A 115,343-nucleotide genomic window follows, 5' to 3' on the forward strand; every position below is an offset into this window, starting at 1 on the left:
TTCTGGTCCCGTTCCTCCTCCTCCTGCGGCGGTTCTGTATCGGCGCCATCGGCGGAACCGTTTGGCTCGGTGGCTTCCGGTTCGACCGCGCTCCATCTTTCTTGCGAAAGATCGACCTCGGGTTCATCGTCAGAGGAAAATAAGAGTCTCATAATGCCGCGCAGCGAGACGCCATGCATGGCGTCCGGGCCCGGCGAATGTGCTCCGTTTTTTGCCGCCTGGTCGCTCAAGCTGTAGACCAGCTTCGATGGATCGACTGGGCCTGCTGGCGTTTCCTTCTCGTCGGGATCAGCGTCGTTCTTACCCGGTCCAGTTCGCTCAAGGGTCAACTCGGAAAGGTCGGGCGCTTCGAAATTGAAGAGGCTCGTGGAAATCGCATGGATTGCCTCGATGATCTGCTGCTCGCTCGCGCCCGCGAAACCCCGGCCCGAGAACGGCGCATGGTTGGGATTCATGCTTCGACTTTGCACGGCATTTTCGATGGCGCGCTCGTTGTCGATCCAGCGCGGCTTCGTTACCATAACGGCAAAACCCGACTGAATCTCTAAAGTCGCGAAAACGGTCTCGGCACCGAGCGACATATCTTCCGAGAGCCGTCCTACGTAGCGATTGCCTGATCGCGTCATCGTAACCCGATGGGTCTTTCGCTTCGCTTCGAAGACGAGCGTCGCGCACTCCGTATCCGGGACGGGCTCGACTATCGCTTCGACGGCCCGGCCAGATGGCCTCAACCGAAGACTCGTCAGACGATAGGCCGAGTTTTCGTCTGAAGCGCTTGGCAATTCCTCCGGCTGAACCGGTGCGCTGAGAACGTCCTTTGGCAGGCGTTCTTCGCCGTCGAAGTCGGCCAGGATCGGCGCGAAAGAACTCTCTTCAGCCGTGTCATAGACGGTGACGAGCTCGACATTCCCGTTGGCATGATTTGCCAGCCAGGCAGCCGCCGAACAATTGGCCGAGCCCATGACGGCGGCATTGCCGTCGGGTCCTGAAAGCCAGCAGAACTTCGCATGCACCCGGCGTTTGGGATCGCGTTCGACGAAGCGAACCTCCAAAGGGAGTTTCGTCAACTGCTTCGCATCGAAAGAGGCAAAAGAGGGTGTGAGGCAGATCGTCGCTTTTTTGATACCGAATGTGTCGTGCGCGAAGCGAAGGAAGGCGCCATCGACATCGGTCGAGCCTGTGTACATCTTGAGCGTATCGAAGCGGCGTCCCTGCCACCGCTGCGCCAGTTGAGGGGCGAGTGGTCGGCCTGGCATACCGAGAAGAAGAGGTCCTGGAGCCGTTTCACTTGCAGTTCTGTTCAACCACGGTATGTCCGCACGGATGATCCCGATTTGCGTATGGAAGGACTCCGAGTGTGTCACGGTCGAAACGGAGCGCAAAATATCGGACAGCCACGCACCGTTGTCTTCCGAGCCCGGTCCGATGGGCCATGCGACGGCAAGCTCGTGGTTGCCACCCCAGCCGGTATAAGTGAGGTTGCCCGAACCGATCCATACTTTCCCACGCTCCGGCGAAAGGCGGGCGATCAGTTTTGGGTGGAAGAGGTTGGACGGTTTCGCCTCGGCGAGCGTGTAGCGGCGTCCCAAATGAAAAATCTGCCCGGCACAACGCTCCATGCTTGCGCCGATTTCGGCGGCATCGCCCAAGATCACGATGCGGCGCGTTCCTCCGATGCCAAGATCTTCGAGTGGAATGCGCTCGAAGAACAAAGGATCGAAAGCATAGGTCAGGAATAGCGTGACCGGGTATCCCGTCTCTTTGCAGAATTCGCGCGCGCTGATCATGAATTCTCCAGCGCCTTGAGAGAGCGGTCGAGAATTCGCTTGCCGGCTTTGGTCAAGCCGTTATTCGAGGTGAGCTTGAGCTGGTCGAGCCAGTCGATCGCCATGGGCAGGCGTGAACCCGTTCGGCCTGCCCTGAAGGCGTTGTTGCGCGACCAGTTCTCGGTGTCGGCGATAAGAACCGAAACATCTTTTCCGCGCGGTGCGGAGAAGCGGCTCCATGCCACGCGAAGATGCTGCTGTACGGTTCGCAAGACCAATTCGGCCATCACGTCTCGATAACTCCGATCGGCTTCGAGAAAGGCTGCGACTTTCGGTTTTATGACGGCATCGATGCCGATCTGATGCGGCCCGATGCTGCCAAGTGACGCCTTTCGGGATAAGCCGGGAGCGCCTGCGGTGTTGACCCGCTCGCAGGCGACACACCATGCAACGGGCAGTAATGCTACTGCCGCATCGCTGGACGTTGCGGCATAATCGTAAAGTTCGGTCTCGGAGAGGCCTCCCGTCCACCGCGCTATGCCGCTGGATTCCACACGACCTCTGCTGCAACGCTTTCGAACGCGATCGAACACGGTGCGGAAAGACAATCCATCGACGCTCTCGCCCGGCTTGAGCAAGCGAAATTCACGCAGCGCCTCGTCCTTGTCGGCGGCGTTGGCGACGAGGGATGCGACGACCTCGCTAGATAATGCTGCGGAAGCCCGATCTGCAAATACACTGTCGACCTCTCGCATGACCGCCCCGAAGACATGCTCGTGGCAGACTGCGAGACAGTCTCTGACGACAAACCCAAGAAACCCGTCCGTGGTTGCGGCAAGGGTAGCGGGCAGTTCCGCAGGCGGTCGTTGCGCCGTCTCGAAGATGTCGGCCTCTTCGATCGGGCGCTCGTTGGCCTGCGTAAGCCACAGCACCAACGTGTAATGCCGCAGACGCCTCCATTCCGAAGGATTCAGAGGCTTTTGAGGCATGAGGGTGTCGATCAGGATGTCGCGTTCGCCGCTGGGTATCGATACGATCGACATGGGCCCGGCCAGCTCTTTGAGCTCCTCGCGCGTGATTTTGTCGGTCGTGGGCTTTTTCGCCAGGCGTTTGCCATAAGCGGTGCCTTGTAGCACCTTGTCGAATTCCTTAGCCAGTATCAGACCGCGCTTGTCGCTGAGCTTGTTGAGACCATGATCGGCCTGTTTCGTAAGGTTCAACTGGCGGCTCGAAGCGATGTAGGCGTTCAACGCGATGTTTTGCACAAGCCGTTTTAGCGGCAGCATCTTTGCTTCGGTGGCGAGAGCCGTGTTTGCGGCACCGACGCCCACAAGATTATTGACGTTGAGGCCGAGCGTTTGGTTCGCCATGACGAAAGCTGCCTCTTGAGCTGCAGCGAATGCGAAGAACGATGAGCGATCTTCCGGGAGCCTCGCTTCGGCATAACGCCAGATGATCCACGCGATGACGGACATGTATCGCAGCTTGGGCGTGACTGTCGTGACGCCATCGAACAGATCGTTACCGAGCGCCTGGACGGGCGCGCGAAGACCGAGCAAGTCGAGACCAACCGTCTTGGCGGCATCAAATGAGACCCAGTCTGGCACCGGCATGCTCATGCGTGTCTCATCCCCGCATTATTGGCGCGTTCGGCAGCGTTCCGCTGCAGGTCGTGATCGGCGAGGGCCATGATGCGCGCACGCGGCTAGCGCAGCCGTTCGGCGGCGGTGGATTCCAGGTCATATTCCCAAAGCTCGATGTCGGACGGCACGAGATGGCCATGCGTTTTGAGGTAATAGGCGGCAAGGCTTTGCTCCTTGCGGAAATGTTTCAGGACGAAAAATATCTTGCGATACGAGGCGGGCGCGACGTGGAAATAGTACATCGCCTCGTTCCATACGGTCATCTTTGCACTTGGCATGTTTCCGCCTTGGGTCCATGTGTGCGATTTGCACTCGACCAGCACCGCAAGGTTTTCACTTCCGAGGTCAAAGCGGTGAGACTTCTTGGTCTCGCCGACACCGACCGGCACCGCGAAGTTCTTCGTCAAAACGACACCTTGCATTGCGAAGAAGGCCCGCGCGGCAGATTCGAAATCGTTGCCGGCGTGCGTGTTGCTGGTTACGCCTATGCGTTGGAATTTATTGTCGTCCATTGATGGTCATTCACGGCAATGGGCGCAGTCCAAGCGCGTGGGAGTATATTTGCTAAACTGCTCTAATGGATCGGCTAGCTCCGTCGGATGAGAATGACCGACGATCCATGCCGGAGGGATGTTTTCTCGTAAAGTAAACGTAAAATCGATGGGTGCTGACCAATCCGGTGTATTGCACGCGAGCCGAGTCCACTCCCGGAGCATGGTCGATGCGAACTCCCGACGCGTTGCTGGATGGGCGATCCGTAATGGCAAATCAATTTCAAGTAGCGTGGGCGTGCCGACCTTTTTCAAGACGTACCGACTCTGCCCCAGGACAGACGATATCCATTCGCTGCCATAAATAAGATAGTGGGCCGCATGCTCAATCAGGGCTTGGTCGTCCGCTACGACAAAGAGACGCCCTTCATCGATCCCAATATCCATCGCGGCCATGGCTTCTGGAAGGCGCGCTTTCAAATAGTTAAGTTTGGGATGCGCATCCAAAATGGCCCCGAGCTTGCACTTCATCTCCGCGCGGTCGTGAATATTCAGCCCGGCGCGACTGTAAACGCCGGCATCGTCGGTTCGGCATCCGTGATAGACACGAAGCGTGATGCGAGCGATGGCCTCAGCCAGCTTGCCGGCATGGTAATCCAAATCGGCAACGAGACATTGAGCGAGAACGCGCGACCATTCGCGGTCATCCCAGCATAAGTCACGATATGTGCCGGGCTTAAGACGCCGCATGCCATCGCGGCGAAAGCGCGGAGCAAGCCATGCGGAGAGTGTTCCCGCCCAGCTTGACGGAACCTTCCAGACGATGTGACGACCGTCCCACACACCGTCATCGCCGGTGCGCGCTTGCGGAAGGTGTTGCAACGGATTGATCATTTCGGTCATCGATTCGCTCGGACTTTCCAAAATGCCCTAAAAATTGTCTTTCGGCAATCAAGGGTAGTATTTTCATCTAGAGCGTGAGTGTTGCCTATTATTATTCCATGCGAAAATGGTCGTCTCATTTCACAGAACAAGCATCCGCGATGCCAATTCTTGTTTGCCGCATCGGATGGATGGCAAATTACGGAGGCCTATCCTACGGAAACGCCACTTGAGGCTTAATTCAGGGCTGGGGCATTGTCCTATTAGTTCGCGTGGAGCGCTAGGCATCTTCTGGTGCGGCCCGCAAAGAGAAATTTTGCTAAGATTTGCTATGAGGGAAAAGCTCGTTTCGTCTCAGGTATGAGCGCGAGCTCGCGACCGGGCGCGTTGGCTTCTTCACGGAGGAGAGCGGCGCGGCGATTAAGAATGATCGCCACAAGCTTGGAAAGTTTGCCAAGCCGTAGCTTGATGACATCTTCGGCAATCTCGGCCGTACTCGTGACGACAATCTCAAGTACTTCCTTCGCGCCTGAAATTCGCGATGCACGCATGTGCTGTTCGTACTCGTAGACAAGCTCTTTGAGTTCGTCCTCTAGTTCGGCGGCGTTCCAGTTTTCCTGCACCATCTTTCTGACCCAGCGGCGCATGCTGCGAATGAAATGCTGCGTGCGCTCTTCCTCGCGGAATCCGAAGACATCTTCCCATGGGGCACGCGTGTCCAACTGTGGAAGCTCCTTGAGCACCACGCTCCAAACGGGATGCGACCGCTTGGCGCGCGGAAGATTTTCATACTGGCGACCGACAATCGCGACGTTTTCAAATCCGGCAGCATGCAGCATTGCGACATTGCGCTGCATAAGCAGTGCTTCATAGAGCATCTTCCGCGTCTTGATTTTGGGATCGTCCCAACCCAAGCGCGACCGCGGATGCCAACCATTCGACGCATCGAAGTCGCCGACATCGGGCTGGCCGATATATTTCATTTCGCCCGGCTCTTCGTTCATGTAGGGGTTTCCTACCTGGATGAGACGCTTGTGCAGCGCGCCGGCTATGCCGGTCGTATGGGCAGAGACAAAGGCGTCTCCCGAATCGTAACCCAAGTTTTGAGGGGTCAGAAGCAGTCCGCGCTTGATCAGATAGCGCAAGGTTGCCGTTTCGGTGTTTTCCTCGTAGCCGCCGACGATCTCGCAGGTCACATCCAGATCATGCGTAAGGTAGATGCGGTCGAAGAGAAGTGAGACTTTTTTGGCTATGCTCTCAAGGGGCCAGATGGCGTCGCCGTGGTCGGTGTCCGGCAGCCAATCCAGTCCATAGGCAAGATTCGGCGATATCACTCCCACGCGCTGCGATTGGAAATCGATGGAAGGGGCTACAGCGTTCATTTTTTGGCGAGTCTTTGGAGGGCCTTGGCTTCCGCATTCGTTAGCCGAAGCAAGACCTGTGGCGGGTGAAAGCGATCCCGAATTTCGCGCAGCTCCTCTATCGTGATCGGGCGGACCCGCTTGACGGCTGCGAGCAGGATCGCGACTGCCTGCGGCGCGCCGTGAAAATATTCCATGAAGGAGGCATGGTCGACGCCAGCGCCATCACGGTGCTTTTGCCAGATCGTGCGGGGATGGGCTCGGTTGACATCGCTGATGGTCGCGACCCCAACAACCGCGGCCGTCGGACGGGTCGCGTAAATCCAGAGTCGCGTGCCATTTGCGAGTTTTGGAATTCGGCGTCGTAATTCTATTGTCTTCGTTCCGTCCAGGATCGCATCCGCATAACCGGGATGGATCGAAATAATTGCGTGGCTTGCGTCAGACACTTAACCATCCACGATCGAGAATTGCCGCCAACTGGGCGTTGGGCAGCGGAGTTGTCGTTTGAAGGTTCGACGATCCCTCGGCGCCGAGTTGCCGAAGTGTATCGAGTGTGACGGGATTCGGGAACCGAATTAGGCTATCGAACGACGTCGCTAGGACGTCCGAGGACGTCGTCAAGGGCTCAAGATCCTCTACAACCGCGCGCTGGAGAAGCTCATCGGATACGCGCTCCTTGGAAACGATCGTGGCGTCCACGATCCGGCCAGCCGCCACAATGGCTGCGCGGCCGCCGGAGCGCTTGGACTCGTAGAAGAGGATGGGGACGCCGGATCGCATCAGGGGGGCGGTGCGCGGACTATTGAAATAGGTCCGCAGGCTCACGAAGGCCGCGTTCGGACGGCCGAACATGTAAAGCTGATCGGCCGTCCCCAGCAGGTCGTCCGCGAATGATTTTGCGATGGGAACGATGACACCATCCCGGCCTGGCCAAACGATCAACGTTGGCGCGAGCGCGGCCTCCAGCGCGGCAAGTTGGACCGTGATGTCGCTTCCATCTGCACCACGGACCGAAAGGCCGGTTTGAACCGCGCTGGTAGCCGGTACGGCTTCGGGCAAGGCGAGGCCGGTTCGTCGGCGCGTCTGCCGTGCAATTGCGGTCCAGGTCGATGGCGTGAGGGGGCGTCCCAAGGCGACCTTGATGAGGATGTCGGAATTGGCTGCAGGCAAAAAGCCGCGGAGCTTGGCGGCGCGGTTGACGGTCGACTGCCCCGGAATGGACCGTAGCTCAATGGTGACGGGGCCCGAATGACAAGACTGCCGGATCGCTTCGTCGAGGAGATGCTCGGCGAAGGTCTCGCAAGATATGTGATCGGGCCGGACGTGCACCAGAAGGCGGGCGGGCGCATCAACGCTTGATGGTGCCCGGTAAATCCCAACCGCCACGAGATCCTCATCCTCGAAGATTCCATGCCTGCTCGCCCGCTGGAATGCCGCCGCCGATGGAAGATAATCGGCAACCAGCGCATCAGCGACATTCTGGGAGGAGAGATAGGCTTTCGCCTCGGCGGCCGTGGCCGTCTTGGTTTCGCATTTTGTCCCCTTGAGCTGTCCGCGTTCCCGGATCGGCTCCTCCGCGGGTAGCAATTCGACGAACTCGTCGAGGCCCGCAATATCAACGCCGATCAGTTTTAGCAGATCGTCACGGGCATTAAGCAGGGCATTGTCACTGGTGATATAGCCGGACGCTCGGATCAGAGCCGCTTCGGCGAGGTGCCGCGCATCGCTCAGCGCCTGGCGTGTCCCCGCTTGCGCATGGTTGGTATCGACGAAGACGGCTTTGTGGATAGCAGCCGCCAACGGCTCCACATCTTCTTTCGGGAAGGCGGGTAGCTTCGGCAGTTGCCGCGCGAGCTTCAAAAGCGTGTCGTTGACAGGGTCCTTCGAGGTGCGTTCGAGCTCGATGATGAATTCGGGCGCAACCGCCAAGCGAACCAAATGTGCGAGTGCTGCTCCGAAAAGGCGGTTAGCGGTCGCAGACCGCGCGCGTTCCTTTACCAGGTCGAACAGGACATTGAGATCGATGAGGTACAAGGGCGCCTCGAAGGCGCTGCGCGGGCGAAGGCCCAAGTGCACAACGTCCTGCCCGGAGACGGTGGGTGGCGCCATCAATGTGAAGAAGTTCGCCGTGTCCAGCTCCCGTGAGCGCAATACGATACGGCGTTGCCGCGCTTGTCCGCCGTCGCGAACATGCCGGGCGATGAACCCGCGGCTTTCGTAGAAGGCTTGCGCTGTTGCAAGGTCGGAGGCGACCGCCGCCGTTATCGCAATGTAGCCACGGCTTTCAAGGTGCGACACAAGCCCGCTGACCAGCGCCGATGCAACGCCGCTGCGGCGATGCTCCGGGCTCACCGCGACAGCCTGTATGCGGGCATTGGGGAAAACGCCGCTGAACAAGATAAACCCGGCCAGTTGCGACGTGCCGTTCTCGCGGGCCAGCATCACCCTTAACCGCTTCTGCATGATGGCGTCGCGATAAGCCACTTCCGGCAAGAAGCCGAGCGCTTCCTTTTCGCTATCGGCCAGTGCGCGGATGGCTTCGAAATGCTGCAACAAGACGGCGGGGACAGTCTCGGTGCGATAGATGAAGCGGCTCGCCGGTTTCTGTGATATACCGTTAACACTCATAGGCAATTATCCGGGTAGCAAAACATAGGCAGACTTTATGCGCTGTATTTTCTGCAAACGGGACTCAACCAAGAGTAGGAGTATAGAGCATATTATCCCCGAGTCTCTCGGAAATATTGATCATGTGCTTCCGCGCGGCGCCGTCTGCGATGCTTGTAACAACTATTTTGCGCGCAAGGTCGAAGGACCGTTGCTGGACACGCATTGGTTTCGGCATGCCCGCTCGCGGCAATGGGTGCCCAACAAGCGCGGCTTAATACCCCCGATGCGAGGTATTGTCCCGGGGGCCCGCATGTCAGCCGATGTATGGCTGGACGGCCCGAAGCTTACTTTTGGCGGGCGCAATGAGCGGGAGCGCGACGTTCTGATCGACGCCATCCAAACCGGCCGTGCCCGGTCCGTTTACATCCCGATCATCGAGGCAATCGACCAGCGCCTGATGTCTCGCTTCTTAGCGAAGGTCGCTCTTGAGGTTCTTGTCGAGCGCATTATCCGCATCGAAGGTTGGAACGAAGAAATTGTGGTCAAGGAGGCTCTGGATCCGATTCGGCATTTCGCCCGGATCGGCGATCGCCCGGAGATATGGCCGTTCTCGCGTCGCCGGATCTACGGCGAGGACGATGTGCACGGGGACGGCGACGGTTACCAGGTTCTCCATGAATTCACGATCCTGTGCGAGCCGCTGCTTGAGCCCGGCCACCTCGACCTCTACGTGGTCGTGTGCATTTTTGGAGAGGAATTCGCCATCAATCTGGGAGAGCCTGAAGTCGCCAGCTATGAACGATGGCTGAAGGCCCACGACGGAACGAGCCCGCTTTACACTTCCGACAAGCTGCCGGTTCCGCCTGTGTTCGAATGACGCTTAAGCCCGTGGAGTTGGGCAAGGTTCGAACAAGGGGCATTCGGAATCGATAACCGGCAAGCCACTCTTGCGGATCGAGGCCGTTGGGGTTGCCATTTGGATCCGTGTATTGATAGCGGCTGCGCAGCGGCGATCTTCCTCCCAGCCAACCGGTTTGGTTACGCACGAAGAAGTTGCGCCCACTCACTACAACCGCATGCCCCTGAGCGCCGGGCCGGCCAAAGCGAAGAATAAGCGACCAAGGTCATGAAGTGCCCCTCGTGGACACCAACGATCCACCGAATGGTAGACGTCGCCACGCCGGCCCTCGATCAACCATTGTGCGCCATCAAGGCCAAAACTCTCGTCGTCGGTAGCATCAAGCGACCAGAAATTGGAAATTGTCAGAGCTCGCTGGAGTTTTTCCCAGTCGTCAGGCGATAGTGCTGCCGAAACCACGGGTTCTTTTCGACGCAGGCGTGAGCGGGCCAGGACGCGGGAGCGCAATTCGACCGAGCTGCCGAGACGTGCAATATGCACAAAAGCGGTTCCATTGAAGCTGCTTTCCCAGAGGAAGCGATAAACCTCGGATTTCGTCTCTCGCAATCGACAAAGCGGTGGTTCGTCGCCAAGAGAACCGGGGTCCGGCTGACAACAGTCGGCATGGTGTTGTTTAGCCCTGACGCGTTGCTCTAGGTCCGTCGCATCGAAAGGGCAGGCGGTCGGGAGTTTCATCGACCATATCTCGCGCAAAGGCATCGGAGGAAGAAATCGGGTCAGCATGCGTTACTGTACCGGTTCGTTGATATATCGACGGTGGTTACGCTCATGCAATGTTGGTTACGCTCAAATCGCGATCTGACTGCCATTGTGTTTCTTTGCTAGAGTCCGAAAACTCGGACGGCGCTCCGGCATCGGCTCACGTTTTCCGTAACCTTAAGACGAATTCGACTCGCGAAGAGTGAGGCGGCGCTGGAAGAGTACGTCGGCCAAAATCGCGAAGTGGTCAAAGCGGTGGCGCGCGTGGCCTGCCATCCGGGTAGAGTGGATTGTCGAGGTGTAACGGCTACTCGTTGCTCCCGGTCCGCTTCTGGATCCATCCGCGGACGCCGCGTTGACCCGGGCGGGTACCTTCGGACCCAACCAGATTGCTGACCTATCGCCCCGGAGGTGGCTTCTATTGGTTACGCTGCCACCGTCCGAGCGTGGTTACGCCGCGCGACAGGTTACGCTGCGCTTTCGGACCCACTCCGACGCCATTCCTCGGGCGCAGCGTTCACCAGGGCAAAGCGGCGCGCATGGATGACATGGGCTTCATTGGCGCCGAGCATGTCGGCTTCGAGCTTATAGACGCGGGCGGCCTGGCCTCTCTCTACAGAGTCCAAAAATTCAGGGTAGCGCTTCATCCAGTTGTGAACGGTCGCGCTGGCGATGTCCATCGCTGGCCGCGGCGGTGAGGGAGAGACCCTGAGACATCAAGCGATACACGACGTTCCCGATTTCCGGCGTGTAATTGGTCGGTCGGCCACGCCGTGCGTTGTTGGTCATCATCGGACCTCTGTCGCGAATAGCCGCAAACAATGACACGTTACGTTCGGTTACGGCCCTATGGAGAAAACGAACCGAACGTAACGCTCCGTGCCGCGGCGTCAGGCATGGTCCACGCGCCACCGGCCCCCGCTTTCCCGGACGAGCTGCTTATCGCGCAATGCCTTCCGCAGGTCCAGCAAATCGGCCCTGCGCCGTTCGCCCAATCCCGCCTGCCGTGCCTGCTCGTTCCATTGCTCGAGGGTAAGGCCTTGGTCACCGGCGTCGTACAGGATGCGGTAGAACGTCTGCTGGTTGGGCGTCAGTCGAACCAAATTTGAACCACCGGACCCCGTTTCGACCGCTTCCTGGCTTACGATGTTGACCGTTACAGGGTCGCCATCCTCGTCAACGCCCAGCTCGATGGTCTCCGACCGGAAGGAGAGCAGAGGGCCCTCGGGCCGATCGTTGGCTTTGGTTACGGTCGCGGTCTTTACCTGCTCGCCCGATATCTCCACCATGACGTCCACGTCACCATAGCTGGCATTGGAGCCGCGCATGCCCCGCGCTTCGTCCTTGCCGGTGTGACCGACAATCGCGACATGCACTCCCGTGGCATTCTTGATGCGTGCAAGGTTGGCAAAGCAGACGCCTTGATCCTTGGCGGAATTTTCGTCGCCACCACCGGCTGCGATGGCTTTGGCGAAGGTGTCGATTACGATCAGACCCACCTGGTGCGGCTGGATGCGTTCGTTGACGTCCTTGATGATGGCGATCACCTTGCCGACCGTGCGGACGTCCATGAGGTTCATGGTTTCAGGTACGACGGCCACTGGCGGATCGCTCTCGGCCGGCGGCCAGCCGGCCCGAAGCCTGCGCCGGACGAGATCCACCCGCTCGAGCGCGAAGTAGACAACGCCACAGGCGGCCTTGCTGCGATTGCCGCGCCAATCCTTCCCGCCGGCCACCGCAAGGCAGAGGTCCGCCATGAGGGCCGATTTCAGCGACCCGGGCTTGCCGACCCAAGCGGTCGTCTCGCCCTTCGCGATGATCCCTTTCAAAATCCAGTTTTTCCGCAACGCGTGGGGGCCGAACTCCGACATCAATTCGTAGCGAAATCCAGCCCGGCTCCGCTCCTGTTGCTGGTCACGGCGCAATGCGATCCGATCGAGAGCGGCATTGTCGAGGCCATCGACTTCAACGATGTTCATGCGGGCACCTCTGTTTTGAGGTGCTTAGCCATGAGCTGCTCTGCCCTTTGCGGCCCACAATACCGAACGATCTGGTTGTAGGCCGGCTTGACCTCCAGAATTTCGATCGCTTCACCCCAGGTAATGACCCTGAGCCTCACATACGCGCACAGCTCACGAGCCTGTCTCTCGAACAAGTCGAGCGCCAACCGGGTGACGACCCGCTCGAAATAATCGCCAATCGGGGGCAGCATTACGTCACCTCCGATTCGAAGGCGGCGGCGATGATGCTTTGGATTTCATCGCGCCCATATTCGGCATAGAGGCCGTTGTAGAGCGCGGCCTCATGAAGCGTGTCGACGCCGTCTTGCTTAGTGATCAGGCGGCTGCGCACCAATCTAGCGACGTAATCCGCCGCGCCAACAAACTCGTTGTACTTCGCGTTCGCCACGCCCAGAACGATGTCGACCTGGAGCGGCGTCCATTGAGTCGGGTCACCGAAAATGTAGGGGCGGTCGATCGGGTTATAAGTCCCAATCAGATATTCCAAGGGAAGCATTTAAATTTCCTGGCCTATGTCCGATTGTCATCGGCGCGGACTTCTCTCCGCGAGAAGCCCGCTACGGGTGATGCTGTTGGGGGCCGGGCTAGGACGAAGCGGCGGGCAGGGAGTGCAGCCATGCCTCGGCATCAGCGCGGAGAATCACGGATTTCGCGCCAATCTTTCGCATGACGAGGCGACCGGCTTTGATCTCGGCGTAGGCCTTCGTCCGGCCGATGCAGGCCCAACGGCAAAAATGATCGAGGCTCATCGCGCCGACATCCCAGCCAGGGATGGCTTGCTGCGTCAGGTCGGCTTTCAACTGTGGGCTCATTCAGCACGTCTCCATTCAGGGGTGCGCGCCCGATGGGGCGCGGCTGCCTGGGAGCTTGTGCGAATGGCGCACTCTTAGGCGGGACGGTTTTTAGGGCGGGGGGGCGATTAATGCGTCCCGTTTCTAGCCTTCAGGATTGCGCCGCGCGCCTGTGATGGCCATGGCAAGTACACCAGCACTACCGGCCCTCCGGCCCAACAAAGGCAGCATTCATCTCGAACGCCTGCGGGCGGCTAGACGGACCGGTACGCTACCGTAATTTCGTTGACGGCGACGAAACCTGGGCCGTAAGGCTCTCGGGCGAGTCACCGGATCCGTTCTCTTCGCGGCGAGCCTATGCCCTGGGCGCAAGTGGCACGACCGATCCATCGTCGAGTACCTCACGGCGCTCATCTATGCGGCGTGCGGGATCTTCGCGAGGCTTCTCATAAATCACGCGGAATGCGGCGCCTACTTCCTCCTTCAGCCGCTGGGCTAACTCCAAACCGCGCATATGAAAATCAGGCCAGTTCAGGATTATTTTTGGACGAACAAGGTAGTCGCTGATCGGGTCGTCGCGATTGACCAACATGCCTTCGGTCCAGTGCGCATTCTCGAACTCGGCGATCCAATTACCGAACGCGTCAAACAACGTGTTGGACATAGAGTGGATGCCGCATCGGTAGCCTGCATCACAACAACGGCCGCCAACCCCACGGGCGTCATCTCCATTCCAATTCAACCACAGTAGCGGCCCCATGCCGAGATCAGCCATGACGGTGAGGATTGGACGTGCTATCTGCTCTTCCGCGAAGAGCGGCACCGTCGCCCGTTTCTCCAGCGTTCTCAGATATGCGTCGTAGTAGGTGAAGTCCACGGGACTGTCGTCAAACATGTGCAGCTCGAATTCATGCATTTTCCATGCGGTTTGAATGCCTTCTCTTGAGGGATTCTCCGCAAGGAATCGGCTCGCTTCACGAGTGCCGCGCCTCTCCGCACGTTTTAGATCTTCGAGATCGATCGGTTTTCCAGGTTTTACCGGTAGTAGCTGGCTCAAAGCGTCGAGCAGTTGCCGCTCGAGTTCGTCCATTGTCATTTCCGGCCGACTAGGCGCGGCCACTTTCTGATCGTTGCGGCCGCCACGCGATGGGCGGCGAGACTTTGCTGACATTCTCAGACCTCGAATTGGGCACACCTCGCCTGCGGGCGCAGGACGATCCTGAGTGTGCGAGAGATCGGGGTGAGGTCAGGTCATCGTCATTGCGTACTGCGGGGACCAGCAGCGGTCAATCGAATGGTCGACTGGTCTGCCGATTGAAAGGTGACGCCGGTTGCCATTTCCGTTGCGTTGTCGGGAAATCTCGTTTCAGTACCCGCTATTTCAATATAATAGGCCTCTCGGAACATTCTTCGAATAAACGTTTACGGACGGCAGTGGAATCCCCGAAGGTGTCCGTTTTGCGCGGCGGGGCACCCGGCGAGCCTCTAGACGATCCATTCGCAGGTGCGCGCCGGATTGGGCGCGGCGCGGATGTGCGAACGCGAGCACTCTTAGGCGGCGCAGTTTTTGAGACATCGGGATGATCTATGCGTCCCGTTTCTCGACGCCGGGATGTTTTTGCCGCGCGGCCGTGATGGCCTTAGCAAGTCCACCAAGGCTATGGCCATGTCGGGAGCCTGCCGGGAGAAGCTTCTGCAGGGCATCCACGAGCAGCACGAATGGCGACGTCTTGAGGGATTTGTCGCTACCCTTGCTGACTTTGAACGGAAGTCGGTTGCTGCTTGCGATCTCGTTGAGGCGCCTCACCCAAGCATTCCAGCTCTCGCCTTCACGAAACGGCGGCGCAAGACCTCTCTCCGGGTAACCGCAGAAGAGGCCGGTAGGCTCGTCGCTGGCCGTCGTCAGTTCGGTCTGATCCGGCACCGCTGGACTTGCCAACGCCTGTGAACAGGCTGAGCTTAGCGAGAAGAGTAATTCACCAAGGACATGGAATAGCTGCTCGTGCGGTTCGGGCGAGAGGCGAGGCGTAACCAGGTGCTCCTTGACCAGCAGTTGAGCAACAAACCCGGCGTTACCGCCACATGCCGAAAGAGCGCCTCGCAGATTGTTCGATGCATCCCTTATCGATGAAATCAGATTGACAGCATCCCTCTCCGGTGAAGCGTTTCGTTCAAAAATTTCCCAGTACAGAAGTTCATTGGTCGCCTCGACGATGCTCTGGCGTACTTCGAGCGACAATGGATAGCCGTATGCGGCTTCAACGTTTTCCCAATCGTTGTCGGTAATGAATATTTCTGCAGATCTGCCTGATGCCCTCGAAGAGGGCAGCATACGAACACTTCGCGCCATACTTTGCCTGCTTGCCGCGATGGATGCCGAGTGGATCGCATGCGGCGGTTAAATCCTAAGCCGCCGATCTATCCTTCGGCAGCTCGGTGGATGAAGGTACACAGGAGCTTCAATCTATACGACGGGCGCCCTGGTCATCGCCCGCGTCCGGCGATCGTAACCACATTGCCGCCCTGCTGCGGTACCAGCGGAACGACAGCCGCGCGAGCGAGGGCTTCCAAAGCCGTGGCGATGTATTTCGCGTAATGGCGCTCGATCATCGTCACGGACGTATTGTGGAGTTTTGCAACCTGCTGGATGGGCAAGCCGTTTCGCAGGCCGCGGACGATGCTGGTGTGCCGCAGGCTATAGGGAATGACCTCGGGCAGACCAGCGCGCTGGCGGATGGCGCGCCAAGGCCGCGTCAGTTCCGCGGTCTTCCAAGGACCGCGCTCTGACCTCTTCCAGGTGATGCTGTGGGGCTCCTGCTCGTAGCTCCAGCGCTCGAACAGGGGAGCCTCCTTCGGGCGGCCTACGATCGCCGGCAGCAGGACCTCGATCACGTCGTCGCCCACCGGAATCGGAACGGAGCCACCGTTACCGCCGCGTCCCTTATAGGAGCCCGGCATCATCAAGCGCCGCTCCTTGAGTTGGGCGTCGCTCACGCGCATCCGCCGCACCTGCGCAAACCGTGCGCCCGTGGCAGCGAGGCAGACCACGAGCCGGTAGAGGTCACCCTCGCTCTCCTGCTCGGCGTCGATTTCTGCCGCTGCGCGAAGCAGGTTGCCGACCTGGGCGTCGGTGAGGATCTGGTTGTCCCGCGCGATGGAAGCGTCGTCATCATCATCGATGCGCTCGGCCTTGAAACCGTCTTTGACGATCGCGAGGAAGGTCGGGTTGAGTTTCTTTTGCTCGGCGGAAAGCCGCGGCCAAGCCGCATTCAACGCAGCCTTGAGGTCGTTCGTGAGGCGCTGCTTCGTCGTGGCTTTCAGTTCTTCGGGCAGTTCGTCGCGCCACGTCAAAAGGTCATCTTCCTTCAACGCATGCAGCTCGACAGCGGCAAGAGGGGCCGCCGGAATGGCCTCCTGATTGCCGCGCTTCTCCTGGCCGAGAACATAGCGCCGCAGCCGATGCCCGGCGTCGGATCGAACCTCGCGGCCAGACCTGCGGCTATCGCGCGCATTGCGCTCGTTGATGTACGCGTCGACCGCCGTTAGGACGGTCGGCGCCGGACCGGCGGCTTGCGCTGCAGCTTCCGTTCTGGACCGCGTCACGTAGTCCCGCGCTTCCTTCGTCGCCTGGTCGAAAGTCAGTGTCCCTTCGGCCGGCTTGTCGTTGACGTCATTGGCGATGCCGATTGGCGCTTGCCTGTAATCGGCTCCGTCATAGTGATTGCGCCAGCGTACCAGCCACACGCCGCTGCGCTTGCCCTTGCGATAGCCAAGGTGAGCCTCGGTATCGAGCCGGCGCCAATGCACGCCGAGGCCCAACCTCGAGCGCGCCTTCGCCGTCGTGATCTGCGCCTCTGTGAGTGTCTTCGCCATCGGTATCCGCCCCAAAAGTCGTCAAATATCCGTCAAATATACATGGGCGTATGGCAGGGAACAATGGCGGACGCAATTCGCGTAAGATGTTGATTTTACTGAACTGTAGCGAACGGGCACGAACCGCAAAATAAAAAAATCCCAGCCCTCTCAAGGCTGAAACAGGGGTTCGATTCCCCTAGGGAGCGCCAGTTCTGCTTTACCCCCGCTGATTTTCTTGGGCTTTTGGTCGGTTTTCCCAAACCAGCAGATTGCGTTTGGGGAAAGTCGTTCGCCTTGTGTCCCTCCAGGCGTGCCAGAGCATCGACCGCAAGGCTCGCCTGATCAGCCTCCTCAGTGTATCGCTCAGCCTCTGCAAGAGTGGTGTGGCCAAGGACGGACATGATCATCTTCGCCGTTGCGCCAGCCTCAGCCAGGCGGCGGCCGGTCGCCTTCCGCAAACCGTGCGGCTGACAACCGAGCGGCAGGCCCGCGTCAGTAATGGCATCGCGCATCCATTGGCTGAATCCGTCAACGCTGAAGGACTGGCCGTAGGCGGTCGTGATGATGGACACGTGGTCACGCTTGGCGACGGCCAAGGCTGAAAGCAGGTCACGGTGGAGCGGAATTAATAGCCGTCGTCCTGTCTTCTGCTGCGCGACGGCGATTCTGTTTTCGGGCGCGATGTGGGACCATGCCATGCGGACCACGTCCGAACGTCGTTGGCCCGTGTTCAAGAACAGTTCGAAGGCCAGCCGTTGTTTGGTTTCCAGCGGCCACTTCTTGCGGAAAAGCTCGATCTCATCCTCGGTCCAAGATCTGATGCGCTGAAGCTTGGGTCGTTTTATTCCAAGCGACGGATCGTGCTTGATCCATCCGATGTTGATGGCGTGACGGATCAGAATGCGAAGTTTCTTGAGTGTATCGAGAGCTGCACCGGGCCGATCGGCGAAGGGCTGAAGAATGCCCGTGATGATGCGCTCACGAGAAAGTCCAGCGACGCTCCGATGACCATGCTCAATTCTGAGTGCTTCGAGGCGTCTGCCGTAACCCTCCTTGCTCGTCTTACGGAGGCCGATGTATTCGGAGCTTCGCATGTAAGAGGCGATCAGCGCGGAAATTGTGCCTGGAGCTGGAGATCGGAGTTCGGGCCTCGATGATGTCGCTTGACCGAGGAGGGCGTCTCGGTAGGCCGACATGAACTCAGGACTGGTCGGGTCATCTGGTAGGCGAATGCGCCCACCTTTGCCGCGCCGAAATGACAGATACGTATGCCCCTTGACGTGATTGCGCTCAACGTATGGCGGCAACCTTCGAGGCATCGACATCACTCCACGTCTCGTCAAGGCCAAGATCATTGCCATCCGAAGGCAGCAGATCAATGGCGGTATCCAGTTCTCGGACGTCCCATGCTTTCCGGCGCCCGCCGAGAAGTTTGGGCCTCGGCATAGTACCTGTTCGCACCATCTGATCAAAGACGTTGGCGGAAACGCAGATGTAGGCGGCTGCCGCCTCGCGAGTAATGAGGCGCGGCTTCAGTGATGAAGGGAGAGCCGTCTGCCTTGGCATCGATCGGATACCCTTTCCGAAGCCCTGTGCACCTGCCAGAAAAAACGCCGGCGGATGTGTCTAGGCTCCGGATCAGGTAAGAGTGAAGGCCTTTGCGTCTTTCGGAAGTGTCGTCGCGCTATCGGAAGCAAAAGGGTGGGGTTCAAGGGCTCTATCGCGGGTGCTCATCGTCTGCCTGCGAGGCGTTATCGTGCTCAGCCACGAGGAGCTCGGAGACGCGAGATACAGCGTCTGAGTGACTTCGATCATGTTGCTCCACGTTCTGCTCTGCCACGTCTCGCCGCGAAGCGGACCACCCATAATCGTGGTTATGAAGCTGCAGACGGGGGCGGCGGACACGACGCGCTCGCAGGCTAGGCTCGCAACTGTAATGACCACGTTGCCATGTTCAATCGCGCTCACTGCTACGGCACGACCTTGCGGATTCGGTTCGCCGAAACGACTTCGCGACACGGAACGTCCTCATAATCCGATCAAGCGCTACACACTTTAGTGGATACATACTATAGTTGATAAAAAGCGCGCGCAATGGGCTGACTTCAGCTCATGGACATGCGTCGGTTGGTTGGCCGCAACGTTCTGCGGATCCGAAAAAGCAAAGATATGACTCAGGAGAGGCTGGCGGAGATTTCTGGCTTCAGCCAGCAGTACATTAGCGGCCTGGAAAAGGGGCAGCGCAACCCGACGGTCGTGACGATTTACGAGCTATCGGTCGCACTCGATGTGGACTATCTCGACCTACTAAAGCCCGACGCTCAGTCGAAGAGAGAAAAGGAGTAGCGTCCTCTGCAACAGCTCGGGGACACCGATACTGCGAAAGCCCATGCAGTGAGACCGAACTTTAGACCACCCAGAACTAGAGTTTTGCGCCTCTTATCACGGTGGCGGGCTGGTTGCGCCAGCGTGGTTTTGCAGCAAAATCGGCGGTCTGTTGCCGATCGCGCCATGGGGACGTTCTTCGTTATAGTACCTACGCCAAGTCTCTACCTTTTCCTGGGCGTCGGCAAGGCTCAGGAACCAGTGGGCGTTGAGGCATTCCTCCCGGAAGCGTCCGGTCGTCGAGAAGGGCGAATATCCCCGAGCCGCCCTGATCTTCCGCCAGGCGTTGATCACGAAAGCAAACCGACGACGAGCCGGTCGAGTGCCTCGCCGCGACTGCCAGCACGCTCTCCGAGGGGGCTAACGGAGAAGGAACAGGCAGCCGTGCGTGACGACGAGAACGTTTGGGGCTCCACGCCTTCACGCCGGGAGCGTCGCGCGGCGCCGGCTCATTATGATGGCCAAACGCAAGCGACGACCTTCCCGCCGGAACCAGTTCTCAAGATACTCATTCCATCAGAGCGTAGACCTCGATTTCAACGAGCTGCCACGAACGCAGCATCGAGGTGACCTGCACCAGGGTCGATGCGGGGCGAATGGAGGCGAATATCTCCAGGTGCGCCTGCGCGACTTGGTCGGCATCGGCAATGTTCCGAACGTACACGACGGTCCGGACAACGTCGCCGAGGGCGGCGCCCGCGGCCGCCAGGGCCGACGCAATCGTCTCCAGGGCGGCCTTCGCCTGCTCGTAGGCGTTGCGTCCTTCGAAGCTGGCGGGCGCACATGTGCCGGATACGTGAACCTGGCCGTTTTTTGCGACGGCGCGGGAATAGCCAAAGACGTTCTCGTATGCTCCGCCCGATGAGATGTTCTGGCGCTTCGCTTTGCTTTCGGGAATAGTGATCATTTTGACTCCTTTATAGTCCTGTTGCATCGCGCAGACGATACCAGCCTTCGACGAAGGGAACGGCAGGCTTGGCGAATGCGTGGAAGGTGTGGCTCGGAAACGAGAGCTCGTCGAAGGCGGACCGGCCCTCCGGCTTTCCGAGCATCTGCAAGGCGATCTTCCGGCCAAAATGCGTCGAGCGCGACACGCCCGTCCCGCAGTAGCCCATTGCGTAATAGAGTCCGTCTGGAGAACGGCCGAGGTGGGGAAATTCATCATACGTGTAGCCGATGAGGCCGCTCCACGCGTATGACACCTTCACTTCTCCCAGTATGGGGAAGGTGCGCAGCAAGTCGTGGGCGAGATGCGTATAGGCGGCCAGCACCGAGTCTCTTGCGAAATGATTTGATCGGCCGCCCCAGATCAGCCGGTTCTCGTCGGGGGCGGGGCGAAAATAGAAAAACACGCGGTTCGTATTTCCATAGGCGCGCCTTGTCGGCATCAGCCGCGTGAAGATATCGGGTGCGATTTCCTCGGTCGTGATTTGCGCGGAGCGGATCGGGACGATTCGCTTCCGGAAAAAGGCGCCGACATTCTTCGTGTATCCGTTGGTAGCCACGAGAACGTCGCGCGCCTGGATGCTGAACCGCTCGAAGTGGATCGTGTGCCCGTTCCTCTCTGATGAGATTGCTCGGACCGGCAGATGGCCATGCACCGTGCCGCCGGCATCAATAACGCGAGCGAGGAGGCCGCTGTGGTACTTGCCGGGATGCAGGCTCGCGTCCATTGGCAACACGGATCCGCCGTGAAACAGCTCCGTGCCGATTTCCTTGTGCTGCTCGGCTCGATTGACCATATAGGAATCGACGTTGGCGTAGCGTTTCAGATCCTGCATGTCGCGCGCCATGGTGTCGTAGTGTTCTACGCGCATAGCGCCGCGAAAGCGCCCGCATCGGACGAAAGAGCAGTCGATCTTCTCTTCCTTGATCAGAGCTTCGATGCCGTCGAGCATCTCGACGCCTTCGTGCAGCAGTTCAACTGCTTTCCGCTCGCCCTTCATTTCGACGAGGGTTTTTACCCGAAATTTCTGATTTCCGCTGCCGATCTGACCGCCGTTGCGTGTACTTGCGCCATAACCGGGAACGAAGGCGTCGACGACGACCACTTGTCTTCCGGCACGAGCAAGTACGAGGGCAGCGGAAAGGCCTGAGAAGCCTGCCCCGATAACGACGACGTCAGCCTTCTTTGGTGGGGCGGGCCAAGGGCCGGTGCGCGGCACAGCGGCGCGCCACCAATATGGAATTGCCTGCGTCGTCCAATATTTGGTGCGACCTTCGGAGAGATCCGAGAGCCGAATTCCTATCGGCTCGTGCCGCGAATTCGGATCGACGAAATGCGTCATCGCAGTTGTTTCCAGGTTTCCCATCATCATCGCTTGCAGATAATAAAAATTACTTGCATTATATGCAAGTCGCATTTATAGGGAAGTTGCCGGTGCAAAAAATCTTGCCGAGATCGCAACGTGGGATCGGTGAGGAAGCGTCTTCCAAGGAGAGTTCAGATGCACATTCCCAATGCGTGGTCCGGCACGCTGGCTCCAGGCAGTCTCGCGACTCCCGCCGGGCTGGATCTTACCGGCGCTCAAGCCTTCCTCAAGCAGACGGGCGTCCGCTACGTTCTCGCCCAATTCGTCGACCTGCACGGCGTGGCCAAGAGCAAGTCCGTCCCCGTGCAACACCTCGAAGATATTTTGACCGACGGCGCCGGCTTTGCCGGTGGCGGCGCATGGGGGCTCGGGTTGTTGCCCCACGAACCCGAATACATGGTCGTCTGTGAGCTCGATACGCTGACCGTGACGCCGTGGGCGCCGGGTTACGCGCGAATGATGGGCGTGGGAACGGTAAAGGGCGTTCCCCATCCCGTCGACACGCGTAACGTTCTGAAGAAGCAGGTCGCGCGTCTTGCCGAGCGCGGCTGGACTCTGAACACGGGGTTGGAGCCTGAGTTCATCCTATTGCGTCGGGATGGCGATGGAAAATTGCAGCCCTTCGACGGGACCGACACACTCGCCAAGCCAGCCTACGACTATCGAGGTCTGATGCGCGGGCGAAGCTTCCTGGAGCGGGTCACGGAATCGCTGCAGGCCATAGGGATCGACGTCTATCAGATCGATCATGAGGATGCGAACGGGCAATACGAGATCAACTTCAAATATGCCGATGCACTGAAGACGGCCGATCAGATTACGCTGTTCAAGATGGCGGCCTCGGAAATCGCCAACGATCTCGGCGGGATCTGTTCGTTCATGCCCAAGCCCCGAAGCAATTCGACGGGCAGCGGCATGCATATCCACTGCTCGATCGCCGACGGCAATGGCCGTAATCTCTTCCACGACGATGCAGATCCAAACGGCCTTGGGCTGACCAAGCTCGCCTATCATTTCCTCGGTGGCGTTATGGCGCATGCCAAGGGGCTGACCGCGCTCCTGGCGCCCACGGTCAACTCCTACAAGCGCCTTGTGGTCGGGCGCACGGTCTCCGGCACAACTTGGGCGCCTGCGTTCATCGCGTATGGCGACAATAACCGCACGGCCATGGCGCGCATACCCTACGGGCGGATCGAAATCCGCACCGGCGACAGCAGCATGAATCCATATCTCGCGACAGCAGCGCTGATTGCCGCCGGCCTGGACGGCATCGACCGCGAGCTTCATCCGGGTGAGCCGAAGAATGTGAATTTCTACGGCCTTTCGCTCGACGCCATTCGTGGCATGGGCGTGGAGCTGTTGCCGCAAACCCTTTCCGAGGCTTTGAGGGAGCTCGAGGCGGATCCGTTGTTCGCAGCCGCGCTCGGGTCTCCGGTCGTTGATGAGTTCGTGTCGCTGAAGAGCTCCGAATGGCTAGAATATCATCGGCACGTGTCAGACTGGGAAGTCGAGCGATATCTCAGCTTTTTCTAGCCTTCGCTTGCACTGGAGATCGCGATGTGTGGAATTGCAGGACTGTTCATCAAGGCCCCTCGGCTGCAACCCGTGCTTGGGGCTTTGCTCGCCGAGATGACTTCGACCCTGTGTAGCCGGGGTCCGGACTCCGCCGGCTTCGCTTTATACACGGCGGAAAGTCCCGGCAGGACGAAGCTCACGTTGACGTCCGTCGCCGAACGGTCCGATTTTGGGGCGCTTGGCGCGCTTCTCGCCCATTCTCTGGGGGTCGCTATCCTTGTGACCAATCGCTACACGCATGGCGTGCTCAGCGTGCCGGTGGATTCGGCGGATCAGTGTCGCGCCTGGCTCGCCGAAAACGCGCAGGACGTTCGCGTCTTGAGCGAAGGGGTCAACCTCGAAATCTACAAGGAGGTTGGTTATCCAGATGACGTTGCCCGGCGGTTCGATATTCAATCCTTTGCGGGAACGCACGGCATAGCCCATACGCGGATGGCAACCGAGTCGGCGGTGACCACCACCGGCGCTCATCCGTTTTCGACCGGACCTGACCAGTGTCTGGTTCACAATGGTTCGCTTTCGAACCACGCTTCGCTTCGTCGCGAGCTTCGGCAGAACGGCATCGTTCCGGAAACGGAGAACGATACCGAGGTCGCCGCAGGCTATATCACGCGAGAGCTGCGACGCGGACGTACGCTGGGAGATGCGCTGAAGTCGAGCGTCGATGATCTCGATGGCTTCTTCACCTTCGTGGTCGGAACAAAGAATGGTTTCGGGGTGCTGCGTGATCCGATCGCATGCAAACCGGCCGTCATGGCGGAGACGGACGATTACGTGGCGTTCGCCTCCGAGTATCGCAGCCTCGCTGGGCTCCCGGGCATTGCGAATGCGCGGGTCTTCGAGCCGAAACCGGCAACGCCTTACTTCTGGGAACACTGAGATGAATCGAATTGAAGCTGGCTCGTGGTCGGGCCACGACATCAAGGCAGGGCGGGGGCCGTCAGACCCGGCCACGGAGCTGGACCTTTCCGCTCTGTCACTGCGTGAGCTCAACGCTCGGCTTCAGGCGCTGAAGCTCCCGACCAATGAGACGTTTTGGCGTGTACTCAATCCCAACGGCGCTCACGCGATCGCGGTCGGCGTGGATGCGCCCATTGATGTCGAAGTGGCAGGGCACGTCGGCTATTTCTGCGGCGGTATGAACAAGAGTGCTCGCATCGTGATCGATGGAAACGCCGGCCAGGGCGTTGGCGAGAACATGATGTCCGGGCTTATTCACGTCAAGGGCGACGCGAGCCAATCCGCCGGGGCCACCGGACATGGTGGCCTGTTGTTGATCGATGGCAATGCGGGAGCTCGGTGCGGCATTTCGATGAAGGGGATCGACATTGTCGTCAAGGGCGACATCGGGCATCTCTCCGGTTTCATGGGCCAAACCGGGCGCCTGGTCGCCTTCGGTGATGCGGGCGATGCTCTGGGGGATTCGATTTACGAAGCGCACATCTACGTCCGCGGCAAGGTCGAAGGCGTCGGCGCCGACTGCATCGAAAAGGAATTGCGGGATACGCATCGGGCGGAGCTGTTTGCGCTGCTCGAGCGCGCCGGCGAGGCGCACAAGGTCGATGTATCGGAATTCCGCCGATATGGATCGGCGCGCAAGCTTTACAACTTTAATATCGACCATGCCGGGGCCTATTGATGACTACTCATGAGAAGACGTGGGGGTATATCCCGCCGCGCCAGTCCGCCACGTTTGATGCACACTCCATTGCGGAGATAAGGCGGGCCGCTGCGACCGGCATTTACGATATCCGCGGCGGTGGCACCAAGCGGAAGGTGCCGCACTTCGACGACCTCTTGTTTCTCGGCGCGTCGATGTCGCGTTATCCCCTGGAAGGATATCGCGAGCGTTGCGACACCAGCGTCGTTCTCGGAACGCGTTACGCGAAGAAGCCGCTTCATTTGGATATTCCTGTCACCATCGCAGGCATGAGCTTCGGGGCTCTCTCGGCTCAGGCGAAGGAGGCCCTTGGTCGCGGCGCAAGTCTGGCCGGCACCTCGACCACCACTGGTGACGGTGGCATGACTCCGGAGGAGCGCGGGCAGTCCAAGACGCTCGTCTATCAATATCTGCCATCCCGATACGGCATGAACCCGGACGACCTGCGCAAGGCCGACGCGATTGAGATCGTGGTGGGCCAAGGCGCCAAGCCCGGTGGCGGAGGAATGCTGCTGGGCCAGAAGATATCGGATCGGGTCGCAAAGATGCGCTCGCTTCCGATGGGAATAGACCAGCGTTCAGCCTGCCGTCACCCGGACTGGACGGGGGCGGACGATCTGGAGATCAAGATCCTGGAGCTGCGCGAGCTCACCGGCTGGGAGAAGCCGATCTATCTGAAGATCGGTGCAAGCCGTCCCTACTATGATGTTGCGCTCGCCGTAAAGGCGGGGGCTGACGTGGTGGTGCTGGACGGCATGCAAGGCGGCACCGCAGCCACCCAGGACGTCTTCATCGAGCACGTCGGAATTCCAATTCTTTCGGCGATCCGCGCCGCCGTTCAGTCGTTGCAGGATCTCGGGATGCACCGCAAGGTACAGCTCGTCGTTTCCGGCGGCATTCGCAGCGGCGCCGATGTGGCCAAGGCGCTTGCGCTCGGCGCGGATGCTGTCGGCATCGGGACCGCGGCGCTGATCGCGCTGGGCGACAACGATCCTCGGTATGAAGACGAATATCGTGCTTTGGGGACGACTGCCGGTTGCTATGACGACTGGCACGAGGGCAAGGATCCGGCGGGCATCACCACTCAGGATCCCGCGCTGTCGAGCCGGCTCGACCCGATCCTGGCCGGCCGACGGCTCGCAAATTACCTCAAGGTGATCACGTTGGAGGCGCAGACCATCGCGCGCGCATGCGGCAAGAGCCGCCTGCACAATCTGGAGCCGGAAGATCTCGTTGCGCTTACCATCGAGGCAGCTGCGATGACGCGTCTTCCTCTGGCGGGAACGAGCTGGATTCCTGGTCAATAGTTGCTGGGCTGGTGCGGCGGTGGTCGCCGCGCAACGCTTCGTTGAGGAGGGGGAGTAATGACCAAATTGGAGTTGACGAGACGCAGTGTCGTTACGGGCATCGGTGCCGCCGTCGCGATGCCCTGGATATCCAGGGCGGGTGCAGCGCCAAAAGGAGAGCCCATTCTGCTGGGTGTACCAACGTCGCAGACGGCGGCGGCCGGCGTTGCCGACGATCTTGATCACCTCAACGGCACGACGCTAGCGATGGAGGAGATCAACGCCGCCGGCGGCATTTTGGGACGTCCTCTGAAGCTGTTTGTCACTGACGTCGATAAGCTGTCGCCCGAGAGCTGCCAGCAGGCGATCGCAGCATGTGCTGATGCGAAAGTCCATGCGATCTCGAACGCGTTCGTGTTTGCTCCGATCCCGGCAATGGATGAGTCCGCCAAGTATGGATGCCCGTATCTGCAAGGCAATACGCAGCGAGCGGCAACCGAAGCGTTCAAGTCCAACTCGAAGAAATACAGCCACGTTTTCCAAACCGACCCGTCCGAGGTCCACTACGGCCACACCTATCCTCTTTGGCTCGAGCACGAGGAAAAACGTGGCGTCTGGAAGCCGAAGAATCGCAAGGTTCACATCGTCCAGGAGCAGGTAGCGTATTGCCAGACCATCTCCAAGGCGGCGCAAGAGGCGATCAAGAAGCGCGGCAAATTCGAAGTGGCGGCCGTGACCGACATCCAGTTTCCCGTGCAGGACTGGTCGCCGGTCATTCAGAAGCTGAAGGAGGTCGACGCCGGGGCCATCATGATCGACCATTGGGTGGCTGCGGAGTATGCAGCTTTCTGTAAGCAGTTCGCGGCAGATCCGGTGAAAAACTCACTCGTCTATCTCCAGTATGGACCGTCTCAGCCGGAATTTCTCGAACTCGCCGGGGCCTCGGCAAACGGATTCTGCTGGTCGACCGTGTTGGGCGTGTACGCAGACGAACGAGGAAAGGGATTCCGCAAGAAGTACCAAGCGAGATTTCCGGGAACGATGGGGCTCGTCTACACCGGTAACGGCTATGATATCGCGCATTGGCTGAAGCTAGCCTGGGAAGCCGTCGGCAAACCCGAGGATTTCAAGGCGGTCTGCGACTGGATCCGGCAGCATCCGTATCGCGGCGTTTGCGGCTATATGAATCTGAACAACGACTATCAGGAAGCCGCCCATTTCCCAGACGACGGCAATCCGATCTCGGCGCTGGAGCTGGAGAAAGGCATGAGCCAGCTGTACGTCCAGGTCCAGAGTGGGCAGCACAAAATCGTGTTTCCGAACGAGATCTCGGAATCTCAACTGCAGCCCGCGCCATGGTGGACGTAGTGAACATACCAAAGCTCGACGTCGAGATGCGTCGAGCGCCCGCCCTTTTTGCGGGAGAGAACATCTCTCTCGATCTGGGCGGACGGGAGATCCTCAAGAGGATCAGCCTGAGCGTCCGTCCTGGTGAAGTGCTGGGAATCATCGGGCCCAATGGCGCCGGCAAGACAAGCCTGTTCGAGGTTCTGTCTGGCCGATTGAAGCCGAAGTCCGGATCGGTACGCTTCCGCGGTTCGGATGTGACTGCCCTGCCGCTTCATGCAAGGGCCCGCCTTGGGATTGGGCGGACTTACCAGACGCCGGTGGTTCCGGACGAATTGACGGTCGGACAGACATTCAAGGCCGCGCGACAGGCCTACAAGCCCTATCTGACCCGTTTCGACGCCGAATACGGCGCCGAGCTGGTTGGCCTCGACGTCGATGCGGAAGAGCCGACGAGTTCGCTGGAAACGCTCAACAGACGCAAGCTTCTGCTTGCGTGCCTCTTGATGCGTCGTCCTGCCTTGCTGCTCATGGACGAGCCTGCCGCAGGTCTGATCAATTCGGAGGTCGACGAGATCGATCATCTGATCAGGATGCTGTCGAAGGAGATGAATGTCGCGATCATCATCGTCGAGCACCGCATCGAATTGCTCGAGACGATCGCCGACCGGGTCATGGTGATGGACGCGGGTGAGGTCATCTCTGAGGGATCGCTTGCCGATATTCTGGCCGATCCGAGAGTACACGCGGCATATTTCGAGAAGGTCGAAGAAGGGGCGCTCGATGGCTGAAGCGCGCGAAATTCTCTCCGTACAGGGGCTGTCAGCGGGGTGGGGGCCGCTGCGGGTGATCCATGACCTGGATTTCATCGTAAGGGCCGGCGAGCGGATCGGACTGGTTGGGCTGAACGGCCATGGCAAGACCACGCTGTTCTATGCGATCGCAGGTTTGACAGGCTGGCAGCGTGGTTCGATCTTCCTGAACGGAAAGCAGATCGGGCGCACCCGCAGCCAAGGGCCGGGCCGTTATACGCACCAGATCGTGAGGCAAGGGTTGGCCCTGATTCCTCAGGGCGATGAAATCTTCCATGGCCTTACGGTCGAGGAGCACCTCGATTCGGGGGCATTCACGCCACGCTCCTGGAAGGAGCGGGCCACGCGCAAGCAGCGAATCTACGATGTCTTTCCGCCACTGCGGAAATTGAGTCATGTGCCGGTCGGCCGTCTTTCAGGCGGTGAGCGGCGGATGGTCTCGATCGGTCGGGGCTTGATGGCCGAAGCGTCGCTGTTCCTGGTCGACGAGCCCTCCCTTGGACTTGCCCCGAAGATCGGCAAGGGCGTTCTCGATGCATTGATGAGCATTGAGCTCCGCGATTCAGCGATGGTCATCGCGGAGCAGAACATAGCCTTGTTGGAAGGACGCGTGGATCGCGTGATCGGAATGCACGTCGGCAAGCTCAAGGGTGGCGCCTCAGCCGCGCTGACCCTGAACAGCAATCGGGATCTCTAGGATGAACTGGCCGTATGTCATATCTAATGCGATTGTGCTGGCCTGCATCTACGGCACTCTCGCCATCGGGCTGTCGATCACTTGGTCGAGCCTGGGCCTGTTGAATCTCGCCTACGGGTTCATCTTTGCCTTGTCCGGCTATGGCGCCTGGCTGACCCATCAATATGTGGCGGCCCTGATGCCGGACGCGCTGCATGGCCTAATCATCATGCTTGCCGGAATTGCGACGGGCGCGCTGGGCGGAGTTCTGGTGTGTGCCCTGGCGTTTATTCCAGTTCACGACAAGCCGAACTTCACGATTCGCGGCATGATCGCGACCTTGGCGATCAGCTTGATGGGAACTCAGCTGCTGCTCTGGTGGTTCGGCCCGCGGTCGAAGAGTCTTCCGGAGATTTTCGGCACGAGCAAGCTGTCTCTGTTCGGGCTGGTTCTGACGGCCGACAAGATCGGTAACGTCGTCGTCTCGATCGCGATGTTGCTGATCGTCCTGACATGGATGCGTTCGAGTAGGCGAGGTCTTGAAATCCGTGCAATGATGATGAATCCCCACGCCGCGGCGATCGTCGGCATCGGCGTGCGGCGCACCAGCTTCTACGTGATGGCGATCACCGGCGGTTTGGCGGGCCTCTCGGCAGTTCTTCTGTCTCAGACCTATTACATTCAGCCGTTCAATGGCCTCACCCCGATGGTCAAGGGCGTCAGTATCGCCCTGTGCGGTGGGCTCGGAAGCGTGCCGGGCGCGGTGATCGCTGCCCTACTCCTGGGGCTCAACGAGGCCATGACGTCCGTGGCGCTCGGTGGCCAATACGTGCTGATGACCCAATTCCTTCTCATCATCCTGATCATTCTGGTTCGTCCACGCGGAATCGCTGGGCTCCTCGATAAGGCGCGGGAGGCCTAACGATGCTCAATCCCGTTCCGAACACGGCGACCATGACTGAAGCATCCGAAGACGGCGCGCGAGTCTGGCGCAATCCTTTGACGGCTTGGGGTGGCGCGGGTGCCGAGCCCGAGGTGCCGACGATCCCTTACAAGGATCCGACGGAGATTTGGACGCAGACCCGCGAATCGGGTGTGCGGTTGCTGCCGGTCGGCCGACTTCGGTACTATTACAAATGGCCCGGTCACGGCGAAAAACTTTGGACCAAGCTCCGCTACTGGCCCACGCGCCGCCGCGTTCTTCACGTGCGTGGAGAATATAACCCGAAGACGCTCCGCCGCGAAAAGACGATCGTCGACAAGCGTCCAATCTGGTGGGTTCTTGGCCTGCTGGCGCTAGCGCTCGCCCCGTTTGTGTTTCCGGCGTCCCAGCTCAATACGCTTCTTGCGGCCGGCGCGTTCTTCGGAATTTATGCGGCAATCAACCTGTGCTGGATGCTCGTGCTCGGCACGGCCAGCATCTTTTCGCTTGCGACTTATGCGGTTGTAGGGGTCGCGGCATTCATCACGACGTGGCTGTCGATCTCCATCGGGCTCCCCTGGTGGGTTCTGCCGATAATCGGCAGCGTAATCGGACTCGCGTTTGGAATCGTGATTGCCATACCAGCCACCCGCCTGGACGGCTTCTACTACGCACTCTTGACCCTCGGACTGAATGAGTTGTGCCGAGTGTATTTCGTGCAGTCGAAGATATTCGGCTCGGCGACAGGTGGCCTCTATGGCGCGGACGCCTACGCTCCGAAATCTTGGTCTCCGCTCGACCAATCGATGCTGGGGTACTACGCGGCGCTGGCGCTGATGTGCGGCGCGTTGCTGCTCTATCGCATGGTCGACGGGCGGCGGCTGGGCCGAATTCTGCGCATGGCTCCTGAAAAGCGGGAAGCTTTTGCGGAGGCCACCGGAGTTGATTTTCGTCGCGCCCGCATTCAGGTGTTCGTTATCTCCTCGATTGCCCTCGGGTTCATCGGCGGATTCTATGCCGCCCACTATCGAGGCGTGGGATTCTCGATCTTCAGCTTCGACACGGTTTTGTTGGGCTTGGCGATGCTGGTCATTGGCGGCATCGGAAGAGCTGAGGGCGCGGTTGTCGGCACCGCGATCGTGGTCTTTCTCGACAAGGTGTTGATCAGCTGGGGACCTCTCAGGCTTTTCGCCATCGGCATCATCATGTTGCTCGTCGTCTTGTACCTCCGGAACGGGTTGTTCGGCATCAAGCAGCAGTTCCGGGCCTGGAGAGACAAGAAGAAGAGCGAGCGTCGCTCTGCGCGAGCAGAGAAAGGAGGAGAAATGTTACCGGAAGAAGCGACCGAAACGAGCAACAAGGACCTGGTCTATTGGCGCCGCTACGACAAGATGCAGCGAGACTATCTGAAGTCCCTGGTTTCTCCCGAGCTGATCGAGGAGCACAAGCGCAATCCTCTCGGGCAGCACAGCGAAGCGCTCGAGCGTCTCCTGCTTTACTTCCGACGCCAGCCGCTTCCGGACAAGTACGCCATTCAGGTCGTGCAGCCGTTCAAAGCCTACCGGATCGTCGCGCTTTCAGGTCATCGGGGCGTTCCACCCCGGGTGGTCGAGGACAAGCTCTATCCCTCGCAAGACGACGCTTATCACGGCGTATTCATGCGACGCGTCCAGGATCTCTTGGAATCCTGATCAATCAACTCGCAAGGCGGCAGACAGGCGCATGGCTCAGATCAAGCTGTTTGGTTACACGGACCGGATTTCAGTCAAACCGGGAGAAGCTATTACATTCCATGTGAGTGCGGATGGTGCTGCCGCCGCCGACGCTCAGCTTGTCAGGCTCGTGCACGGCGATGAAAACCCCTTGGGGCCCGGCTTCATTGAGCAGGAAGTGGCTTGCGAGGGAAATGGCCGCTGGCGCGTCGAGAAGCAGTTTACCCAGCTCGGCTCCTTCCTTGCGGTCGAGGATCCCCAGCGGAAGCTCGTGCTTGAAGGAAGCATGACCCTTTTCGGCTTCATCTTCCCGGGGCTTCCTGGAGACGGACGCCGCCAGTGCCTCATCGGCCGATGGAGCAACGACAAAAGCGCCGGATTTTGTCTCGGCATCAATCACGAGGGCCATCTTGAATTTTGGGTCGGGCGCGGCGACGAGGTTGACTACGTCAAGACAGAAATCCCCTTGATGAAGAAGACTTGGTACTTTGTTGCGGCCACCTTCGATGCAAAGACGGGCAAGGCTACCATTCACCAGGAGTCCGTGACCAACCGGTACAACGGCCTGCTCGGGGGCGTGGTGCCGATCGATTATCGTTCGCACGTGACCGAGACGTTTCGATTCAAGCAGAAGAATCTCGAGGAAACCCCTTTCTTGATAGGCGGATCTCGTGACTTCCATGAGTTGCGCGGACCATTCGTATCTCAGAATTTTTCCGGCAAGATCGACAGGCCCGGCATTTATGATCGCGCTCTCGGTCGCGCCGAGCTCGAGCGGCTTTCGAAAGGAGAACTCCCGACGAGCGATGGACTGGTCGCTTATTGGGATACGACGGAAGGATACACGGACGCCGGCATCGGCGATGCGGTAATCGACATCGGGCCCAACAAGCTGCACGCCGAGGGCTACAATCGCCCCGTGCGTGCTCAGACAGGCTGGAACTGGAAGGGCCGAAACGACTGCTTCCGATTGGCTCCCCGTGAATATGGCGGCATCGAGCTTCATCACGATGCGATGATTGACTGCAAATGGAAGCCGACCAGGACGGTCAGGCTGCCAGAAAGCTTGCGCTCGGGCATCTATGCGATGCGCCTGCGTGCAGGGGATGGCGCGGGATTAGGTGAGGAATATATTGTCTTCTACGTTCGGCCGAAGCAGCCTAAGGCGAAGATTGCATTTCTGGTGCCGACCGCGACCTATCTCGCCTATGCGAACGAGCACCTCAGCTTTGATGCCGAAATCATTCAACCGATGACGGGGCAGCCGCCCATCATTTCGGAAGTCGATGTCGAGATGTACAAGAATCCTGATTTCGGTCTCTCGACTTACGACTGTTGGGCCGACGGCAGCGGTGTTTGCTACAGTTCCTATCGCCGGCCGATCGTCAATATGCGGCCGAAACATCGGATGTCGAGTATGGGCGTGCCGTGGGCGTTCCCGGCGGACTTGTCCATCGTGGGTTGGCTTGAGCAAAAGGGGTACGATTACGAGGTCCTGACGGACGAGGATCTTCACGTCGAAGGTGTAGACGCACTCAAGCCGTACAGTTGTGTGCTGACGGGGACGCATCCGGAATACTATTCGGAGAGGATGCTGGACGGCACCGAGGACTACATCGCCGGCGGTGGCCGATACATCTACATGGGAGGTAATGGCTACTATTGGAACGTTGCCTTTCGTGAGGACGAACCCTGGACCATGGAGGTGCGCAAGCTCGATGCGGGCATGAGAGCGTGGAATGCCCGACCTGGTGAGCACTATCTGGCGACAACTGGCCAGAAGAGCGGACTGTGGAAGAATTTGGGGCGGCCCCCGCAAAAGCTGGTGGGTATCGGCTTTATCGCCGAAGGTTTCGAAACCAGCCGTCCGTATCGACGGATGCCGGACAGCTACCATCGCCAGGTTTCCTGGATTATGGAAGGAATCGAGGGTGAGCTGATCGGGGAGGAAGGGCTTGCCTACGGCGGCGCTGCCGGCCTTGAGCTCGATCGCTACGATTTGACGCTGGGAACGCCGCCTCACACCAAGATCTTGGCTTCTTCGGGCGGTCACAGCGACAACTACATGCTGTCTATCGAGGAAATTCTATATCCGTATCCTGGCCTTGCTGGTAGCCAGGATTACAGGATCCGCGGCGACATAACGTTCTTCAACGCCCCAAATGACGGGGCAGTGTTCTGCGGAGGCTCGATTGCATTCGGTCAGGCGTTGCCGGCGCGAAACTTCGACAACAATGTGTCTCGACTTCTCGGCAATGTCGTCGATGCATTTCTCAAGCCTGGCCCCTTGCCGGGTTCTCGCTGGATCAGCGAGGAGAAGCAGTGGAGATAAAGCGAAGGGGACCGTTTTCTTATCTCGTGCCCCTCGGCTGGCCGAGGGCTACCGAGATCCGCAACCGTTAAGGACAAAGAAATTGAAAAAAGCAAGCCGAGCGGCCCACAGGCGTCAGAACGAAAAGAAGACCTCGGTCAAATCGGCTAAAGTAGCCATGCCTCCCGCGGAGGAGACGATCGCCAAAGCGCCGATTGATGAACGCATGGGGGCAGCCATCCGACGTGGCCGGCTTGAGCGGGGACTAAAGCTGACTGAGCTTGCATCTGCGGCAAACATCTCCGTTCCGATGATCAGCCGTTTTGAAAATGGACAATCCTCGGTCAGTCTCCCTTTGTTGGAACGAATCTGCACCGCGCTCGGGACGGATCTATCAACGCTTTTCCGCGAAGTCGAACAGAGCAGCGGAAGTGCGCAGCTGATAAAGGCCGGTGATCAGATGGAGGTGGTTCGCTCGGGAACGAAGCATGGTCATACGTACAAGTTACTGTCGTACAACAGGGGTCCGCGCAAGATCTTTGAGCCGTTCCTGATCGATATGGATAAGGAAAGCGAGAGCTACCCGCGCTTTCAGCATGCAGGAACGGAGTTCATCTACATGCTGAGTGGGCGCATGGAATACCGCTTTGGCGATAAGACCTTTCTCATAGGGCCCGGTGATGCATTCACCTTCTCCGGCAATGTTCTACACGGGCCGGAGAAGCTACTCGACGACCGGATTCAGTTCATCACGATCATCGTCTATGCGGAATAGCGGGCAGCCTAGCAGGAGATGCACGTTTATCGCTCTCCTGGGGCTCTAGCAGTCTGCTGAAGAAGCGGCCGAACCCCGACGGATTTTCGGTGATGTGAGGTTCTGTACGAGATTTCGCCGTTGGAGCGATGATCTCCGCTCCGAGAGGCGGCCTTATGCGGCAATCAGCTTGGGTATTCGGACGAGGTTGTAGTCGATCAGGTTGAGGAGGAAGTCGCCAAGCACGCGGTCGCGGCCTCGGTGCTTGGTCTTGCGAATGGTTCCGTGCTGCTTGCCCCAGCCGAAGATGCATTCGACCATGGCTCGGCATGTTTGAGACATGCCGTAGCCGGCGTGCCGGGTCATTCGCCCATCGATGGCGCTCTGGCGTCCTTTGGGATTGCCGTTGTTGTACTGGCGACGTGCGACGTGATGTTCATCTCCCGCAGCTTGGCGACGTGCTCGGCTCTGTCATAGGCCTTGTCCTCGCCCACGGTCATGCGGCCTCCAGACGTCTTGGCTTTCGCCTTGAGCATGACTTCGGGCGCGTTTCTTTCGGCCGTTACCGTCGCATGGGTCACCCGCCCGTCGATCGCCAAGCCGTTCCTGTTTTCCATGATGAATTGGCACATGTAGCAGAGCCTGGCTTCCTTGCCTCGGGACTTCCGATACAGCCGGCTGTCAGGATCGGTCACGCTGGCATGGGTATCGTTCTTGCGCTTCTCAGGTCCTCAAGACGAGTGCAAGCTGGTCGGGATCGATGCGCTCGGAACTACGGCCGAACTGCATTCGCTGCAGCTGTTTGATGATGGACTTGAGACGCTCGATCTCGGTGTCGCGATGGCCGATCGCAGCGGCAGTGTCGCGCACCAGGCGCTGCAGAAGCTCAGGATCGGAGGGGAGATTAGTGAGATCGTGCTGCATGTCCGATGGTACTCGAACACGCTGATTCGTAGAAGAATCGCAACTCAGTTCAGCACTGGTTTTTGCAGATGATCCTGCAATCGCGGGCTTCCAGATACGCTCTGGCGCGCGCCAGTCGATGCCTTCGATCAGCATCGCGAGCTGCGCCGGCGTGAGCGTGATCGAGCCATCATAGCCCGCCATCACCGGCCACACGAAGCCGCCCTGATCGATACGTTTAGTGAACAGACAAAGCCCGTTCCCGTCCCAGAACAGGACCTTCAGGATCGATGCCTTCTTGCCGCGGAAGGCAAACAGATGACCGGAGAACGGATCCTTCTTCAGCGCGTCCTGCACCAGCATTGCGAGCCCATCCATGCCTTTGCGCATGTCGGTGTAGCCGAGCGCCAGGTGCACCTTCACGCCCGCTGGAACGAACATCATGATGCTGTCTCTCCGCTTTCGATCTGCGCCCGCACCGCATCCGGATCGCTGCCGGCGGGAGCGAAGACACGCTGTCTGTCAGGAAGGTCGACGGCCATCATGCCCTCCGGTGGACGCACGAGATTGCGCAGAACGCGCGCTGCGGGCATGTCGTCCGGCAGCACAACACGGGCGAGCTTGGATCGCTTCTTTTACGCGATGCCGAACTGCGCGCGCTAGCGGAACAGCAGCCCGGTGACGATCCCATGCTTGCGGGCGACGGCAGAGACTTTGGCGCCCGGCATCTCAGTCTCCCTGGCGATCGCGAGCTTCTCCTCGTCGCTGAAGAAGCGTCGGGCCGGCGTTTTGGGCGCGGCTGGATCGCCGATTTCGGCGGCTGTCAAGCGGCGTTCGGGCTGTGAGTTCCTAGCACTAGTGCTAACGGCCGGACGGGCGGAGGGATGAAGATGGGCGCGCCAGTCGATCGTGACCTCGCCGGCCGCCAATCGGTCGCGCCATTTGCGCAGCGAATGCGGCGACAGCTGCATGGCCGCGGCATAGGCGCGGAGCTCCATCCCGCTCCAGTTCAGCGCCTCGACATGCATCGCCCAGAACGCTTGAGACGCCCGATTGCGCACATCCGAGGTGACCATGAACCTGCGCTGCTTCTGCTTTCGGAGCGCCTTTTCTCGCTCGTCCCCGGGCGCGCTCGCGGCGCAATTCCGTCTGATATTTCTCGAGCTTAAGCGCAGTCTCGTTGCCGGCCAGCCGCTTCAGCCAACGCCGCAACGTGTTCTCGGTGAGACGTTGTTGCTGGCAGTATTTGCGGATCCCGAGACCGCTGCGACGCCACGCTTCGATGTGCAGCGACCACCATTCGCGGCGCGCTCTGTTCTCGAAATGTTTGGATCCCACCGGAGATTCTCCACAGCAGCAGAGAACCCGAAATGGAACGACAACACACGAGGGGGAAGGTGTGCAGAGACCGGACGGTTACAAGGCGGCGTTTCCGAGCAAGATAAAAGTGGCTCGCCGGTTGAATGCCAAGCCATTGACATGGCTTGGGTTCAACCGTGCCGTTCGGTCGAGGTGAGTGCCGCTACCGAGTTTTTTGTCAGCAAAGTCAAAGGCGACTTCGGCACTGATCGTAGTGTAGCGAACTCTGGCGAAGAACTCGGTTGAGCCACGCGACGAGTGCAGGATCTGCGACTCGGCGTGCGAGTTGACCGATCAATCGTGTCGCGCCGTCGTATCTCTGAGCCTGGGCCGATGCGTTCCGCCGACGCGGCCAGAACGAAATCGCGGGGTCGAAAGGGACCTGCGGCTCCGCGGGTCCAAAAGGGATCTGCGTATAAAGACTCACGGCGGGGCCCTAAGGGATCCGCTTTCCCTGCGACCAACGATCTCCCACCTGTCATTTTCCTCATCTTGGCATGTCGGCTCGGCGGTCGACCAGGACCGTATCCAGGATTCGCATGGACGCGAGCGGGCTCTGATCCAGGACGCAGGGGCTAGCCGAAGGCCTGACTGACGACGCCGTAGCTCGTCGGCCGGTCGTGGCCACGCGGGTGTGCACCCTTCACGTCGTTGCGCAGCGACATGGTTGTGACGGCATCAAACAGATCAAGCCCCGCTCGGGCTAGAAAGTCGCGAAACTCTCCGGTCTGATGGGTATCGAGCCTGAGGAATTGGCCGGCATGAGCCGCGACGTGCGGCGCGACCACCGCGATGGCGTCGCTGTCGCAGGACGCGACCACCGGCCCGACGACATGCCCGCGTCCAAACCGCCGGCACAGCGCGAACGCCGCGAGTTGTCCCGCTCGAAACAGGCCGAAGCTGCGCGACTGGGCCAACAGCGCCGTCATGAGCTCGCTTCGCTGGACGCCATAGGCGGACGCGTCGAGCTCGATCAGGGCCGGCAGCTCCGACCCGGTCAGCTCGTGGATGTCGCCCGTTCCGGCGACCGCTGTGCCGGGGTCGATCGCCTCGCCCTGACACTGAAACAGCGTCTGTTCGCGTTTGAAATCGAGCGATCGGTAGAGGCGATAGGCCGCACGCGTCGCGTTGAGCCGTAGCACGCGATCGCCGCACTCGGCCATCACGCGCTTCATCAGCCATTGCCCGGTGCCGAGGGCCTGAAGCCGCGGCGAGGTGATGACCATCCCGACCGCAGCAAAGCCATCGCTGTAGGGAAACCACATCGCAGCCCCCAAGACGCGACCGATCTCATCGAGCGCCACGACTCCGCGTCCGATGCCGCGCATGAATTCCCAATCCTCCGCCCGATGCGGCCACTGGACGGCGATCGACAAGGCGAGCAACTGCCCAAGGTCGACGCTGCCGATATCGGCGAGTTGCATCTCGAACACGTCGACGATGCGCGACTCGACGCCCGGGTCTTCCATGTCTGCTTTCCCTGTCCTCGTCCCGCCGGCCACGCGTCACCCTGCCTCGATGAGGTGGACAGCGACCATGCTGCCGTCACGCCGGCATATTGACGCGTCTGCGATCGAACTTCGCAACATTCTTCTCAATCCTGCCCTGTCTTCAGCAGGGAATACAGACCACGTCGTCTATGATCGATGCAGGCCGGAAATGGGGGCGGTGAGCCCGGTCGGCCGCTGGGATGATCGTATGACGTTCCTGTTCAAATCCGATGCCAAGCGTGGCGCCATCTTTCGCGAGGTGCTTGCGCGCGAACTCCCTGACCTGCCGTTCGCGATCGATCCGGCCAAGATCGATGCCGCGGCCGTCCGCTACATGATCGCTTGGCTGGTGCCGCCGGATCTTGCCGTCTATCGCAATCTCGAGATCCTGTTCTCGATCGGCGCCGGCATCGACCAGTTCAACGCCGCCTCGGTCCCTGCAGGGGTCAAGATCGTCCGCATGGTGGAGGACGGCATCGTCCGGATGATGCAGGAATACGTCACGCTGGCCGTGTTGACGCTGCATCGGAACTGGCCGGCCTATGTCGATCAGCAGCGACAGCAGCTGTGGCGCGCCGTACCGCAGCCTCAGGCGCGAGAGCGGCGCATCGGCGTGCTGGGCTTGGGCATGCTCGGGCAGGCGGTGTTGGAGCGGCTGGAACCGTTCGGCTTTCCTTTGTCCGGCTGGAGCCGCAGTCCGCGCACGATCGACGGTGTGACCACGCACCATGGCGCCGACGGTCTCGACCGGCTGCTGGAGACGACGGATATCCTGATCTGCCTGCTGCCTCTGACGGACGAGACACGCGGCCTGCTGAACGCTGAGCTGTTCGCCAAGCTGCCGCGAGGGGCCGCCCTCGTGCAGACCGGCCGTGGCCCGCAGCTCGACCAGGCGGCGCTGCTCGCCACGCTCGACAGCGGGCACCTCGCGGGGGCGGTGCTGGACGTGACCGATCCCGAGCCGCTGCCGGCCGAGCATCCGCTGTGGCGGCATCCGCGCGTGCTGATCACGCCGCATGTGGCCAGCGTCACGCAGCCTGAGTCGGCCGCGCTTGCTGTGGCCGAGAACATCAAGCGGCATCGCGCCGGGCTCGATCCGGTCGGTCTCGTCGACCGCAGCCGCGGCTACTGAGGGCCGGCGCGCCGCCACGGCTCAGCGGATCCAATCCATGGTCTTGTAGTACGCGCCGACGAACGGCAGGAACCAGGGCTTGCCGAAATGACCTGGCACGACCGGCCAGTCGGCCTCCTTCATCGGGTTGCGGTCGGGCCGGCCGAGCATCGCATCGGCCACGATCATGCCGAGATGAGTCGAGAGCTGTGCGCCATGGCCCGAATAGCCCATCGCGTACCACAGCCCGCCCTCGCGGCCGGCGCGCGGATAGCGGTCGGCGGTCATGTCGACGAGGCCGCCCCAGCAATAGTCGATGTCGATGCCGGCAAGCTGCGGGAACATCCGCTCCATCGCCGCGCGCAGGATCGCGCCGCTCTTGGCGTCCGATTGCTGATCGGATGTCGCCGAGAAGCGCGCGCGGCCGCCGAAGATCAGGCGGTTATCCGGCGACAGTCGGAAGTAGTTGCCGATGTTCATCGAGTTGACATAGGTGCGGTTGCCCGGAAGCACGGATGCCGCTTCTGCCTCCGTCAACGGCCGCGTCGCGATGATGAAGCTGCCGACGGCGATTATGCGGCGGCGGAAATAGCTGAATGTCGATGGCGTGTAGGCGCCGGTGGCGAGCAGCACCTGCTCGGCGCGCACCGTTCCCTTGGCCGTGGTCAGGCGGAAGCTCTTGGCCTGCTGCATCTGCTCGGTCACGGCCGCCTGCTCGACGATGACAGCGCCGCGGCGGCTTGCGGCCGTGGCGAGGCCCGCTACAAAGCGGCCCATATGCATCATGCCGCTCTTCTTGAACAGCATGCCGCCATGAAAGGGCGAGCCGATCTCGGACGTCAGGTCAGCCGGCGAGAGCAGCGCGGTGTCCGGGTCGACCTCGCGATGGATCGCTTCGAAGTTGCTCGCGATCGCATCGAAATGAGCGGGCTTGGAGGCCAGCTTGAGCTTGCCGGAGCGGCGGAAATCGCAGGCAATGTTCTCTTCCGCGATCAGGCGCTCCAGCGTGTCGATCGAATCGTCGAACGCCTTGTAGAGGGCGATGGCGCGCTCGGCGCCGAGCTCGGCCTTCGCCGCCGGATAACTATGCGCCAGGCCGTTGTTGAGATGGCCGCCATTGCGTCCCGACGCGCCCGAGCCGACCTGATCTGCCTCGAGCACTATGACCTTGGCGCCGGCCTTGGCGAGCTGCAGCGCCGCGCCAAGTCCGGTGAAGCCGCCGCCGATCACCGCGACGTCGTAGTGCCCCTCCACGGGCCCGGTGTGGCCGCCGGCAAAACCGGTCGCAGTGTCGCGCCAGTAGGAGACATATTTCATCGCGGGCACTCTGCTTAGAGACCTAACACGCCGGGCAGCTCGGAGACGCCCTTGATCTCGGTGTAGCCGTAATACGGATTGGCCGGCTCGTGACCGCGGTTGACCCACACCTTGCTCTTGATGCCGAGATCATGCGCCGTCATCAAATCGTAGCGGAACGATGACGAGCAGTGCGTGATATCCTCCGGGCCGCAGCCAAGCATGTCGAACATGTATTCGAAGGCGCGCATCCGCGGCTTGTAGGCCTGCGCCTCTTCGGCCGTGAATACGGCATGGAACGGCGCGCCGAGCTTGGCGACATTCGAGGGGATCTGCGCATTCATGGCGTTGGAGAGAATGACTAGCGGGATTTCCTTGGCCACCTTGGCAAGGCCCGACGGCACGTCGGGATGCGGACCCCAGGTCGGCACGCGCTGATACACCATCTCGCCGTCCTCGGGCTTGAAGGGGATGCCGATCTTGCGGCAGCTGCGCGCCAGCGCGTTGCTGACCACCTCGGCATAGGGCTTCCACGCGCCGAGGATTTCGTCGAGGCGGTAGGCCGAGAAGACCTTCACGAACTCGTTCATCGCCGGCTCGGAGAGCGTTGCGCTGTAGAGATCGCGCGCGGCTTCGGCCATCTCGAAATTGATCAGCGTGCCGTAGCAGTCGAAGGTCACATATTTCGGGCGAAAGCGGCTCATGGATCCTCATGCCGGTCATGGTCTCGGCCGCCGATGATAGGCCGACGCGCCAGCATAAGATGCGGCTTTGCCCCGGTTCTGCGGCGGAAGATGTTGTGGGCGTCACCGCCTTCAGCCGATCTGCTGGGTCCCGCTCGCCCAGACTCCCACGGAAATGGGAGTGCATGACATGACGTCCGACGCCGCGAGCTTTGTCGCTTTCAGCGGGGATCACCTGGATGCCGCGACGCGGCTGTCGCAGCAGGCGCGCTGGCCGCATCGTCGCGAGGACTGGCAGATGGCGCTTGCGCTCAGCAAAGGCTGCGTCGCCATCGCCGCGGATGGTCGCGTGATCGGCACTGTGCTGATGACCCCCTACGGCACCGACGCAGGCACCATCAACATGGTCATCGTCGATGAGGCGGAGCGGGGGAAGGGGCTCGGACGGCGCCTGATGCAGCAGGCGATGACGCTCGCGGGCGATCGCCGGCTGCAGCTCGTCGCGACCGAGGACGGCCTGCCTCTCTATGAGAAGCTCGGCTTCCACCGGACGGGTGAGATCGTGCAGCATCAGGGGCACCTTGCGCAGGCGGTGGCGCGGACCGACGCCGTGCGCGCAGCCCCGCCGGAGGACGTCTCCGCCATGACCGCCCTCGACGCTGCGGCGTTCGGCGCGGACCGCAGCGATCTGATCGCCCATATTGCGTCGGTCGGCGAGTTCGCGGTGCTTGAGCGACAGGGCCAATTGACCGGCTTCGCGGTGCTGCGCCGCTTCGGCCGAGGGCTCGTGATCGGCCCTGTGGTCGCGTCCGATCTCGACGACGCGAAGGCGCTGGTCGCGCATTTTCTCGCTGGTCGCGAGGGCGAATTCATCCGTGTCGACACCGGCATCAAGAGCGGCCTCACGCCGTGGCTGAGCAGCCTCGGCCTCGGCCATGTCGGCGGCGGCATCGTCATGCACCGACCCGCCGCACAGGACAGGGCTCAGCCATCCCCGACATCATTTGCCTTGGCCAGCCAGGCGTTCGGCTGAACCGGAGATCATCATGCTCAGCAACTCGCTCATCGAACTCGACCGCGCGCATCTAGTGCATCCGGTCACGTCGTATCGCGGACACGAGGCGTCGGGCGCGCGCGTCCTGGCCTCGGCCAAGGGCGCGATCGTCACGGACGCCTCCGGGCATCAGCTGGTCGACGGCTTCGCCGGGCTGTGGTGCGTCAATGCCGGCTATGGTCATGAGAGCATCGTCGAGGCGGCTGCTCGGCAGATGCGCGAATTGCCTTACGCCACCGGCTATTTCAGCCTTGCCTCGGAGCCCGCCATCCGGCTCGCGGCGGCGCTCGCCGAGCGCGCGCCCGGCGACCTCAACCACGTCTACTTCACGCTCGGCGGCTCGGACGCCGTCGACAGCACGGTGCGCTTCATCCATTACTATTGGCACGTGAAGGGTCAGCCGCAGCGCGACCAGTTCATCACCCTGCAGCAGGGCTACCACGGTTCCTCGACGGTCGGTGCTGGACTGACGGCGCTGCCGGCCTTCCACGCCAATTTCGGCGTGCCGCTCAACTGGCAGCACAAGATCCCCTCGCATTATGCGTACCGCAATCCGGTCGGCAGCGATGCCGATGCGATCATCGCGGCATCGCTTGCCGCGCTCGAAACCAAGATCGCCGAGGTCGGCGGGCCGGAGCGGGTGGCGGCGTTCTACGCTGAGCCGATCCAGGGCTCCGGCGGCGTGCTGGTGCCGCCCGACGGCTGGATGAAGGCGATGCGCGAGCGCTGCCGGCAGCACGGCATCCTGTTCGTCGCCGACGAGGTGATCACCGGCTTTGGCCGCACCGGACCGCTGTTCGCCTGCACCGACGACAAGATCGTCCCGGACTTCATGACCGTGGCCAAGGGCCTCACCTCGGGCTACGTCCCGATGGGGGCGGTGCTGATGTCCGATCACGTCTATGACGTGATCGCCGACGGGGCAGGGGCCTCGGCTGTGGGGCACGGCTATACCTATTCGGCGCATCCGGTGAGCGCAGCCGTCGGCCTTGCCGTGCTCGATCTCTACGAGAACGGTCTGCTGGAGAACGGAAGGCGCGCCGGCGCACGGCTGATGGCAGGCCTGCGCGCGCTGCAGGATCATCCGCTGGTCGGCGAGGTCCGCGGCCGCGGCCTCCTGGCCGCCATCGAACTCGTGGTCGACAAGGAGAAGAAGACGCCGCTGCCGGCCGGCGTCGAGCCGTCGCGCCGCATCTTCGATCGCGCCTGGGCCAATGGGCTCGTCATTCGTGCGTTCCCCACCGGGGTGCTCGGCTACGCGCCGCCGCTGTGCTGCAGCGATTCCGATATTGATGCCATCATCGAGCGGACTGCCCGAACGCTCGACCAGACCCTGGCCGACCCGGACGTCCGCCAGGCGATGGCGTGAAAGCGGGCACGGGCAGATCGTCGCGTGTGCAGCAACGCCGATATGTCGGCGCCTGCTCCTATTCGCAATTTTGTGCCGTCGGGTCCCCACAATTCGGAAGTTTTCGCCGGAACCCGGCTCCACACTAGGACCGTCATCTAAGAGACACCTTACGCCAGGATGAACACGATGGATCTCGCCCAATTCAGGTATCTGACCTTCGACGTGGTCGGCACGCTGATCGACTTCGAAGGCGGGATCGTCACCAGCCTCGCCGAGATCGCCGCGGAATCGAACAAGGTCATCGATGGAGAGCAAGCGCTCAGCCTGTACCGCGCTGCACGCTACGCCGCCGATGCCGATCGTTTCCCGGATGACCTCGTGCGGGTCTATGACGTCATTGCGCCGCAACTCGGCCTGCCCAGGCAGACCGCGTTCGGCGAGCGCTTCCGGGATTCCGCCGCGCGCTGGAAGGCGTTTCCCGATAGCGCCGCGGCCATGGCCCGACTCGCCAAGCGCTACAGACTGATCGCGATGACCAATGCGCGGCGCTGGGCGCTGGATCATTTCGAGCGCGAGCTGGGCTCCCCGTTCTACGCGGCCTTCACGGTCGACGACACCGGAACGGAGAAGCCGGATCCCGCCTTCTTCACCCATGTGTTCGATTTCGTCGCACGCGACGGTGGCAACACGTCGCAGATCCTGCATGTCGCGCAGAGCCAGTATCATGACATTGGCATCTCCCGACAACTCGGCATCACCAATTGCTGGATCGAGCGGCGCCACGACAAGCAGGGCTACGGCGGCACCATCGAGCCCGCGTCTTTCACGAAGCCTGATTTCCATTTCCACTCCATGGCCGAGCTGGCCGACGCGGTGGACCACGTGCCAGCGACATGATGAGCTGCTGACAACTTCATTCTGCCGGATCGCAAACAGGGGAAGGTTGACATGAGCGACACGATCACCAACTGGGCTCCGAGCGACGATGGGCTGATCGAAGCGGCGATCCGGCGTGGTGCATCGCGTCGGGATCTTTTGAAGATGATGTTTGCCAACGGCGTCGCGCTCGCCGCCGGCAGCACCATCCTAGGCCGCGCCGAGCGCGCGTACGCGGCAGCGCCGAAGAAGGGTGGCTCGATCAAGGCGGCGGGATGGTCGACCTCGACCGCCGACACGCTCGATCCGGCCAAGGCGTCGTTCTCGACCGACTATGTCCGCTGTTGCTCGTTCTACAATCGGCTGACCACGCTCGACCAGAACGGCGCGGCGCAGATGGAGCTTGCGGATTCTGTGGAGTCGACGGATGCGCAAACCTGGACCATCAAGCTCAAGAAGGGCGTCACCTTCCACGACGGCAAGCCGCTGACGGCTGACGACGTCGTGTTCTCGCTGAAGCGGCACCTCGACAAGGCGACCGGCTCCAAGGTGGCCAAGATCGCGGCGCAGATGACCGGGTTCAAGGCTGTCGACAAGTCCACCGTCGAGATCACCCTGGCGAGCCCGAACGCCGACCTGCCGATGATCCTGGCGCTGCATCACTTCATGATCGTGGCTGACGGCACCACCGACTTCTCCAAGGGCAACGGCACCGGCGCCTTCGTCCCCGAGGCGTTCGAGCCCGGCGTGCGCTCCATCGGCGTGCGCAACAAAAACTATTTCAAGGACGGGCCTTACCTAGACCAGATCGAGTTCATTGCGATCACCGAAGAGAACGCGCGCGTGAACGCGCTGCTCTCCGGCGACATTCAGCTCGCGGCCAGCATCAACCCGCGCTCGCTCCGGCTCATCGAGGGCAAGGAGGGGATTGCTCTGTCGAAATCGACGACGGGCAACTACACCGACCTCAACATGCGGCTCGACATGGCGCCGGGCAACAAGAAGGACTTCATCGATGGCATGAAGCACCTCGTCAACCGCGAGCAGATCGTCAAATCGGTGCTGCGCGGCTTCGGCGTCGTCGGCAACGACCAGCCGGTCTCCCCGGCGAACTTCTTCCACAATCCCGACCTGAAGCCGAAGCCGTTCGATCCCGAGAAGGCAAAGTCTCTGTTCCAGAAGGCCGGCGTGCTCGGCTCGTCGATCCCGGTCGTGGCATCGGAAGCCGCGAACTCCGCGATCGAGATGGCGATGGTGATCCAGGCCTCGGCCGCGGCGATCGGCCTGACGCTCGACGTGCAGCGCGTCCCGTCCGACGGCTATTGGGACAATTACTGGCTGAAGGCGCCGGTCCATTTCGGCAACATCAATCCGCGCCCGACCCCGGACATCCTGTTCTCGCTGCTCTATGCCTCGGAAGCGCCCTGGAACGAGAGCCGCTACAAGTCGGAGAAGTTCGACAAGATGATGCTCGAGGCGCGCGGCCTGCTCGACCAGGCCAAGCGCAAGCAGATGTATGCCGAGATGCAGGTGATGATCGCGGAGGAGGCGGGCACCATCGTTCCGGCCTATATCTCCAACATCGATGCCACCTCGTCCAGGCTGAAGGGCTTGGAGCCGAGCCCGCTCGGCGGCATGATGGGATATGCCTTCGCCGAATATGTCTGGCTCGATTCGTGAATGTGGTCTGAGATGCGGGGCGCCGGTCGTTGAGGCCGGCGCCCTTGCGACGAACTCTCTCTCTGATCAGGCTCGCGGACGCCCAGTGTGAAACATCGGATCGCCTCACTCGTCCTTGCCCGGTTGGCCATCGCGCTGGTCACAGCGATCATTGTTTCGTTCGCCGTGTTCTTCGCCACCGCCATGCTGCCGGGCGACACCGCGACCATCCTGCTCGGCCAGGCCGCGACTCCGGAAGCGGTCGAAGGCCTGCGCAAGGCGATGCATCTCGACGATCCCGCGATCTTCCGCTTCCTGCGCTGGCTCGCCGGCGTGGTGCGAGGCGATCTCGGTATCTCCTATGCCAACAACATGCCGGTCGCGAAGCTGATATCAGGACGGCTCGTCAATACCCTCAAGCTTGCCGGCCTCACCGCTGTGATCTCGGTGCCGCTCGCACTGACGCTCGGCATCACCGCGGCGATGCTGCGCGACACGTTATATGATCGCTGCCTCACCATCGCGATCATCGGCGTCGTCTCGGTTCCGGAGTTCATGATCGCGACCCTCGCCGTGCTGCTGTTTGCGGTTTATCTCAACTGGGTGCCGGCGGTGTCCTTCACCAGCGAGATCCGTACCGCCTATGATTTCGCGCGCGCCTATGCGATGCCCGTCGTCACGCTCACCATCGTGATCTCGGCGCAGATGATCCGGATGAGCCGGGCGGCTGTCATCGAGACTCTGAACACGCCCTATGTCGAGATGGCGCTGCTGAAGGGCGCCTCGCGCGGCAGGCTCGTGCTGCGCCACGCGCTGCCGAATGCGCTCGGCCCGATCGTGAATGCGGTGGCGCTGTCATTGTCCTATCTCCTGGGCGGGGTCATTATCGTCGAGACCGTCTTCAACTATCCCGGCATCGCCAAGCTGATGGTCGATGCAGTGTCGACGCGTGATCTGCCGCTGATCCAGAGCTGCGCCATCATCTTCTGCTTCGGCTACCTCCTCTTGACCACGACAGCCGACATCATAGCCATCCTGTCCAATCCGAGGCTGCGATGATGAGTGCCGCGAGATCCACCCCGCGAAACCCGCGATTTGGCTACCGCATCAATGCGGTCGGCGTGGCTGGGGCGCTGATAGTGCTGTTCTGGATCGTGGTGGCGCTCGCTGCGCCAACGATCATTCCGCATCCGATCGGCGACATCGTCGATACCGACTATTTTGGTCCCATGAGCCGCGAGCTGTGGCTGGGCTCCGACTATCTCGGCCGCGACATGGCCTCGCGCATCCTGATGGGTGCGCGCTATACGCTCGGCATTTCCGTGGCGTCGGTCATCATCGCCGGCGTGTCGGGCGTAACGCTCGGCATGATCGCAGCGATTACCGGCGGTGCCGTCGACATGGTGCTGAGCCGCTTTCTCGACGCGCTCAACTCGATCCCGAACAAGCTGTTGAGCCTTGTCGTCGTCGCCGCCGTGGGCTCGTCGATTCCGGTTCTCATCGTCACCATGGCGGTGATCTACATTCCCGGCGCCTTCCGCTTCGCCCGCGCGCTGGCCGTCAACATCAACACAATGGACTTCGTCGTGGTGGCCCGCATCCGCGGCGAGAGCCTGTTGTATCTGATCCGCGCGGAGATCCTGCCCAACATCATCGGTCCCGTGCTGGTCGATCTCGGCTTGCGCTTCGTCTTCATCGTGCTGCTGCTGTCGGGGCTGTCTTTCCTCGGCCTCGGCGTCAAGCCGCCCTATGCGGATTGGGGCGCGCTGGTGCGCGAGAACATCGGCGGGCTGCCCTATGCCGCGCCGGCGGTGATCTTTCCATCGCTGGCAATCGCGAGCTTGACCATCGCCGTCAATCTCCTGGTCGACAATCTGCCGACCAAGATCCGCGACCGGGAGCCATCCTAGATGACGAGCCTCGTGCAGATCCGCGGTCTTCGGGTCGAGGCGACCACCGATTCCGGCCGCATGATCGAGATCATCAAGGGCGTCGATCTCGAAATCGGCGAAGGCGAGATCGTCGCGCTGATCGGCGAGAGCGGCTCCGGCAAGACTACGATCGCCATGACCCTGATGGGCTATGCGCGCGCCGGCTGCAAGATCGTTGGCGGCACGGTCGTGGTCGACAGCATCGACATGGTGGCGCTGCCCGAGAAGGACAGGGCGGCCGTGCGCGGCGCCAAGATCGCCTATGTGCCGCAGAGCGCCGCCGCGGCGTTCAATCCGGCGATCCGCATCATGGAGCAGGTGATCGAGGTCGTGCGTATCCATGGCGTGATGCCGCTGGACGAGGCCCGCACCAAGGCGGTGGCGCTGTTCCGCGCGCTGTCGCTGCCCAACCCCGACACGATCGGCGATCGCTATCCGCATCAGGTGTCCGGCGGCCAGCTGCAGCGGCTCGCCGCGGCGATGGCGCTGATCGCGAATCCCAAGCTGTTGATCTTCGACGAGCCGACCACGGCGCTCGACGTCACCACCCAGGTCGAGGTGCTGCGCGCCTTCAAGTCGGTGATCTCCGCGCATCGGATCGCCGGCATCTACGTGTCGCACGATCTCGCGGTGGTGGCCCAGATTGCCGACCGGATCGTGGTGTTGAGGAACGGCGAGGTGCAGGAATCCGGCACGACCGCCGATATTCTCGAGCATGCGCAGCATCCCTATACGCAGCAGCTGCTCGCAGCTGTGACGCCGCGTCATGCGCCGCGGGCTGAGGTGTCCGAGCCCACCGCGGTCGAGGCGCTGCTCGACGTCCATGAGGTGTCGGTCGGCTATGGCCCGCCGCGCTCGGACGGCAGGCCGGCGATCGTGGCGGTCGACAACGTCAGCCTGCGCGTGGCGCGCGGGCGCAATCTCGGCATCATCGGCGAATCCGGCTGCGGCAAGTCGACACTCGCACGCGCCATCGCCGGCATCCTGCCGCCATTCGCGGGCGGCGTCGTGTTCGATGGGCGCGAACTGGGGCGGAGCGCGCGCAACCGCAGTGTGGACCAGCTGCGCGAGCTGCAGATCGTGTTCCAGCATGCCGATACGGCGCTCAATCCGGCGCAGACCGTCGAGGACATTCTCGGCCGCCCGCTGACCTTCTACCACGGCTTGGCGCGCAAACAGCGCAACGCCCGGATCGACCAGCTGCTCGACATGGTGAAGCTGCCGCGGAGCTTGCGGCTGCGCCGTCCGGCCGAGCTCTCGGGCGGACAGAAGCAGCGCGTCAACTTGGCCCGCGCGCTGGCGGCGGACCCGAAGCTGATCGTCTGCGACGAGATCACCTCGGCGCTCGATACCGTTGTCGCCGCCGCGATCATCGATCTCCTGAAAGAGCTGCAGCGCGAGCTCGATCTTGCTTACGTCTTCATCAGTCACGATCTGTCGGTGGTGGAAGCGATCTGCGACGACATCGTCGTCATGTATCGCGGCCGCAAGATCGAGCAGATCACGCCCGAGGCGATGGCAAGGCCCGAGCATCCCTACACGCAGCTGCTGCTGTCCTCGGTGCCGAAGCTCGATCCCGCCTGGCTCGACAATCTGCGCCAGGATCCCGAGCAGGTCCGCGCCTACTGCCAGCGCTGACGCGCAGCGCGCACCTAAATCTGGAACAGGCTGGTCAGCGGCAGATAGGGTTTCACGATCGGCGACTTCAGCACGACGAAGCTGAAATACTTTTCGATGCCGATGTCCATGTCGGTCAGCCGCTCCATGATAGTCTGATACTCGCCGATTCCCGCGGTGACGAACTTCATCATGTAATCGTAGCCGCCCGAGACAAGGTGACACTCGATCACCTGGTCGATCTTATCAACCGCCGCGAGAAAGCGGGCGAAGTCGATCTGGCGGTGGTTCTTCAAGGTGACCTCGGTGAAGACGGTCAGCGTCTGGCCGAGCTTGGAGACACAGATCTGCGCCGAATAGCCCTCGATGTAACCCTCCGCCTGCAGCTTCTTCACTCGCATCAGGCAGGGGCTCGGCGACAGGTTGACCAGCTCGGCCAGCTCGACATTGGTGACGCGGCCGTTCTTCTGCAGTTCGTGCAGGATCTTGATGTCGATGCGGTCGAGCTTCATGCAGCCGGGGTCCCGTGTGACGACGCGTCCTTTTCCCACTACAGCAGAAAATTCTGCAATTGGGTCAATGAACTTCCGTAAAGCAAGAATGGGGCCGCAATCGTCCGAATTATGCGATGCAAAACAATACACTGAGGGTGTGATGCCCCGCAGAATGATATGCCGTTCGGTTGCCAAATCCAGCCCCCGCGGTGCCGGATGCCGTTCTAACCTGACGCCGCAGAAAGCCGGAGAGACCGCATGCCCGCACCGCTGGTGCACGTCGAAACATCGCCCACGCTGCCGGAGCATGCAGATGCCGTCGTCATCGGCGGCGGTATCGTCGGCGTCTTCACGGCCTACAACTTGGCGCGGCGCGGGCTTGCGGTCGCCCTGATCGAGAAGGGCCGGATCGGCGCCGAACAGTCCAGCCGCAACTGGGGCTGGTGCCGGCAGCAGAACCGTGATGCACGTGAGCTGCCGATGGCGATCTTGAGCCTCGATCTGTGGGAGCGCTTCGCCGCCGACAGCGGCGAGGCCACCGGCTTCTCGCGCTGCGGCCTGTTCTATCTCAGCAATGATGAGGCGGAGCTGGCCGGCTGGGCGCGCTGGGGCGAGTTCGCCAAGACCGCGGGCGTCACCACGCACATGCTCGACAGCCGGCAGGCGACCGAGCGCGGCGCGGCCACCGGGCGCAGCTGGAAGGGCGGCGTGTTCTCGCCGACCGACGGCACCGCCAGCCCCGCGGATGCAGCGCCCGCGGTGGCGCGCGCCATCCTGAAGCAGGGCGGCACCGTGCATCAGATGTGCGCCGTGCGCGGCGTCGAGACCAGCGGTGGCCGGCTGTCGGCCGTCGTGACCGAGCGCGGCAGCATCCGCACAAAGATCGCCGTGCTCTCGGCCGGCGCCTGGGCCGCGTCGTTCTGCCATCAGCTCGGCGTCGCGCTGCCCATCGCCTCGATCCGTTCCTCGGCGCTGGCGCTGTCGCCCTCCGCGGAGCCGCTGCCGCCCGCGCTGCACACCGCCGCAGTCTCGATCACGCGGCGCGGCGATGGCGGCCATACGCTTGCCATCAGCGGCCGCGGCCGCGTCGACCCGACCTTGCAGCAGCTGCGCTTCGCGCCGCAGTTCCTGCCGATGTTCGTCAAGCGCTGGCGCAGCCTGCTGCCCGGCGGCCTCGAAGGCCTGCGCTCCGGCCACGAGACGCTCGGCCGCTGGCGGCTCGATGAGCCCTCGCCCATGGAATACACCCGGATACTCGATCCGAAGCCGGACCAGGCGACCATCCGCCTCACCCATGGGCGCGCGGTGGAGCTGCTCCCGGCGTTGAAGCAGAGCCGGATCACGGCGACCTGGGCGAGCTATATCGATTCGACGCCAGATGGAGTGCCTGCCATCGGCGAGCTCGCCGCGCTGCCCGGCCTGATCGTCGCGGCCGGCTTCAGCGGCCACGGCTTCGGCATCGGCCCCGGCGCCGGCCATCTCATCGCCGATCTCGTCACCGGCGCAACGCCGATCGTCGATCCCAAGCCCTATGAGCCCGCGCGTTTCGCGCAGCATGAGTCCAAGAAGGTCGCAGACTTCTGACGGTCGCCTTACAGGGACTTGAGCCCCCGACGAAGTGACGGCCGCACGGTTCGCCAATTTCCCCTTTGCACTTCCACGGCCTTTCGGCTGCGGCCGAGTTCGTTCGGTCGTTTGGGTCATGCTCCTAAAGAGCTTTGCAGAACAATGATGCCGTTTCTCCCCAAACGGATTGCTAATCCGCTGATCTTGTTGGCTTTCCCCGCTTCCCTAGGGAGCGCCATTTCCGGAAGATGCCTTTGCCGCCGGAGGCCGCCGTTTTTCCGCCTTGGCATCCGGGTGCCGCCACGGGCCGCCCTCACGCTTCCAGCGAGTTTGGATCGCCAGAAGGCATCCTGGCCGTTGTTCGGTTATCACCATTCCCACCTCTTGGCCGCCGCTCATGCGCCGACACGCGCGGCCAGCCGCGTGAAGTCTCCGCGCGCCCCACACAAACGTGACAAACCGGCGAAGGTCGCGGTCACAACGTGACACTGTGTCACCATTCGCAGCCGGCCATCGTTCCATTCGGAGCAGCCTGTCCCTACAAGCGGTCGTCGATTTGACGTCGCGCCATTGCGCAGGATCTGAGCCAGCTGGGCCGCGACAGGATGAATGGAGTACGAGGCCGTGACGGAGCGGGTGTTTGCGAGAGATGGCCGGGCGCTGGACGGAATTCGTGCGCTCGCCTTCGATGTTCAGGGCACATGCGTGGATTTCTATCAGCCCATCCTTCGCTTGGGTCATGCCGCCAACCGGGCCAAGGGCCTCGACATCGATTGGGCTGCGCTGTCCTCCGAATGGCGCGATCTCTACCGCCAGGCGCTCGACCATGTCATCGCGGGTCGCCGGCCATGGCTGCGCGTGGACCGCATCTATCGCGAAGCTCTGGATACGCTGCTGGAGCGGCAGGGACTGTCGGCAGCGTTCACGACGGTCGAGCGAGATGAGCTCAACCAGATCTGGACTCGACTTGATGCCTGGCCGGACAGCGTCGAAGGGCTGACGCGATTGCGGCGGCGCTTCGTCACGGCCACCCTTTCCAATGCCGGCATGGCGGCGGTGGTCGCGGTGGTCAAGCATGCCGGCCTGACGTTCGATGCTGTGCTGACCGCTGAGCTCGCACACAGTTACAAGCCGGCGCCCGCGGTTTACCAGCTCGCAGTCGATTACCTCGGTTACCAGCCGGGTGAGATCTTGATGGTCGCCTGCCACAAATACGATCTGAAAGCTGCGCGCGCGTTCGGAATGCGCACCGCATTCGTGGCGCGTGAATTGGAGTTCGGTCCAGGCGCGAAGGTCGATACCGCATCGGAGGCCTGGTTCGACATCTACACGGACAGCTTCGTCGCCCTCGCCAGCGCATTGGGAGTCTAGGAAGCCGAGGCTTGGTTCTCTGCGTCCCAACCGAAACACCGTAATCTCAAATTCCGTAAGAGTTCTGTTCCGAATGGCGCACCATGTCCGGCGCCAATCTCTGATCTGACGCCGCGGCTTCGCAGCCTCGCGGCGCGTTTTCGCGTCCGAGCTTTGCTCTCTGGACGCCCTCTTCAATGAGGAGGGCGCAGGGAAGGCCGGGTGCAGGCCGCACCCATGGCCCGCCTGCAACAAGAAAAGCAGGCGGCAGTCACCACAGGATTGGCCGATACAACCGGCCTTCCCTGCGCGATGGTCTTCACGGCTGCTCCGTGCTCTCCCAGGGGACCGGGCTTGTTTGCCCCCGTCGTCGGCATCGTCGCCGACCAGACACCAGCGTCGGGGTGTCGGGACCACACGGCTTGACCGTCCGCACCGGCTCGTTCGTCGGCGCGCATCTTGAGCATGGTCTTGGCCGGAAAACCGCTGACGCACTTTTCCGGACCATGCTCGCGCGCTGCGACCCGATGCGGCCACCGCATCCCACGCTCCACGGTCCGTGACGATCGCGAAACGCCCCTCCAGTGAGCGCGAGACGGCGAGGATGATCGTTCTGATTTGCCCGACGACACAAGCCGCGCAGGATGCGACAGAGTGGCACGACGGGCAATTTGCGCAGGGCTGGGATGCAGGGTGGCGATGGTCAAGCTGAGTTCGAGAAAGGGATAAGTGCTCTTCGAGTCTCTTCTCTGCATAGGATTAAGTTGAGTGCACTGTCACCGTAATCATACCTGCCAGATTTCAACAGAACTGATTTGGAAATTACCAGCGATTTTGAAACGTTTCAAATTCGCGCGTCGACTACGCAAGTCGCTGATGATCGAGACCTTCTAAATTCGTGGCGCCATCTTTGCGTTGCGGTCACCATGGCGGCTCTCTAAGAGTTTTTGCAGACAGAGACGGTGATCGGATTTTCCCGTAACGCACAAACTAATAAGCCGGGATGGCAGATCCGCGAGATCTAATTAAGTGGGCCATGGGGAGACAGCCGAGCTCGGATGCCGAGGGCGGATCGTCGCTTCATTGTCGGCGCGGGGGCGAGCGTAGACCATTTTACGTGGGGGACGCGCTATTGACGGGGTGCTTTCCAGAAATGCAGCTTGATATTGATAACTGGACGCTGACGCGCTTTGGACGCGCGTTTCTGAGTGGAGTCGCGTTGCTGGCGTGGTTCGGATCGCCCGCCCGATCCCAAACACCGCAAGACGCCAGATCCCTTCCGCCTGTTACAGTGGAAGCGCCGAAGCATCACTCTGCCAGCCGCGGACCGACCAAACGAAATGCTGATCGCATTCGATCAACTTCCCGGCGTAGCCCGGCGCCCGGCGCCGCGCAAACCGGAGGCGTCGTGGCACAATCGCGGCCGTCGCGATCAGGCGTCGTGCCCGCCTTTGCAGGCGATCAGGTCGCGCGAGGGGCGCGGCTAGGGCTGCTCGGAAACATCGACGCGATGAAATCGCCGTTCAACGCAGCGAGCTACACGGACAAGTTCATTCGAGACCAGCAGGCCGCAACAGGCGCGGACTCACTGATCCTCGATCCCTCGGTGCGCAGCTCCCACCCGACGGGCGGCGTGCTCGACTCCTTCAACATTCGTGGCTTCCCGATCAACGAAGGCAACAATGGCGAGTTCGGTTTCGAGGGCCTTTACGGAATTGCGCCGACCTATCGCATCTTCACGGATTACGTCGAGCGCATCGAGGTCCTCAAGGGGCCTTCGGCCGCGCTCTCGGGCGTTGCCCCCAATGGCGGCGTTGGCGGTGTTATCAACGTCGTGCCGAAGCGCGCAGGGGAGGACTTGACCCGCTTCACCGCGGATTACGGCTCGGCTGCACGGTTCGGCGGTCACTGGGATGTCGCGAGACGTTACGGCGGGGGCAGGGAGTGGGGCGTGCGGACCAGCGGCAGCCTGCGTGGCGGCGATACGTCCATTGACCACCAGTCCGAAACGACGGGTGTCGGGTCGTTGGCCCTGGACTATCAGGGCGAGCGGTTCAGGTCCTGGCTCTACCTCATCGCCCAGACCGATCGGTTCGACGCTCCGTCTCGTCCGTTTCTCGTTGCTTCGGGTCTGCAAGTGCCAAAGGCACCGGACGCGCGGCTGAACGTGACCCAGCCCTGGGAATGGTCGCATATCAATGATCAATCCGCCTTGCTGCGTACCGAATACGATCTGAACGATCAGCTCACGCTGTTCGCCGACGTCGGTGGATCACGGACCAATGTCGAGCGCTTCTTCGGTCTTCCGACCATCGTCAATACGAGCGGCGACACGACATCGACGCCCCAGTTCTTCGGGCTCAGCATCGAACGAACCACGTATGATGGCGGTGTCCGGGCCCGGTTCGATACCGGCTTTATCCATCATGCAGTCGCCATCCAGGCCTCGATTTATCATGATGCGCTGTATCGGCGGCTCACCAACGGAAGTCTAGTCACTTCGAACATCTATAATCCGACCGTGGCGCCGACCCAGTTTGCGAACGAGATCAGCGGGCGGCCTCGGCTCTCCGATAGCGAGCTTACGGGACTCTCGATCGCCGACACTTTATCGGTGCTGGATGAGCGCATCCTGCTGACATTGGGGGGCCGGCGCCAGGGCATCGAGGCGAACAACTATCTGTCCAATGTCGGAACGCTGACGTCTTCCTACGATAAGAGCGCGACCACTCCGGTCGTCGGTCTCGTCATCCGCCCCCGGGACAATGTTTCTCTGTACGCGAACTACATCGAAGGCCTCAGCCGGGGTGATGTCGCGCCTCAGACTGCGTCCAACTTCGGTGAGGTGCTTCCTCCTTATATCGCCAGGCAATACGAGGCTGGCATCAAGGTCGACTTCGGCCGGGTCGCTACCACCTTCAGCGCCTTCGAGATCTCGAAGGCGAGCGGCGAGCTGGCGGCCGGGCGGTTCGCGGCGACGGCAGAGCAGCGGGTTCGTGGCCTTGAGTTCAACGTGTACGGCGAACTCAGGCCCGATGTCCGTGTTCTCGGAGGCTTCTCGCTGCTGGATGGCACCCTGACGAAGACAGCCGTCGCGGCAAACGTGGGCAACACGCCGATTGGGGTTCCGAACGTTCAGGCCAATATTGGAGCCGAGTGGGATCTTCCGTGGATGAGGGGGCTCACCTTGAATGGGGCGGTCATCTACACGGGTAAGCAATTCGTCGATACGGCGAATAGACAACCGATCGCGGATTGGACGCGTCTCGATCTCGGCGCCCGCTATACGACGGCGATCAATGGCAGGAAAACGGTCTTTCGCGCGAACGTACAGAATGTCACGGGTGAGAATTACTGGTCCAGCGTGGCCTCGTTCGGGACGTTCTTCCTCGGAGCGCCGCGCACGTATCTCCTGTCGATGACCGTGGACATGTAATCGCTGAGCGTAGGCGTTCCTGCTGCTCAAAAGAAAATCAGGCTGGTCGATATGCAAGTTTGCCTCCTTTCTCCATGGCGCTTGATCCCGACCGAAGAGGTCGATCCCGATCGAGTGACTGAGCTGCAGGCACAGATCCTCGACGCGGCGCGCTGGGCCGCTCCGGTCACGGCGGAGAAGGACGCCCTGTTCGTGATGGACGGCCATCACCGGCTGGCAGTCGCCCGTCGCCTGCAACTGCGGCTGATGCCCGTGATTCTCCTGGACTACAGCGCAGTGCGCGTGGAGAGCTGGCGCCCGGGCGAGACGATCACGCCTACGTGCATCTTCGCGATGGTGGTTACGGTGACAGTGCACTTAATTGCTGGGTATGGGCGTCGGGGCTGGGGGCAACAATCATGATCGGGTCGCGCCGGATTAAGCACACTGTCAACGTAATTCCGGTATTCCACAAGAATATCGCGGTGGATCATGCTGCGCTGCTCCGCCCTTCGGGCTGCTGCCGACTGGAACTTCGCGGGCGAGTCAGGGCCGGCCGGTCGTGCGGTTAGACGGTCAGTATCGACCGCCGCTACGCTCTTGTTGCTTGATCCAATCCGATAACGTCCGGGGTGCTGATCCGGAACGCGTGGGACGCGATTGTTTCGACGTTGCGGTGGGCTTGCTCCGCATCGTCGTCTCCGGGTGCGCGCGCTGACGCCTCGCAGCGTCTGCCTCTGCGCCAGCACTTGATGGAGTGGCGAGCTTTTCCGCAGCCTCTTTTTCGAGACGGAGTTTCCTCAGTCGCTCCATCTTCTCGCGTTCTGCGTCTAAAGCTTGAGACGGTTGCGTCCTCTCGCGGGCCGCCTCGGCCGAGACCAGCCGTCCGAGGATCGCGCGTTCCCCGAGCGCCTTGCACGCTTCCAGCCGATGAAGTCCCTCGACCAGGACGAAGTGGTCCTTCTCGCGCCGAATCAGGATCGCATCCTGCTGTCCGATGTCCAGAATGCTCTCCGCGATGTCTTGCACCACCTCGGGGTTGAGAGCGCTCCGTTTCTTCTCGGGAACGCGGATCTTTTCGATGGGGAAGCTTTCCGGCTCGGACACAGTTGATGCTCCCTGGTGATCGCGCCCGATCCGACGGACCGGTCGGAATGTGTCGCGGATCCCAAGTCGGAACGAGCATCGCGCAAGCGATGGAGACACGGGGCACGCGCGTCCACAATAGGGACATTGCGCTTCGGATCGCAAGCGTGGCGATCGGGACGACGGGGGCGTGCCTTGCTTGCGCGATGGCACCATCGCGACGTCATTGCATGCAGCTGCGCCGCTCAGGTGCGGGACAACCGCGAACTCGCGCGGGACGTTGAGCCGCAACGCTCAGACGGAGCGGCGCGGGGAGCCGCGAAAATCCGCCAGCGCCTTGCGGGCGACGATGCCGAGTTCCCCGAGCGTCGTCCTCCGGCTCTGGGCGGCGTCTGCCAGGCGCTGGGCGATGAAGGCGCGGACCTCATGATCGCCGCCATTCGGCAGCACGCGGCAGGTCTCTTCCAGCGCTCGTTCCATGTAGGTTTTGATGGGATCGGTCAGCTCGTACACATTACCCTCTCGCCGAACTCGCTGAGCTCAAAGCTTCGATGCCGTCAGCATTCGCCTCGGAATGCACGCCGACTGGCCCTGAATCACATGAGCTAACCGCCGCCGGTTTGGAATCCGTTAGCCTACGGGGCAGGCATGCAACGGAGCATGCGTGCCGGCGCTGGCAGCTTCTCAAATTTGCGTGCGCCAAAATTGCGCCGCAATGCTGCATTGCGACGCGATCGTCGCGACGTGAAGACGTTGCGATCGCGGGAAGCGCGCAGGGCTTGGGAAAACAGGCCGACGATGTCTCGCGCGGCCATCCTTCGAGACGCTCGTCTCCGGTGCGTTCCTCAGGACGAGGGCGACTTCGCGGCATAATGGCGGATCCTCACCATGAGGGTCTACGATTCACCGCGGAAAATGTCCTCATCCTGAGGAGCCCGCCGCAGGCGGGCGTCTCGAAGGATGGCCGCAAAGAAGGCTGCCCGAAGCTATTCAAGCCATAGGCGATTGCCCTGCGGCAGAAGGGAAGGCCTGCTGCCGGCGCGTGCACAGTCGGGTGCCGGGTGGAAGTCGCATCGATCCGATCGCCCGGCGCGGGCACTTATTTCTTCGAGCTTGCGCCTTTCAGCGCATCCCACGCGGCCTGGTTGGCCTGGTCGAAGGTCTTGCGGGTGTCGGCGAGCGCTGCGCTCAACACGGCCCAGGAGTCCGTGCCGGCCTTCTTCAAAGTCTGCAGCCTCGCCTCGGCCTCCGCTGCATCCAACTTCATCTGCGCGATCGCGGCTTCGACATTGGCCTGGCCGGTGGCTGCGATCTTCGCGGCGGCGTCATGGAATGTCGCGGCCGCCTCGCGCCATGCCTTGGCTTGCGCCGCGGCGACGTCCTTGAAGGTGGCCTGCTGCTGCTCGATCTGCTGGCCGAGGCCGTCGAAATAGGTCTTCACCTGCGCCTCGAAGCCGTCCCACTGCGTTTCCATATCCGCCTTGGCGCGCTGCCAGGCGGCCTCGCCGGCGTCGCCTTGCGATTTCAGCGCGGCCTTGAACTCGTCGCGGCGCTGCTTCAGATCCGCGATCAGCTGATCGACTTTCGGCTTCATCTCGGCTGCCGACTGGCTCGCCTTGACTTCGAACGAGGCCAAAGCGGCATCCATCTCGTCGATGCGCTCCTTGGCCCAATTCAGATAGACATGCACACTGCTCTGCTCGGGCATCCTTGCCTCCATGCGTTGATCTCGCGGGATCATCGCCGGATCGGTGCCTGCTCATATTGACGTGAGTCAACGGACCGGAACGCAACGGTTTTGTGGCGGCGCGGGTCTTTGAAGCGAGTCTTTGAAGATCGCCGGTCCCGGTGTGTTCAAAACATCTCGAAATATTCGCGCTGCTCCCAGTCCGACACCTCGGCCTGGAAACGCTCGATCTCCGCGGTCTTGATGTGCACGTAATAGTCGATGAACTGCGCGCCGAACTTCTCGCGGAAGAACGGATCGTCATGCAGCGCGAACACCGCCTCGCGCAGCGACTTCGGCAACAGCTCGGCCTTGGTCTCGTACGGCGTATCCGCCGATGGACCGGGATCGAGTGCGCGGTCGACGCCGTCGAGGCCGGAGAGGATCTGCGAGGCCATGTAGAGATAGGGATTGGCGGCCGGCTCGCCGATCCGGTTCTCCAGCCGTGTCGCAGAATCGCCGGCGCCGCCGAGCACGCGGATCATCACGCCGCGGTTGTCGCGGCCCCAGATCGCGCGGTCCGGTGCCAGCGAATAGGAGCGGTAGCGCTTGTAGCCGTTGATGGTCGGCGTCGTGAACACGGTGGAGGCGCGGGCATGCGTGAGCAGGCCGGCGAGATAGTTGCGGCCGAACGCGGAGAGCGGCTCGCCGCCCGCACTCGCCATGAAGGCGTTGCTGCCATCGGCGCGCGAGACCAGCGATTGGTGCAGATGCCAGCCGGAGGCGAACACGTTCGGCAGCTTCGGCCGGCACATGAAGGTGGCATGATAGCCGTGGCGGCGCGCGATCTGTTTGATCGCCGAGCGGAACAGCACCATGGTGTCGGCGGGCTCGAGCCCCTTGCGCGGCTGGAACGTGAACTCGCATTGGCTCGGGCCGAACTCGACCTCGACCGAGCGCAACGGCAGGCCGAGCGCGAGGATGTCGCGGCGCAAGATCTCCAGCACCGGCTCCATCTGATCGAAGCGTTGCTCGGTGAGATATTGATAGCCGTGCGAGAGCAGGCTGACGGACGGCGGCTGTCCCGGCTGGCCGGCATCTTCGACCGCCATCCTGGCGTCCTCGAGCTTGAAGACGTGAAACTCGACCTCCAGCCCCGCGACATAGTCGTAGCCGCGCTGGGCGAGATCGCCGAGCACGTTGCGATAGATCTGGCGGGTGGCGAACGGCACCGGCCGGCCGTCGCTGAAATAGACGTCGCACAGCACCCAGCCCGTGGTCGGCGCCCACGGCAGCACGCGGAAGGTTGTGGGATCCGGCACCATCACGACGTCGGCGGCGCCCTCCATTTCGCTCATGCCGAAGCCGCCGCCCTTGGTGAACACCGGGAACACCGTGCGGTGCGAGGTGTCCTTGGCCAGCATCGTGGTCGTGATCGAGCAGCCGCTCTCCAGCGAGGCGACCGCCTCAGTCGCGATCAGCGTCTTGCCGCGCAGGATGCCGTGCTGATCAGGGAACGAGAGCCTGATCACTTCGAGGTTCTTCTCCTCGACGATGCGGGCAAGCCTCTGCGCCGCTTCCCGCTGCTCGTCAGTCCACAGGCCATGGCGGCTTACGAAGGTCACGCGATCCTCTTAAGTATCTTGAATGGAAAACGAGCCACATAGTCGGTCATTCCGGGGCGATGCGCACGACAAAATGGCGAAGCCATTTTGCTGGAGCATCGAACCGGGAATCTCGAGATTCCGGGTCTGGCGCTTACGCGCCATCCCGGAATGACGGGAGTCGAAAGCGCCACTACTCCGCCGCGGTGAGATGCGTCACCTTGCCGGCGATGTCCTTCGGCACCGGGGCCGCCCAGGGCGCGCCGCGCCGGCGCTTGACGTCGACCTCCATCCAATAGAGCTCCCAGCCCTTGGTCGGGCCGATGCCGTCCATCGTCGCCGGGCCCTGGATGCTGCGCGCGGTCTCCGCGTCCAGGCACAGGATCGGCTTCTCGCCGCGCGCGACCTTCTCGATCTCGCCCCGCAGCAGGCGGCGATATTGCACGATCGCCTTGTCGCTGGTGCCGAGATGCTCCTTGGTGCGATCCTGGATCGGCCCCATCGATTCCACCGCCCACTGGTCGTGCACGTTGATGTCGTGGCCCATGCCGGTATAGGTCGCGGTCTGCTGCTCGCTGGCGTCGAAGCCGTAGTTATTTGCCTTGTTCCGGCGCGAGATGTAGTCCGGCAGCTCGTACATCTGGAGGCGCTGGTCGCGCATCTTCTGCTTGTCGACCGGCGCGCCATAGCTGGTGAAGATCGAATACCAGTAGCAGTTCTCGTCGTCGATCGGCACGTGATACTGCGTGATCGTCATCTCCGTGCTCATCGGAATCACGAAGGCATGCGGGAACAGCTGGTTGGTGACACGCACATGGGTGCTGACGTCATCGATCTCGCGCAGCGTGATCAGCCGCAGTCCATACTCGGTGTGCTCGACATTGATGATCGGGCGATCATATTCGCGCAGGATCTTGGTCATCGGCAGGTCGGTGCCGGCGGAGGCTCCGCGGAACTGGCGGCCATAGGCCATCGAAGTGTCCTCGTCCTCGAAGAACCGATGCAGATACGAGGCGTGCGACGGATCGATGCCGACCTCGAGCGCCTGCAGCCAGTTGCAGGCCCAGTGGCCCTTGAAGGCGAAGACGTGAGTGTTCGGCGCCGTGAAGCAGTCGAGTTCGGGGAAGGCGGGCGGGGTGCCTTCGCCGAGATAGGCCCAGAGGATGCCGCTCTTCTCAACCACGGGATAAGAGCGCTGCCTGATGTTGGCGCAGAGGTTGGAGCCCGCAGGCTCCGCCGGTGTCTCCAGGCATTGGCCGCTGACGTCGAATAGCCAGCCGTGGAACGAGCAGCGCAGGCCGCCGCCTTCGAGCCGGCCGAAGGCCAGATCGGCGCCGCGATGCGCACACTGGCGGTCGATCAGCCCGTAGCGGCCCTGCGGGTCGCGAAACAGCACGAGATTTTCGCCGAGCAGCCGCACCGGGCGCACCGGCCGCTCGCCGCTGAGCTCATCGACCAGCGCCGCCGGTTGCCAGTACTGGCGCATCAGCCTGCCGCAAGGCTCCTTGGGCCCAACGCGGGTGATCAGGTCGTTCTGCTCCTGGCTCATCATGGTGGGGCGTTCCTTCCGTGGCTGCAGCTTTTGTTCGGCTATTGAACATATGGGCGAATTATGCCATGTCCGGACAGGGCCGCAAGCACGAGTTTTCACCGCGTTGCGGCGCGGAACGAGGCAATGCCGAAGCTGAAGCGCGAGGACGGCGGCGAGGCCGCCACCGATTACGTCGAGAGCCTCGATCGCGGCTTGCGGCTCTTGCACGTGTTCGGCACGCGGCCGGGCGCGATGACGCTCAGCGATATCGCGCGCGCATCCGATTTGCCGCGGGCGACGGCGCGCCGCATCCTGCTGACCCTGCAGCGGGGCGGCTTCGTCGCCAGCGACGGCAAGCTGTTCGCGCTGACGCCGCAGGTGCTGACGCTCGCCTCGTCCTTCCTGCGCTCCAGCCAGCTCGTCAGCGTGCTGCAGCCGGTGCTGGATCGTGTGGCCGAGCGCGCCAAGGAGATCGCCTCGCTGGCGGTGCTCGACGGCCAAGAGGTGGTGTTCATCGCCCGCGGCGGACCGGTGCGCGTGTTCTCCGGCGGGCTGGAGATCGGCTATCGCCTGCCGGCGTTCTGCACCTCGGTCGGTCGCGCGATGCTCAGCCAGTTCAGCGACGCCGAGCTTCGCGAGCGGCTCAAGTCAGCGCCGTTGCAGGCGCTGACGCCGCAGACGGTGACCGATCCGCGGCGGCTCGTGGCCATGATCGCTGCCGATCGCAACAACGGCTACTCGCTGGTCGATCGCGAGGCCGAGCCGCATTTCCGCTCGATCTCGATGCCGGTGCGGCGCTATGACGACGTCATCGTCGCCGCCATCAATATCGGCAGCCATGTCGACCGCATCTCTGTCGACGAGATGATCGCGCGCTTCCTGCCGCTGCTGCAGGACGCCGCCGCATCGGTGCGGCCGCAGCTGCTTTGATCCGACGAGCGGGCGCTTCATGCGGCAGGCAATTCACCGCCGCGGCCGATTGATACACCCTTAATCATGATCATCGCATGGCTGCCCCGCCGCGGCATGGCGATGTTTCATTAAGGCCGGCGCCTGATAGTGCGCGCCTTGATGCAATGAGGCAGTCATGGAGCGGCAAGACCCGGATACGCGACGCGAGCTGGTTCATCTGCTGTACGGATCGATGCTGCTGGTCGGGACCATCTCGGTGGCGGCCGTGGTGATCGGCGCGGGGATGGCCGTCGTGGCGCGCGATCCCGGCTACGCCGTGCTGACCCTGCTGCTGTTCGTCGTCGGCGCCGCCCGCATCATCAAGCTTCACCTGTTCGCTGTTCGGTTCGATCGCTTCAATGGCGCCGACATCGTCCACTGGGAGCGGCTCTATGGCGTCGGTGCCGCCGCTTTTGCTCTTGCAGTGGGGGCCTTGTCGGCGCGCGCCTTCCAGATCGGCGATGCCCCGGGCATCTGGATTTGCTTCGGCCTGTCGATGGCCTTCTGCGTCGGCATCGTCTCGCGGGTCAGCCCGTGGATCGTCATGTCGTCGTCGGCCTTGCTGCTGATCCCGACTGCACTTTCCTGCCTGCTGCAGCCCGAGCCGATCTATCGCATGGGCGCCGGCATGTTGGTGCTGTTCTGGATCACCCTGCGCGGCACGTCGTATCGGTTGACGGCCGCCTTCACCGAGCGGATCGAGGCCAAACAGGCGCTCGCCCGCCAAGCGAACCAGGATTTCCTCACCGGCCTGCCGAACCGCGCGGCATTTCTTGCCGCACTCGACCGCCTCGATTGTCGCGCGGCGATCGTTGCGATCGATCTCGACGGCTTCAAGCCGGTCAATGATCGCTTCGGACATCTGGCCGGCGACGAACTGCTTCGGCAGGTCGCCATGCGCTTGCGCGGCTGTGTCGGTGCAGGGCTGGCGGCGCGCTTCGGCGGCGACGAGTTCATGCTGTTGCAGGAGGTCCCGGACGGACCGGCCGGGCAGGAGGCGGCGCTTGCGCTGACCCGCGCCGCGGTCGGGGGATTGTCACGTCCGTTCCTGCTGGCGGGCGAGAGCGTGCTGATCGGCGCCAGCGCCGGCATCCTGATCACGCACGAGCCCGGCCGCATCGGCGCCGATGCGTTGCTCGACCGCGCCGACCGCGCCCTCTATGCGGCCAAGCACGCCGGTGGCCGCCGATGGTGCTGGGCCGACGAGATTGCACCAGCTGCGGCTGATGCCGCAGCTGCGCTGTCGCTCGCGAGCCCTCCGATTCAGCCTGCGGCCGACGCTCGCTTGGTCGCAGGGTCTGTCGTGTGAGACGGCGTGGACGCCGGGCGCGCGGCGTCCGCACGAAATATCGTGACGGCAGGCCGACTTACTCCTTCCGCTCCGAGGTCCAGCCCTTGTACTCGCCGACATTGTCGCGGGTAATGAGTTTCGACGGCAGGAGCTCGACGGTGGAGGCCGGCTTCTGACCGTTGAGGATGCCGACGCCGACCTGCACGGCGCGGCGCGCCATGAAGAACGGGTCCTGCGATGCGGACGCCTGGATCTGTTTCGCGGCGGGATCCTTCAGCGCGGCCTCGATATCGGGCGCGCCGTCGACCGACGTGATGATGATGCCGGTGCGCTGCTGCTGCCGCGCGGCGAGATCGGTGCCGATCGCCTGCGGATCGTTGATGGCGAAGATGGCGTCGATCTTCGGGAAACGCGTCAGGTAGCCCTGCGCCACCGTCAGGCCGCCCTCGCGTGAGCCCTTGCCGTCCTGATCGCTGGAGAGCACCTTGATGCCCGGTGCCTTGGCGAACACGCTCTTGCAGCCGGTGACGCGGTCGATCACCGCCGAGACCTGCGGCCCGTTCTCGATGATGACGTCGCCTTTGCCGCCGAGCTTGTCGACGATGTACTGGCAGGAAATCTCGCCAGCCTGGACGTTGTTGGTGGTGATGGTGGCGTCGGCGCCTTCGGCGGCGGTGTCGACTGCAACGACGATGACGCCCGCGGCCTGCGCCTTCTTGATCGCAGGCCCGATCGCCTTGGGATCGCCGGGGTTCAAGAGGATGAGGTCGACACCGGCGGCGATGAAATTGTCGATCTGCGTCACCTGCTTGCCGAGATCATATTCGAAGCCGACGGTGGTGATCTTGACGTTCGGGTTGGCTTTCTTGGCCTCGAACTCGGCGCCCTTCGACAGCGCAACGAAGAACGGGTTGCCGAGCGAGCCCAGCGAGATGCCGATCGATTTCAGCTCCTTGGCCGATGACGGCGCGGGGCTCAGCGCGAGCGCGACGGCGGCAACGCCGCAAAGCAAGACAGTCTTCAACATAAGTTTCCTCCCTGGTCCTTTCATCACTTCTCGGCACGGTGGACCAGATGCCGTGAGAAAATCGATGGAGTGGCGCGGACGCTCGCTCCTCTGTGCAGAGATGGTTCAAGTCCGCGCCGAGCCTTGCAGCCGGTAGCGGTCGAGCGCGACGGCGCCGATGATCACGAGGCCCTTGATCACATATTGCCAGATGTCGGAGACGCCGGTGAGAATGAGGCCGTTCGACAACACGGCGATGATCAGCGCGCCGACCAGCGTGCCCCAGATCGAGCCGATGCCGCCGACAAAGGATGTGCCGCCGAGGATCACCGCGGTGATCGCGTCGAGCTCATAGGATTGCCCGAGCTGCAGCCCGTTGGCGGCATAAAGCCGTGCCGCCTGCATGGCGCCGCCGAGGCCGGCGAGCAGGCCGGAGATGCCGTAGACGAAGATCAGCACCGCCCACACCTTGATGCCGGCGAGCCGCGCCGCGCTCTCATTGCCGCCGACCGCGTAGATGTGCACGCCGAGCACGGTCCGGCGCAGGACCAGCCACGACACCAGGATCACCAGCAGCGCGATCACCGAGAGCCAGGGAAGCGAGATCACGCCGGGAATGAGCGGCAGCGAGGCATTGCCGATGAAAGCATAAGGGATCGACGGATTGAACACAGTCGTGTCGGCACCCATCAGCCGCGCGAGCCCGCGCACCGCCGTGAGCGAGCCGAGCGTGACGATGAAGGGCGGCAGGCGCAGCAGCGCAATCAGCGCGCCATTGATGACGCCGAAGCCGAGGCCGGTGAGCACGGCCGCCGGCAGCCACAGCGAGCCGAGATCGGGAAGCTTTGAGACGGTGAGACCGGCCATGGCGGCCGCCGCGAGGATGGAGCCGACCGACAGGTCGATGCCGCCGGTCAGGATCACGAAGGTCATGCCGGCGGCGAGCACCGTGTTCACCGCAGCCTGCTGCAACACGATGCCGAGATTCTGTCCGCTGAAGAAGCGGCCGTCCGAGAGGAAGTGAAAGCCGATGCAGAGGATCAGCAGCACAGGCAGCATGCCGACGGCGCGGATGACCATGCGGATGCGCTGACGCTTTGTCTCCTGTGCGGCTGCGAAGCCGGGAGCAGGGGCGGCCTTCGCCTGAACTGAACTGTTGTCAGGCATCGACGTGCTCCGTTCCGGTGGCCAAGGCCATGATATCCTCCTGACTGATAGATGATGTCGCGCTGCGCCGGACCTCGCCGGCGATATGGCCTACGCGCATCACGAGCACGCGGTCGCAGATGCCGATGATCTCTGGCAAATCGGAGGAGATGACCAGGATCGCAGTGCCGGACTTGGCGAGATTGTCGATGATCGCATAGATCTCCGACTTCGCGCCGACATCGACGCCGCGCGTCGGCTCGTCCAGGATCAAGACCTTCGGCGTCGTCGCCAAGAGGCGCGACAGCAGCACCTTCTGCTGGTTGCCGCCGGAGAGGCCACCGACGGGAACACCAACGCTGGCCGCGCGAATGCCGAGCGCGCTGAAAGCTTTTTCCGCGCGGTCGCGCGCCTTGTCGCGATCGAGAAAGCCGGCGAGCTTGGCGTCGCGGCCGATCACGGCGAGGTTGATGTTGTCGAGGCAGGACATGTCCAGAAACAGGCCGAGCGCCTTCCTGTCCTCGGTCAGATAGGCGATGCCGGCGTCGAGCGCCTCACCGGGCGTGCGGATCGCGACGGGGCGGCCGTCGAGCTCGACATGACCTGAAATCTTCGGTGCCGCGCCGATGATGAGATGCGCAAGCTCGGTGCGGCCGGCGCCGATGAGGCCGGCAAGCCCGACCACCTCGCCCGCGTGGACGGTGAGCGAACAACCCCGGACGCGCTGCCCGTCAGCCATGTCGGTGGCCGTGAGCACGGGCCGGCCTGCGGTCGCATTCGGATCGTGTTCTTTCTTATAGAATGAGGACACCTCGCGCCCCACCATCAGCCGCACGATGGTGTCGGCGCGGATCTCCGGCTTGTCGAGCGAGCCTACGAGGCGACCGTCGCGCAACACGGTGACGCGGTCGCCGAGCGCATAGACCTCGTCCATGCGATGCGAGATGTAGATGATGGCGAGGCCCTCGCTGCGCAGCTGCCGGATCAGCGTGAACAGCCGTTCGCTTTCGGCCGCCGACAGCGAGGTGGTCGGCTCGTCCATGATCAGGATCTTCGAGCGCGCGTGCAGGGCTCGGGCGATCTCGACCAGCTGGCGCTGGCCCATCGACAGCTCCGCCACCAGGGTCGACGGCGTGAAATCGGCGCCGAGCCGGTCGAGGATCGGGCCGACGCGCTCGCGCATGGTGCCGCGTGCGAGCAGCCCGGACTGCGAGACCTCGCGCCCGAGATAGATATTCTCCGCGACCGTCAGGTTCGGCGCGAGCGACAACTCCTGGTAGATGATCGCGATGCCGGCCGCGCGGCCGCCGAGCGGTCCCTCGATGCGGACCTGATGGCCATCGATGCGGATCTCGCCGCCGGGATCGGGACGATAGGCGCCCGAGAGGATCTTCATCAATGTCGATTTGCCGGCGCCATTTTCGCCCATCAGGGCGTGAATCTCACCGGCATAGACGGTCAGGTCGACCTTGTGCAGCGCCTTGATGCCGAAGAAAGACTTTGAGACCCCACGCATCTCAAGGATCGGACCGCTCATCGTGCCTCCCGGCGCACGTCGTCTTTTATGTTCCACGTCTCGTTTGCAGGCGACGCAGAACGCACATTAAACTAGAGGCTGTCGCCGAGAGCAATACTGAAGAGGTATGTGTTGACGGATCGAGGTCGGCTGCAGATTGCGGCGTTGCGCAGGACTCTCAGCGGCCGGGCCGGTAGAGCTTCCGCCAATGGGGCAGCCGTTCGGCATAGGCTTCCGCGAGCGCAGGCTCCGGCGCGAAGGTCTCGATTCGTCGCGGCGGCGTGCATACGACTTCGATGGCCTCGCCCGTGACTGCCAGGCGTCCCAGCCGTGCGGCGCCAAAGGCCGCACCGGTTTCGCCTTCGGCGAAGCGATGGATGGGAACATCGAGCACATTCGCGAGCACCGACAGCCAGAACGGCGAGCGTGAACCGCCGCCGATGGCGTCGGCTTGCGTCATCGCGATGCCGGCGCTTGCGAGCGCATCGCGGCAATCGGCGAGCGCGAAGGCCACGCCTTCCAGCACGGCCTGCACCAGCGCGGGCCGGTCGGTGGCGTGGCTCAGTCCATCGAGCAGGCCGCGCGCATCGGGATCGTCATGCGGCGTCCGTTCGCCGGCGAGATAAGGCAGGAAGCTGACGGGCGAGGGCGCCTTTGGCCGCGCCCCGAGCGGCGCCAGCAGTTCGGCCTCGGAGGCACCAAGCAGCCGCGCCAGCCAGGCTAGGCACGATGCCGCCGAGAGGATCGCGCCGGCCTGGATCCACATCTTTGGGATCGCGTGACAGAAGGTGTGGACCACACGCTCGGGATTGGCGGCAACGTGATCGGTCGGTGTCAGCACCGCGCCGGAGGTTCCGAGCGTGATGAAGGCGGAGCCAGGCCGGATCGCGCCGATCCCGACCGCGCCGGCCGGATTGTCGCCGCCACCGCCGGCGATGATCGGGTGCTTGCGCATGCCCCAGCGCTGCGCCAGTTCGCTGCGCAGCCGGCCAGCTGGCGACGAGCCCTCGACGAGACGCGGCATCTGCGCGCGCGACAGGCCGCTGGCGGCGAGGCCGTCATCCGACCAGTCCCGCTCGTGGACATCGAGCCATAATGATCCGGATGCGTCAGAGACATCCTCGATCGCCTCGCCCGACAGGATCAGGCGGAGATAGGCTTTCGGAAGCAAGACCAGTTTGGTCGCCGCAAAGATCTCCGGCTCGTGCACGGCGATCCACAGGAGCTTCGGCGCGGCAAAGCCGGGCATCGCCTTGTTGCCGGTCACCGCGCGTAAGCCCGGCCAGCGCTGCTCCAGCAGCCTGCATTCCGCCGCCGATCGCCCATCGTTCCAGAGGATGCAGGGCCGCAACGGTGTGAAGCTGCTGTCGAGCAGCACCGGGCCATGCATCTGCCCTGACAGGCCGATGCCCTCGACCTCGGCCAGCTCGCGCGGATGCTCCGCCTGCAATGCGTCCAGCGTCGCAAAGGCGGCATCGATCCAGTGCGCAGGATCCTGCTCCGAATAGCCGGGCCTGGGCGTGCTGATGGTCAAGGCGTGGCTGCGGCTTGCGACCACCCGTTGCGCCTCATCGACGAGGATGGTCTTGACCGCCGAGGTGCCGAGATCGATCCCGAGATACATGTCTTATTCGCCCGACGGCTTCGATGTCTTTGCGCGACCAGTGTGCGTCTTGATCTTGCGATGGTTCAGGCTCGTCTTCAACTCGCCGATCAAATGTTTTGCAAAGGCCTCGCTGAGCGGCGGCAAGGTGCGCCCGGCGCGCTTGATGACGCTGAGGCGTCGGGCAAAGGCGGGATCATCGATCGGCCGCGACCGCACATCGCGTTCGGCGCGGATCTCGCGCGCCGAGCCCGGCAGGATCGCCAGGCCCAGGCCGGCGCGGACCATCGCGACCGCCGTCATCATATAGGTCGCTTCGCAGGCCGGATGCGGGATCAGGCCGCGCTGATGGAAGGCGCGCTCGACCACCGCGCGCACGCTGGTGTCCGACGCCATCATGATCAGCGGATATTGCGCCAGATGCTCGGGCGTCACCATCGCCTCGCGCCCGATCCGGTGCCGCGAGGGATAGATGACATGCATCTGGTCCTGCAGGCTGAAGATGACCTCGATGCCGGGCTGCGCGACCTCGTCGCCGGCCACGCCGAAATCGACGTCTTCGTTGCGCACGAGATCGAGCACCTGCTTTGCGACCACGTCGCGCAGCGCGAAATAGACGTTCGGCTTGTCGCTGCGGAACGATTGGATCGCGTCGGGCAGCAGCCCCGAGGCGATCGAGGGCAAGGCCGCGAGGCGGACGGTGCCGCGTTGCCTGGTGCTTCCGCCGCGTAGGTCGTGCACCAGCGTCTCGATGTCCTGCAGCAGTTTCTCGAAACCCGGCAGCGCCTCGGCGCCGGTGCGTGTCAGCTCGACCGAGCGGCTGGTGCGGTCGAGCAGCCGTGCGCTCAGCGTTTCCTCGAGCCGGCGGATCTGCACGGTCAGCGCCGGTTGCGACAGGTGCAGCAGCTTTGCCGCGCGCGTGAAGCTCTTCAGGCGCGCGACGGTGACGAAGGAGCGGATATGGGCGAGGGCAACATCCATAAGAAGAGACTATTGCTGCGATAAATTCATTTCAATTGTTTAATCACCAACCCGATGGCAAGCAGCGGCAAAACGGAACTAAACGCTTGCGCGACTAGAGACGCGCCGGGGGGAAACATGCTGCCGCTGCTTGGCCTCATCACCATCGCGATCCTGCTGCTCGTCATCATGACGAAGCGGATGTCGCCCCTGATCGCACTGATCGTCATTCCCATCTTGGCGGCGCTGATCGGCGGCTTCGGCTGGGACACCTCCAAGTTCATCGTTTCCGGCCTGCAAAGTCTCGCGCCCGTCGTCGGCATGTTCGTGTTCGCGATCCTGTTCTTCGGCATCGTCAGCGACGCCGGCATGCTCGACCCGATCATCGATCGCATCCTGCGCACCGTCGGCACCCGCCCGACCCGGATCGTGATGGGCACCACGCTGCTTGCGCTGCTGATCCATCTCGACGGCTCCGGCGCGGTGACCTTCCTGGTCACGATTCCCGCGATGCTGCCGCTCTACGAGCGGCTCGGCATCGACAAGCGCATCCTGGCCTGTGCGGCCTCGATGGCCGCGGGTGTGAATTTCCTGCCCTGGACCGGCCCGATGATCCGCGCCTCGGCCTCCCTCAAGCTGCCGATTCCGGAGATATTCAATCCGCTGGTGCCGGTGCAGATCGTGGGCATCGTTTTCATCTTTGCCGTCGCCTGGTGGCTCGGCCGCCGCGAGGAGCGCCGGCTCGGCCTTGGCGCGGGCACCACCGTCGAAGCGCCGCAGCGCGTCCTCACCGACGCCGAGAAAGAGCTGCGTCGGCCGAACAATTTCTGGATCAACATCGTGCTCACCGTCGTCGTGCTCGGCAGCATGGTGATCCTGGGCGAAAAGCTCGCACCTGCGATCGTCTTCATGGTCGGCACGTGTGTGGCGCTGCTGATCAACTATCCCGACGTGGACATGCAGCGCCGCCGCATCGATGCGCATGCGAAGGCCGCGCTGCTGATGGCCTCGATCCTGATCGCCGCCGGCGTCTTCACGGGCATCATGCAGGGTACCGGCATGCTGAAGGCGATGGCGCAGACCGCGGTCAGCTTCGTGCCGGCGGATGCTGCGAAGTTCATTCCGGTCGCGCTCGGCGTCGTGTCGATGCCGCTGAGCCTGCTGTTCGATCCGGATTCCTTCTATTTCGGCGTGCTGCCGGTCGTCGCCGAAGTCGGCGCGCAACTCGGGGTGCAGAAAGTCCAGGTGGCGCAGGCTGCCTTGCTCGGCCAGATGACGACGGGCTTTCCGGTCTCACCGCTGACGCCTGCGACCTTCCTGGTGGTGGGATTGTCGGGGATCGATCTGGCGGATCACCAGAAATTCACGATACCCTTCCTGTTCGGCGCCTCGGTCGTCATGACCATCGCCTGCGTGCTATTCGGATTATTTCCCATTTGAGCCGGAGGACCGCCATGCGGAGCATCAGGATCGGCGCCGGTGCCGGCTATTCCGGCGATCGCATCGAGCCCGCGGTCGAGCTCGCCCAGCACGGCGAGCTCGATTATCTCGTGTTCGAATGCCTTGCCGAGCGCACCATTGCGCTGGCGCAGCAGGCGCGGATGAAGGATCCGGCCGGCGGTTACGATCCGCTGCTCACGGCCCGCATGCAGGCGGTGCTGCCGATCTGCCGCGCGAAGAACATTCGCGTCATCACCAACATGGGCGCTGCCAATCCGCTCGGCGCCGCGGAGGCGACGCGACACGTGGCGCGCAAGCTCGGCCTTGCCGGCCTGAAGATCGCGGCCGTGACCGGCGACGACGTGCTCGCGGCGGCGAAGGCGAATAATCTCGCGCTCGACAATGGCGAGACCATTTCCGGCCTCGGCAACCGCCTCGTCTCGGCGAACGCCTATACAGGCGCGCGTGCGATCGCCGACGCGCTGGCCGCCGGCGCCGATGTCGTGATCACCGGCCGCGCGGCCGATCCGGCCCTGTTTCTCGGCTGTCTCGTGCATGAGTTCGGGTGGGCGATGGACGATTGGGACCGGCTCGGCCAGGGCACCGTGGTCGGCCATCTGCTGGAATGTGCGGGCCAGATCACCGGCGGCTATTTCGCCGATCCCGGCGTGAAGGACGTGCCCGGCCTTGCGCGGCTCGGCTTTCCGATCGGCGAGGTACGCGAGGACGGCGATCTCGTCGTGACCAAGGTCGCCGGCTCCGGCGGCTGCGTGACGCCGGCGACCGTCAAGGAGCAGCTGCTCTACGAGATCCACGATCCCGCGCAATATTTCCAGCCCGACGTGGTCGCCGACTTCTCGCGAGTGCGCGTGGCAGAGGTTGGCCCCGATCGCGTCCATGTCAGCGGCGGGCGTGGCAGGCCCAAGTCGGGCCTGCTGAAGACGTCGATCGGCTATGTCGACAGCTATGTCGGCGAGGGTCAGCTGTCCTATGCCGGGCCCGGTGCCGTCGCGCGTGGCCGGCTCGCGCTCGACATCGTGCGCGAGCGGCTGGCGCTGACAGGCGTGCAGACGAGCGAGCTGCGCTGCGATCTGATCGGGGTGAATGCGTTGCACGGCGAGGCGAGTTCGCAGGGTAGCGAACCGTACGAGGTGCGAATCCGCGTGGCCGCACGTACTGAGAGTCTGGCCGAAGCCGTCAGGATCGGCAACGAGGTGGAGACGCTCTACACCAATGGACCGGCCGGCGGCGGCGGCGCCTGGAAATCGGCGCGCGAGGTGGTCGCGGTCGCCTCCTGCCTTATGCCGGAAAGTGCGACGCAGATGCAGTTGGCGCTGCTGGAGGTCTAGAGATGAAGCTGCGCGACATTGCTCATTCCCGCACTGGCGATAAGGGCGACATCTGCAATATCTCGGTGATCGCCTATCGGCCCGAGGACTACGCGTTTCTGTGCGCAACCGTCACCGCTGCCCGCGTGAAGGCGCATTTTGGTGACATCGTGCAGGGTGAGGTGCTTCGATTCGAGATGCCCGGCATCGCTGCGCTCAACTTCGTTCTGAAGGATGCGCTTGGCGGTGGCGTCACCCGCTCGCTGCGGCTCGATGCGCACGGCAAATCGCTGAGCTCGCGCCTGCTCGATCTGGAGATTCCATCCGCTGACGACTCGTGACGGGCTTCGACTCAACCACGTCACGCAGAAGAACATTCAGGAGGCTTGATGATGATGATTGCGAGCCGACTGCCTGGCTGTACATCCCGGTCCGGTCATGCCGCACGCGAGGCCTTCGCCGGTGCGCTGGCGGTGATGTTGCTGTCCGCCTCGCCAGGGTTTGCCGCGCCGTGCGAGCAACTGCTGATCCTGCAGATCGCGGACACGACGATGTCGGGCGCGGAGGCGCGGCCGGCCGGATCGTTCGCACCGCCCACTGGGGCCGAAATTTCCGAACTTCCTGCATTCTGTCGCGTACGCGGCGTCATCTCGCCGGTGCCGGGCTCGCGGGTCGGATTCGAACTCTGGCTGCCGCAGGCCGGCTGGAACGGCAAGCTCGAGATGGTCGGCAATGGCGGTTACAGTTCGGCGATCGCCTACAAGGCGATGGGGCCGCTGCTCCGCCGCGGCTATGCGACGGTGGCCACCGATACCGGGCACACCGGAGATGACCCGGGCTTTGCGATCGATCGCCCCGAGGCGATCGTCGACTGGGGATACCGCGCGGTGCATGTCTCGATCGGTGTTGCGAAGTCGGTGGTCGCGGAGTTCTACGGCGAAGCGCCGAAGCACAGCTATTTCGCGGGTTGCTCCACGGGCGGCCATCAGGCGCTGATGGAAGCACAACGTTACCCGGCCGACTTCGACGGCATCATTGCCGGCGATCCCGGCAACAACCGCACGCATCTGAATGCCGGCTTCCTCTGGCAGTTCGTCAAAAATCATCGGCCAGATCTCAGCCTGATCATTCCGCCGCTGAAGCTCGCGGCGATCACCGATGCTGTCGTGAAAACCTGTCGCGGCAAGGACGGTGGTCTGCCGGCGGACAATTTCCTGACCGATCCGGAAGCTTGTGACTTCCGCGCCGAGCAGATGCTCTGCAAGCAGGATGATGCTGACGATTGCCTGACGCAGGAGCAGGCCAACGCGCTGAATGCGATGTATGACGGCGCGCGCGATTCCCGCAATGGTGCGCAGGTCTATTACGGCTGGCCGAAGGGCAGCGAGAATTCCGCTCGCGTGCTCGCGGCGCTTCCCGGCTGGAGCCTGTATTGGGCCGATCCGATCCATCCCGAGCGACCGGCGCGGCTCAACTTCTGGAAGGTGTGGGCGTTTCCGGACACGAATTGGGACTGGCACAGGTTCGATTTCGGTTCGGCCATGAAGGCCGTCGACGATCGGCTCGCATCTGAGATCAACGCCATGAGTCCGGACCTCTCCGCCTTCAAGGCGGCGGGCGGCAAGCTCATTCACTATCACGGCCTCGCCGATCCCGTGGTGCCGCCGCGGGACTCGATCGACTATTACGAACGGGTGGAGGCGATGGTGAGCGCCGACAAGCGCGCTGACGCCGGCGCGGATTTCTACCGGCTGTTCCTTGCGCCGGGACTCTATCATTGCGAGGGCGGCCCGGGGCCGAACGTGCTGGACACGCAGGTGGCGCTCGAGGCCTGGGTCGAAAACGGCGAGGCGCCCGAGACGATCGGTGCCACCAAGTTCCGCAATGATAGACCATCCGACGGCATCGAGATGAGCCGCCCGCTTTGCCCTTACCCGAAGATGGCGCGCTACAGGGGGGAAGGTGATCCGGCCGATGCCGCGAACTACGCCTGCGCTGACGGGCACCGCTATCCGACGCCGCTACCGGCCGCGGCTTATTTGCGATAGGCGCGCCCGTGCGGACCATCAGGTCGGCGCACTGCCGGCCGTTCCGGCGATCGCGCCGAAGTCTGGTCACGGAAAGCTCGGCCCAGCTCTGCGTATCGCTGCTGGAGGTTTGAGCTGGGCGGCACTTCACGGATCGCGCCGGACAGCGCAAGGTTGATGCCGGCCGCTTACCTCCGGAAGTCGAGAAATAAGCTTATGCATGATATCATTGTCGTCGGCGGCGGTTCTGCCGGCGCCGCGGTTGCCGCCAGGCTGTCCGAGAGCCCCGAGAAGCGGGTGCTGCTGCTCGAGGCCGGCGCGGATTGGCGCGCCGATCAGGCGCCCTGGGAGATCACGACACCGAACCCGATCCCGATCATCCACAACCGCGAATTCCAGGAGAAATGGCAGTGGCCACATCTGCTGACGCGTCGGGTGGCGGGTCAGGATGCGCGCTTCTACTGGCGCGGCAAGGGACTGGGCGGCAGCTCGATGATGAACGGCCAGATCGCCATTCGCGGCGTGGCCGCTGCGTTCGACGAATGGGCTGAGAATGGCTGCACCGGATGGTCGGCCCGCGAGGTGATGCCGCTGTTCTCCGTGATCGAGGACGATCTCGCATTTGGTGATCGCGAAGGGCACAGCCGCGGCGGCCCGCTGCCGGTCTATCGCGCGCCGCTGGACCATTGGGGCCCGATCGATCGCGGCCTGCGCGATGCGGCGCTCGCCAGCGGTTATCCCTGGTGTGCCGACGTCAACGGGCCGGATGGCGAGGGCGTTGCATGTTACCCGATCAACAGCCGCAACGGCCGGCGCATCTCGACCAACGAAGGCTATCTGGAGCCGGCGCGCGGTCGCGCGAACCTGGAAATCCGCGGGCGCACGCTGGTCGATCGCCTTGTCATCAGGGATGGCCGCGCCACCGGCGTGCGGGTCCAGATCGAAGGCCAGGGCTTCAGCGAGATTTTTGCCCGCGACATCGTGCTGTGCGCAGGCGCGATCCACAGCCCGGCGATCCTGCTGCGCTCCGGCATCGGTCCTGCCGACGATCTGCAGGCGATGGGGATCGCGGTTGAACGTGACCTGCCGGTGGGCCGGAATTTCTTCGACCATCCGCTGTTCCGCACCACCATTCAGTTGCGCGAAGCCATTCGCCCGACCGACCGCGACACCCGTCATACCAATTGCTGCGTTACCTATTCGTCGGAGCTGGCCGACGGCGGCAAGCGCGACATGATCCTGATCGCCTTCAATCATCGCGGCGTCGGCATTGCCGGTGCGATCGGTGCGGGCCTGTTCAACGCGTTTTCTCGTGGTACCGTGAAGCTCGCCTCGGTCGATCCGGAGATCGACCCTGTCGTCGAGGAGAACATGCTGTCCGATCCGCGCGACATCGCGCGGATGAGGGATGCGGTGAAACGGCTTTCCGTGCTGACGTCGCAGCCGGCGCTTTGCGATATCGCCGACTGGATCCGCCTCGCCGATACGGATCTCAGCTTGCCGCAGGCCGCCGCGCTGCCGGATGCCGAACTCGACGCGCTGCTGCGTCGGATCACCGGCGACATCCAGCACGCGGCCGGCAGCTGCCGCATGAGCGGCTTCAAGGACGCCAGCGGCGTGGTCAATCCAGACGGCACGGTCAAGGGGATCGCGGGCCTGCGCGTCGTCGACGCCTCGATCATGCCGTCGGACTGCCGCGCCAACACCCATTTCACCACGGTGGTGATCGGCGAGGCGATTGCGCGGATGATGCTGCGGCAGAGTTGAGACGCATACAGAACCGATCGGCGGTAGAGTTGTCGTTTGCAGTTGGTCGAGTCGAGCGCGCGAGGGAGGTCAGCGGTGGCGCAGAATATCTACGACACGCCGGAGTTCTTTGCCGGCTATCAGCGCTTGAACCGTTCGGTCCATGGCCTCGACGGCGCGCCGGAATGGCCGGCGCTCCGAGCCATGCTGCCCGAGCTCAAAGGCAAGCGCATCGTCGATCTCGGTTGCGGCTTTGGCTGGTTCGCGCGCTGGGCGCGAGACCAGGGAGCGGTCGAGGTCCTCGGCATCGATCTCTCGGAGAACATGCTGGCGCGGGCGCGGGCGGAAACCGACGATCAGGCGATCCGCTACATACAGGCGGACATGGAAGCGCTGGAACTGCCCGAGGCCGGCTTCGATCTCGCCTACAGTTCGCTCGCCTTCCACTACATCAAGGACCTCGGTCGGCTGTTTGGCGCCGTGCAGCGCGCGCTGCTGCCGGGCGCCCAATTCGTGTTTTCGATCGAACATCCGATCTACATGGCGCCGACGCAGGCACGCTGGCAGGTCGCCGACGACGGCCGCAAGGTCTGGCCGGTCGACAGCTACGCCATCGAAGGCAGGCGCGTGACCGACTGGCTCGCCAAGGGGGTGGTGAAGCAGCATCGCAAGCTGAGCACGACGTTGAACAGCTTGATTGGTGCCGGCTTCCGAATCGATCACGTCGACGAGTGGGCACCCACGGCCGAGCAGATCGCGAAACAGCCGGCGCTCAGGGACGAAGTCGAGCGTCCCATGATGGTCCTCATTGCTGCACGCAGCACTTAGGACGCGAAATTGCAGAGCAGTTGCCACCTTAATGGTGTTGAGCCGATTGCTTGGGCATGCGACGTTTTTCATCACGACGTATCCCGATCGTTTTTGATCTCCGGTATTCCCGGTTTCTGGAACTGGCTGCAGATTGCAATGGACCAATACGACCTGATCATTCGCGGAGGACGCGTCCTCGATCCCGAAACCAACTTCGATGCGACAGCCGATGTCGCGGTCAAGGACGGCGTGATCGCCGCGATCGGCGACGTCGCGGGATCGGCGGCGCGGACCATCAATGCCGAGGGCCTCGTCGTCAGCCCTGGCTTCATCGATCTGCACGCCCATGGCCAATCGCTGCCGGCCGACCGGATGCAGGCTTTCGACGGCGTCACCACCACGCTCGAACTCGAGGTCGGCGTGCTGCCGGTCGCGCGCTGGTATGACGAGCAGGCCGCGCTCGGCCGCGTGCTGAATTACGGCGCCTCGGCCGGCTGGGTGTTCGCGCGCATCGCGACCATGACCACGCAGCAGGCCGCGTCGAGCGTGGCGGGCATGGGCGAGGCCATGCGCGACAAACGCTGGGTGGAGGAGGTCGCAACATCAGCGGAGGTTGCCGAGATCGTCGAGCGTGTGCAGGTCGGGCTGGAGCAGGGCGGGATCGGGATCGCCTTTCCCAACGCCTATGCGCCGGGCACCGGCGTCAAGGAGTTGTCGGAGCTATGCAGCCTCGCCGCGCGGCATGGCGTGCCGACCTACACGCACATCGCCTACATGTCGAATGTCGATCCGCGCAGCTCGGTCGAGGCCTATGTCAGGCTGATCGGCCTGGCTGGCGCGACCGGCGCGCACATGCATATTTGTCACTTCAACAGCACCAGCCTGCAGGATGTCGAACGCTGCGCCGAACTGGTCAAGACCGCGCAGGCGCAAGGGCTGAAGGTGACGGTCGAGGCCTATCCCTACGGCACCGGCTCGACGGTCGTCGGCGCCGAGTTCTTTGCCGATCCTGCCTTCTGCCAGCGCCAGGGCACCGGCTATGACGCGATCGAGATGGTGGCCGAGCGCCGGCGGCTCGCCGACCGCAATGAACTCCTGGAGCGGCAGCAGCGCGAGCCGGGCGCGCTGGTCCTGATCCATTTCCTCGATGTCGCGGTCAATCAGCGCCATCGCGACCTGCTCGACATTTCCGTGATGTATCCCGGCGGCGCGATCGCCTCCGACGCCATGCCGTGGATCCTGTCGAACGGTAGGGCCTATACCGGCGATGCCTGGCCGCTGCCGGACGATGCCGTGGCGCATCCGCGCTCGTCCGCGACCTTCACCAAATTCCTGCGCGAATGGGTCATCGATCGCAAAGCGGTGCCGCTGATGGAGGGCATCGCCAAATGCACCCTGATTCCGGCGCAGATCCTTGAAGCCTCGACCCCCGTCATGCGCAAGAAGGGCCGGCTGCAGGTCGGCTGCGATGCCGATATCGTCGCGTTCGATCTGCAGACGTTGCGAGACCGCGCCGACTTCCTCAACATGAACCGTGCGTCGGAAGGCGTGAAGCATCTGTTGGTGCATGGCGAGGCCGTGATCACCGATGGCATGCTGATGCGCGAGGCGCGGCCGGGCCGTCCGGTCCGGCGCGAGCAGGCGTCATGATCGTTCCGGTGTTGCTGGTCGCCGGCTTTCTCGGCGCCGGCAAGACCACGCTGCTCAATCATCTGCTGGCGCACCCGGATGGACGGCGCATCGCGGCTGTCGTCAATGATTTCGGCGCCATCGATATCGATGCGCAGCTCTTGGGCGCGGTCTCGGACGGCGTCGTCAGCCTGAAGAACGGCTGCATCTGCTGCTCGCTGCAGGGCGACCTGTTGCGCACGCTGTCATCCGTCATCAAGCGCGATCCGGCGCCGGATGCGATCGTGATCGAGACCTCCGGCATCTCCGATCCTGCGGAGATCATCCGCAACCTGATGGACCCCGTGATCTTCAAGGTGGCGCCGCTGGAGACCGTCGTCACCCTGGTCGATGCGCGCAGGCTGTTGGATGAGCCTGCGCTGGCGCAGGACGCGTTGTGGCGCTCGCAACTTCGTGCAGCGGATTTCGTGCTGCTGACGAAGACGGATCTGCTTGAACCAGGGGAACGCACCCGGGTCGAAGCCGCGATCGTCAGCGACAAGCCGAAGGCCGCGATCTTCGATGTGGTTCATGGAGCGGTTGCGCCCGATCTGCTGTTCTCCCGTGATCTCGGTGCGCCGCGCGCGCTGCCGAGCCGGGCACCGATGGCATCGGAGCCGTTCGCGGCCGTGACCTGGACCTCGCAGGCGCCGCTGTCGCTGGCACGCTTTCAGGCCGTGATCCGGCAGATCGCACCGCGCACGCTGCGGATCAAGGGTATCCTGCTGTTCACCGAGCATCCGGGACAGCCGATCCTGTTCCAGTCGGTGGCCACGCGCGGAACGCTGGCCGCCTCGCCGCTGCTGCCGCCCGACGGCCTCACCGCTCAGCTCGTGCTGATCGGGCGGGAGGGGGAGATCGATGCAGGCGAGATCGACCGGCTGCTGCAGAGGATTGTCATAGATTGAGACGCTAATCTCTTCGTCCGTTCCGCGGGACGACGCATAACTGTCGATGAAGAGACAATGTCGTCATCCCGGGGCGAGGCCGCAGGCCTCGAACCCGGAATCTCGAAGTGAGGAAGTGCGCAAACCAATCTCGAGAATCCGAGCTCGAGGTCTTCGCGCAAAATCGCTTAGCGATTTTGTCGCGATGCGTCGCCCCGGATAACGTGTTGCAGCTGAAAGAGACGCGATCTGCGTTTGTAGCTATTGCCCCTTCCCCACATACGGGCAGCCACCTTCGGCCAAGGGCCGGAACGCCTGGTCGCCGGGCACGGTGGTCTGATAGTCGTAGAGGTCCCACTTACTCTTGGATTCCTCGGGCTTCTTGATCCGCATCAGGTACATGTCGTGCACCATGCGGCCGTCCTCGCGCACCACGCCGTTCTGCGCGAAGAAGTCGTTGACCGGCGTCTTGCGCATCTGAGCCATCACGGTGTCCGATTCGACCGAGTTGGTCGCGGCAACCGCTTTGAAGTAGTGGCGCAGCGCCGAATTGACGCCGGCCTGATAGGCGGTCGGCATCGCGCCATGGCGCTTGAAGAATTCCTGGGCGAAAACCCGCGTCTCCGGCGTCCGGTCCCAGTAGAACGAATCGGTGAACAGCAGGTCGTGCGCATGCGCAAGTCCGAGCGCCGGCACGTCGGTGAGCGTCACCTGCAGCGCGACGACCTGCATGCCCTGACGGACGTTGAATTCGTCCGACTGCGCTACAGCGTTGCGGAAGTCGGAGCCGGCATTGGCGAGCGCCAGCACCTTGGCGCCGGACGATTGCGCTTGCAGCAGGAAGGACGAGAAGTCGGCGGTATCGAACGGGTGCCTGACCGCGCCGAGCACTTTGCCTCCGGCCGCGATCACGGCCTTGCTGGCATCGCGCTCCAGCGCCTGGCCGAACGCGTAATCGGCGGTCAGGAAGAACCAGGGCGTGCCGCCGCGTGCAACGACCGCCTTTGCGGTCGCATTCGAGGAGGCATAGGTGTCGTAGGTCCATTGCACCGAGGTCGGCGAACATTGCTTGCCGGTGAGGTCGGAGGAGCCCGCGCCGGAGATCAGGAAGATCTTCTTGCGTTCGCGCGTCAGGTTCTGGATCGCGAGCGCGACCGCCGAGTTGACGCCTTCGGCGACCACGTCCACACCCTTGTTGTCGATCCAGTTGCGGACGATGCCGACAGCGACGTCTGGCTTGTTCTGATGATCGGCCGAAATGATCTCGATCTTGCGGCCGGCGACGGTGCCGCCGATCTCCTCGGCCGCCATCTGCGCCGATATCACCGAGCCCATGCCGTTGCCGTCGGAATATTGGCCGCTCATGTCGGTAATGATGCCGACGCGCAGGACGCCGTCTTCCGCATGCGCCGCCGCATTGGCCAGCAATGTCGCCAAGCTGAATGTGAACAACGCCTTCAGCGCTGAACGCGCAACTCTCTGCATTTCGCCTCCCGGAATTTTTATTAGTTATCGTCAGCCTGACCTGAAGGATCGGCACACCGCTGGCAAGGTCATGCGAAGCATGGCCGCCCTGCGACGGCGAGGCCAGGACGTGGATGGCAGACGCAAGACGTGCGATGCGAACGCGCTCGCTCGATCAGGCGGTCTGGCGCAGTTCGGCTTCGTGTTGCTCGGCCCAGGCCCAATTGCCGCCGCCGGCGCGCTTGGCGGCATAGAGCGCGGCGTCGACCCGCTGCAGAATGTCGGCCACCTCGCTCTCCGAGAGCGGTTCGTCGCTGACGAGCAGCCCGGCGCTGGCCCCGATCACCACGGGAATGTCGGACAACAGGAACGGCATCGACAGCGCGCGAATTGCGTCGCGCGTCAGGGCCAGGGCTTCCTCGCGGCCATTGGCTCCCTCGGCGACCGGCTTCAGCAGCATGAATTCGTCACCGCCAAAGCGCGCAGCCATGCCGCTGCTTCCGATGCAGTCCGACAGCCGTGTCGCGACCTGGCGCAACAGATCATCGCCGGCGTGGTGGCCGTGGCGGTCGTTTACCGGCTTGAAGCCGTCGAGATCGATGGCGACGATCGAAACGCTGCCGGCAATGGTTTCCAATGCGTTGAGAAACGCGGCGCGGTTGGGCAGTCCGGTCAGGAAGTCGTGGTTGGCTTGCCGCGCGAGCGCATGCTTGGCCTCCAGCCGCTCGATGAAGGCCTTGCTTAGATGGCGCGAGGCCTCGCGGATGGTGAACCAGAACAACACCAGCATGCCGGCGCCGAGCCGGTAGGATATTTCGGGGCGTATCAACCCGGCGATCAGCGTCGGCGCCAGCAGCACCGCGGTGGTGCTCAGTACCACCCAGGGGCGGATCGCCGCCCGCGATACCATGCCGACGCAATAGGACATCGACAGCCCGAAGGCGAGCCAGGCGCCGGGCTGGTCGTCGAGCTGAAAGGCACGAAATGACAAGGCGCCGAGTGCAAGGCCGAACGAAGCCGCGCCCGCGGCATAGATGCGCTCCCAGTGAATGACATCCTTGTCCGAGAGTCGCGCAGCCCGCCGCTTGTAGCGCAGGAGGCTCACCATCCGGCCGATCGCATTGATCACGATCGCACAGGTAATCGCGATGTAGCCGGGGTCACGATGCGCGGCCGCCAGTGCGACCGAGCCGGTGATCGAGGCGGCATTGATGGCCGTGACCTGCGGCAGCGAAGTGTAAAGCAGATCGACGAGCTCGCGGCGGATCGCCGGATTCGGATGTAAAAATCTTGAAAACAGCCCTGGTCCCATGGTGGGCACCATGGGGCAGCTTTCCTAACAAGACGTGGCCGCGGAGGTGCCGCGCCGGGAAGGCTTCTTACTACCTTAAACTTTAGTCAATGACAGTTCTGTGGAGCCGAAACCAGGCTCAATCCGCGACGCCTGCCGTATGCCGCTGCGAGACCCGCGTCATCCGCGGCGGGTCGAGCTTGAGCGGCCGCAAAGGCTGCTTCTTCGCCATGGCATCCATGACCGCGCGGTCGGCCTTCTCGATCCGTTTTGCGGCAGCCGCATCGGCGAAGGCGCGATCGAATTTGTGCAACCGATAAAACACGATGCCACGGTCGATATAGGCTTCCTTCAGCCGCGGGTCGATCTGAATGGCCTGGTTCAGGTCGGCGATCGCAGCCGCCAGATCGCCCTTCCGATACGCGGCCATGCCACGTTCTCGGTAGAATTTGGCGTCGTTGATTGGCGCCGACGCCGGCAGCGCCGCCGTGACGTCTGCATTGCAGGAACCCGCATGCGGCTGCGTGCAGGACGTGCGATCCTCGTCGGAAGCATAGACGTCATCGATCTTTTCGACCGGTAACGGCAGCTGCTCGGGCGAAGCGCTGACCATCGTCGTCGCGGAGGAGGCCGAAGCCAATTCGGCGGACGCAGCGGCGGCCTCCGACCCGGCCGCTGCGCTGTCGGCCAGCTTGGCCGGCAGAGATCCGCCCTTGATCCTGTCGACCGCAACGAGGGTCGGCCTGAGCGGTGCGACTGCAGCCGCCGACATATGCATGAACAGCAGGTAGCCGCCGACCGCAGCCGCCGACGCGACGGTCAGCGCCATCACGCCCGATGCCACCCGATGCACCTTGGCGGCGACGGCGAGCTTAGAATCCTGCTCCTGCTCTTCGTGCGCAAGCGTCAACAGATGATCGTAGGCGGCGCGCTGTTCGCGATCGCTCAGGATGTCGTGGGCACGGACGATCTGCCGGAACTTCAGCGCCGCTTCGGGATCGCCAGGATTGACGTCGGGATGGACGCCCTTGACGGCCTTGCGGAATGCGGCTCGGATCTCTTCGGCATCGTCGTTTGGAAGAGCACCGAGCAAATCGTAAAGCGTCGTCATCGTCGCTCTCGCTGCAGGGCTCCCTCGTCTCCGATCGAAATTCCCGCCGCGAATTTACGCTGGAGCACTCGTACTAACTCTTTCACACGCTGGATGATGCTCATCCAGTACGGCGGAAAAATGACTGAATTACGCGGAGTTGGGACCATTTCGTCGTCGCATCGTCGTTAACGTTCCGGACCCTTATGGTTCCCTTGTCCGCGCACCCATGCCGATCGCCGAGCGAACATCCTGAAGGACAGTCCGCTTGCAATCAGGTCGCGAGGCGACGTCTCTCGCGTGAGAGGCGCCCCTCGCCACACATGGTGAATGGAAAGTTTGAAGCAGGTTCTAACGATTAAGGTTAAGGTTTTCTTTCCTGCGCGCCTGTTGCGAGACGGCCACGCTCATCGCCGCCTTGGTTTCTTCCCTGGCCGGAGCCGGTGAGTTGAGTTGTTGCGTGTAACGCAATCAAAGGGTGTTGCGTTTCAAGTCGATGAAAGAAGCGATCCGGCACGCTCCAGCCGAAGAGGCCGGTCGCTGCGAAACCGGCGGCTGCCGCCGCGGGCAAGCTGCGTCGCTCGCGCCGCTGCGCCGCGACCTGGCGCGACGCGCTTTCTTCGTGGCGTCAGATGAGTTAGCAGTTCTCGAGCCATGTCGAGAGCTGCCTGCATGTCCGATTTCCACGGTGTGTTTCCTTATCTTGTCTCGCCCATCGATTCGGACGGCAGTATTCGCGCCGGGGTGCTCGGGCGGCTCTGCGATGATTTGATTCATGCCGGCGTGCACGGGCTGACGCCGCTCGGCTCGACCGGCGAATTCGCCTACCTCAATGCGGCCCAGCGCATGACCGTGGTGGAGGCCACGATCGAGGCGGCTGACGGCCGCGTGCCGGTGGTGGCCGGCGTCGCTTCGACGGCAACCGCGGATGCCGTGGCGCAGGCCAAGGCGTATCAGAAGCGCGGTGCCGATGGCATCCTCGCCGTGCTGGAGGCCTATTTCCCGCTCACCGATGCTGGTGTGGAAGCCTATTTCCGTGCGATCGCGGATGCGGTCGACATTCCCGTCGTCATCTACACCAACCCGCAATTCCAGCGCTCCGATCTCTCGCTCGACGTGATCGCGCGCCTCGCCGAGCATCCGCGCATCGGCTACATCAAGGACGCCTCAACCAACACCGGCCGATTGCTGTCGATCATCAACCGCTGCGGTGACGCGATCAAAGTATTCGCCGCCTCTTCGCACATCCCGGCGGCCGTGATGCTGATCGGCGGTCACGGTTGGATGGCCGGACCCGCCTGCATCATTCCACGGCAGAGTGTCGAACTCTACAATCTCTGTCAGGCTGCATGCTGGGACGATGCGCTCAAGTTGCAGAAGCGGCTGTGGCGCGTGAACGAGGCGTTCGCGAGGTTCAATCTCGCCGCCTGCATCAAGGCGGGACTTGCGATCCAGGGCTATGACGTGGGCGATCCCGTCCCGCCCCAGGCCGCGCTCACGGCCGAGCAGCGCAAGGTGGTGGAAGAGGTGCTGCAGGGACTGGGGTGAGGTTTGGCTTCGGCTTCGCTCGCACTCTCTCCACATCGTCATTCCGAGGCAGCCCGAAGGGCTGAGCCCGGAATCCATACTCCCTGGCCGGTGTGCCGAAGCACGCGGGCAACGATCGGCCGTCAAACTTCTGTTCGTGGTTATGGATTCCGGGCCCATCGCTTCGCGACGTCCCGGAATGACGGCGACTGTTGTTTCGGTCGGCAGATCGGCTAAAACGCCTGCCATATTTCGACGTAATGTGAAGGACGACGAATGAACATTCTTCCCGGCAATATGCGGTTCGGCGCAGGACAGCCCGTCAAGCGGCTGGAGGATCAGAGGCTGCTCACCGGGAAGGGGCAGTTCATCGACGACAGGTCGGAGGAGGGCGCGCTCTGGCTCTACGTGCTGCGCTCGCCGCATGCCCATGCGAAGATTGCCTCCATCGACGCGACAGCGGCGCGTCAAATGCCCGGCGTCGAAGCCGTGTTCACCGGCGAGGATCTGATCGCGGACAACATCGGCACGATCCCGACGCTCGCCATTTTCAAGCGGCCCGACGGCAAGCCGATGACGGTGCCGCCGCGGCGGCTGCTCGCGCACGATCTGGTGCGCTTCACCGGCGAGCCGGTCGCGGCCGTGGTCGCCACCTCGCGCACGATCGCACAAGAGGCAGCCGAAGCCATCAGCATCGACTACAAGGTGATGCCGGCGGTGGTCGACCCGGTCGGTGCCATCAAGCCCGGCGCGCCGGTGGTGTGGGCCGAGGCGCCCGACAACATCGTGGCCGCGATGAGCTATGGGGATGCCGCCAAGGTCGAGGAGGCCTTTGCCGGCGCCGCGCACAAGGTCTCGCTCGAGATCGCCAGCCAGCGGTTGATTCCGTCCGCGATGGAGCCGCGCTCGACCATCGCCGAGATCGAGAAGAAGACCGGCCGTCTCATCCTGCACGTGCAGTCGCAGACGCCGGGCTCGACCCGCGACGTGCTGGCCGATATCTTGAAACGGCCGAAGGAGAATGTGCGCGTGCTGGTTGGCGACATCGGCGGCGGCTTCGGGCAGAAGACCAATCTCTATCCGGAAGACGGCATCGTGGCCTATGCCGCGACCAAGCTGAACCGCAGGATTCGCTGGCGCGCCGAGCGCACCGATGAATTCGTCGGCGGCACCCATGGCCGCGATCTCACCTCGACCGCCGAATTCGCGCTGGACGCCAAGGGCAAGGTGCTGGCCTATCGCGTGCGCTCGATCGGCGCGACGGGCGCCTACTCCTCAGGTGCCGGCAACATCATTCCGCTGGTGCTCGGACCCTTCGTGCAGACCGGCGTCTACGATCTGCCGCTGGTGCATTTCGAGGTCAAGACGGTGATGACGCACACCGCGCCTGTGGGTGCTTATCGCGGCGCGGGCCGACCCGAGGCGGTGTTCATCGTCGAGCGGCTGTTCGATGCCGCAGCGCGCCAGATTGGCATCGATCCGCGCGCAATCCGCAAGGCCAACTACATCAAGCCGGCGCAGCTGCCCTACACCAACGCTGTCGGGCAGGTGTACGATTCCGGCGCCTTCGCCCACATGCTGGAGCGCGCCTCCAAGCTCGCCGACTGGGATGGTTTCAATGCCCGCAAGCGCGAGGCGAAGAAACGCGGCATGCTCTATGGCCGCGGCCTCACCAGCTATATCGAGTGGACCGGCGGCCGCGCCCACACCGAGAAGGTCTCGCTGCACGCGACCGCCGAGGGCCGCGTCATCCTGCATTCCGGCACCATGGCGATGGGGCAGGGTCTGCAGACCACTTACACCCAGATGATCTCGGACACGCTCGGCATTCCGCTGGACAAGATCGATGTCGTGCAGGGCGACACCGATCTCGCCACCGGCTTCGGCAGCGTCGGCTCGCGCTCGCTGTTCGTCGGTGGCACGGCGGTCGCGGTTTCCTCCAACGACCTGATCACGAAGGCGCGCGAGAAGGCCTCAAACCTGCTGGAAACCTCGGTCGAGGACATCGAATATCGCGACGGCGTCCTCAGCGTGGTCGGCACCGACCGCCGCATCAGCCTGTTCGAGCTCGCGCAGAAGGAGCAGGGCGCCAAGCTCTCGGTCGACAGCGAAGGCGAGGTCGATGGGCCGAGCTGGCCCAACGGCACCCATATCTGCGAGGTCGAGATCGATCCGGAGACCGGCGTCACCCGCGTGGTGCGCTACACCACGGTCGATGACGTTGGCGTCGCCGTCAATCCGATGCTGGTCGCAGGCCAGATCCACGGTGGCGTGGCACAGGGCATCGGACAGGCGCTCTACGAGGGCGTCGCTTATGATGCCGACGGCCAGCTTCTGACCGCGACCTATCAGGACTATTGCATCCCGCGCGCGGACGACGTGCCGCCGATCGCGGTCACGCTCGACGATTCCGCGCCGTGCAAGACCAATCCGCTGGGCTCCAAGGGCTGCGGCGAGTCGGGTGCGATCGGCGGTCCGCCCTGCGTCACCAACGGCGTGATGGACGCGCTGTTCGAGCTCGGCATCACCAATCTGCAGACACCGCTGACGCCGCAGAAGGTCTGGCAGGCGATCCGCGATGCCAAGGCCGCGAAGGTGCAGGCCGCGGTTTGACGCCGCCATTACGGAGACTCCAGTGATCTTCCAATCTCCGTAGTTGGAGCCGGCCTCTCATCACAGCGACGGTGCGCTCCCCTCCCCCTTGCGGGGAGGGGTTGGGGGTGGGGGTCCACGAGTCCTTCTCTAAATTTGAGAGTTCGAGTCCCAGAGACATCAGCGATCATTGTGGTTCTAGCAACTGCAACCGAGCGCATGCTCTGACCTGCGCGTGGCGGGAAGCGGCCCGATGTCCTATTCCGCCTTTCCTGGAAATACTGAAAGCGAACTCAACTAAGTTAAGCGCGCGTGGATCCCCACCCCCGCTCCCCTCCCCGCAAGGGGGAGGGGAGCGCACGGTTGTTGCGGTGAGAGCTCGAACCGCTTTCCGGGAGAGTGCGCACGCGGGGAGGACGAATTTTGATCTCGTGCCGCGCTTCCGATCAACTGGCTAAGAAGGCCTACCTGTATCCCCTGCGGGTAGCTCCATCAGCACACTGAAATCGCCATCGCCTCCGCTGAAGCGCAAGCTTCCGCCATGCGCTTGCGCGACTTCGCTGGCGATCGCCAGTCCAAGCCCGGAGCCGCGTGAGGTCTCACCCTTTTGAAAAGGTACCACAAGGCGCGCCTGCGCCTCGGGCGGAATGCCCGGACCATCATCCCGGATGCAGATCGCAAGACCAGCGCCGCTCGGCTCGACGATCACCGTCAAGCTGCTTCGCGCGCCATGAACGAGCGCATTGTGGATCAGATTGGCCAGTGCTTCGCGCAGGCTGATCGCGTCGGCCTCGATCACGGCGTCAGCGTCGCACGGCACGAAGCCGATCGAAACTTCACGGTCGAGTGTCAGCGGCACTGCTTGCGATAGCACCGATTTGGCCAAGGCATTGATATCAGTCGGAGCAAGGCGCGGCGCCTGCGCCCGGTGCAGCACCATCGCGTGGTCCAAGAGCTGGTTGGTCAGCCGTCCGAGATCTGCGATCCGTTCCCGCAAAGCCTCCAGCGCCTTGGGCTCCTCGCCATCTGCCGCGAGAAGCTCGGCTTGTGCATCGATGGCGGCGAGCGGCGTCCGCAATTGATGCGTGGCGTCGGCGATGAAGCGCTGCATGATCTTGATGCGCTCGTCGAGCCGCTGCATGAAGCCGTCGATGGCGCCGACCAGCGCCCGCACCTCCGATGGCGGCGTGACCGCGATCGGGCTCAGGTCATCCGGCTTTCGCCGCGCGATCTCGGCCTCGATCCGCGTCAGCGGCGAGAACACCAGCCGCAGGCAGAGCGCGGTGGCGGCGAGTGCGAGCACGCTCATCGCGGCGATGATGCCGATTGCTTTGGATGCCAGGTCCCAGGTCAGCGCCTCGCGCGCGGCAAGGGTCTGCGCCAGGACGATCTCGGCCCAGCCATCGCCCGGCGCCCCGTCGATCTTGCGGGCCACCGCGGCGATGCGCACCTTCTGGCCGCGGAAGGTGCCGTCGCTCAAGCGCACGCCTTTGCGCAACGCGGCCGGCGGTATGTTCGCTGCGAGGTCGTCATAGCCGGCGACCACCACGCCGCGCGGATCGGTGACGCGATAAAAGACAAGATCGTAGGCCGAAAGGGTGGAAAACGCGGCCGCCGGCGGGTCCAGCGTCACCACGCCGCCCTGCAGATAGACATTCTCTGCGATCTGAATCGCTCCGCCGACCAGGAGCTTGTCATAGGCATCGCGCGCCGCGGTGGCAGCATATTGCCATGCCGCGAAGCTGAGAACGACGGCGCCGACCGCGAGGATCGCGCCGATCGCAACGAGCAGCCGCGCGCGGAGCGAGCCGCTGAGCTTACGAAGCTGAGAGCTGATAGCCAAGGCCGCGCTCGGTTCGGATTTCGACTGACGTGCCCGCGAGCTTGCGGCGCAGCCGCGCCACGAACTGCTCGACCGCATTGGGGCTCGGGTCCTGTTCGAAGCTGAACAGCTGTTCGACCAGTTCCTCCTTGCCGACATAGCGGCCCGGCCGCGCGGCCAGGATTTCCAGCACGGTCAGCTCGCGGCGCGTGAGATCGAGCGGCTGGCCCGATACGCTCGCCGTCCGGCCGGCGCGATCGATCGTCAGCGGTCCGATCGTCAAGGTGTTGTCCGGCAGCCCGCAGGCACGCCGCAGCAGGGCGCGGGCGCGCGCTTCCAGCTCGCGATAATCGAACGGCTTAACCAGATAATCGTCGGCGCCGAGATCGAGCGCGCTGATGCGGTCGTCGACGGCGGAGCGGGCGGTGAGCACCAGCACCGGCGTCCGTAATCCCTTGCGGCGCAGATGTTTCAGGATGGCGAAGCCGTCCATGTTCGGCAGCATCACGTCGAGCACGATCAGATCGTAGGATTGCACCTCGACCAGTTCGCTGGCGGTGCGGCCGTCCTTCTCCCAATCGACCGCATAGCCGATGCGCTCGAAGCGGTTCACGACGGCGCAGCCGATCTCTGGCGTGTCCTCGACCAATAGGATGCGCAACGGCGTCTCAGCTCCGAGTCAGTTTGGGGTCAGTTCGCCCGTCTATCATCTCCGCCAAGGTTGCCGAAGTGCGCCACGTAAAATTTCGCACTGCAACATGGGGAGGATCGATGACAGTGCATCAGCCGCAGACCCAATTTGCGCCCCTGCTCACCGTCGAGGGCGTGACGCTGCAATATAAGACGCCCGATACGCTCGTCACCGCGACCTACCGCGTCGACTTCAACGTCTACAATTCCGACCGCTTTGTTCTGCTCGGGCCGTCCGGCTGCGGCAAATCCACGCTGTTGAAGGCGATCGGCGGCTATTTGCGTCCGACCGAGGGCCGCATTCAGCTCAAGGGTCGCGACGTCACCGAGCCCGGGCCGGATCGGATGATGGTATTCCAGGAGTTCGACCAATTGCTGCCCTGGAAGACGGTCGGCGAGAACGTCATCTTCGCGCTCACCGCGAGCGGACGCGTCGCCCCGGCGGAGGCGCGCGAGCGGGCGCGGGCCTATATCGACAAGGTCGGGCTGTCGAAGTTCATCGACAGCTATCCGCACACGCTGTCCGGCGGCATGAAGCAGCGCGTTGCGATCGCGCGCGGCATGGCGATGGAGCCGGACATTCTCCTGATGGATGAGCCGTTCGCCGCGCTGGATGCGTTGACCCGCCGCAAGATGCAGGACGAATTGCTGCAACTGTGGGAGGACACCCGCTTCACGGTGCTGTTCGTGACGCATTCGATCGAGGAGGCGATCAAGATCGGGTCGCGCATCCTGTTGCTGTCGCCGCATCCGGGCCGTGTCCGGGCCGAACTCAACAGCATTCCATCGGACATGATGGGCTCGCCGCAGCAGGTCGCGCTCGAAGGGCGCATCAACGACATGCTGTTCGGTCACCACTGATCGGCCATCGCCAAGAGGACACGTCCATGACCGAAACGCTGGCCCTCCGTGCCGAAATCGTCAATCCGGAAACCCCGCTCGGCGACGTCCAGGTCGAAGCAGGCCTGTCCTGGTTCGAGCGGATCTATCGCCTGGGCGCGGTGCGCAAGGCCTTCATTCTGCTGGTGCTGGCGGGCATCTGGCAGGCCTATGGAACCTGGCTCGGCAATCCGCTGCTGTTTCCGACCTTCACCGACACGCTCGCCGCCTTCTTCGACAACATCCGCAATGGCGTGATTCCGGCGCGCACGCTGGCTTCGATGGAGACGCTGTTGATCGGCTACGGCATCGGCATCGCCCTCGCCGCGGCACTGACGACGATCGCAATCGGGTCGCGCCTTGGCGCCGATCTGTTGGAAGCGCTGACCTCGATGTTCAATCCCTTGCCGGCGATCGCACTGCTGCCGCTGGCGCTGATCTGGTTCGGGCTCGGCAAGGGCAGCGTCGTCTTCGTGCTCGTGCATTCGGTGTTGTGGGCGATCGCGCTCAACACCCATTCGGGCTTCCGTTCGGTGTCCAACACGCTGCGGATGGTCGGTATGAACTATGGTCTGCGCGGGCTGAAGCTCGTGCGCTTCATCCTGATCCCGGCCGCTTTTCCCGCCATCCTGACCGGGCTCAAGGTCGGCTGGGCCTTTGCGTGGCGCACCTTGATCGCAGCGGAGCTGGTGTTCGGTGTCTCCTCAGGCTCGGGCGGTCTCGGCTGGTTCATTTTCGAGAACCGCAATCAGCTCGAAACGGCGAACGTGTTCGCCGGATTGTTCACGGTGATCTTCATCGGCCTCGTCGTCGAGAATCTCGTCTTCGCCACCATCGAGCGCAAGACGGTGCGGCGCTGGGGCATGCAGCATTAATTCCGGCTACAACAACAAGTCTGACATGAGGGAGGGAATTATGTCCTGGAAGGCATCACTTGGCGCGGCTGCTCTCGGGCTTTTCGCGCTGCTCGGCAGCGGCGGCGCATCGCAGGCCGAGGTCAAGGAAGTCAGGATCTCCAAGGGTTACGGCATCCTCTATCTGCCGCTGATCGTGATGGAGGACCAGAAGCTTCTGGAGAAGCAGGCCGAGAAGGCCGGGATCGGTCCGCTCAAGGTCAATTGGCTGATGCTCGACGGCGGCAACATCATCAACGACGCCATGATGGCGGGCTCGCTCGACATCGCCGGCACCGGCGCGCCTGGCTTCATCACGCTGTGGGCCAAGGCCAAGGGCATTCCGAGCGTCGAGGTCGTCGGCGTCAGCGGCTTGAGCTCGACGTCGTTGTGGATGAACACCAACAATCCCGAGATCAAATCGCTGAAGGACTTCAAGCCGAGCGACAAGATCGCGCTGCCCGGCATCAAGACCTCGCTTTCGGCGGTGATGCTGCAGATGATGGCGGCCCACGAGTTCGGTCGCGAGAATTACGCCAAGCTCGATCCGATGACGGTGGGCCTGCCGCACCCCGAGGCCCTGGCGGCGCTCACCTCCGGCAAGACGGAGATCACGGCGCATTTCACCTCGCCGCCGTTCGCTTATCTGGAGCTGAAGGATTCGAAGGTCCATCGCGTCGCCAACTCGGCCGACGTGCTCGGACGCATGACCATGGACGTGACCTTCGCGCCGAAGCGTTTCGTCGACGCGAATCCGAAGGTCGTCCAGGCCTTTCTCGACGCGCTGGACGAGGCAGACGCCTTCATCGCCCGCGACAAGGCGGCTGCGGCGGAGATCTACGCGCGGACCGCGAAGGTGAAGACCACGAAGGAAGAGATGCTGGAGATGTTGCAGGATAAGGACACCTGGTTCTCCACGACGCCGGAGGGCATGCTGAAGATCGCCGACTTCATGCATGGCGCCGGTTCCATCAAGGTCAAGCCGGCGGCCTGGCAGGACCTGTTCATCTCGCCGCTACGGGAGCGCAACGGCAGCTGAGCGCAGCTCGCGAACCACGCCGGTCGGTCGGACCGGCCATTGGCCCGACGCCCGCGCGGCCTCGAAAGACCGTGCGGCTCGTCATTGCGTCTTCACTCAACCTGTGCTGTGAGAGCTTGGGCACCGGGAGAAGGGGAGAGCGCGATGCGCAGATTTTGGACCGTGCTGGCGGCGCTGGCCACGTTGAGCCTGACCAATTGCGGCTATAACGCCATCCAGACCAATGACGAGCAGGTGAAGGCCAACTGGTCGGAGGTCGTCAACCAGTACCAGCGCCGCGCCGATCTCGTCCCCAATCTCGTCAATTCGGTCAAAGGCTTCGCCCAGCAGGAGAAGGATGTCCTGCTCGGCGTCACCAATGCGCGGGCCAAGGTCGGCAGCATCCAGGCGACGCCGGAGCTCATCAACGATCCGGCCGCCTTCCAGAAGTTCCAGCAGGCGCAGGGCGAGCTGACCAGCGCACTGTCGAAGCTGCTTGTGGTGACTGAGAACTATCCGCAACTGAAGTCGGACGCGCTGTTCCGCGACCTGATGTCCCAGCTCGAGGGCACCGAAAACCGGATCACGGTGGCGCGCAACCGTTATATCAAGGCGGTGCAGGACTATAACGTCTCGATCCGCACCTTCCCGAACAATCTCACCGCGATGATGTTCGGCTACAAGGAGAAGGCGAACTTCACCGTGGACAACGAGCGCGAGATCTCGGTCGCGCCCAAGGTCGATTTCAACGTCCCTGCGCCAGCCCCTGCGAAATAGCCTGGAGCATCCGACCTTGCGCGCAATCCTGGCAGCGAGGGCCCTCGGCGTAGCGCTCCTGGTGTGCGTCCCCTTTCTTGCATCGGCGTTCGCCGACGTCGCCGTCCCTCCGCTCACCGGCCGCGTGGTCGATCAGACCGGCACGCTCGCTGCGAGTGATGTTGCGAGCCTGAATCAAAAGCTGAAGGACCTGGAGACGCGGAAGGGCAGCCAGGTCGCGGTGCTGATGGTGCCGACCACGCAGCCTGAGAGCATCGAGCAGTTCACGATCCGCGTCGCGGACGCCTGGAAGATCGGCCGCAAGAAGATCGACGACGGCGCGCTGCTGGTGGTGGCCAAGAACGACCGGCGGGTGCGGATCGAGGTCGGCTACGGCCTGGAAGGCAGCCTGACGGACGTCACGTCGCGGCGGATCATCGATGAGGACATCACGCCGAAATTCAGGCGGGGCGATTTCGCCGGTGGCATCGCCGCGGGCGTCGATCGCATCATTGGCGTGATCGACGGCGAGCCCTTGCCGGCACCGGAGCCGCAGGCCTCGCACGGGCAGGATCTGGACTTCGAAACGATCGGATCGTTCGCCCCGTTCGTGCTGTTCGGCGCCATCATGGCTGGCGGCATCCTGCGGGCGCTGTTCGGCCGGCTGCTTGGTTCGGCCGCCACCGGCGCGGTGGTTGGCGGGTTGGCGTGGCTGGTCGTTGGCTCACTCGCCGCAGCCCTGTTGTCCGGCATGGTCGGCTTCTTCATCGCGCTGATTGCCGACAGCTTTGCCGCATTCGGGCCGCCGGGGCGCGGCCGCTATGGCGGCGGCTGGTCAGGTGGGTCGTCGGGCGGCTGGAGCAGCGGTGGCAGCCGCTCGGATGGCGGATTCTCAGGAGGCGGCGGCAGCTTCGGCGGTGGCGGCGCCTCAGGAAACTGGTGACGCAATGGGCTGGCACATATGAGCGTCAAACGGATCGCCAGGCATCTTCTGCATCACCGCTGGCTGCAGCGGCGGATCTTCACGCCGGCCGTGCTGGCGCGGATCGAACAGGCCATCAGGAGCGGCGAGGCGACCCATGCGGGCCAACTGCGGTTCGTCGTCGAAGGGGCGCTCGATGGCGCGCCGCTATTCCGCAACCAGCCGGCACGCGAGCGCGCGCTCGATCTGTTTTCGCATCTGCGGATCTGGGACACCGCTCACAACAACGGCGTCCTCATCTATCTGCTGCTCGCCGACCGCGACGTCGAGATCGTCGCCGATCGCGGCATCCACGCCAAGGTCGGCAAGGATGGCTGGGAGAGCATCTGCCGCGCCATGGAGGCAGACTTCCGCGACGGCCGGTTCGAGCAAGGTGTGCTCGCCGGCATCGCGGCGGTGTCGCGCGAACTGGCCAGGCATTTCCCGCCGCAAGCCGGGACGCCCAATGAACTGCCGGACCGGCCGGTGGTGATGTAGGCGGGCCGAAGCCTCACCACTGCGCGGGCTGGGCCGGTGGCCTGCCGGTCTCGAACAGATTGACCGGTGGCGGGACCGGCTCGCGCGCGGTCTCCATCCTGTCGTTGCTCCATCGCCAGGAAGCCGGTGCCGGATGTTTGACGCGCATCGGTCTCGTAATTCTCGCGCCGTCGGAGGCCGCTGGGCCGTGTGCGCGGGCCACCGAGATCGCAGCAAGTGAAATCGCAACGGCGCCGACGGTCGCAAGAATGGATTGTCGGATCATGTTGATGCTCCAAGGATGCGTGAAGGATGCGTACAGGAACTCGTGAATAAGGGGACCACGAGCGGCCTGGAGCTCTGTCCAAGGTGCGGCGCAACCGGCTCGTGTTTCCCCTCATTCGGCTTTCAGATGCATCTCGAACCCCCACGCGATTAGGGGCGAAAAGCCGAAAGGACCTTTCGGCTGAAGCCAACATTCGGACCGCTCGTCGGTTTCAGGAAGGGGGAGGATCGCGCGCACGCCATGCTGCTCGCACCGCTGTGAGCGGTGATGAGCTGACCGGCGGCTGGCGGCGCCGATGCGCCGGGACCGAGCCGCATCGGTCCTGCCGTGTGCGTCAGCGATAACGCTCCGCCATCGCGCGCGCGAGCTCGGCCATCATGGCACGCAGCTCGGCAGGCTCCAGCACTTCGGCGTCAGCGCCGAACCGCAAGAGTTCGGTCGCGGCATGCCATGCCGTCGTGCCGATCGGAATGGTGGCGATGCGCCAGCCGTCGGCGTCGGCCGCGTCCGAGATGCGCGTGCGCGCCCTGACATAAGGCTGGCTCACGACCTCCAACAGCCTGACCCCGCGAGGCGAGAGCCGCACCCTGGCTTCCTTGGGATGCATCTCGGCCTCGAGCCGTTCGGTGGCGGCCTGCCAATAGGTGGCGAGATCGAAATCCGCCGGCCGCGCGAACGTCTCCTCGCGCAGGCTGCAATCGAGGATGCGCGCGACCCGGTAGGTGCGCACGCTGCCGTCGATCTGGCCGGCGAGATACCAGCTGCCGCCTTTGAGCACGAGCCCGAGCGGGGCGATGCGGCGGCGCTTTTCCGCGCGCCAGCTCTGGTAGCGGATGTCGATCATCCGGTCGGCGAGCAGCGCATCGGCGATCCTGCGCAGGTGCTGCGGCTCCTCCGCTTCGCCGAACCATGCCGGGGCATCGAGATGAAACCGCGCCTGCATCCGCGCAGCGTTCGGGCGCAGGCTGGCCGGCAGCGCCGCGATCAGTTTGGCCTGCGCTGCGCTCATCGCGCCGTCGAGCCCGAGTGCGGCCGCGGGCCCCGGCAGGCCCGCCATGAACAGCGCATCGGCCTCCACCGGCGACAATCCGTTCAGGCGTACGCGATAGCCGTCGAGCAGGCGGAAGCCGCCTTCGGCGCCGCGTTCGGCATAGACCGGGATGCCCGCCGCCGAGAGCGCATCGATGTCGCGATAGATCGTGCGCACGGAGACCTCGCAAGCCTCGGCCAGCTCGGGCGCGGTGACCCGGCCCCGCGCCTGCAGGGTGGTGAGGATGGAGAGCAGCCGGCTCGCGCGCATGGCGCGTTAAACCATACCTGACACAGGATGTCAGGTATGGGGTGGCACAACGGGTCTGCCTTCAAAAACGAGAGGAAGCAGCCCAATGACTTCAGCCGAGAGCTCAGCCGACCGCATCACCCTGTATTATTCGCCGCAGACCCGAGCCACCGGCACCCGCGTGCTGCTGGAGGAGCTTGGCGCGCCCTATGATCTGCACGTCCTCAACATGAAGGCGGGCGAGCAGCGCCAGCCGGCCTATCTCGCCATCAATCCGCTCGGCAAGGTGCCGGCGATCCGCCATCGTGGCCAGCTCGTCACCGAGCAGGTCGCGGTCTACATCTATCTCGCCGACCTGTTCCCGGAGGCGGGATTGACGCCCGCGCTCGACGATGCGCTGCGCGGACCGTATCTGCGCTGGATCGCCTATTACGGCTCTTCGTTCGAGCCGGCGCTGATCGACCATTTCATGCAGCGTCCGCCGGCGCCGATCACGCAGTCGCCCTATGCCGATTACGAGACGATGCTGGGCGCGCTGGAGGCGCAGCTCGCCAACGGGCCTTATCTGCTCGGCGAGCGCATGACCGCGGCCGACATCCTCTGGGGCACCGCCTTCAACTGGACCTTGACGTTCGGTATCGTGCCGAAGCGCGATGTGTTCGTGAACTACGCGGAGCGAATGACCGCGCGTCCGGCCTTCCAGCGCGTGACGGCGGAGGATGTCGAGATGGCCGCCCGCCACGCCGCGGCTATTGGCGGTTGAATGCTGCGCGGCCGCGCAGCTGCGGGCCAGCAATCACGCGCCGTTCGATTGCTGGCCCGTCGCGCGCCGCGCACGCGGCTGAGAGGAAGCAGGTAGCACCCGGGCTCTACAGACAGGGTTACGGCCGCCGTTCAGCGGTGGTCGCTCACATCGCTGCGAGCTGTGATTGAAATATGGCCGCCGCGCTGCGTCGGGCGGCGATTTCCAACAGAAAGCCGCGCCACCAGCAAACTTCCGACACAGGATTGCGGCGAAACGGCGCGCTCCCGCATGGCGCGAGCGGCCGGTTTCGCATCGGTCCTCGCGCGTCACCTCGAAGGGGCCTTCGTGTCGCAGCGATTTCTTTGCACGCTCGTTTTCAGCTTCATCCTGATCGCGCATCCGGCCTTCGCCGAGAGTCGAACTGCACCGGCAGCGCCGGCCCTGCCGTCCGCCGGAGCCTTGACCCCGGAACAGGCGCGGCGTGCGCTCGACACGCTGCAGGACGCCTCCAAGCGCGCGCAGATGATCGAGACCTTGCGTGCGATCGCCAACGCGACGCCGCCGGCACAGGCGGGCGCCGCGGTGCCGGTTCCGGCTGCGGGCCAGCCGGCGCAGCCTGCGCCCGAGGAGAAGCCTGCGATCCCGCTCAGCGCCGACAGTCTGGGCGCGCAACTGCTGCTCGCGGTGTCGGAGCAGGTGACCGAGATATCCCAGGACGTCGCCGACGTCGTTCGCACGCTGACCCATTTCCAGGCGTTCTACTGGTGGATCATCCGCACCGCCAACGATCCGTTGGCCTACAATCAGCTGCTCGACATCGCCTGGAAGCTCGCGCTGGTGCTTGGCTGCGCGCTGGCGGCCGAATGGGTGAGCTTGCGCCTGATCCGGCGGCCGCTCGCCTATCTCGAGCAGCGCCTTCCGCAGGCGGCGCGGGCTCCGGCCCAGGCGGTGATGATCGCGGACCCGCCATCCTCAATTGCCGATATCCTCACGCAACCTGAGCCGCGGCGCCGCCATTTGTCGCTGGTCCGGCTGTGGCAGTCGGTCGTCCGGCTGCCCTTCGTGCTCGGGCGTTTGTTGCTCGAACTCCTGCCGGTGCTCGTCTTCGTCGCGGTCGCCACCTCGCTGCTCGGCACCGGGATCGGCGACCAGACGACCGTGCGCCTCGTGATCCTTGCGGTCGTCAATGCCTATGCCCTGTCGCGCGGCATGATCTGCGCTGTGCGCGCGCTGTTCGGCCCCTTCGGCCTGATCCGGATCCGCGGCGAAACCGCGGCCTATATCGAGATATGGGCGCGCCGCATCGTCGCGGTGGCCGTGTCGGGCATATGCTTCGCCAATGTCGCGCTGCTGCTTGGGCTGCACCGTGCCGGATATTGGGGGCTGTTACGGCTGGTCATGCTGGTCGTGCATCTCTTCATCGCCATCATCATCCTGCAATGCCGCCGGCAGGTGGCGGACGTGATCCGGGCACCGTTCGGCCAGGGCGGGCTTGCGGCGCGGGCGCGCAGCCGTGCCGCGTCGCTGTGGCATTATTTCGCGATCGCGCTCGACATGGCGCTGTGGGCGGTGTGGGCGCTCAATATCCGCAACGGCTATTCGCTGATGCTGCAATATTTCGTCGGCACCATCGCGGTGATCCTGGTCGCCCGCGTCCTGACGATGGTCGTGCTCAGCGTGATCGATCGCGGCTTTTCGATCCGGCCCGAGATCCTGGAGCGGTTTCCGGGGCTGGAGACGCGCGCCAACCGCTATCTGCCCCTGCTGCGCCGGATCGTCGCCACCATCATCGCCTTTGCCGGCTTCGTTGCCGTGCTCGAGGTCTGGGGCGTCGACGCCGTGGTGTGGTTCTATGGCGGCCAGATCGGCAGCCGTCTGCTGTCCGCGCTCGCCACCATCGCCATCGCGGCGCTGGCGGCCGCTAGCATCTGGGAAATCAGCAATGCCCTGATGGAGCGCCAGATCGATGTGCTGTCGCGCGAAGGGCATTATGTGCGGGCCGCGCGCTTGCGCACCTTCCAGCCGATGCTGCGGACGGCGCTGTTCTGTTTGATCGTCACCGTCGTCGGCCTCACCGCGCTGAGCGAGATCGGCGTCAATGTCGCGCCCCTGCTTGCCGGCGCCGGGATCGTCGGCATCGCCATCGGCTTCGGCTCGCAGAAGCTGGTGCAGGATCTGATCACCGGGCTGTTCCTGCTGATCGAGAATGGCGTGCAGGTCGGCGACGTCGTCAGCGTCGCCGGGCTGTCCGGCACGGTCGAGAACGTCTCGATCCGCACCATCCGCCTGCGCGCCGCCGACGGCGCCGTGCACATCGTGCCGTTCAGTGCGGTGACGACGATCACCAATTCCAGCCGCGGCGCCGGCAATGCGGCGGTCAGCGTCAGCATCGCCTACAAGGAGGATACCGACCGCGCCGGCGAGATACTCAAGGAGATCGTCGCCGAGATGCGCCGCGAGCCCGAATATCGCGGGGTGATCCGCAGCGATCTCGAATTGTGGGGCGTCGACAAGGTGGACGGTTCGATGGTGACGCTGGTCGGCCAGATCCGCTGCACCGATTCCGGCCGCTGGCCGGTGCAGCGCGAGTTCAACCGCCGCATGAAGCGGCGCTTCCAGGAGCGTGGCATCGAGATCGCGTCCAACGGCCAGATCATCGTGATGCCGATGCCGCAGGCCACCGATGACGCCGGCGCGGATGGCGTGCAACGCCGGGCCCTGGGGTAGGCGGAGTAGTCATGATAGGCGTGTTCTGGTCGGAGGCGCGATCGCACGCGGGCGGACGGCTGCTCCATTTTTGCCGCTCATTCGGCCGTTCTCACCATCGATCAGATGATTTTCAAGGTGCTGCGGCCTCCACCGCGACCGCGTGGCTACGGACGTGCTTGCGTTCCCATGGCCTCCGATAGATGAAGACGACATTCGCAGTGCCCGCACTTAATGCTTGAATGTCCCAGCGATGAACGCCTGGGGCGCCAACTAGACGCTTGCCGCCTTCGCGCTCCGAAAAGCCGCGGTCGGTGATGCGTACGAGCGGCAATCGGGAACTTGCTTTGGCATCAACCGCCCAGCCGTAGCCGGTTGACGGATTTTCCTCAAGTTCGACGCTCGCGGATTGACCGACCGCCAGCCTCAACGTCTGATCTGCTGCTTTCGCTCGAGCGTCAATCGCCACGATCAGAACGATCGCCACTAGATATACGAGCCGTGCATTCATTGGTTGGCTCCAGCTTTGATCTCGGCGGCAACGAGCCGACAACTAAACATATATCGGGTCGATCTGGCCGCTATTTGTTGATCCAAATCATATCGATACAGGCCGCTTCGTCCACAGGAACATAAATCGGGTTGAAAGCGGCCTATCGGCCTCCCACCGCCTACTTCCGGTCGAGGCCCGAAAGCCGACATCGCGGGCGCAGACCGCAGGGTCCGGGGCGGGCCAAGAACGTACCTCTACCACTAGACTGCCTTACTGCGTTCCCGAACCCGCAATTCCGCGCAAGCGCGGGCCACAATTTGGCCGGAGCTATCAATGAGTTCCGCCTCCGCTATAGCTGACCGCGCATCATGCTTTACGACGCGTGCCTTAGCAGTGAGCGGACCTAACGCTGCAGGCTTTACAAACGTCGTATCCAATCGAGTCGTGACCGCTGTTTGATTCTGCGGAAGGTTGGCCATCACGGCGTTGCCGGTTGCCGAATCGAGCATCGCGGCAAGCATCCCGCCCTGCACGGTGCCGTGACGATTGGCAAATTTCGGATCCGCAAAAAAGCGCAACTGGACTACGCCCGACTGCGGGTCCACCGCAATGATCTCGCGGCCTAGGAGGAGCGCTGCCGGCGGCGTCTCATTCAAATGGTCCGACATAGGCAGCCCCCTTCTTGGTTTCGGTCAATTGCAGAACTAGTAATCAAGAAGTGCAGCGTAACAGCGGCCTCGCGTGATCTTCCGGTGGTTCTATCCGCGCATCGGGTTCGTTCCGCCCTGCATTCGCTTCTTGTTCGATTCCGGACGGCGTCAGAATTACTCTGATGACAAAAACTCGATATTGCTTCCGAAGAATCGCGAAGCGATGCGAGAAACCAACGTGGCCTCTCCCGTTGTGAGAAATCGTCGCGCTCCGGTGCTGGGTTGGTCAAACTCTGGATGGCGCCGAAAGTATTGCATCAAGCTTCGCGCGGTCACCTCGGGCTGTGACAAAATCCGCGTTCCTTGCGGAAGCGCCTGCTGGAACAATGACTCGACCAAGGGATAGTGCGTGCAGCCGAGAATGCAAACATCGGGTTCTCGGCCGGACATCCGAGCTCGCAAGTCCGCTACATAATCTTCAATGTTGTTGCGGAGAACGTATTCGCAAGCATCGGCTTCGATAAGGGGCACGAGCTTAGGACACGCTTGTTGCCATACTTCAACATGCGGCGCGCGCTTGTGAATTTCTCCGGCAAAGGCTCCGCTCTCAACCGTGTGCTGTGTGGCAAAAACGGCAACGGCGACATCAGGCTCGTGGCCGACGCGAGGGACAGCATGCTGGTCAGCAGACCAACGCATGCCGGTTACGTCTTCGACAACGGGGACGATCACTCCCAGCACGCGCCGATCAGGATGAGCAAGCGGAAGCCATTCCCGCTGTAGTCGTCGAAGGCCGCGTGCCGCAGCAGTGTTGCAAGCGATGATAACGAGAGGACAATTCTCTTGAAACAGCCGCTCGATTCCTCTCAATGTCAACGCGTAGATTTCTTCTGGTGATCTGTCGCCATAGGGAGCGTTGCCGTGATCTCCCAGATAAACGAGGCTACGATCTGGAAGCAGACCGTCGAGCGCGCGCATCACGGTTAGCCCGCCGCTTCCTGAGTCAAAGATGCCTATATTCACGAGCGTCCGCCATATGGGTTTACAACCTGCTTGGACGTCGCAATAGAGCACAGTTACGAAAATACCAACAGAGGATCGCGAGGGCCGGTCGGAACGGTGTCCTTTCCGGGTCTTGGCTGCCGTATCGGCGAGGGAGCGACCATGCCCAGTCAAGCCTCGATAGCGGACGTGCTGGGCGCTAGCCGGAAGGTCTCCGACGGGCCAAAGCGGTCGTCCTTCGTTGAAGTGCCATCGCCGATCCCCTAGTATCGATGATAAGAACATCAGGTGGAGTGCTGCATGATGCTCGGGAACATTGACTTCATGTCCGAAGATCCGAGACAGCCGGATGTGCTCAGTCTGTTGGCACAAGCGGACGCATACTTTCACGAACTCTATCCTGCCGAAAGCAATCATCTGATTGGCGCTGATGCTCTGCGAACACAAGACGCGGTGTTTCTTACAGCGCGTCGCCACGGAGAGCTTCTCGGATCAATCGCATTTCGGATGCTTGCCCCAGAACACGCCGAGATGAAGCGGATGTTCGTGCGGATTGAAGCCCGCGGATTTGGGTTGGGTAGACAATTGTTGCGCGCATTGGAAGATGTTGCGCGCGATCGCAACGTCAGACGTATCAGTCTTGAAACAGGAATAAAGCAGCCAGCGGCAATCGGACTCTATCGCGCCGCGGGTTATCGAGATTGTCCTCCCTTCGGCGATTACAAGGCCGATCCCCTCAGCCTTTTCATGACTAAACGCCTTGAGCCTAACCAGGCTTGAAGAAAGATCGACTCTGTCCGCAATGGGTCGATGCCGTCACTCCCGTAAGGACCGACATGCGTCCTCCAGTTAAAGGCACAAAACCACGCTCGGCTCGCTACCGGAGCCAATTGATAGCTATTTCCGCTGTGGGTCACGCTCGGAAGAACTCAGGTTGAGCATATCGAGTCCGCTTCACCCCCAAGGAGCCGACACCTTGCAGGCATGCCGGGTCAGCCGGTTGGGGCCAATTTCGGAAGTGATCGGGACTCGCGTCGTCGAACAACAGTTGTGCGAAGCATCGAATATACTCTACTTAACCAAATCCTCGTGCCGGTCATGCTGTGACCGTCTTTCCTGTGGGCCTAATCGTGATTGAGCTAGTCATCTTCGACTCGGATGGTGTGTTAGTCGACAGCGAGATCATTGCGCTGACTGTCTTAGCCCGAGCGGCATCCGAGGAGGGCGCTCCAATTGACGTGGAGGAGGCGATCCGGGCTTTCCGGGGGCTAAAAATGGCGGACTGTGTGCGAAAAATTGAGCGCCGGTTAGGTCGCGACGTTCCGGAAACGTTTGTGGCGGATGTCAGACAAGCAACGGCATTGGCGTTCGATGCCGAACTGAAGCCTGTCGAAGGAATCCATGCAGCTTTAGCCGAAATCTCTGTTCCCGTTTGTGTAGCGTCAAACGGGCCGATGTCGAAGCTCACGCACACGCTCGGATTGACCAAGCTTCTGGAGCGCTTCGAGGGACGTATATTTAGCGCGTATGAGGTGGGTTCGTGGAAGCCAGACCCTGGCCTGTTCCTGCACGCGGCGCAAACGTTGGGCGTTCACCCTTCACGCTGCATCGTCGTCGAGGACTCATTATCCGGAGTTTACGCAGCTCGGGCCGCGGGGATGCGGGTCCTGGGTTTTACCGGCGGCGATCCCGGAGTTGACCAGGAATTGCGAGCGATCTGCGAAGATCTCTTTCATCGGATGAGCGACCTTCCAGATTTGCTGCAACGAGCGCATTGAATGATCGTGACCTTAACCGGTTTCCGAGTCGGGTCAAAAGCGTCGGTTCGCGCTCGCAAGGGGGGCTTCCGGTCTGGTCCAGTCAGCAGACGTTCTCAACGCTTGCGTGTTGTGGCAGCCCTTCTCGTCGCTCTTGCGAGTTCGCCGATACTGAGCGTGCCCGTCGGGCAATCCGAGCATGCACGCCATGCAGATATTGCCCGTCGTGCCACCGTGTCGCACATGCGCGCGCTTGTGTTGTCGGGCAAATCAGGACGATCCTATCCCACGTCCCGCGCTCTTCAGGAGGGGCGTTTCGCGATCGTCACGATACGTGGAGTGCGGGATGCGATGGCCGCGACAACGTCAGGCGCTTTGCGCAAGACGACTGACGATGTAGCGGACGATGAAGTCGTGTGGTCCTGATATCCCGACGCTGATATCAAATTCGCGACGTGCGTCTCGACATCGCTTTGCGATGCGAGGGCATGGCGCGGATGACGGTGGCCAAAAAGCCCGGTGCACCGAGGAGATCACGTATAAGTCGTAAGCCCATCGCGCAGGGAAGGCCGGGTCGTCCGGCTGATCCTGTGGTACCTGCCGCCTGCATTTTTTTCCGCAGGCGGGCCACGGGCCTCAGTCGAGGTCCGGCCTTCCCTGTGCCCTCCATTTGAAAGAGGGCGATCGGAAGCGCAAAGCTCGGACGCCTGCTGCGCCGCGAGAAGGCGAGCCCGTGCAGGCTTTCGTGGGAGGTGGACCGGCCGAACTGCCGGGCGTTTCCAATTGCGGCAGTTTTGCCACATATGGACCTTGTTCTCGGCCCAAAACTGCCCCGGAGAAATCCCTAAAATTTCGGTAAGCCGAGCCAAAGTAAGAATTTGGCAAGCAATCGAAAGTTACCAAAGGCTCAACGTGTTCTGGAGAATTCGAACGTGAGCGAACAGGCCGAACAGACAAGCGCTGGCGCCGTCGTGACCGAGCCGGCTGCATCCCCGACGTCTCCCGCCCAGCCGACCATGACGGATGCGACGGGGCCCGCGGCCCATATGCTCGTATCTCCGAGGATCGCGCCCGATCATGAGGCGCCGACGGCCGATGCGGCCAAGGCTGAGGTTAAGACTGAGGTTAAGCCGGAGGCCAAGCTTGACATCCGTCCCGACGCGGCACCGGCGGAGATCGCCAAGCCGGAAGCGGCGAAAATTGACGCCAGAGTTGAAACGATTACCCCCGCGGCCGGTGCGGCGAAGCCGACGTTGACCATCTTGGACCTGACCAAGCCCGAGCCGCGCAAGGTCGAACCTGCCAAAATCGAACTCATCAAGGCCGAAGCCCCGACGAACGAACCGCCAAAGGCGGACGTGCCGAAGCTTTCGGCTCTCGGTGTGACGGCGCCGAAGATCGCGGCAACGAATGCGGCACCGCCCAAATTGGACGCGCCCGCCAAGCGGCTGATCATGTCGAGCGCGAACGATGGTGGCGCCGGCGAGACCGCGGCGTCTGTCGCCGCGCGCGTGGCTGCCGCCGCGAAGGCGAGGCTCAAGCTCGAGCCCTTCAAGTTCGACGGATCCGACAAGACTGCCGCCGCCTCCGCCGCTGCGGCTCCGAAGCCGGAGAAGGAGAAGCCGGAGAAGGAAACGCCCGCGGCTTTCATGGTCGCCGGTCGGCGCGGCACGCCGGCCCTGGCTGCCATGTTGCTGGCCGCGGTGTTGGCCGGCGGCATCGGGGGAGCGTTCGCGACCATGGCCTTCTTGCATGGCTCCACGGCGCAGCCGACCGCTGCGGCGACCGAGAATGATCCGGCGCTGTCGGCGTCGGTGGCGCGGATCGATTCCGACGTTGCCACGCTGAAGGCGGGTCTCGAGCAGGCCAACCAGACCAGCCTGGTCGAGCTCAACAAGGCCGCCGATCGCCTCGACAAGCTCGAGAAGGCGCAAGGCGAACTGGCGGCCAAGATCACCAAGCCGACCGAATTGCAGAAGCTCAGCGACGCCGTGGAGCGGCTGCGCTCCGCCCAGGCTTCGGCGGCCGCCCAGGCCACGGCAAAGGAGACGACGAACTCGATCGCGCCTGCGCACGTTGCCTCCGTCGCGCCCGCTGCGCCGGTGGAAACGGCCGCCCCCAAGCCCGATGTCAGCAAGCCGAAGATCGTCGAAGGCTGGGTATTGCGCAATGTCGGCCGGGGTGGCGCGCTGATCGAAGGCCGCGATGGGCTTTACGAGGTCTATGCCGGCGATCCGGTGCCAGGGCTCGGCAAGATCGACGCCATCCGCCGGCAGGACGGCCGTTGGGTGGTGGTAACGTCAAGGGGCCTTGTGGTCTCGCGCTGATTGTCGATCTGAGAACTTGGCAGCAACTTGGCAGCGAGGCGCTTCACCCCGACGTGAAGCGCCTCTTTTCATGCTTGCCCGCAGCTCTCCGCTTTTCGGCTATTTTCGGCGGCTACGACAGGCCTGCGCGGCAAGCGTTGGGAATAGATCGTGCTCCGCGCTGTTCATTTCGGTGAGGGAGGCGTGTCTTGCGATTGTCGGTTCTGGGTCTTGCGATGCTGGTTCTTGCGCCATTTGCGCATGCCGGCGACACCGCACCTTTGGAGCGCGGCGCCGCCGTCACCGAACCTTATGCGCTGCGCGAGCTCGATCGCACCACGTTCGGCCTCAACCGCATGATCGTGGGGGAGCGGATCAGCGAGGCGCCGCTGACGGCCGCCGACCTGTTCGCGCTGCCTGCGATGCAGCCATTGCGCAAGTCGCTCGATGCCGAAATCGATCGCTATGTCGCGCAGCACAAGGCGACGTTGCCGGACGAGAGCATCGGCGTCGGTCCGTCCTTTGCATTTGAGCTGTTCGATCGCGCGGTGCTGGATTCGAAGGACACGCGATTCGTGTTGTCGGGCGTCGTCAATCGAATGGATCGCGCCTTCGTCGATCCGGCCCATTGCGGCGAGGTTCGGCTGCTTTACCGGCTGGTCCGGACCAATCAGCCCGAGACCGCCGAGGACGCCGTCTCACCGCGGCTGCCGATGACGCTCAATCTGGTTTTCAAGGCGCGCGGCGACGATGTCGTGCGAAGCGGTACGCCTTCCTGCGCCGAGATCGCCAAGCGCTGGCTCGATACGACGGACATCGAACTCACGGGCAGCGAGCTCGCGGCAAAGCTGACCGGGGCAGATGGTTCGCTTGCCCTGATCAGGCCTGAGAACATCCTGCGCATCGAGACCAATCTGCAGATCGCGCATGCGCCGAAATCGGCGATACGCGATTTCCGCACCGATTACATGATGAAGGTGTTCGACTATCACGCCGAGACCGGCTCGTTCGAGGAGGCGGTCATGGAAGACCAGATCGATCGCGATCGGCTCCTCGCCGATCCGGCACTGGCCGCGGCGTTCAAGGCGTGGCTTCTGGAGCCGACCCATCTTGCCGAGTTCGATCACGGCACGGTGCTGATCCCCGATCAGTTCCTGGCCAAGGTCGCGGTGGCGCCGACGCCGGTGGGCTTCGTCAATTCGGCGCTGCAGCCGGCCTTCGGCCTGATGCAGGGCGAAGACACCACGCACGCCCCGGTATTCAGCGAAGCTGATGTCGTCGGTGCGCTGGAGAAGGCCGCCGCCAACGGAGTCCAGTTGCAGAACATCCGCTCGGTTGCCGGCTTCGAGCGCCGTCTCAACGACATCGGTTGTGGTGGTTGCCACCAGACCCGGGGAATCGGCGGCTTCCATTTCCCGGGTGTCGACTGGATGGCGGCCAAGCCGTCGAACGCAACGACAGTCCCGGGCTCGCCGCATTTCTTCGGCGATCAGGTGCGTCGGCGCGACATCCTGACCGCGTTCGCGGAGGGGCGCGAGCCGGATTTCACCCGGGGCTTTGCCAGCCGGCCGCAGGAACGGGCCAGCCACGAGCTTGCCGGCACCGTCTATGATGACGGCTGGGGCGGGCATTGCTATGTGAACCGGCCGGATCAGGCCGAGAACGACAAGAGCTTTTCGGCCTGGACCTGCGCTTCGGGCCTGTCCTGCCAGGCCACAGGCAATACACGGATGGGGATGTGCTTCATCTCTACCCGATAGGGTGAAGGACGATGCGTGAACGCCCGACATGTTCGGGCGTTAGGCTCCTGCAGGCGAAAGCGAAAGGAGCGGCTGATGGCCACACAGGCGGAGATCAACAAGCAGCGCAATCGGGCGATCGCCGAGAACGAGGAGCGGCAGCAGGTCGCGGGCAACATCCGCGTCAGCGGCTGGACTATCTTTTTTGCCATCGTCGCAGGCGTGATCCTGTTCTTCATCGGCTGGGCCGGGCTGCACCGATAGGCTCAGCCCACCGCGCCGCGTTCGCGCAGGGTTTGGATGGCCATCTCGTCGAAGCCGGCATCGCGTAGGATCTGGTCGCTGTGCTCGCCAATGCCCGGAGGTTTGCGCGGCCGGACCTTGCGGGCGCCCTCGATCCAGATCGGGCTGTTGATGGTCAGCATGGTGTCGTTCTCGAACTGCACCAGGACCTCGTTCTCGAGCATTTGCTGATCGGTCGGGATGTCGTCGAGGATGCCGACGACACCGAACACGAGGCCGTTGCCGTCGAGGGTCTTGCGCCATTCGGCCAGCGGTCTGGTGGCGAAGACCCGATCGAACTCGGCGATCAGCTCGACCGAGTGCGCATGCCGGTCGGCCTTGCTGACAAAGCGAGGGTCGTTGATCAGGTCTTCGCGACCGAGACAGCGGGCCAGCACCGGGAACTGCTTCTCCTCGTTGAGCAGCGACAGCATGAGCCAGCGGCCGTCCTGGCATTTGTAGTGATTGGCGACGGCATTCAGCGCGCGTTCGCGGGGCCGCCGCTCGATGAATTTGGCGCCGCAGAGTTTGGCCTGTGCCAGCACCGAGGCGGCCCAGACCCCGTTCGCCATCAGGTTGGAGGCGACGTGGCAGCCCTTTCCGGTACGCTCGCGCTGATAGAGCGCGGTCACGATCGCGCCATAGAAGGCCATCGCGCAGGGGTGGTCTCCCATCCCGGCCACCGAGCGCGCCGGCGTGGTGGTCTCGTCGGCGCGCACCAGATCCATCAATCCGGAGCGGGCCCAATAGGCGTTACTGTCGAAGCCCGGCTTGTCGGCTTCCTCGCCTTTCTCGCCATAGCCGGTGAACGAGGCATAGATCAGCCGTGCATTGAGCGGCGCAAGCATCTCGTAGGTCAGGCCGAGCTTGTTGCGGACCGCCGGCGGGAAGTTGGTGATGAAGACATCGGCCTCCGCCACCAGGCGCTGCAGCACGGTCTGTGCTTCGGGCTTGGTCAGGTCGAGCGCGAGGCTGCGCTTGTTGCGCGCTTCGAGGCACCAGGCGTAGTTGTGCTCGCTGCGGGGATAGCCGGGCAGGTTCGGCAGGTTGCGATAGGGATCGCCGGCGCCGGGCGGCTCGATCTTGATCACGTCGGCGCCGAAATCCGACAGCACGGTCGCGGCCGCGGGCGCGGCGATGAAGCTCGCGCAGTCCAGGACCTTCAGGCCATGGAAAATGCCCTTGTCGTTCATGAGGCGTCGCTCCCGTGCTCGCTTATTGTTTCCGCGCGCTGGAATTTTTCCTGCGCGCGTCGGAGGTTAGGCGAGCATTTGACTCATCTTGGGGGAGCAAGGCAATGCGATCTGTGGCGGGCAGACCTCGTATGACGAGGAGCGTGGTGTCTCGCTCCTGTCAGGTGCTGCGCCGGCTATCATCGCTTAGAAGTTCGCGCGCGCCGGACGAAAGTCCTGCGCGTCGTCCGCTACACTTTCAGGTTCTCGGCCGAGCTTCTGCCGCGGTTGGCGATCTCCTCATACTCGATCGTCTGCCCCTCGTTGAGCGTGGTGAGACCAGCCTTCTGCACTGCAGAAATGTGAACGAAAATGTCCTTGCCGCCTGCCGCGGGCTGGATGAAACCATAGCCCTTGGTCGGGTTGAACCACTTGACCGTACCTTTAGCCATACGTTGCCTCCGCGGGATACAAACAAGTCGGGCAAGGCGGTCCCCGCGAACCGCCATGTCCGGACGATCAGGATACGCCGGTTGCGGCAGGCGTGGTAGCGCAAACAGCGGGCGGTTTCGGCCTGAAATGACCGACATCGTGGCGGCTTTGCGGCTTTTCACCGCCTCGCCCAAACTCCCGCCAACGCTGCGCGCTCCCGCCGCATCGGGTGTAGGTAGGACGGTCCTGCATGCTTGGAGGTTCAACGGTCAGCCAAGTCCGGCCTCTACGACCTTCTCTCGTTGCGCCAAGGCGGCCAGGATTTTTGCATCGGTGGCGATCCGCACGTGCATCGGCTCGGTGCGGCCGCGAATGTCGAGGTCCTGCGCAGGCAGTTCATCCCCGGCAAGTCCTGCCGTCGTGCACACGCTCTCCGAGATGATCGCCTCGCAGCCAAGATTTTTAGTCATGTCCTGCAGCCTTGCCGCGACGTTGACGGCATCGCCGAGCGCCGTGAACACCATGTGGTCGCGATAGCCGATCTCGCCGACGATCACTTCGCCACCATGGATGCCGATACCGAAGCGGATCGGTTCGCGCAGATCGTGGCCGAGCGAGGTGTTGAGTTCGTCGACATTGACGGCAATTCTCCCCGCCGCCTGGACTGCCTGCCGGCAGGCGGTCTTCGGATCGACAGCGAGACCGAACAAGGCCAGCATGCCGTCGCCGATGAACTGATTGGGCTGGCCGCCGCACGCAATCACCGCTTGCGACACCGCGCCAAGAAACCGGTTGACGATGAACACCGTGTCGAACGGCAGCCGCTTCTCGGCAAGCCTGGTCGAACCGCGCATATCCACGAACAGGCTGACCAGATAGCGCTCCTGTCCGATGCCTGCGGCCTGCGTAGCCGCCGCTCCCGAAGTCGGAATGGGGATGAACAGCTGAAAGAAGGAGACGTCGCTGACCGGGCGGAGCTGACAGGCAAGCCGGATCGAGGGATCCGTCGCGCCGACTTGCGCAAGCACGAAAGCCTCGCGCGGCGAAGCCGCCGGCAGGTCGCCGCAGTCGCCGATCACACGAATGCGGCAGGTCGAGCAGCGCGCGCGGCCGCCGCAGACACTGGCATGCGGCACATTATAACGCAGGCTCGCCTCGAGAACGCTGAGCCCTTTCGGCACTCGCAAAGTGCGGCCGTTGTTATAGGACAGCGTGATGATGCCACCGCGTCGTTCATGCAAGGCACGGGCACCGCGCGCCAGCAGCACGGCGCCGAGCAGGCCCAGATAGGCGACGATGAAGCCATTAATGATCTGATCGATGGCCGCCTGTTCGCCCAGAGTGCCCATGTGGCGTGCGGACAGATTCTCTGCAACCCAATGCGGCTCGGAGGCCGCCGACATGACGTCGCGGCCGCCGCGATAGAAGCCGAGCAGAGCCAGGGTCGGAATCAGCACGGCGCATGCCAGCAGCCAAGGGGCGGCGCGCTTGTAGAACGGCTTCATGCGCAGCCACATGTGGAGTCCAATGCAACCATGGATCCAGGAGACCACGAGCGTTACGGTCATCAGCCAGATGCGCCACGAGGCGCCAGCCCAATAGGCGTAGAGCACCTGCGGGTAGAGCTTCTCATGCCCATAGAGCGCTTCCGCTATTCGGACGCCGGCGATATGGGAGAAGATCAGCGCCGGGATGCTCAGGCCGAGCACCAGCTGGAGCGGTTCCATCGTCTTCCAGCTGAACTCTCGGCGCTGATAGAGGGCCCAGATGCCGAGCCCGGCATGGACCAGCGCGGCGGTATAGAACGTGACTGCGACCGGCAGGAATTGCCAGAACATGGTGTGATAGTACACGCCGGACGCGAGCGCCGGCAGCGAGACGTTGCCGAGCGCATGATTGAGGAAATGGCTGAGCAGATAGCTGAACAGCACGAGCCCGCAGGCGAGCCGCACCTGCCGCACGCCGATGCCACGAATTTGTCCGCGCGTGGGATGAGACGGGGGTTTCATGCGGTCCATGGCTGAGTGAACCGCAATCCTAGATGTTTATTCCGGCCGCGAATAGGGCGGCGGGTGAGGGCGCTCTCGCGACGCAGAAGGAAGCTCGAGTTCTCCGTCGATGTCGCGACCGCGAGGTCCGGGCCGGCGTTGACTTGCCGGGAGGAGTCGGGGAAAAGCGCGCCGTGACGACGATCTCTCCCAAAAGCGCGACACTGACGTCCGGCCGATTCGTGCATCGGCCGATGCTGATCGCAGCCGCGGTGATTGCGGCCATGACCGTGGTCCGCATCGTCTATGCCAGCGTGCTCGATCTGCGCACCGACGAGGCCTATTACTGGACCTGGTCGAAGGAGCTGCCGCAGCTCTGTTTCCTCGATCATCCGCCTGTCATCGCGTGGTTCATCAGGCTGGGAACGGCGATCTTCGGCGATACCAATTTCGGCGTCCGCTTCGGCGGTATCCTGGCGATGGTGGCGAGCCAGCTGCTGCTCGCCGATATCGTCCGTCGCGTCACGCACAATGTACGCGCGGTCGTGCTTGCCGTGCTGCTGCCGGAGGCCGCGCTCTATTACGGGTTGCTGATGGCCAAGGTCGCGCCCGACATCGCCGCGATCCCGTTTGCGCTCGCGATGGTCTGGGCGCTGGTCCGGCTGGTGCAAAGCGGCGACGGCCGCTGGTGGCTTGCTGCGGGCCTGTTCGGCGGTCTCGCGCTGCTGTCGAAGTTCACCGTCGTGCTGCTGCTGCCGGCCGTCGCGGCCTTCCTGCTGGTGCCGGATTGGCGCCGCCGCTGGATTGTCAGTCCCTATCCGTGGCTTGCTGTGCTGATCGCGATTGCCGTGTTCTCGCCGGTCTTGATCTGGAACCTGCAGCACGATTGGGCCTCGGTCAAATTCCAGCTGGTGCGCGCCACTGCGCCGCATGAGATGTCGCTGCGCACTGTCGGCGACTATCTCGGTCTGCAGTTCGGATTGGTTGGCTCCGTGCTGTTGCCGGTGACGCTGTCGGCGCTGATCCTGACCGCGTGGCGCGGCTATCGGGCGCGCGAGCCGGTGGCGATCCTGCTGTCGACCGCGGTGTTGGTGCCGTTCCTGTATTTCCTCTGGAAGTCGCTGACCCTGCGGATCGGCGATACCTGGCCGATGTTCATGTGGCCGATCGGCTTTGCCGCCGTGGCGATCAACATCGCGATGCTGCCGCGCGAGGGCTGGCCGCTCTGGATGGTCCGCTCGACCGTCAGTTGGGCGCGGACGGCGGTCATTGTCGGCGTCGCCACGGTCGTGGTGGTTTTCCTCTACTACACCGTCGCGCCGTGGAATCTCATCGGCAGGGCCGATCCGATCGGCGGCGAGGCCGGCTACGAGCAGGTGGTCGCGCGCGCCGAGGCGGAGCTCGCGAAGACCGGTGCGACCTGGATCGCGACCACGGATTACCGCACCTATGCGATGCTGCGCTGGTTCTTCAACGGCCGCGTGCCGGTGATCCAGATCAACGAGCGCGCGCGCTTCCTGGGTTTTCGCGATCCCGGCATGACGCAGATTGCGGGACATACCGGCCTCTATGTCGGGCGCGAGCCGGACCATACCGTCGCAATCTGGGCCCAGACCACCGCGACGCGTGAGCCGTTGGAGCGGGTGCAGCGGATCTGGCGCGGGGTCGTCATGGACACCTATGCGCTGGAAAAGCTGACCGGCTGGACACCTGAACTGTCGCCGCCACCGGATTCGCCCTTCTACCAATGGCGCTGGCTTGCGGGCGAATTCGACCGCGTGGCACGCGGCTGAGCCTCACTCGTCCTCCTCGCGCTTGCGCAGGAGGTCCTT

At 62.9% G+C, this 115,343-nt stretch carries 102 protein-coding genes, 1 tRNA gene and 5 pseudogenes (2 of these 108 running past the window's edge); 54 read left to right on the top strand and 54 right to left on the bottom strand.

Annotated elements, in window-relative coordinates:
- From QX071_RS07815 to QX071_RS07845, 7 genes are all read right to left on the bottom strand, one after another.
- A protein-coding gene (locus QX071_RS07815) for a phospholipase D family protein (RefSeq protein ID WP_316171521.1) crosses the window boundary here: on the bottom strand, positions 1–1,787 show its 5' portion. It extends 859 nt beyond the left edge of the window; only the first 1,787 of its 2,646 coding nucleotides appear in the window; its start codon is at positions 1,785–1,787; the stop codon falls past the left edge of the window.
- A complete protein-coding gene (locus QX071_RS07820) occupies positions 1,784–3,385 on the bottom strand; it encodes a hypothetical protein (RefSeq protein ID WP_316171523.1) in 1,602 nt (533 codons plus the stop codon). Before QX071_RS07820 ends, QX071_RS07815 begins: the two co-directional genes overlap by 4 nt.
- 86 nt (positions 3,386–3,471) lie before the next feature.
- Positions 3,472–3,921: a hypothetical protein gene (locus tag QX071_RS07825; RefSeq protein WP_316171525.1), complete on the bottom strand. Its 450-nt coding sequence runs from the start codon at positions 3,919–3,921 to the stop codon at positions 3,472–3,474.
- Between the two features lie 6 nt (positions 3,922–3,927).
- On the bottom strand, positions 3,928–4,803 hold the full coding sequence (locus tag QX071_RS07830) for a hypothetical protein (RefSeq protein WP_316171527.1): 876 nt from the start codon (positions 4,801–4,803) through the stop codon (positions 3,928–3,930).
- Between the two features lie 308 nt (positions 4,804–5,111).
- Positions 5,112–6,164 carry a hypothetical protein gene (locus QX071_RS07835; RefSeq protein ID WP_316171529.1) on the bottom strand — a complete coding sequence of 351 codons (1,053 nt, stop codon included), beginning with the start codon at positions 6,162–6,164 and terminating at the stop codon, positions 5,112–5,114.
- Entirely contained in the window at positions 6,161–6,592 is a 432-nt protein-coding gene (locus QX071_RS07840; RefSeq protein ID WP_316171531.1) for an ASCH domain-containing protein, read from the bottom strand. The genes QX071_RS07835 and QX071_RS07840 overlap by 4 nt, the downstream gene beginning before the upstream one ends.
- The gene (locus QX071_RS07845; RefSeq protein ID WP_316171533.1) at positions 6,585–8,774 is read right to left on the bottom strand and encodes a GNAT family N-acetyltransferase; all 2,190 of its coding nucleotides are present in this window, start codon (positions 8,772–8,774) and stop codon (positions 6,585–6,587) included. The genes QX071_RS07840 and QX071_RS07845 overlap by 8 nt, the downstream gene beginning before the upstream one ends.
- A 37-nt stretch (positions 8,775–8,811) precedes the next feature.
- Between QX071_RS07845 and QX071_RS34025 the strand changes: the two are divergent.
- Together QX071_RS34025 and QX071_RS07850 are read left to right on the top strand one after the other, a co-directional pair.
- Positions 8,812–8,958: pseudogene (locus QX071_RS34025) on the top strand (HNH endonuclease); the annotation flags it as partial.
- A 108-nt stretch (positions 8,959–9,066) separates the two neighbouring features.
- Positions 9,067–9,633 carry a hypothetical protein gene (locus QX071_RS07850; RefSeq protein ID WP_316171535.1) on the top strand — a complete coding sequence of 189 codons (567 nt, stop codon included), beginning with the start codon at positions 9,067–9,069 and terminating at the stop codon, positions 9,631–9,633.
- Positions 9,634–9,822: 189 nt separating this feature from the next.
- Here QX071_RS07850 and QX071_RS07855 read toward each other — a convergent pair whose 3' ends face one another.
- The 9 genes from QX071_RS07855 to QX071_RS07895 all read right to left on the bottom strand — a co-directional run bounded on the left by QX071_RS07855 (position 9,823) and on the right by QX071_RS07895 (position 17,059).
- Positions 9,823–10,350, bottom strand: a complete 528-nt coding sequence (locus tag QX071_RS07855) for a hypothetical protein (RefSeq protein WP_316171537.1) — start codon at positions 10,348–10,350, stop codon at positions 9,823–9,825.
- Between the two features lie 491 nt (positions 10,351–10,841).
- A complete protein-coding gene (locus tag QX071_RS07860) occupies positions 10,842–11,054 on the bottom strand; it encodes a hypothetical protein (protein ID WP_316171539.1) in 213 nt (70 codons plus the stop codon).
- 210 nt (positions 11,055–11,264) lie between these two features.
- On the bottom strand, positions 11,265–12,353 hold the full coding sequence (locus QX071_RS07865) for an AAA family ATPase (RefSeq protein ID WP_316171541.1): 1,089 nt from the start codon (positions 12,351–12,353) through the stop codon (positions 11,265–11,267).
- Positions 12,350–12,586 (bottom strand): hypothetical protein, encoded by a 237-nt coding sequence (locus QX071_RS07870; RefSeq protein ID WP_316171543.1) that lies wholly within the window; start codon positions 12,584–12,586, stop codon positions 12,350–12,352. Before QX071_RS07870 ends, QX071_RS07865 begins: the two co-directional genes overlap by 4 nt.
- On the bottom strand, positions 12,586–12,891 hold the full coding sequence (locus QX071_RS07875) for a hypothetical protein (protein ID WP_316171545.1): 306 nt from the start codon (positions 12,889–12,891) through the stop codon (positions 12,586–12,588). Before QX071_RS07875 ends, QX071_RS07870 begins: the two co-directional genes overlap by 1 nt.
- Positions 12,892–12,979: 88 nt before the next feature.
- Positions 12,980–13,207: a hypothetical protein gene (locus tag QX071_RS07880; RefSeq protein WP_316171547.1), complete on the bottom strand. Its 228-nt coding sequence runs from the start codon at positions 13,205–13,207 to the stop codon at positions 12,980–12,982.
- A 334-nt stretch (positions 13,208–13,541) separates the two neighbouring features.
- The gene (locus QX071_RS07885; RefSeq protein ID WP_316171549.1) at positions 13,542–14,276 is read right to left on the bottom strand and encodes a hypothetical protein; all 735 of its coding nucleotides are present in this window, start codon (positions 14,274–14,276) and stop codon (positions 13,542–13,544) included.
- A 495-nt stretch (positions 14,277–14,771) separates the two neighbouring features.
- Complete coding sequence (locus QX071_RS07890; protein WP_316201061.1) at positions 14,772–15,518, bottom strand: hypothetical protein; 747 nt, start codon at positions 15,516–15,518, stop codon at positions 14,772–14,774.
- A gap of 152 nt (positions 15,519–15,670) precedes the next feature.
- Complete coding sequence (locus QX071_RS07895) at positions 15,671–17,059, bottom strand: tyrosine-type recombinase/integrase (protein WP_316171553.1); 1,389 nt, start codon at positions 17,057–17,059, stop codon at positions 15,671–15,673.
- A gap of 128 nt (positions 17,060–17,187) precedes the next feature.
- Here QX071_RS07895 and QX071_RS07900 point away from each other — a divergent pair.
- Positions 17,188–17,250 (top strand) — tRNA-Glu (locus tag QX071_RS07900).
- A 189-nt stretch (positions 17,251–17,439) separates the two neighbouring features.
- Here the strand turns inward: QX071_RS07900 and QX071_RS07905 are convergent.
- A pseudogene (locus tag QX071_RS07905) lies at positions 17,440–17,775 on the bottom strand (tyrosine-type recombinase/integrase); the annotation flags it as partial.
- Here QX071_RS07905 and QX071_RS07910 point away from each other — a divergent pair.
- Positions 17,761–18,198, top strand: coding sequence for a hypothetical protein (locus QX071_RS07910; protein ID WP_315701435.1), 438 nt, complete (start codon positions 17,761–17,763; stop codon positions 18,196–18,198). The pseudogene QX071_RS07905 and the gene QX071_RS07910 overlap by 15 nt on opposite strands.
- Positions 18,199–18,331: 133 nt before the next feature.
- On the opposite strand, the gene QX071_RS07915 is transcribed toward QX071_RS07910, so the two are convergent.
- Complete coding sequence (locus QX071_RS07915) at positions 18,332–18,607, bottom strand: hypothetical protein (protein ID WP_315701434.1); 276 nt, start codon at positions 18,605–18,607, stop codon at positions 18,332–18,334.
- A 546-nt stretch (positions 18,608–19,153) separates the two neighbouring features.
- On the opposite strand from QX071_RS07915, the gene QX071_RS07920 reads away from it, so the two are divergent.
- The gene (locus QX071_RS07920) at positions 19,154–19,387 is read left to right on the top strand and encodes a helix-turn-helix transcriptional regulator (RefSeq protein ID WP_315701433.1); all 234 of its coding nucleotides are present in this window, start codon (positions 19,154–19,156) and stop codon (positions 19,385–19,387) included.
- A 96-nt stretch (positions 19,388–19,483) separates the two neighbouring features.
- Here QX071_RS07920 and QX071_RS07925 read toward each other — a convergent pair.
- The 3 genes and pseudogenes from QX071_RS07925 to QX071_RS07935 form a co-directional block, all read right to left on the bottom strand.
- Positions 19,484–19,660 (bottom strand): annotated as a pseudogene (locus QX071_RS07925) (integrase core domain-containing protein); the annotation flags it as partial.
- A gap of 274 nt (positions 19,661–19,934) precedes the next feature.
- Entirely contained in the window at positions 19,935–20,333 is a 399-nt protein-coding gene (locus QX071_RS07930) for a Rid family hydrolase (protein WP_315701432.1), read from the bottom strand.
- A gap of 10 nt (positions 20,334–20,343) precedes the next feature.
- Positions 20,344–21,714 carry an FAD-binding oxidoreductase gene (locus tag QX071_RS07935; RefSeq protein ID WP_315701431.1) on the bottom strand — a complete coding sequence of 457 codons (1,371 nt, stop codon included), beginning with the start codon at positions 21,712–21,714 and terminating at the stop codon, positions 20,344–20,346.
- 159 nt (positions 21,715–21,873) lie between these two features.
- On the opposite strand from QX071_RS07935, the gene glnT reads away from it, so the two are divergent.
- From glnT to QX071_RS07990, 11 genes are all read left to right on the top strand, one after another.
- Positions 21,874–23,271, top strand: coding sequence for a type III glutamate--ammonia ligase (gene glnT, locus QX071_RS07940; RefSeq protein WP_315728861.1), 1,398 nt, complete (start codon positions 21,874–21,876; stop codon positions 23,269–23,271).
- Between the two features lie 24 nt (positions 23,272–23,295).
- A complete protein-coding gene (locus QX071_RS07945) occupies positions 23,296–24,192 on the top strand; it encodes a glutamine amidotransferase family protein (protein WP_315701429.1) in 897 nt (298 codons plus the stop codon).
- A gap of 1 nt (position 24,193) precedes the next feature.
- Complete coding sequence (locus QX071_RS07950; protein WP_315701428.1) at positions 24,194–24,952, top strand: protein glxC; 759 nt, start codon at positions 24,194–24,196, stop codon at positions 24,950–24,952.
- A complete protein-coding gene (locus QX071_RS07955; protein ID WP_315701427.1) occupies positions 24,952–26,280 on the top strand; it encodes an FMN-binding glutamate synthase family protein in 1,329 nt (442 codons plus the stop codon). The genes QX071_RS07950 and QX071_RS07955 overlap by 1 nt, the downstream gene beginning before the upstream one ends.
- Before the next feature lie 57 nt (positions 26,281–26,337).
- On the top strand, positions 26,338–27,627 hold the full coding sequence (locus QX071_RS07960) for an ABC transporter substrate-binding protein (protein ID WP_315701426.1): 1,290 nt from the start codon (positions 26,338–26,340) through the stop codon (positions 27,625–27,627).
- Entirely contained in the window at positions 27,615–28,397 is a 783-nt protein-coding gene (locus tag QX071_RS07965) for an ABC transporter ATP-binding protein (protein WP_315759780.1), read from the top strand. The genes QX071_RS07960 and QX071_RS07965 overlap by 13 nt, the downstream gene beginning before the upstream one ends.
- Positions 28,390–29,115 carry an ABC transporter ATP-binding protein gene (locus QX071_RS07970; RefSeq protein WP_315701424.1) on the top strand — a complete coding sequence of 242 codons (726 nt, stop codon included), beginning with the start codon at positions 28,390–28,392 and terminating at the stop codon, positions 29,113–29,115. The genes QX071_RS07965 and QX071_RS07970 overlap by 8 nt, the downstream gene beginning before the upstream one ends.
- Position 29,116: 1 nt before the next feature.
- Entirely contained in the window at positions 29,117–30,016 is a 900-nt protein-coding gene (locus QX071_RS07975; RefSeq protein ID WP_315701423.1) for a branched-chain amino acid ABC transporter permease, read from the top strand.
- Between the two features lie 2 nt (positions 30,017–30,018).
- Positions 30,019–31,707, top strand: a complete 1,689-nt coding sequence (locus QX071_RS07980; RefSeq protein ID WP_315701422.1) for a branched-chain amino acid ABC transporter permease — start codon at positions 30,019–30,021, stop codon at positions 31,705–31,707.
- Positions 31,708–31,738: 31 nt separating this feature from the next.
- Positions 31,739–34,060: a N,N-dimethylformamidase beta subunit family domain-containing protein gene (locus QX071_RS07985; RefSeq protein WP_315701421.1), complete on the top strand. Its 2,322-nt coding sequence runs from the start codon at positions 31,739–31,741 to the stop codon at positions 34,058–34,060.
- An 82-nt stretch (positions 34,061–34,142) separates the two neighbouring features.
- A complete protein-coding gene (locus tag QX071_RS07990) occupies positions 34,143–34,814 on the top strand; it encodes an XRE family transcriptional regulator (RefSeq protein ID WP_315701420.1) in 672 nt (223 codons plus the stop codon).
- 153 nt (positions 34,815–34,967) lie between these two features.
- Here the strand turns inward: QX071_RS07990 and QX071_RS07995 are convergent, their stop codons facing one another.
- The 6 genes and pseudogenes from QX071_RS07995 to QX071_RS08025 form a co-directional block, all read right to left on the bottom strand.
- Complete coding sequence (locus QX071_RS07995) at positions 34,968–35,159, bottom strand: transposase (RefSeq protein ID WP_315701419.1); 192 nt, start codon at positions 35,157–35,159, stop codon at positions 34,968–34,970.
- The gene (locus tag QX071_RS08000; RefSeq protein WP_315701418.1) at positions 35,156–35,488 is read right to left on the bottom strand and encodes a hypothetical protein; all 333 of its coding nucleotides are present in this window, start codon (positions 35,486–35,488) and stop codon (positions 35,156–35,158) included. Before QX071_RS08000 ends, QX071_RS07995 begins: the two co-directional genes overlap by 4 nt.
- A 28-nt stretch (positions 35,489–35,516) precedes the next feature.
- Positions 35,517–36,113, bottom strand: a complete 597-nt coding sequence (tnpB, locus tag QX071_RS34030) for an IS66 family insertion sequence element accessory protein TnpB (protein WP_409997796.1) — start codon at positions 36,111–36,113, stop codon at positions 35,517–35,519.
- 242 nt (positions 36,114–36,355) lie between these two features.
- A complete protein-coding gene (tnpA, locus tag QX071_RS34035) occupies positions 36,356–36,772 on the bottom strand; it encodes an IS66 family insertion sequence element accessory protein TnpA (RefSeq protein WP_409977528.1) in 417 nt (138 codons plus the stop codon).
- Positions 36,773–36,926: 154 nt separating this feature from the next.
- Positions 36,927–37,034: pseudogene (tnpA, locus tag QX071_RS34040) on the bottom strand (IS66 family insertion sequence element accessory protein TnpA); the annotation flags it as partial.
- A gap of 596 nt (positions 37,035–37,630) precedes the next feature.
- Positions 37,631–38,524 carry a GNAT family N-acetyltransferase gene (locus tag QX071_RS08025; RefSeq protein ID WP_315701416.1) on the bottom strand — a complete coding sequence of 298 codons (894 nt, stop codon included), beginning with the start codon at positions 38,522–38,524 and terminating at the stop codon, positions 37,631–37,633.
- Positions 38,525–38,753: 229 nt separating this feature from the next.
- Between QX071_RS08025 and QX071_RS08030 the strand changes: the two genes are divergently transcribed.
- Positions 38,754–39,677, top strand: a complete 924-nt coding sequence (locus QX071_RS08030; protein ID WP_315701415.1) for a glyoxylate/hydroxypyruvate reductase A — start codon at positions 38,754–38,756, stop codon at positions 39,675–39,677.
- A 21-nt stretch (positions 39,678–39,698) separates the two neighbouring features.
- Here the strand turns inward: QX071_RS08030 and QX071_RS08035 are convergent, their stop codons facing one another.
- Together QX071_RS08035 and QX071_RS08040 are read right to left on the bottom strand one after the other, a co-directional pair.
- Positions 39,699–40,973: an FAD-binding oxidoreductase gene (locus QX071_RS08035; protein WP_315701414.1), complete on the bottom strand. Its 1,275-nt coding sequence runs from the start codon at positions 40,971–40,973 to the stop codon at positions 39,699–39,701.
- A gap of 14 nt (positions 40,974–40,987) precedes the next feature.
- Positions 40,988–41,656: a haloacid dehalogenase type II gene (locus QX071_RS08040; protein ID WP_315701413.1), complete on the bottom strand. Its 669-nt coding sequence runs from the start codon at positions 41,654–41,656 to the stop codon at positions 40,988–40,990.
- Positions 41,657–41,825: 169 nt separating this feature from the next.
- Here QX071_RS08040 and QX071_RS08045 point away from each other — a divergent pair, with 169 nt between their 5' ends.
- The 7 genes from QX071_RS08045 to QX071_RS08075 all read left to right on the top strand — a co-directional run bounded on the left by QX071_RS08045 (position 41,826) and on the right by QX071_RS08075 (position 50,144).
- Positions 41,826–42,668 carry a GNAT family N-acetyltransferase gene (locus QX071_RS08045; RefSeq protein ID WP_315701412.1) on the top strand — a complete coding sequence of 281 codons (843 nt, stop codon included), beginning with the start codon at positions 41,826–41,828 and terminating at the stop codon, positions 42,666–42,668.
- 13 nt (positions 42,669–42,681) lie between these two features.
- A complete protein-coding gene (locus QX071_RS08050; RefSeq protein ID WP_315701411.1) occupies positions 42,682–44,058 on the top strand; it encodes an aspartate aminotransferase family protein in 1,377 nt (458 codons plus the stop codon).
- Between the two features lie 159 nt (positions 44,059–44,217).
- Positions 44,218–44,937, top strand: a complete 720-nt coding sequence (locus tag QX071_RS08055; RefSeq protein WP_315701410.1) for an HAD-IA family hydrolase — start codon at positions 44,218–44,220, stop codon at positions 44,935–44,937.
- A 51-nt stretch (positions 44,938–44,988) separates the two neighbouring features.
- Entirely contained in the window at positions 44,989–46,596 is a 1,608-nt protein-coding gene (locus tag QX071_RS08060; protein WP_315701409.1) for an ABC transporter substrate-binding protein, read from the top strand.
- 87 nt (positions 46,597–46,683) lie between these two features.
- A complete protein-coding gene (locus QX071_RS08065) occupies positions 46,684–47,634 on the top strand; it encodes an ABC transporter permease (RefSeq protein WP_315701408.1) in 951 nt (316 codons plus the stop codon).
- The gene (locus tag QX071_RS08070) at positions 47,631–48,485 is read left to right on the top strand and encodes an ABC transporter permease (RefSeq protein ID WP_315701407.1); all 855 of its coding nucleotides are present in this window, start codon (positions 47,631–47,633) and stop codon (positions 48,483–48,485) included. The genes QX071_RS08065 and QX071_RS08070 overlap by 4 nt, the downstream gene beginning before the upstream one ends.
- A complete protein-coding gene (locus QX071_RS08075) occupies positions 48,486–50,144 on the top strand; it encodes an ABC transporter ATP-binding protein (RefSeq protein ID WP_315701406.1) in 1,659 nt (552 codons plus the stop codon).
- Between the two features lie 14 nt (positions 50,145–50,158).
- Here QX071_RS08075 and QX071_RS08080 read toward each other — a convergent pair whose 3' ends face one another.
- Complete coding sequence (locus tag QX071_RS08080) at positions 50,159–50,635, bottom strand: Lrp/AsnC family transcriptional regulator (RefSeq protein WP_315701405.1); 477 nt, start codon at positions 50,633–50,635, stop codon at positions 50,159–50,161.
- A 240-nt stretch (positions 50,636–50,875) separates the two neighbouring features.
- Here QX071_RS08080 and QX071_RS08085 point away from each other — a divergent pair, with 240 nt between their 5' ends.
- From QX071_RS08085 to QX071_RS08100, 4 genes and pseudogenes are all read left to right on the top strand, one after another.
- Positions 50,876–52,201 (top strand): FAD-binding oxidoreductase, encoded by a 1,326-nt coding sequence (locus QX071_RS08085; RefSeq protein WP_315701404.1) that lies wholly within the window; start codon positions 50,876–50,878, stop codon positions 52,199–52,201.
- Between the two features lie 591 nt (positions 52,202–52,792).
- Entirely contained in the window at positions 52,793–53,554 is a 762-nt protein-coding gene (locus tag QX071_RS08090) for a haloacid dehalogenase type II (protein WP_315701403.1), read from the top strand.
- 1,132 nt (positions 53,555–54,686) lie between these two features.
- Positions 54,687–56,969: a TonB-dependent siderophore receptor gene (locus QX071_RS08095; protein WP_315701401.1), complete on the top strand. Its 2,283-nt coding sequence runs from the start codon at positions 54,687–54,689 to the stop codon at positions 56,967–56,969.
- A gap of 51 nt (positions 56,970–57,020) precedes the next feature.
- Positions 57,021–57,305, top strand: a pseudogene (locus QX071_RS08100) (hypothetical protein); the annotation flags it as partial.
- A gap of 219 nt (positions 57,306–57,524) precedes the next feature.
- On the opposite strand, the gene QX071_RS08105 reads toward QX071_RS08100, so the two are convergent.
- The 5 genes from QX071_RS08105 to QX071_RS08125 all read right to left on the bottom strand — a co-directional run bounded on the left by QX071_RS08105 (position 57,525) and on the right by QX071_RS08125 (position 62,856).
- The gene (locus QX071_RS08105; RefSeq protein ID WP_315701400.1) at positions 57,525–58,055 is read right to left on the bottom strand and encodes a ParB N-terminal domain-containing protein; all 531 of its coding nucleotides are present in this window, start codon (positions 58,053–58,055) and stop codon (positions 57,525–57,527) included.
- Positions 58,056–58,328: 273 nt separating this feature from the next.
- Positions 58,329–58,547: a hypothetical protein gene (locus tag QX071_RS08110; RefSeq protein ID WP_315701399.1), complete on the bottom strand. Its 219-nt coding sequence runs from the start codon at positions 58,545–58,547 to the stop codon at positions 58,329–58,331.
- Positions 58,548–59,133: 586 nt separating this feature from the next.
- Entirely contained in the window at positions 59,134–59,742 is a 609-nt protein-coding gene (locus QX071_RS08115) for a hypothetical protein (protein WP_315701398.1), read from the bottom strand.
- Positions 59,743–59,888: 146 nt separating this feature from the next.
- Positions 59,889–61,325: a glutamine synthetase family protein gene (locus QX071_RS08120; protein WP_315701397.1), complete on the bottom strand. Its 1,437-nt coding sequence runs from the start codon at positions 61,323–61,325 to the stop codon at positions 59,889–59,891.
- Between the two features lie 172 nt (positions 61,326–61,497).
- Positions 61,498–62,856 carry an aromatic ring-hydroxylating dioxygenase subunit alpha gene (locus QX071_RS08125; protein ID WP_315701396.1) on the bottom strand — a complete coding sequence of 453 codons (1,359 nt, stop codon included), beginning with the start codon at positions 62,854–62,856 and terminating at the stop codon, positions 61,498–61,500.
- A 123-nt stretch (positions 62,857–62,979) separates the two neighbouring features.
- Between QX071_RS08125 and QX071_RS08130 the strand changes: the two genes are divergently transcribed.
- Positions 62,980–63,765, top strand: coding sequence for an IclR family transcriptional regulator C-terminal domain-containing protein (locus tag QX071_RS08130; protein WP_315701395.1), 786 nt, complete (start codon positions 62,980–62,982; stop codon positions 63,763–63,765).
- A gap of 157 nt (positions 63,766–63,922) precedes the next feature.
- Positions 63,923–65,095 (top strand): GGDEF domain-containing protein, encoded by a 1,173-nt coding sequence (locus tag QX071_RS08135; RefSeq protein ID WP_315701394.1) that lies wholly within the window; start codon positions 63,923–63,925, stop codon positions 65,093–65,095.
- Between the two features lie 58 nt (positions 65,096–65,153).
- Here the strand turns inward: QX071_RS08135 and QX071_RS08140 are convergent, their stop codons facing one another.
- The 5 genes from QX071_RS08140 to QX071_RS08160 all read right to left on the bottom strand — a co-directional run bounded on the left by QX071_RS08140 (position 65,154) and on the right by QX071_RS08160 (position 71,329).
- The gene (locus QX071_RS08140) at positions 65,154–66,104 is read right to left on the bottom strand and encodes an ABC transporter substrate-binding protein (protein ID WP_315701393.1); all 951 of its coding nucleotides are present in this window, start codon (positions 66,102–66,104) and stop codon (positions 65,154–65,156) included.
- Between the two features lie 105 nt (positions 66,105–66,209).
- The gene (locus tag QX071_RS08145; RefSeq protein ID WP_315701392.1) at positions 66,210–67,250 is read right to left on the bottom strand and encodes an ABC transporter permease subunit; all 1,041 of its coding nucleotides are present in this window, start codon (positions 67,248–67,250) and stop codon (positions 66,210–66,212) included.
- The gene (locus tag QX071_RS08150; RefSeq protein WP_315701391.1) at positions 67,243–68,766 is read right to left on the bottom strand and encodes a sugar ABC transporter ATP-binding protein; all 1,524 of its coding nucleotides are present in this window, start codon (positions 68,764–68,766) and stop codon (positions 67,243–67,245) included. The genes QX071_RS08145 and QX071_RS08150 overlap by 8 nt, the downstream gene beginning before the upstream one ends.
- Positions 68,767–68,923: 157 nt before the next feature.
- The gene (gene xylB / locus QX071_RS08155) at positions 68,924–70,369 is read right to left on the bottom strand and encodes a xylulokinase (RefSeq protein WP_315701390.1); all 1,446 of its coding nucleotides are present in this window, start codon (positions 70,367–70,369) and stop codon (positions 68,924–68,926) included.
- A gap of 3 nt (positions 70,370–70,372) precedes the next feature.
- Positions 70,373–71,329, bottom strand: a complete 957-nt coding sequence (locus tag QX071_RS08160; RefSeq protein WP_315701389.1) for a LysR family transcriptional regulator — start codon at positions 71,327–71,329, stop codon at positions 70,373–70,375.
- 117 nt (positions 71,330–71,446) lie between these two features.
- Between QX071_RS08160 and QX071_RS08165 the strand changes: the two genes are divergently transcribed.
- From QX071_RS08165 to QX071_RS08200, 8 genes are all read left to right on the top strand, one after another.
- Positions 71,447–72,748, top strand: coding sequence for a citrate:proton symporter (locus QX071_RS08165; RefSeq protein WP_315701388.1), 1,302 nt, complete (start codon positions 71,447–71,449; stop codon positions 72,746–72,748).
- Positions 72,749–72,762: 14 nt separating this feature from the next.
- Positions 72,763–74,097 (top strand): acyclic terpene utilization AtuA family protein, encoded by a 1,335-nt coding sequence (locus tag QX071_RS08170; RefSeq protein WP_315701387.1) that lies wholly within the window; start codon positions 72,763–72,765, stop codon positions 74,095–74,097.
- Between the two features lie 2 nt (positions 74,098–74,099).
- A complete protein-coding gene (locus tag QX071_RS08175; RefSeq protein WP_315701386.1) occupies positions 74,100–74,417 on the top strand; it encodes a hypothetical protein in 318 nt (105 codons plus the stop codon).
- A gap of 48 nt (positions 74,418–74,465) precedes the next feature.
- Positions 74,466–76,124: a tannase/feruloyl esterase family alpha/beta hydrolase gene (locus QX071_RS08180; protein WP_315701385.1), complete on the top strand. Its 1,659-nt coding sequence runs from the start codon at positions 74,466–74,468 to the stop codon at positions 76,122–76,124.
- Between the two features lie 195 nt (positions 76,125–76,319).
- Positions 76,320–77,870 carry a GMC family oxidoreductase gene (locus QX071_RS08185; RefSeq protein ID WP_315701384.1) on the top strand — a complete coding sequence of 517 codons (1,551 nt, stop codon included), beginning with the start codon at positions 76,320–76,322 and terminating at the stop codon, positions 77,868–77,870.
- A gap of 75 nt (positions 77,871–77,945) precedes the next feature.
- Positions 77,946–78,677 (top strand): class I SAM-dependent methyltransferase, encoded by a 732-nt coding sequence (locus QX071_RS08190; protein ID WP_315701383.1) that lies wholly within the window; start codon positions 77,946–77,948, stop codon positions 78,675–78,677.
- A 138-nt stretch (positions 78,678–78,815) separates the two neighbouring features.
- A complete protein-coding gene (locus QX071_RS08195; protein WP_315701382.1) occupies positions 78,816–80,309 on the top strand; it encodes an amidohydrolase family protein in 1,494 nt (497 codons plus the stop codon).
- On the top strand, positions 80,306–81,235 hold the full coding sequence (locus QX071_RS08200; RefSeq protein ID WP_315701381.1) for a GTP-binding protein: 930 nt from the start codon (positions 80,306–80,308) through the stop codon (positions 81,233–81,235). The genes QX071_RS08195 and QX071_RS08200 overlap by 4 nt, the downstream gene beginning before the upstream one ends.
- 240 nt (positions 81,236–81,475) lie before the next feature.
- Here QX071_RS08200 and QX071_RS08205 read toward each other — a convergent pair whose 3' ends face one another.
- The 3 genes from QX071_RS08205 to QX071_RS08215 form a co-directional block, all read right to left on the bottom strand.
- Complete coding sequence (locus QX071_RS08205; RefSeq protein ID WP_315730827.1) at positions 81,476–82,699, bottom strand: ABC transporter substrate-binding protein; 1,224 nt, start codon at positions 82,697–82,699, stop codon at positions 81,476–81,478.
- 154 nt (positions 82,700–82,853) lie between these two features.
- Positions 82,854–84,002, bottom strand: a complete 1,149-nt coding sequence (locus tag QX071_RS08210; protein ID WP_315701379.1) for a diguanylate cyclase domain-containing protein — start codon at positions 84,000–84,002, stop codon at positions 82,854–82,856.
- Between the two features lie 106 nt (positions 84,003–84,108).
- Positions 84,109–85,080 carry a DnaJ domain-containing protein gene (locus QX071_RS08215; RefSeq protein WP_315701378.1) on the bottom strand — a complete coding sequence of 324 codons (972 nt, stop codon included), beginning with the start codon at positions 85,078–85,080 and terminating at the stop codon, positions 84,109–84,111.
- 651 nt (positions 85,081–85,731) lie between these two features.
- Between QX071_RS08215 and QX071_RS08220 the strand changes: the two genes are divergently transcribed.
- Positions 85,732–86,607, top strand: coding sequence for a dihydrodipicolinate synthase family protein (locus QX071_RS08220; RefSeq protein WP_315730283.1), 876 nt, complete (start codon positions 85,732–85,734; stop codon positions 86,605–86,607).
- 255 nt (positions 86,608–86,862) lie between these two features.
- Positions 86,863–89,199, top strand: coding sequence for a xanthine dehydrogenase family protein molybdopterin-binding subunit (locus tag QX071_RS08225; RefSeq protein WP_315728855.1), 2,337 nt, complete (start codon positions 86,863–86,865; stop codon positions 89,197–89,199).
- A gap of 433 nt (positions 89,200–89,632) precedes the next feature.
- Here QX071_RS08225 and QX071_RS08230 read toward each other — a convergent pair whose 3' ends face one another.
- Positions 89,633–91,021, bottom strand: a complete 1,389-nt coding sequence (locus QX071_RS08230; RefSeq protein WP_315730825.1) for a sensor histidine kinase — start codon at positions 91,019–91,021, stop codon at positions 89,633–89,635.
- Complete coding sequence (locus QX071_RS08235; RefSeq protein WP_315701374.1) at positions 90,996–91,661, bottom strand: response regulator transcription factor; 666 nt, start codon at positions 91,659–91,661, stop codon at positions 90,996–90,998. The genes QX071_RS08230 and QX071_RS08235 overlap by 26 nt, the downstream gene beginning before the upstream one ends.
- 110 nt (positions 91,662–91,771) lie before the next feature.
- On the opposite strand from QX071_RS08235, the gene QX071_RS08240 reads away from it, so the two are divergent.
- The 6 genes from QX071_RS08240 to QX071_RS08265 all read left to right on the top strand — a co-directional run bounded on the left by QX071_RS08240 (position 91,772) and on the right by QX071_RS08265 (position 96,695).
- Positions 91,772–92,551 (top strand): ABC transporter ATP-binding protein, encoded by a 780-nt coding sequence (locus tag QX071_RS08240; protein ID WP_315728852.1) that lies wholly within the window; start codon positions 91,772–91,774, stop codon positions 92,549–92,551.
- Between the two features lie 26 nt (positions 92,552–92,577).
- Entirely contained in the window at positions 92,578–93,444 is an 867-nt protein-coding gene (locus QX071_RS08245; protein WP_316171567.1) for an ABC transporter permease, read from the top strand.
- A 40-nt stretch (positions 93,445–93,484) separates the two neighbouring features.
- Positions 93,485–94,501, top strand: coding sequence for an ABC transporter substrate-binding protein (locus QX071_RS08250; protein ID WP_315728850.1), 1,017 nt, complete (start codon positions 93,485–93,487; stop codon positions 94,499–94,501).
- Positions 94,502–94,645: 144 nt separating this feature from the next.
- Positions 94,646–95,257 (top strand): LemA family protein, encoded by a 612-nt coding sequence (locus QX071_RS08255; RefSeq protein ID WP_315701370.1) that lies wholly within the window; start codon positions 94,646–94,648, stop codon positions 95,255–95,257.
- A 16-nt stretch (positions 95,258–95,273) separates the two neighbouring features.
- Complete coding sequence (locus QX071_RS08260) at positions 95,274–96,179, top strand: TPM domain-containing protein (protein ID WP_315701369.1); 906 nt, start codon at positions 95,274–95,276, stop codon at positions 96,177–96,179.
- 18 nt (positions 96,180–96,197) lie between these two features.
- A complete protein-coding gene (locus tag QX071_RS08265) occupies positions 96,198–96,695 on the top strand; it encodes a TPM domain-containing protein (RefSeq protein ID WP_315701368.1) in 498 nt (165 codons plus the stop codon).
- Positions 96,696–96,708: 13 nt separating this feature from the next.
- Here the strand turns inward: QX071_RS08265 and QX071_RS08270 are convergent, their stop codons facing one another.
- On the bottom strand, positions 96,709–96,960 hold the full coding sequence (locus QX071_RS08270; RefSeq protein WP_315701367.1) for a hypothetical protein: 252 nt from the start codon (positions 96,958–96,960) through the stop codon (positions 96,709–96,711).
- A gap of 334 nt (positions 96,961–97,294) precedes the next feature.
- On the bottom strand, positions 97,295–98,260 hold the full coding sequence (locus tag QX071_RS08275; RefSeq protein ID WP_315701366.1) for a YafY family protein: 966 nt from the start codon (positions 98,258–98,260) through the stop codon (positions 97,295–97,297).
- A gap of 85 nt (positions 98,261–98,345) precedes the next feature.
- Between QX071_RS08275 and QX071_RS08280 the strand changes: the two genes are divergently transcribed.
- The gene (locus QX071_RS08280; protein WP_315701365.1) at positions 98,346–99,002 is read left to right on the top strand and encodes a glutathione S-transferase family protein; all 657 of its coding nucleotides are present in this window, start codon (positions 98,346–98,348) and stop codon (positions 99,000–99,002) included.
- Positions 99,003–99,272: 270 nt separating this feature from the next.
- A complete protein-coding gene (locus QX071_RS08285) occupies positions 99,273–101,711 on the top strand; it encodes a mechanosensitive ion channel family protein (protein ID WP_315701364.1) in 2,439 nt (812 codons plus the stop codon).
- Between the two features lie 112 nt (positions 101,712–101,823).
- Here QX071_RS08285 and QX071_RS08290 read toward each other — a convergent pair whose 3' ends face one another.
- The 3 genes from QX071_RS08290 to murI form a co-directional block, all read right to left on the bottom strand.
- A complete protein-coding gene (locus QX071_RS08290) occupies positions 101,824–102,201 on the bottom strand; it encodes a protease inhibitor I42 family protein (RefSeq protein ID WP_315701363.1) in 378 nt (125 codons plus the stop codon).
- 242 nt (positions 102,202–102,443) lie between these two features.
- Complete coding sequence (locus tag QX071_RS08295) at positions 102,444–102,851, bottom strand: PaaI family thioesterase (protein WP_315701362.1); 408 nt, start codon at positions 102,849–102,851, stop codon at positions 102,444–102,446.
- 156 nt (positions 102,852–103,007) lie between these two features.
- Complete coding sequence (gene murI / locus QX071_RS08300) at positions 103,008–104,252, bottom strand: glutamate racemase (RefSeq protein WP_315751425.1); 1,245 nt, start codon at positions 104,250–104,252, stop codon at positions 103,008–103,010.
- Between murI and QX071_RS08305 the strand changes: the two genes are divergently transcribed.
- The 5 genes from QX071_RS08305 (at position 104,136) to QX071_RS08325 (ending at position 109,901) form a co-directional block, all read left to right on the top strand.
- Complete coding sequence (locus QX071_RS08305) at positions 104,136–104,615, top strand: GNAT family N-acetyltransferase (RefSeq protein ID WP_315701360.1); 480 nt, start codon at positions 104,136–104,138, stop codon at positions 104,613–104,615. The two genes, murI and QX071_RS08305, sit on opposite strands and share 117 nt — an antisense overlap.
- A gap of 350 nt (positions 104,616–104,965) precedes the next feature.
- Positions 104,966–105,613: an HAD family hydrolase gene (locus tag QX071_RS08310; protein ID WP_315701358.1), complete on the top strand. Its 648-nt coding sequence runs from the start codon at positions 104,966–104,968 to the stop codon at positions 105,611–105,613.
- Positions 105,614–106,524: 911 nt separating this feature from the next.
- Complete coding sequence (locus tag QX071_RS08315; protein ID WP_315701357.1) at positions 106,525–107,919, top strand: hypothetical protein; 1,395 nt, start codon at positions 106,525–106,527, stop codon at positions 107,917–107,919.
- A gap of 215 nt (positions 107,920–108,134) precedes the next feature.
- Positions 108,135–109,658, top strand: a complete 1,524-nt coding sequence (locus QX071_RS08320; protein WP_315703096.1) for a hypothetical protein — start codon at positions 108,135–108,137, stop codon at positions 109,656–109,658.
- Positions 109,659–109,733: 75 nt separating this feature from the next.
- Positions 109,734–109,901: a hypothetical protein gene (locus QX071_RS08325; RefSeq protein WP_315701356.1), complete on the top strand. Its 168-nt coding sequence runs from the start codon at positions 109,734–109,736 to the stop codon at positions 109,899–109,901.
- A gap of 2 nt (positions 109,902–109,903) precedes the next feature.
- Here the strand turns inward: QX071_RS08325 and QX071_RS08330 are convergent, their stop codons facing one another.
- From QX071_RS08330 to QX071_RS08340, 3 genes are all read right to left on the bottom strand, one after another.
- Positions 109,904–111,112 carry a CoA transferase gene (locus QX071_RS08330; protein ID WP_315701355.1) on the bottom strand — a complete coding sequence of 403 codons (1,209 nt, stop codon included), beginning with the start codon at positions 111,110–111,112 and terminating at the stop codon, positions 109,904–109,906.
- Between the two features lie 230 nt (positions 111,113–111,342).
- Positions 111,343–111,543 (bottom strand): cold-shock protein, encoded by a 201-nt coding sequence (locus QX071_RS08335; RefSeq protein WP_006609369.1) that lies wholly within the window; start codon positions 111,541–111,543, stop codon positions 111,343–111,345.
- A gap of 249 nt (positions 111,544–111,792) precedes the next feature.
- Positions 111,793–113,541, bottom strand: coding sequence for an adenylate/guanylate cyclase domain-containing protein (locus QX071_RS08340; RefSeq protein WP_315701354.1), 1,749 nt, complete (start codon positions 113,539–113,541; stop codon positions 111,793–111,795).
- A 224-nt stretch (positions 113,542–113,765) separates the two neighbouring features.
- Here QX071_RS08340 and QX071_RS08345 point away from each other — a divergent pair, with 224 nt between their 5' ends.
- Positions 113,766–115,304, top strand: coding sequence for a glycosyltransferase family 39 protein (locus QX071_RS08345; RefSeq protein ID WP_315703095.1), 1,539 nt, complete (start codon positions 113,766–113,768; stop codon positions 115,302–115,304).
- Positions 115,305–115,307: 3 nt separating this feature from the next.
- On the opposite strand, the gene QX071_RS08350 is transcribed toward QX071_RS08345, so the two are convergent.
- Positions 115,308–115,343, bottom strand: the final stretch of a protein-coding gene (locus tag QX071_RS08350) for a TIGR01620 family protein (RefSeq protein WP_315701353.1). It continues 993 nt past the right edge of the window; the window shows 36 of its 1,029 coding nt (coding positions 994–1,029); its start codon lies beyond the right edge, outside the window; its stop codon occupies positions 115,308–115,310.

The organism is Bradyrhizobium sp. SZCCHNS1022 (assembly GCF_032484835.1).
Taxonomy (GTDB): Bacteria; Pseudomonadota; Alphaproteobacteria; order Rhizobiales; family Xanthobacteraceae; genus Bradyrhizobium.

Excerpts from the sequence above, each read along its gene's own strand:
- QX071_RS08330 (WP_315701355.1), bottom strand. The coding sequence starts at position 111,112 with ATGAACGACAAGGGCATTTTCCATGGCCTGAAGGTCCTGGACTGCGCG.
- QX071_RS08320 (WP_315703096.1), top strand. The coding sequence starts at position 108,135 with ATGCTGGTTCTTGCGCCATTTGCGCATGCCGGCGACACCGCACCTTTG.
- QX071_RS08205 (WP_315730827.1), bottom strand. The coding sequence starts at position 82,699 with ATGCAGAGAGTTGCGCGTTCAGCGCTGAAGGCGTTGTTCACATTCAGC.
- QX071_RS08025 (WP_315701416.1), bottom strand. The coding sequence starts at position 38,524 with ATGGAAGACCCGGGCGTCGAGTCGCGCATCGTCGACGTGTTCGAGATG.
- QX071_RS08145 (WP_315701392.1), bottom strand. The coding sequence starts at position 67,250 with ATGCCTGACAACAGTTCAGTTCAGGCGAAGGCCGCCCCTGCTCCCGGC.
- QX071_RS07890 (WP_316201061.1), bottom strand. The coding sequence starts at position 15,518 with ATGCTGCCCTCTTCGAGGGCATCAGGCAGATCTGCAGAAATATTCATT.
- QX071_RS07880 (WP_316171547.1), bottom strand. The coding sequence starts at position 13,207 with ATGAGCCCACAGTTGAAAGCCGACCTGACGCAGCAAGCCATCCCTGGC.
- QX071_RS08340 (WP_315701354.1), bottom strand. The coding sequence starts at position 113,541 with ATGGACCGCATGAAACCCCCGTCTCATCCCACGCGCGGACAAATTCGT.
- QX071_RS08240 (WP_315728852.1), top strand. The coding sequence starts at position 91,772 with ATGACAGTGCATCAGCCGCAGACCCAATTTGCGCCCCTGCTCACCGTC.
- QX071_RS08115 (WP_315701398.1), bottom strand. The coding sequence starts at position 59,742 with ATGCCCGAGCAGAGCAGTGTGCATGTCTATCTGAATTGGGCCAAGGAG.
- QX071_RS08035 (WP_315701414.1), bottom strand. The coding sequence starts at position 40,973 with ATGAAATATGTCTCCTACTGGCGCGACACTGCGACCGGTTTTGCCGGC.
- QX071_RS07845 (WP_316171533.1), bottom strand. The coding sequence starts at position 8,774 with ATGAGTGTTAACGGTATATCACAGAAACCGGCGAGCCGCTTCATCTAT.
- QX071_RS08195 (WP_315701382.1), top strand. The coding sequence starts at position 78,816 with ATGGACCAATACGACCTGATCATTCGCGGAGGACGCGTCCTCGATCCC.
- QX071_RS08250 (WP_315728850.1), top strand. The coding sequence starts at position 93,485 with ATGTCCTGGAAGGCATCACTTGGCGCGGCTGCTCTCGGGCTTTTCGCG.
- QX071_RS07935 (WP_315701431.1), bottom strand. The coding sequence starts at position 21,714 with ATGACGCATTTCGTCGATCCGAATTCGCGGCACGAGCCGATAGGAATT.
- QX071_RS07945 (WP_315701429.1), top strand. The coding sequence starts at position 23,296 with ATGTGTGGAATTGCAGGACTGTTCATCAAGGCCCCTCGGCTGCAACCC.
- QX071_RS07855 (WP_316171537.1), bottom strand. The coding sequence starts at position 10,350 with ATGAAACTCCCGACCGCCTGCCCTTTCGATGCGACGGACCTAGAGCAA.
- QX071_RS08090 (WP_315701403.1), top strand. The coding sequence starts at position 52,793 with ATGGAGTACGAGGCCGTGACGGAGCGGGTGTTTGCGAGAGATGGCCGG.
- QX071_RS08335 (WP_006609369.1), bottom strand. The coding sequence starts at position 111,543 with ATGGCTAAAGGTACGGTCAAGTGGTTCAACCCGACCAAGGGCTATGGT.
- QX071_RS08210 (WP_315701379.1), bottom strand. The coding sequence starts at position 84,002 with ATGGTGCCCACCATGGGACCAGGGCTGTTTTCAAGATTTTTACATCCG.
- QX071_RS07970 (WP_315701424.1), top strand. The coding sequence starts at position 28,390 with ATGGCTGAAGCGCGCGAAATTCTCTCCGTACAGGGGCTGTCAGCGGGG.
- QX071_RS07980 (WP_315701422.1), top strand. The coding sequence starts at position 30,019 with ATGCTCAATCCCGTTCCGAACACGGCGACCATGACTGAAGCATCCGAA.
- glnT (WP_315728861.1), top strand. The coding sequence starts at position 21,874 with ATGCACATTCCCAATGCGTGGTCCGGCACGCTGGCTCCAGGCAGTCTC.
- QX071_RS07985 (WP_315701421.1), top strand. The coding sequence starts at position 31,739 with ATGGCTCAGATCAAGCTGTTTGGTTACACGGACCGGATTTCAGTCAAA.
- QX071_RS08255 (WP_315701370.1), top strand. The coding sequence starts at position 94,646 with ATGCGCAGATTTTGGACCGTGCTGGCGGCGCTGGCCACGTTGAGCCTG.
- QX071_RS08185 (WP_315701384.1), top strand. The coding sequence starts at position 76,320 with ATGCATGATATCATTGTCGTCGGCGGCGGTTCTGCCGGCGCCGCGGTT.
- QX071_RS08095 (WP_315701401.1), top strand. The coding sequence starts at position 54,687 with ATGCAGCTTGATATTGATAACTGGACGCTGACGCGCTTTGGACGCGCG.
- QX071_RS07965 (WP_315759780.1), top strand. The coding sequence starts at position 27,615 with ATGGTGGACGTAGTGAACATACCAAAGCTCGACGTCGAGATGCGTCGA.
- QX071_RS08130 (WP_315701395.1), top strand. The coding sequence starts at position 62,980 with ATGCCGAAGCTGAAGCGCGAGGACGGCGGCGAGGCCGCCACCGATTAC.
- QX071_RS08325 (WP_315701356.1), top strand. The coding sequence starts at position 109,734 with ATGGCCACACAGGCGGAGATCAACAAGCAGCGCAATCGGGCGATCGCC.
- QX071_RS08345 (WP_315703095.1), top strand. The coding sequence starts at position 113,766 with ATGCTGATCGCAGCCGCGGTGATTGCGGCCATGACCGTGGTCCGCATC.
- QX071_RS08215 (WP_315701378.1), bottom strand. The coding sequence starts at position 85,080 with ATGACGACGCTTTACGATTTGCTCGGTGCTCTTCCAAACGACGATGCC.
- QX071_RS08060 (WP_315701409.1), top strand. The coding sequence starts at position 44,989 with ATGAGCGACACGATCACCAACTGGGCTCCGAGCGACGATGGGCTGATC.
- QX071_RS08285 (WP_315701364.1), top strand. The coding sequence starts at position 99,273 with ATGGCGCGAGCGGCCGGTTTCGCATCGGTCCTCGCGCGTCACCTCGAA.
- QX071_RS07960 (WP_315701426.1), top strand. The coding sequence starts at position 26,338 with ATGACCAAATTGGAGTTGACGAGACGCAGTGTCGTTACGGGCATCGGT.
- xylB (WP_315701390.1), bottom strand. The coding sequence starts at position 70,369 with ATGTATCTCGGGATCGATCTCGGCACCTCGGCGGTCAAGACCATCCTC.
- QX071_RS08140 (WP_315701393.1), bottom strand. The coding sequence starts at position 66,104 with ATGTTGAAGACTGTCTTGCTTTGCGGCGTTGCCGCCGTCGCGCTCGCG.
- QX071_RS08170 (WP_315701387.1), top strand. The coding sequence starts at position 72,763 with ATGCGGAGCATCAGGATCGGCGCCGGTGCCGGCTATTCCGGCGATCGC.
- QX071_RS08245 (WP_316171567.1), top strand. The coding sequence starts at position 92,578 with ATGACCGAAACGCTGGCCCTCCGTGCCGAAATCGTCAATCCGGAAACC.
- QX071_RS08295 (WP_315701362.1), bottom strand. The coding sequence starts at position 102,851 with ATGTCGGACCATTTGAATGAGACGCCGCCGGCAGCGCTCCTCCTAGGC.
- QX071_RS08270 (WP_315701367.1), bottom strand. The coding sequence starts at position 96,960 with ATGATCCGACAATCCATTCTTGCGACCGTCGGCGCCGTTGCGATTTCA.
- QX071_RS07825 (WP_316171525.1), bottom strand. The coding sequence starts at position 3,921 with ATGGACGACAATAAATTCCAACGCATAGGCGTAACCAGCAACACGCAC.
- QX071_RS08175 (WP_315701386.1), top strand. The coding sequence starts at position 74,100 with ATGAAGCTGCGCGACATTGCTCATTCCCGCACTGGCGATAAGGGCGAC.
- QX071_RS07930 (WP_315701432.1), bottom strand. The coding sequence starts at position 20,333 with ATGATCACTATTCCCGAAAGCAAAGCGAAGCGCCAGAACATCTCATCG.
- QX071_RS08305 (WP_315701360.1), top strand. The coding sequence starts at position 104,136 with ATGATGCTCGGGAACATTGACTTCATGTCCGAAGATCCGAGACAGCCG.
- QX071_RS08180 (WP_315701385.1), top strand. The coding sequence starts at position 74,466 with ATGATGATGATTGCGAGCCGACTGCCTGGCTGTACATCCCGGTCCGGT.
- QX071_RS07875 (WP_316171545.1), bottom strand. The coding sequence starts at position 12,891 with ATGCTTCCCTTGGAATATCTGATTGGGACTTATAACCCGATCGACCGC.
- QX071_RS08085 (WP_315701404.1), top strand. The coding sequence starts at position 50,876 with ATGCCCGCACCGCTGGTGCACGTCGAAACATCGCCCACGCTGCCGGAG.
- QX071_RS08125 (WP_315701396.1), bottom strand. The coding sequence starts at position 62,856 with ATGATGAGCCAGGAGCAGAACGACCTGATCACCCGCGTTGGGCCCAAG.
- QX071_RS08160 (WP_315701389.1), bottom strand. The coding sequence starts at position 71,329 with ATGGATGTTGCCCTCGCCCATATCCGCTCCTTCGTCACCGTCGCGCGC.
- QX071_RS08045 (WP_315701412.1), top strand. The coding sequence starts at position 41,826 with ATGACGTCCGACGCCGCGAGCTTTGTCGCTTTCAGCGGGGATCACCTG.
- tnpA (WP_409977528.1), bottom strand. The coding sequence starts at position 36,772 with ATGGTCACCTCGGATGTGCGCAATCGGGCGTCTCAAGCGTTCTGGGCG.
- QX071_RS07995 (WP_315701419.1), bottom strand. The coding sequence starts at position 35,159 with ATGACCCGGCACGCCGGCTACGGCATGTCTCAAACATGCCGAGCCATG.
- QX071_RS08265 (WP_315701368.1), top strand. The coding sequence starts at position 96,198 with ATGAGCGTCAAACGGATCGCCAGGCATCTTCTGCATCACCGCTGGCTG.
- QX071_RS08220 (WP_315730283.1), top strand. The coding sequence starts at position 85,732 with ATGTCCGATTTCCACGGTGTGTTTCCTTATCTTGTCTCGCCCATCGAT.
- QX071_RS07850 (WP_316171535.1), top strand. The coding sequence starts at position 9,067 with ATGTCAGCCGATGTATGGCTGGACGGCCCGAAGCTTACTTTTGGCGGG.
- QX071_RS08080 (WP_315701405.1), bottom strand. The coding sequence starts at position 50,635 with ATGAAGCTCGACCGCATCGACATCAAGATCCTGCACGAACTGCAGAAG.
- QX071_RS07835 (WP_316171529.1), bottom strand. The coding sequence starts at position 6,164 with ATGAACGCTGTAGCCCCTTCCATCGATTTCCAATCGCAGCGCGTGGGA.
- murI (WP_315751425.1), bottom strand. The coding sequence starts at position 104,252 with ATGATTGCTTTCGGCAGGATAGAGTTCGTGAAAGTATGCGTCCGCTTG.
- QX071_RS08290 (WP_315701363.1), bottom strand. The coding sequence starts at position 102,201 with ATGAATGCACGGCTCGTATATCTAGTGGCGATCGTTCTGATCGTGGCG.
- QX071_RS07895 (WP_316171553.1), bottom strand. The coding sequence starts at position 17,059 with ATGGCGAAGACACTCACAGAGGCGCAGATCACGACGGCGAAGGCGCGC.
- QX071_RS08200 (WP_315701381.1), top strand. The coding sequence starts at position 80,306 with ATGATCGTTCCGGTGTTGCTGGTCGCCGGCTTTCTCGGCGCCGGCAAG.
- QX071_RS08280 (WP_315701365.1), top strand. The coding sequence starts at position 98,346 with ATGACTTCAGCCGAGAGCTCAGCCGACCGCATCACCCTGTATTATTCG.
- QX071_RS08150 (WP_315701391.1), bottom strand. The coding sequence starts at position 68,766 with ATGAGCGGTCCGATCCTTGAGATGCGTGGGGTCTCAAAGTCTTTCTTC.
- QX071_RS08055 (WP_315701410.1), top strand. The coding sequence starts at position 44,218 with ATGAACACGATGGATCTCGCCCAATTCAGGTATCTGACCTTCGACGTG.
- QX071_RS07975 (WP_315701423.1), top strand. The coding sequence starts at position 29,117 with ATGAACTGGCCGTATGTCATATCTAATGCGATTGTGCTGGCCTGCATC.
- QX071_RS08040 (WP_315701413.1), bottom strand. The coding sequence starts at position 41,656 with ATGAGCCGCTTTCGCCCGAAATATGTGACCTTCGACTGCTACGGCACG.
- QX071_RS08050 (WP_315701411.1), top strand. The coding sequence starts at position 42,682 with ATGCTCAGCAACTCGCTCATCGAACTCGACCGCGCGCATCTAGTGCAT.
- QX071_RS08225 (WP_315728855.1), top strand. The coding sequence starts at position 86,863 with ATGAACATTCTTCCCGGCAATATGCGGTTCGGCGCAGGACAGCCCGTC.
- QX071_RS07950 (WP_315701428.1), top strand. The coding sequence starts at position 24,194 with ATGAATCGAATTGAAGCTGGCTCGTGGTCGGGCCACGACATCAAGGCA.
- QX071_RS07915 (WP_315701434.1), bottom strand. The coding sequence starts at position 18,607 with ATGCCAAGGCAGACGGCTCTCCCTTCATCACTGAAGCCGCGCCTCATT.
- QX071_RS07920 (WP_315701433.1), top strand. The coding sequence starts at position 19,154 with ATGGACATGCGTCGGTTGGTTGGCCGCAACGTTCTGCGGATCCGAAAA.
- QX071_RS07955 (WP_315701427.1), top strand. The coding sequence starts at position 24,952 with ATGACTACTCATGAGAAGACGTGGGGGTATATCCCGCCGCGCCAGTCC.
- QX071_RS07820 (WP_316171523.1), bottom strand. The coding sequence starts at position 3,385 with ATGAGCATGCCGGTGCCAGACTGGGTCTCATTTGATGCCGCCAAGACG.
- QX071_RS07860 (WP_316171539.1), bottom strand. The coding sequence starts at position 11,054 with ATGGACATCGCCAGCGCGACCGTTCACAACTGGATGAAGCGCTACCCT.
- QX071_RS08275 (WP_315701366.1), bottom strand. The coding sequence starts at position 98,260 with ATGCGCGCGAGCCGGCTGCTCTCCATCCTCACCACCCTGCAGGCGCGG.
- QX071_RS07870 (WP_316171543.1), bottom strand. The coding sequence starts at position 12,586 with ATGCTGCCCCCGATTGGCGATTATTTCGAGCGGGTCGTCACCCGGTTG.
- QX071_RS08135 (WP_315701394.1), top strand. The coding sequence starts at position 63,923 with ATGGAGCGGCAAGACCCGGATACGCGACGCGAGCTGGTTCATCTGCTG.
- QX071_RS08070 (WP_315701407.1), top strand. The coding sequence starts at position 47,631 with ATGATGAGTGCCGCGAGATCCACCCCGCGAAACCCGCGATTTGGCTAC.
- QX071_RS08165 (WP_315701388.1), top strand. The coding sequence starts at position 71,447 with ATGCTGCCGCTGCTTGGCCTCATCACCATCGCGATCCTGCTGCTCGTC.
- QX071_RS08030 (WP_315701415.1), top strand. The coding sequence starts at position 38,754 with ATGACGTTCCTGTTCAAATCCGATGCCAAGCGTGGCGCCATCTTTCGC.
- QX071_RS08075 (WP_315701406.1), top strand. The coding sequence starts at position 48,486 with ATGACGAGCCTCGTGCAGATCCGCGGTCTTCGGGTCGAGGCGACCACC.
- QX071_RS07865 (WP_316171541.1), bottom strand. The coding sequence starts at position 12,353 with ATGAACATCGTTGAAGTCGATGGCCTCGACAATGCCGCTCTCGATCGG.
- QX071_RS07830 (WP_316171527.1), bottom strand. The coding sequence starts at position 4,803 with ATGACCGAAATGATCAATCCGTTGCAACACCTTCCGCAAGCGCGCACC.
- QX071_RS07885 (WP_316171549.1), bottom strand. The coding sequence starts at position 14,276 with ATGGACGAACTCGAGCGGCAACTGCTCGACGCTTTGAGCCAGCTACTA.